The organism is Pseudomonas sp. GW821-FHT01D09 (genome assembly GCF_059422465.1).
Window position 1 is genome coordinate 1 of the sequence record NZ_JBWKWY010000013.1, and the last position, 115,343, is coordinate 115,343.

Consider the following 115,343-nt stretch of genomic DNA (forward strand, 5'->3'; position numbering starts at 1 on the left):
GATCGTTTTGGAGGGGCATGAAACGAACTCATAAAAACAGAGCCCGTTTCTATTATTGCTTGGCGGAGAAGTCAATTCCTTAACTGACTGGCATTAGGGCTTGCCCGCGATAGCGCTTTCAGCGACTCAGATACATCCGCGTCGTCAGCAGATACACCGGCAACCCCGACACCAGAATCAACAACGCCGCATAAGGCGCCGCCGCCGCAAATTCCACATTCGAGGTGTGCGCCCACACTGCCGTGGCCAAGGTATTAAGCCCCGTCGGGCTGAGCAGCAAAGTCGCGGTCAGCTCCTTCATCGCATCGAGAAACACCAAGGCAAACGCCGCCCCCAATGCCGGGAAGATAATCGGCAGGGTCACCCGGCAAAACGCGCTGAACGACGATGCGCCCAGGGTGCGCGCCGCCTCTTCCAGCTGCGGCGCGGCCTTGTTCAGCGCGGTACGGATCGGCGCCTGGGCCAGGGGCAAGAACAGCAATGCATAGGCGATCAACAGCAGCGCCGAGGTCTGATACAGCGCCGGCACATAATGCAGGGCGAAGTACACCAGGGTCAGGGCAATCACCAGGCCGGGCAGGGCGTGCAGCAGGTAGGGCAGGCGTTCGGCCCACAGTGCCAGTTGGCCCTTGTAGCGTACCACCAAAAGGCCCACCGGCACAGCCAGCGCCAGGCAGAGTGCGGCGCCGCCCAGGGACAGGGCCAGGGAGGACAGCAGCGCCTCGCTGATTTCAGCTACCGGGAAGGCCGCCGAAGAGCCCACGGCCAGCCAGTAACCGAGCATCCCCAATGGAATGCCACTGCCAATGATCGCCAGCATCAAGCAATACAGCTGGCCCAATGGCGCCCATTTGCCCAGTCGAACCTGCTCGGCATGCCGCGCCGCGCCTTGCCCGGTGCGCACATGCCGGCCCTTGCCGCGCACGCGCAACTCCAGCCATAGCAGGGTTAGGCACATCACCAGCAGTACCGCAGACAGCATCGCCGCGTTGGCATTGCTGAACTCCAGCTCGAACTGTTGGTAGATCGCCGTAGTAAAGGTTTGCAGGCCAATGATCGACAAGGCGCCGAACTCCACCAGCATATGCAAGGCGATCAACAGCGCGCCGGCCAGTAGCGACGGCCACAGCAGCGGCAGGGTGATGCGAAAGAACACGCCCCAGCGATTGAGCCCCAGGGTGCGGGCCGACTCTTCCAGGGACGGATCCAGGTTGCGCAGGGTCGCCGCCACCGGCAGGAACACCAGGGGGTACTTGGACAGGGTCATCACCAGGATTGCCCCGCCCAGGCCTTCAAACTGGGCGCTCAGCGACACCCAGGTAAAGCTGCTGACAAACGCCGGTACGGCAAACGGCAGGCACAGGATCACTCCCCAGATGCGCCGGCCCGGCAGGTTGCTGCGTTCCAGCAGCCAGGCCAGGGATAGGCCAATCACCGCGCAGGCCACGGTCACGCCGACCATCAGGGCCAACGTGTTGCGCAGCAGGCCGAACACATACGGGCGCCACAGCAGGTGCACCGCTTCGGCCCAGCCGGCTTGCCAGGCCTTGAGGCCCACGTACACCAAGGGCAGCAGGCTCAGGCCCACCAGCAACAAGACTGGTAGCAGCAGCCAGATTGACGGGCGTTTGCGCCGGGGGCTAAAACCCCCGTGCAAGGCGACGGATTGCGATGGGGTCATCAGTTCAAGCCAACGTCACGTTCCAGCTCCAGGGCTTCTTCGGCATTGCCCAGGTCGGCGGGAGTGACTTTTGGTGGTTGCAGCTCGCTGAACGGCTTGAGGCCGCGATTGGATTGCATGCCCTTGCGCAGCGGGTACTCGGCGGAGGTGTTGGTGATCACCCTCTGGCCTTCTTCGCTGGCCATGAATGCCAGCAATTGCTGGGCTTCTTGGGGGTGCTTGCTGGATTTGAGGGCGGCCGCCGCCGATACGGTGATCAGGCCGCCGGCATCGCCATCGGTGAAGTAGTGCAGTTGCGAATCCAGGTTGGTTTTTTCCTTTTTCAGGGCAAACCAGTAGTAGTTGTTCACCAGCACCGTCGCCACTTCGCCGTTTTCCACAGCCTTGAGGGCGACCATGTTGTTGCTGTAGACCTTGCCGAAGGCGCGCAGCCCGGTCAGCCATTCTTCGGCGGCCTCGCGACCATGCAATTTGATGATTGCCACGGCCTGTTCCTGGAAGGCGCCGCTGGTGGGGACGAAGCCCACTTTGCCCTGCCACTCGGGGTTGGCGAAATCCAGTACCGACTTGGGCAGTTCTTCTTCCTTGATCAATTTCGGGTTGAAGGCCACGACCCGCGTGCGGGCGGTCACGCCCATCCAGGTGCCATTGGCAGCCACGTAGTCCTTGGGCAAGACCTCCAGGGTGCTGGTGTCGATGGTAGCCAGCAGGCCTTGTTCGCCGAGTTTGTTCAGTGGCGGGGATTCTTCGGTGTAGATCACGTCGGCAGGGGAGCGCTCACCCTCTTCGACGACCTGGCTGGCCAATTGGTTGCTGCTGCCCTTGCGCACATTCACATGAATGCCGGTCTTGGCCTCGAAGGCCTTGGCGAGTTCATCGCCGACTTCCTTGTGCTGGCCGTTGTACAGGGTCAGTTCAACCTTGTCGGCTGAGTAGGCGGTGGGAGAGAGCAGGGTCAGGCCGAACAGAGTGATGGTCAGGCCACGCAGAAGGGATGTCTTGAGACGGATATCGCGGATCATCATCCGGGGTGTTCCTCACTTGTATGCAACAAATTCTTACAAGGATAAACGATAAAGCTTCTCAAGTGCGGGCGGGGCTGGCACTGCGGGTGGAGTTTTTAAACCCCGGAAACGAAAAAACCCGCTTTCGCGGGTTTTATCTGAATTTGGTGCCCAGGAGAAGACTCGAACTTCCACGACCTTGCGATCACCAGCACCTGAAGCTGGCGTGTCTACCAATTTCACCACCTGGGCATTATCAAGCAACGTTGCCGCTGTTGATGGGGCGAACTATACGGCGGCCTTTTTGATCTGTAAACCCCTGATTTGATTTTATAAATCAATTTTTCGGTTGAAAATCAAAGGCCTGTAACGCAAAAACCCGCTTTCGCGGGTTTTTGTGAAACTCAAGGCTGGCCTTGGGTTTTGAATTGGTGCCCAGAAGAAGACTCGAACTTCCACGACCTTGCGGTCACCAGCACCTGAAGCTGGCGTGTCTACCAATTTCACCATCTGGGCAGTATCTTCAACGTTGCCGTCGTCGATGGCGCGCACTATACGGAGTGACTTTTGAGCTGTAAACCCCCGTCATCAAAAAAGCCTGGAAAATTTCGCGGGCGGTCGCGCAAGGTGGTTTCCCGGGACCATAAAGCGCATTTCCCGACGAGTTATTGCTGGAAATTTCCCGTTTCAATACGCGTATGCCAAACTAACCCACATATAGACAAGGTGAAAACTCTCTAATGGCCGATTGGCAGTCCCTCGATCCCGAGGCCGCTCGTGAAGCGGAAAAATATGAAAACCCTATTCCTAGCCGCGAACTGATCCTGGCGCATCTCGCCGATCGGGGTTCGCCTGCTAGCCGCGAGCAGCTGGTTGAAGAATTCGGTCTGACCACCGAAGACCAACTCGAAGCGCTGCGCCGCCGCCTGCGCGCCATGGAGCGCGATGCACAGTTGATCTACACCCGTCGCGGTACTTACGCGCCGGTGGACAAGCTCGACCTGATCCTTGGCCGCATTGCCGGTCACCGTGACGGTTTCGGCTTCCTGATCCCTGACGATGGCAGCGATGACCTGTTCATGAGCCCGGCGCAAATGCGCCTGGTGTTCGATGGCGACCGTGCCCTGGCGCGCGTGTCCGGCCTGGACCGTCGCGGTCGGCGCGAAGGCGTGATCGTCGAAGTGGTGTCCCGTGCCCACGAGTCCATCGTCGGTCGCTACTTTGAAGAAGGCGGCATCGGCTTCGTGATCCCGGACAACCCGAAGGTCCAGCAGGAAGTGCTGGTGACTCCGGGCCGCAATGGCGCCGCCAAGGTCGGTCAGTTCGTCGAGGTGAAAATCACTCACTGGCCAACCCCGCGCTTCCAGCCACAGGGCGATATTGTCGAAGTGGTCGGCAACTATATGGCGCCGGGCATGGAAATCGATGTGGCGCTGCGCACCTACGATATTCCCCACGTCTGGCCTGAGGCGGTGCTTAAAGAAGCCGCCAAGCTCAAGCCGGAAGTCGAAGAAAAAGACAAAGAAAAACGCATCGACCTGCGTCATCTGCCGTTCGTCACCATTGACGGCGAAGATGCCCGCGACTTCGACGATGCGGTCTACTGCGAAGCCAAGCCCGGCAAACTGCGCCTGTTCTCCGGCGGCTGGAAGTTGTTCGTCGCGATTGCCGACGTCTCCAGCTACGTGAAGATCGGTTCGGCCCTGGATAACGAAGCCCAGGTGCGCGGCAACTCCGTGTACTTCCCTGAGCGCGTGATCCCGATGCTGCCTGAGCAGTTGTCCAACGGCCTGTGCTCCCTGAACCCGAAAGTCGACCGTTTGGCCATGGTGTGCGAGATGACTATCTCGAAAACCGGCGAAATGACCGACTACCAGTTCTATGAAGCGGTGATCCACTCCCAGGCGCGCCTGACCTACAACAAGGTCAGCACCATCCTGGAAACGCCGAAAACCAGCGAAGCCAAGGCCCTGCGCAGCCAGTATGCCGACGTCGTGCCGCACCTCAAGCAGCTCTACTCGCTGTACAAGGTGCTGCTGGGCGCACGTCATGTGCGTGGCGCGATCGATTTTGAAACCCAGGAAACCCGGATCATCTTCGGTTCCGAGCGCAAAATCGCCGAAATCACCCCGACTACCCGTAATGACGCGCACAAGCTGATCGAGGAATGCATGCTGGCGGCCAACGTGGCCACCGCCGAGTTCCTGAAAAAGCACGAGATTCCTGCGTTGTACCGGGTCCACGATGGTCCGCCGCCGGAGCGCCTGGAAAAACTGCGCGCCTTCCTCGGTGAGCTCGGCCTGTCCCTGCACAAAGGCAAGGATGGCCCGTCGCCCAAGGATTACCAGGCACTGCTGGCCAGTATCAAGGACCGTCCAGACTTCCACCTGATCCAGACCGTGATGCTGCGCTCCCTCAGCCAGGCGGTGTACAGCGCCGACAACCAGGGCCACTTCGGCCTGAATTACGAGGCGTATACCCACTTCACCTCGCCGATCCGCCGTTACCCGGACCTGCTCACACACCGCGCCATCCGCAGCGTGATCCATTCCAAGCAGAACACCCCGCACGTCAAGCGCGCCGGTGCCATGAGCATTCCGAAGGCACGGATCTACCCGTACGACGAGGCGGCCCTGGAACAGTTGGGCGAGCAGTGCTCCATGAGCGAGCGCCGTGCCGACGAAGCCACCCGCGATGTAGTGAACTGGCTCAAGTGCGAGTTCATGAAGGACCGCGTGGGCGAGTCGTTCCCGGGCGTGATCACTGCCGTGACCGGCTTTGGTCTGTTCGTCGAGTTGACCGATATCTACGTCGAAGGCCTGGTGCACGTCACCGCCTTGCCGGGTGACTACTACCACTTCGACCCTGTGCATCACCGCCTGGCGGGCGAGCGCACCGGTCGCAGCTTCCGTTTGGGCGATACCGTGGAAGTGCGGGTCATGCGCGTCGACCTCGACGAGCGCAAGATCGACTTCGAGATGGCCGAAAAAACCCTCGAAGCGCCGATTGGCCGTAAAAAGCGCGGTGCCGAAACAGCAGCGCCGGCGAAGAAAGGTGCTCCGGCGAAAGCTGCCGCTGCCGCCGAGCCAGCAGCCAAGCCTGCTCGTCGCTCGTCGACCAAGGAAAAGGTCAGCGACGCCTACCGCCCCAGTGATGCGGCGGCGAAAAACGCCGAGCTGCGCAAGAGCCGCGAGTTGAAGCAGCAGTTGCTCAACGAAGCCAAAAGCGGTGGTAAAGCGGCGTCTGGGGGAAAGTCCCAGGCCGCCGACAAGCCGTCGAGCAAACCGAGTAAACACCGTAAAGGCCCGCCCAAAGCGGGTTCGGCCCCTGCCAAGAGCGGCGGGTCGCGCAAACCTAAGGCCAAGTCATGAGTCTGGAAAAAATCTACGGCGTACATGCCGTAGAAGCGTTGCTGCGTCACCATCCCAAGCGCGTCAAGCAGGTGTGGCTGGCCGAAGGCCGCAGTGAGCCACGCGTTCAGGCGCTGGTGGAGCTGGCCAACCAGAACAAGGTTGCCATCGGCCAGGCCGAGCGTCGCGAAATGGACGTGTGGGTCGAAGGCGTGCACCAGGGCGTGGTCGCGGACGTGAGCCCGAGCCAGGTCTGGGGCGAGGCCATGCTCGACGAGCTGCTCGACCGCACCGAAGGTGCGCCGCTGTTGCTGGTGCTGGACGGCGTGACCGACCCGCACAACCTCGGCGCCTGCCTGCGTTCGGCGGATGCCGCCGGTGCGCTGGCGGTGATCGTGCCTAAAGACAAGTCGGCCACGTTGACGCCGGTTGTGCGTAAAGTCGCCTGCGGCGCGGCGGAAGTGATTCCGCTGGTGGCCGTGACCAACCTGGCGCGTACCCTGGAGAAACTCCAGCAGCGCGGCTTGTGGGTCGTGGGCACGGCGGGGGAGGCCGAGGTCAGCATCTATGACCAAGACCTCACTGGCCCAACCATCCTGATCATGGGCGCCGAAGGCAAGGGCATGCGTCGCCTGACCCGTGAGCATTGCGACTACCTGGTGCATTTGCCGATGGCCGGTAGCGTCAGCAGCCTCAACGTATCCGTGGCGACCGGCGTGTGCCTGTTCGAGGCCCAGCGCCAGCGCGGTGCCAAGGCCAAGACCAAGAAGTAATCAGGTCTGGCGCAGGTCCAAATGTGGGAGCGGGCTTGTGTAGGAGCTGGCTTGCCTGCGATAGCATCACCTCAATACAACTGATGTACCGAGGTGTCTGCATCGCAGGCAAGCCAGCCCCCACACAAGCCTGTTCCCACATTGGTTTTTGGTCAAATAATCACCAATTGCCTTGCGCCCGTTCTCCCCCTTCTCTACAATTGCGCCCCTTGCCTTCCTGGCGGGCACCGATGTGCCTCCCTGCGGCAAGATTCCTAAGTGTCATTCACTCCTTGTCTGACCGTTTTTGAGCGGCAGGCTACAACCCGTAAGGAGCATTCATGCGTCATTACGAAATCATCTTTTTGGTCCACCCGGATCAAAGCGAGCAAGTCGGCGGCATGGTAGAGCGTTACACCAAGCTGATCGAAGAAGACGGCGGCAAAATCCACCGTCTGGAAGATTGGGGCCGTCGTCAACTGGCCTACGCAATCAACAATGTTCACAAGGCTCACTACGTGATGCTGAACGTTGAGTGCACTGGCAAGGCCCTGGCCGAGCTGGAAGACAACTTCCGCTACAACGATGCAGTGATCCGTAACCTGGTCATCCGTCGCGAAGAAGCCGTTACCGGCCAATCCGAGATGCTCAAGGCTGAAGAAAACCGCAGTGAGCGCCGTGAGCGTCGCGACCGTCCTGAGCACGAAGGCGCTGAAAGCGCTGATAGTGATGACAGCGACAACAGCGATAACGCTGACGAGTAATCCACGGACCTTATTAAGGAGCCTATCAAATGGCACGTTTCTTCCGTCGTCGTAAGTTTTGCCGCTTCACCGCTGAAGAAGTGAAGGAGATCGACTACAAAGATCTCAACACTCTGAAAGCCTACGTATCCGAGACCGGCAAAATTGTTCCAAGCCGTATCACCGGTACCAAAGCTCGTTATCAGCGTCAGCTGGCCACCGCTATCAAGCGCGCCCGCTTCCTGGCCCTGCTGGCCTACACCGACAGCCACGGCCGCTGAGACCGGGCAGTCGACAAGTAGTAAGGGATTGAATGCATGCGCGCCTTAGCTGAGTTCATCATGCGCGGTCGTGTGCAGGCCACTCTGGTAGTGGCTGGATGTGCTGCATTGCCGCTGTTGTATTGGTTGGGTGCTGCCGCGGGAAGCCTTGTGCTGCTGCGGCGCGGTTTGAAGGACGCCCTGGGCGTCCTTGCCCTGGGGTTGCTGCCGGCCTTGATCTGGTGGCTGCAATTCGACGATCCACGGGTACTTCTGGTACTGCTGGGGTCTTCGAGCCTTGCGTTGGTTCTGCGCGCAAGTGAGTCCTGGGTCCGTACGCTGCTGGTCAGCGTGGCTTTGGGAGTGGTGTATTCAGTGGTGCTTGGCGCGGCTTTCCGCCCGCAAATCGAGGCGCTGTCGCAGGAGTTGGTAAAAATCCTGCCACTGGCCCTCGGGGATCTCTACCAGCAGTTGTCGGTAGATGAGCGAGCGCGCATGGCCACACTGATTGCTCCGGTCCTTACCGGCCTGATAGCGGCACTGTTGCAGATCGTCAGTGTGCTGAGCCTGATTCTTGGGCGCTACTGGCAGGCGTTGTTGTATAACCCGGGTGGTTTTGGTCGCGAGTTTCGCAGTATCAGAATCCCCGCAGGCCCAGCGATGTTGCTGCTGGCGTGCATGCTTGTAGGGCCGAACTTCGGTCCGCAAATGGCCATGTTGACGCCGTTGTGCAGCGTACCGCTGGTGATTGCCGGGCTGGCCCTGATGCACGGGCTGGTGGCGCAAAAGCGCCTGGCCAAGTTCTGGCTGGTGGGGTTGTACGTGACGCTGTTGCTGTTTATGCAACTGATCTATCCGTTACTCGTGGTCTTGGCCATTGTCGACGGCCTGATTGATTTTCGCGGTCGTCTGGCGCCGAAAGACGCCGATAACGCGAACGGTGAAGGTTAAAAGTTAGAGGATTTTCACATGCAACTGATCCTTCTGGAAAAAGTCGCCAACCTGGGCAACCTGGGCGACAAAGTAAACGTTAAGGCCGGCTACGGTCGTAACTACCTGCTGCCATACGGCAAAGCCACCGCTGCAACCGCTGCCAACCTGGCTGCGTTTGAAGAGCGTCGCGCTGAGCTGGAAAAAGCCGCAGCAGACAAGAAAGCTTCGGCTGAAACCCGTGCTGCCCAACTGGCCGAGCTGGAAGTGACTATCACTGCCACCGCTGGCGACGAAGGCAAGCTGTTCGGTTCGATCGGTACTCACGACATCGCTGACGCACTGACCGCCTCCGGCGTTGAAGTGCAGAAGAGCGAAGTTCGTCTGCCGAACGGCACCATCCGCAACGTAGGCGAATTCGACGTAGCCGTGCACCTGCACGCTGAAGTTGAAGCCACCGTACGCGTTGTCGTGGTAGCAGCTTAAGAAGCACCTAACTGACTGGCACCTCGCGTGTCAGCCAGTTAACATCGGGCACGATCCTGTTTACAGGTCGTGCCTTTTGTTTTTCTACACACCCCTAATTTCAAGTGGCCATGAACGATATTTCAGCTCCTGAGCAATACGATCTGCAAACCGCTGCCCTGAAGGTGCCGCCGCATTCCATCGAGGCCGAGCAGGCCGTGCTCGGTGGCTTGATGCTGGACAACAACGCCTGGGAACGCGTGCTCGATCAAGTCTCGGACGGTGATTTCTATCGGCATGACCACCGCCTGATCTTCCGCGCCATTGCCAAGCTGGCCGACCAGAACTCACCGATCGACGTGGTGACCCTGGCCGAACAATTGGACAAGGAAGGCCAGACCTCACAAGTCGGCGGCCTGGGCTACCTGGGCGAGCTGGCGAAAAACACGCCGTCCGTCGCCAACATCAAAGCCTATGCCCAGATTGTTCGCGAGCGGGCGACCCTGCGCCAATTAATCGGCATCAGCACCGAAATCGCCGACAGCGCCTTCAACCCCGAAGGCCGTACCGCCGCCGAGATCCTCGACGAAGCCGAGCGCCAGATCTTCCAGATCGCCGAAGCCCGCCCGAAAACCGGCGGCCCGGTCAGCGTCAACGACCTGTTGACCAAGGCCATCGACCGTATCGACACCTTGTTCAACACTGACAATGCCATCACCGGTATTTCCACCGGCTACACCGACCTCGACGAGAAGACCAGCGGCCTGCAGCCGTCCGACCTGATCATCGTCGCCGGCCGTCCATCCATGGGTAAGACCACCTTTGCGATGAACCTGGTGGAAAACGCCGTGTTGCGCAGCGACAAGGCCGTGCTGGTGTACTCCCTGGAGATGCCAGGCGAATCGCTGATCATGCGTATGCTCTCGTCGCTCGGCCGGATCGACCAGACCAAGGTGCGTGCCGGTCGCCTGGAAGACGACGACTGGCCGCGCCTGACCTCGGCGGTCAACCTGCTCAACGACCGCAAGCTGTTTATCGACGACACCGCCGGTATCAGCCCGTCCGAGATGCGAGCGCGTACTCGGCGCCTGGTGCGTGAACACGGCGATATCGCCCTGATCATGATCGACTACCTGCAGTTGATGCAGATCCCCGGCTCCAGCGGCGACAACCGGACCAACGAAATTTCCGAAATCTCCCGGTCCCTCAAAGCCCTGGCCAAGGAGTTCAACTGCCCGGTGGTGGCGCTGTCCCAGCTCAACCGTTCCCTGGAACAACGTCCCAACAAGCGCCCGGTGAACTCCGACTTGCGGGAATCCGGAGCCATCGAGCAGGACGCCGACGTGATCATGTTCGTGTACCGCGACGAGGTGTATCACCCGGAAACCGAGCACAAAGGTATTGCCGAAATCATCATCGGCAAGCAGCGGAACGGGCCGATCGGCTTTATCCGCCTGGCGTTTATCGGTAAGTACACGCGCTTCGAGAACCTGGCGCCGGGTAGCTACAACTTCGACGACGATGAGTAATCAGCGGCTTTCAGGCCTGGGGAACAATCGCCTGATGGTTATTTCATTGTAGAGGTAGTTCCAGCGCAGTTCCGCGCCGGCCGGTATGTGATCGCTGGCAAAAAATGCGGTGAGTATCATAGGTTCGCGTGCCCCGCTGGCGGTTTCGACTTCGACACGAAACTGTGATGCTTCCACGTTATAGCCGCTGCGGGCCTGCCTGATCGGCAGCCCTGCGTCGTACTCGAAAATGGTATTGATCCTCGAAAGCACGTTGTCACCCGACAATATGGGTTGCGTGTTGTAGGCATGGGGCGTGGTCGGCCTGATGTTCTTGACGGGCAGCAGGTAGGGGTCTTGTCGAGCCATTGCAATATAGAGCGGCAGTATTTCCCCGCCATAGACACCCAGTGCCGCCCCTCGCTTGATCGGTCGCCGCGTAATGACGGTGGCCTCGCCGATGAGTGCGGCTTCTTGCGCAAATTTTTGATGGGCCGCCGTAAAGGGGGTGACCTCCAGGTTGTCTTCATACAGCCGTGCCACCTGTTCGTAGCCTTCCCACTGGAAGTAGGGCCGGATCAGCCGACTGTCAAATATGGCTTCGGACGTCAGCGATTTGCTTTGTGACTGTATTTGCCGGATGCGCAGGGGCAGGCCGTCTTCGTCGCGCAACGGGTATCGACCATTGTTGGCCCGGTCATAGATGCGTCGATAGTTCTGGCTGAACTGATAGCCTTGCCCCGTGCGCATGTGGATCAGTTCCTGTGCGGTGTATCGGGTTGTCACAACGCCTTCTTCGGCCGATTCATACTCGCTGGAGGAGCGTGCCGGCTCAAATTCGTCGCTGGACTCCATCTCATGGAGCCTGAGCTTGAGCGCCTCCTCGTCCCCTCCCAGCAACGTACCTTTGGCCGGGTCAATTTCCCAGCCGGCCTGGGGCTTTTTGCGCAGGTAGGGTTGATAGGCCCGGAAGCGATTGCGGGCATCCGCCAGCCGCCAGCCCAGGGGGTCGTATCGCAGGGGATAGTATTTGTGGTTGTCCTGTATGTAATAGCGGTAGCTTGCGTCGGGCTGAGGAGGCGATTGATAGGTGCCGTCCTCACGCAGCGTCAGCCCGGCCGGAGGGTTGGGGTCGGCGAATAACGGATCCAGGGGCCGCCCGGCAGTCTCCGCTAGTGTGCCCAGGGGAGGCATGGCCCGGATGGTGGGGAGCTGGGTCAGGCGCGACAGGCTGAGTTTCTGGATGGCCTGCTTGAGGGTTGCGGTGCCCGATGCGTCCAGGATGGCCCGGCGTTCGGGGGCCGCCAGCGTACTTTCAAGGGCATCGGCCAGGTGGCTGGGGGGCGCCTGGGGGGAACCTTGGGCATCAAGGCTTGAGTACTGCTCGCCCAGGCGGATCAAGACATGGCGGTGACTGGCCTGCGCTGGGCCGATGCGACCCAGCAGCGGGCCGTCTTGGCGCTGTGCATAAATCTCGATCCGCAATGCGTCCGGCCATGAGGGTAACTGCTCCAGGTTGTATAGCGTCAGCGGCACGCTATGGCGGTCACTGATGCCGTCGAGGAAAAGCGCTTCCTGTGAACGCGTTGCTTGCTGTGTCTGAATGTACTGTTGCGCCTCCCAGCGTTGGGAGGCAGTCAGGCTTTTTTCCTGTTGCAGGCGCTGTTTTTCTTGCTCAGTCAGCGTCGACTCCATGGCCTCAAGATGGCTCTTGGACAGTTGCGGCATGATTGCGCGAATGTTGTGTTCCGTGGGCGTGACGGCGCGCTCGCCGGGCTCGCTGAGCAGGGCCAGCAGCCGTTGCTTTTGCTGCATGCCTTCGCTTTGCAGGCGCAGGGCCAGGTTTTCGGTTTTGGTCAGCGCGTCGATGGATGGCGTGGGTAACAGCTCGTTAAATGACGCTTGTGCCATTTGCTCCTCCACGGCATGCAGCAGCTCGCCCTTTTTGAACCTCGCCGCGCTGATCTTTATTTCAGTGGGGCCGCTCCCATGGCTCAACAGGATCTGTTGTTGGCCATCGACGATTTTCAAGGTGTGGTCGGCGGGCCACTCGGGCAGCCCGCTGAGCAGGTGGAATTGAATCAACGGCGAATGGGCTGTGACCGATTTACCTTCGGCCCGTGCCAGATCGAAACTATTGATTTCCTGTTCTAGGTCGAAGTGCTTGACCGTGTCACGCAATAAGGGCACAGGGGGTTCCATATCCTGGTGGACCTGGCGCAGGCTCGAGTGGTCCACGCCACTGAGCAGCAGGATGGGCTCGACGTCCGGTTGCCTGATGTTGGCGGCCTCGGGCCCCAGGCGCTTGATCAGTTTAAGGCTGTCCCAGTCCCGGGGCGATTCGTGGGCCTGGCGCCAGCCACCCACCCCATTGCTCAGCAGCGGAGGTCGATAGGCGTCCGGGTCGTTGGGGTGGGACAGCTCCCATTGTGTGCCGTCCGGCGAGCGTTGAACCGAGTGAACATGATCATCCAGCTTCAGGTAGTGCTGTTGCTCGTGCCGGAACAGGCCTTGCTTGTTCGCGCTCACGTGTGCGGGCAGCGGCTTGGGGTGGCGGTAAGGTGTTAGATCGCTGTGCCATAGGCGCCAACCCTTGTTGCGGACCCTGACCTTTACCAGGTTGGCCGTGAAGCCTGCCGTCTTGATGGCGCCCGCGGTGACAGCGGCCTGTGCAAGGGTGTCCACCAGATCGAGCAAATCATTCAAGGCCTCATCGCTGTCGCCGCGGCTCCAGGCCGCAAAGCCCTCATACACCGTTCCTATTACTTGGGCAGCGCTGACGACCAGCAGGGCTTGCCCCACGATTGGAATAAATGAGGCGGCGAAAAACAACAGAAACTCCCCGGCCTCGATCCAGCTCTGCAAGCGTTTTTGCCGGCTGACCATGTCGGCCTCGGCCGTGGAGACAACCAGCGTGCTGGCGTCGCGCTTGATCTGGGCAATGCGTTGGCGGGCAACGGTCTGGAACAGATCCCCCTGGATGGGCGTCAGGCTGACCGAGGCCTCGAGTGTGGCGGGATAGACAGAGGTGGCCTTGACCAATTCGTATGTGCTGACATGCGCTGGCGTTACTCTCAGCAGGCTGGCTTGCTGCTGTAACGGGACAAATTGCTTGAAGAATGCCAGGTAGGCAGGGTCCAGCAGCTGCTCGGTGAGGTGCTGTTGCAGGTTCTCCCAGGTGCGGTGCTGGCTGAAGGGGGCCACGGGGTCTTCTGGGACGTACAGGATGTAGGGGAGATCGATAAGCGATGCCTCAATCACCAGGACACCGGGCAGCACCACGTTATCAAGGGTCAGGTGGCTGTACTTTATGTCCAGGTGATTGGCCGAGCGCTGCAGGCTATGCAGTTGCAGGTGCTGCCTGGGGCTTATCTGCCGACGCATGTAGGCGATATGCAAGGCAACCCCCATGGCGTGCTGTGCCTGGGCGCGGAATATCCTGAGCACCTGGGCGGCGGTACGTGCGCTGCCCGCAGAGGGTTCCAGAATGCTGCTGATATGCGTGAGGTACTTTGCGCCCAGGTCCAGTTCTCGACACAAGCGTGCGAACGCCGCAGGGGAGGCGCTGGTCAAGACCTCGCCGGCGTTTGTCATGTTGTGCAGGGCGGTGCCGTCTTCCATCCCGCCGGGCTCGGCTTCGGCCGCTTCAAAATTCTGCAGGGCCGCCTCGAGCAGTGTCTGGCGTGTGGTCTTGGCGTGGGTTTTGATCAAGCCGAGCAAATGATGATTTTTCCATTCGCGTACCAAAAGGGCGTTCTCATCCGTGATAAAGCCGAAAAACCAGGACTGCAGAGACGCGCGCAGCAGAGGGCGGGCGAAGTCCTCGGGACTTTGCAGCTCGTCCAGCAACGCCTTGAGGTCGTGCCTGGCTTGATTGCTGGCGGTCATGCTCGCGCGAAACGCCTCGCGCAATGAAGAAGGCGCCTGGATCAGCCAGGCAGGCAGTTGTTGCTTGATGAGGGTTCGATGGGGAAGCAGCGGCGAGGCGGGCGGTGCTTGTGGTGGCTGTTGAGAGGAGCGGGTGTTCATTGATCGCACCATGATGGGCTGTGGTTGATCGACCCCAGCCTAGCGATGGTTTTTTTGATAATGGGTTAGCGCAATAGCCCCTGGCCGGCGAAAAAATGCACGACGGGTCCGCCATTCAGACCCGCGCGGTAAAAGCCGACCATTGCCGTCGGAATTGGTCAAATTTTGTGCTATATTCCGCGCCCGCGATTTTTCATCTCAACACCGGTCACCGTCATGCAAACAGCCAAGCCGTTATTTGACTATCCCAAGTACTGGGCCGAATGTTTCGGCCCCGCGCCATTCCTGCCCATGAGCAGGGAGGAGATGGATCAGCTTGGCTGGGATTCATGCGACATCATCATCGTCACCGGTGATGCCTACGTTGACCATCCGTCGTTCGGCATGGCAATCATCGGCCGGCTGCTGGAGTCCCAGGGCTTCCGCGTCGGGATCATTGCCCAGCCCAACTGGCAGTCCAAAGACGACTTTATGAAGCTCGGCGAGCCGAACCTGTTCTTCGGCGTCGCGGCCGGCAACATGGACTCGATGATCAACCGCTACACCGCCGACAAGAAAATCCGTTCCGACGACGCCTACACCCCCGGCGGCATGGCCGGCAAGCGCCCGGACCGGGCGAGCCTGGTGTACAGCCAGCGCTGCAAGGAAGCCTACAAGAACGTGCCGATCGTACTCGGCGGCATCGAGGCCTCCCTGCGTCGCATCGCCCACTACGACTACTGGCAGGACCGGGTGCGTAACTCGATCCTGATCGACGCCACTGCCGATATCCTGCTGTACGGCAACGCCGAGCGGGCGATTGTCGAAGTTGCCCAGCGCCTGTCGTGGGGCCACAAGATCGAAGACATCACCGACGTGCGCGGCACCGCGTTCATTCGCCGTGACACGCCCGCCGGCTGGTACGAAGTGGACTCCACCCGTATCGACCGCCCGGGCAAGGTCGACAAGATCATCAACCCCTACGTGAACACCCAGGACACCCAGGCCTGCGCCATCGAGCAAGAGAAAGGCCCGGTGGATGACCCGGAAGAAGCCAAGGTCGTACAGATCCTCGCCAGCCCGCGCATGACCCGCGACAAGACCGTGATCCGCCTGCCATCGGTAGAGAAGGTGCGTGGCGACGCGGTGCTGTATGCCCACGCCAACCGCGTGCTGCACCTGGAAACCAACCCCGGCAACGCCCGTGCCCTGGTGCAGAAGCATGGCGAAGTGGACGTGTGGTTCAACCCGCCGCCCATTCCCATGACCACCGAAGAAATGGACTACGTATTCGGCATGCCTTACGCCCGTGTCCCGCACCCGGTGTACGGCAAGGAAAAAATCCCGGCCTACGACATGATCCGTTTCTCGGTGAACATCATGCGTGGCTGCTTCGGCGGCTGCACCTTCTGCTCGATCACCGAGCACGAAGGCCGGATCATCCAGAACCGTTCCGAAGAGTCGATCATTCGCGAGATCGAAGAGATCCGCGACAAAGTCCCGGGCTTTACCGGGGTGATTTCCGACCTTGGCGGGCCGACCGCGAACATGTACCGCATCGCCTGCAAGAGCCCGGAAATCGAATCCGCGTGCCGCAAGCCGTCCTGTGTGTTCCCGGGGATCTGCCCGAACCTGAACACCGATCACTCGTCGTTGATCCAGCTGTACCGCAGCGCCCGTGCGTTGCCAGGTGTGAAGAAGATCCTGATCGCTTCCGGCCTGCGCTACGACCTGGCCGTGGAGTCGCCGGAATATGTCAAGGAACTGGTGACCCACCACGTCGGTGGCTACCTGAAGATCGCCCCGGAACACACCGAGGAAGGTCCGCTCAACCAGATGATGAAACCGGGCATTGGCAGCTATGACAAGTTCAAGCGCATGTTCGAGAAGTACACCAAGGAAGCGGGCAAGGAGCAGTACCTGATCCCGTACTTCATCGCCGCCCACCCGGGCACCACCGATGAAGACATGATGAACCTGGCCCTGTGGCTCAAGGGCAATGGCTTCCGGGCCGACCAGGTGCAGGCGTTCTACCCCTCGCCCATGGCCACCGCCACCGCGATGTACCACTCGGGCAAGAACCCGCTGCGCAAGGTCACCTACAAGAGCGACGCGGTGACCATCGTCAAGAGCGAAGATCAGCGGCGCCTGCACAAGGCGTTCCTGCGCTACCACGACCCCAAAGGCTGGCCGATGCTGCGTGAAGCCCTGACGCGCATGGGCCGCGCCGACCTGATCGGGCCGGGCAAGGATCAGTTGATTCCGCTGCACCAGCCGTCCACCGACAGCTACCAGAGCGCCCGTCGCAAGAACTCGACGCCGGTGGGCAGCCATAAGGTCGCCAAGGAAACCACCACCAAGATCCTCACCCAGCACACCGGCCTGCCACCCCGTGGCAGCGACGGCAGCAACCCGTGGGACAAGCGCGAACAAGCCAAGGCCGCGGCCATGGCGCGCAACAAACAGGCGGCTAAAGAACGCACCGACGCGGCCAAGGGCAAAGGCAAGAAGCCTGCGCGCAAGCCGGTTGTGCCGCGTTGAGCGCAGCCTGAACCTGCAAAACGCCAGCCTCGTGCTGGCGTTTTGCTTTCTAGCGGGTGGTTAGCCTGTTTGTTAAGGTGGCGCCCGTTGAATCGCCATCGCAGGCAAGCCAGCTCCCACATTCGACCGCATTCTTATGCTGGAACTCGGTCAACTGTGGGAGCGGGCTTGCTCGCGAAGGCGCCAGTTCAGACACCACCTATTTCAAGGAAGATCACCCCATGAGCAACCCCCTGCTCAACATCGGCATGGACTCCAACCGCTCCCAGTTCATGGCGCGCCAGCGCATCGAAAGCCAGATCAACCTGCCCCGCCTGTTCGTCGCCATCGACGCCGACCCCGGCATCGCCGGCGCGGGGGTGGTGTATATCGATGCTGACTTCAATGTCATTACCCTGCGCGAGTTCAAGCCCATTTGCAGCATCAAGCCCAAGCGCATTATTTTGCGTGAGGCGCAGAAGTATATTTCGCCGGCGCAGTTTGCCCAACATGTCGTGAGCAATCCTCGAGAGTCCCGACTGATTGGCGAAGCCGTAAATACCGGAGTCTCCTGCTTGGGCGCTGTCATCAGTTGGGCTGCAATCGCCAGTGGAACAATTCTGGTGCCTTTCAGTGGCGGTGCCAGTTCTGTCATCGTTGTGGTGGGATATGCGGCTGCCGGTGCAAGTTCGCTTCAGTGTTTCAACGGCATTGCTCGAACAGCGCTGGAGGTCGCCAAGCCTGAGGTAAAGGATTGGCTCGACAGTGAGGGCTGGTACCAGAATGCTTCCATTGTGCTGGACGCAGTATCACTGGTAGGCGTGAGCGCTTCGGCCCTGACAACGGTCAAGCTGGTCAGGGCCGCCAAAGCATCGACGGGCAAGAGTCTGCGTGACGTGCTTCGCGGGTTGAATCGCCAGGAAAGAGCCAAGCTCACGAAAGAGCTACTCAGCATCAACCATCCCAGCTTGACTGCGAAGATGCTCAAATTGAAGCAGGCGTCGGGTGAACTCACCAAGCGTTTCACCCCTACGCAGCTCAAGCACAGCACCACTACCCAGATCAAAGACGTCTTGGGCGCCAGCATAGGGTTTGGCGGGAGTGCGTACTCCGGAAATGTCAATACCATCGCGATAGGGTTGTACGAGGAAATAAACGAATGAACGAGTTAATGACGCTACGCGACTTTTTCAGGCAATACTTTCTGACGTTTATGGGCGGCGTATTTGCTGCGTGTTTTTCTTTGGCATTGGCTGTGGCGCTGGCGTTCGTCACTTATTTTCGTGATGTGCCGCTGGCTCAAGTGGGGCTCAAGATCATGTTGGTCGGGGCGCTGCTCATTCTGTTGACGGTCCATAGCAACTTTATGATTTTGCGGGGCCGACCCTCCTGGGTGTGGGTGATGGTCGGTATCTACCTCGCCTGTCTAGTGTTTGTAGTTCCAATGGTTCAGTACCAGCCTCATAAAGTTCTCTATGGGTTGGCGCTGTTATTCCCATTCCTTGGATTGTTGACACTTAACAGTAAGGTTCAACGAGAGATGCGTACAAAACTCGTTGGAATCCGTCGCATTCGGCAGTCTGTCAAATCAACCGCTAGATCGAGTAGCCGCATGTGAAGGCGTCGCCTTCGATAACCGGTTTCATCGCAACGCGCAAAAAGCGCTGATTGGGTAGATTCACCACTGCGCCCCGCACTTGCGCCACAAATATGTGCAACCCTCGCACCACGACAAGGAAACCACCACCAAGATCCTCACCCAGCACACCGGCCTGCCACCCCGTGGCAGCGACGGCAGCAACCCGTGGGACAAGCGCGAACAAGCCAAGGCCGCGGCCATGGCGCGCAACAAACAGGCGGCTAAAGAACGCACCGACGCGGCCAAGGGCAAAGGCAAGAAGCCTGCGCGCAAGCCGGTTGTGCCGCGTTGAGCGCAGCCTGAACATGCAAAACGCCAGCCTCGTGCTGGCGTTTTGCTTTCTAGCGGGTGGTTAGCCTGTTTGTTAAGGTGGCGCCCGTTGAATCGCCATCGCAGGCAAGCCAGCTCCCACATTCGACCGCATTCTTATGCTGGAACTCGGTCAACTGTGGGAGCGGGCTTGCTCGCGAAGGCGCCAGTTCAGACACCGCCTATTTCAAGGAAGATCACCCCATGAGCAACCCCCTGCTCAACATCGGCATGGACTCCAACCGCTCCCAGTTCATGGCGCGCCAGCGCATCGAAAGCCAGATCAACCTGCCCCGCCTGTTCGCCGCCATCGACGCCGACCCCGGCATCGTCGGCGCGGGGGTGGTGTATATCGATGCTGACTTCAATGTCATTACCCTGCGCGAGTTCAAGCCCATTTGCAGCATCAAGCCCAAGCGCATTATTTTGCGTGAGGCGCAGAAGTATATTTCGCCGGCGCAGTTTGCCAATCAGGTGGCTAACAACCCGCGTGAGTCCCGGTTGGTGGGCGAAGCAGTCAATACGACCCTGTCTTGTGCGGGCGCAATCCTCGGTTGGATTGTTGTGTTCAGCGGTACAGTCGCCGTGCCTTTCACTGGTGGCGCGAGCCTGGTGGTGGCAGGCATCGGTGCGACGGCTGCAGCGGCCAGTACTGCGCAATGTGTCGTCGGGGGTATGAGAACTATCAACGAACTCAATGACCCGGCAGCCAACGACGATATGGATAGCGAGGACTGGTATCGCTATGCAATGCCGGTATTGGACGCCGCGTCACTGCTGGGGGCCGGCGCCTCTACTCTGACCACTCTTCGGCTGCTGCAGGCTCGAAAGGTGACCACTGGCAGAAGTTGGTACGAGTTGTCCAAGGGGTTGACCCGCCAGCAACGCAAGGCACTCACCAAAGAGTTGCTGAGCCTGAAAGATCCAAGCCTGAGCAATAAGCTCTTGAAACTGCGCCAGCGCTCCGGTGAGCTGGCCAAGCGCTATTCAGCGAGCGAGATCAATCACGCTACGTTGACGCAGATCAGAGATTCCCTCGGGGCTGCCATTGGTTTTACCGGGAGCGCTATATCAGGCAATATCCGAACGATTGCAGTTGGCCTATATGAGGAGCTTGAGTGATGGATCGCCAAGCTTCATTGAGAGCTTTTTTAACGCAATATTTTCCAACGTTTATATGCGCATTCTTTCTTGCCTGCTTCTCTCTCTCTGCCGCTATTTCATTGGCATCCAGTACATTTTTTCGCAGTGACCCAGAACGGGCGCGTTACTCTTTTCTGGCGGCAGTTTTCTTGGGTTTGCTCTTGGCGTTCAGCCATTTCGTCATGATCAGAGGGCGAGAGTGGGGAGCTTGGGTCATCGCTGCCTTCTACGTTGTATGTTTGCTGGTCGTGTTGCCAACCTATAGCTATCGGCCACATATGGCTGCGTATGTAATAGGGCTGCTGTTTCCGTTGGCGGGCTTGCTGTTGCTCAATAGTCAGCGTCATCGGGAAATGCGACAGAAACTCGTCGAGCTGCGCCATCTGCGCCAGGCTGCGACTGCAAAGTACAAAAACCTTTGATTGTTTATGTTCACTAGCCCTGCCTCAACGCGAGCGGCCTGTACGAGGAGTTAACGCAGTGAGCGGCTTTCCCGACATGGGCCGTTTCCTGGCCCGTTATTTCCCCGTATTCATGGGCACCATCTTCATGGCGATCTTTTCCGGGTCGGCTGCGATGTCCATGACGGGCGTGACGTATTTACGCGGCGTTGATCCTGCGCTCAAGTCCAGCTATACGGGGGGCGCGATCCTGGTGCTGGTGGCAGTGCTGGTGTTTGGCAATGTGATGATTGCGCGTGGGTACTCTTGGGCTACGAGGCTGGTGGCGGGATACCTGGGCAGTTGTCTGCTGTTCGTGTTGCCGATGATTCAATACGACGTCAATGGCCTGGTGTATGGCTCCACCGTACTGTTCCCGCTGCTGGGCTTGCTGCTGCTCAATAGCAAGCGCCATCGCGAAATGCGCCAGCGGCTGCTCGAAATACGCCACCTGCGCCAAGCCGTCATCGCAACGCGCAAAAAGCGCTGATTGGGTAGATTCACCACTGTGCCCCGCACGGGCGCCACAAATATGTGCAACCCTCGCACCACGGCGGTCACTCTCGCGCCGTTTTGGTGCTGTACTGCACCGGGTCCCTCGATAAAGCGCAATGACCGCTGCTCTGGCATAAGTCTTGCGCGCTTTGTTTCCATGCCCTGGCTTGCAGGAGGCCGCCGTGTCGATTCATGTCGCGTTGCACCACGTTACGCATTACCGCTACGACCGCGCTGTGGAGCTTGGCCCGCAGATTGTGCGTCTGCGCCCGGCGGCCCATAGCCGCACGCGGATCCTGTCCTACGCGTTGAAGGTGCTGCCCGAGCAGCATTTCATCAATTGGCAGCAAGACCCTCAGGGCAATTACCTGGCGCGCCTGGTGTTCCCGGAAAAGACCGACGAGTTGCGCATCGAGGTCGACCTGGTGGCCGAGATGGCGGTGTTCAATCCGTTCGACTTTTTCCTTGAGCCCTACGCCGAAAAAATCCCCTTGCGCTACGCCGCCGACGAGCAGCGTGAGCTGGCGCCGTATCTGGAAACCCTGCCGCTGACGCCAAAATTCGCTGCGTACCTGGCCGGTATTGACCGTACGCCGCTGCCGGCCGTGGATTTCCTGGTTGGCCTCAACCAGCGCCTAGCGGCCGATATCGGCTACCTGATCCGTATGGAGCCCGGTGTACAAACCCCGGAGTGCACCCTGGAAAACGCCTCCGGTTCCTGCCGTGACTCGGCCTGGCTGCTGGTGCAATTGCTGCGCAACCTGGGGTTGGCGGCGCGCTTTGTCTCCGGCTACTTGATCCAGCTGACCGCTGACGTCAAGGCCCTCGACGGTCCGTCCGGCACCGAAGTGGATTTCACCGACCTGCATGCCTGGTGCGAAGTGTATTTGCCCGGCGCCGGCTGGATCGGCCTGGATGCCACCTCCGGCCTGTTCGCCGGTGAAGGCCATATCCCGCTGGCCTGTAGTCCCGATCCATCGTCTGCCGCTCCGATCAGTGGGCTGGTGCAGCCGTGCGAGTGCGAATTTACCCACGAGATGTCGGTGGAGCGCATCTGGGAAGCGCCGCGCGTCACCAAGCCCTACACCGAAGAACAATGGCTGGCGATCCAGGCCCTGGGCCGGCAGATCGATGGTGACCTGCTCAAGGACGATGTGCGCCTGACCATGGGCGGCGAGCCGACGTTTGTGTCCATCGACGACCCCGACGGTGCCGAGTGGAACACCGCGGCCTTGGGCCCGGACAAGCGCCGGCTGTCCGCCGAGCTGTTCCAGCGCATGCGCAAGCACTATGCGCCCAAGGGCCTGGTGCATTTCGGCCAGGGCAAGTGGTACCCGGGCGAGCAACTGCCGCGCTGGTCCCTCAACTGCCATTGGCGTCGCGATGGTGTGCCGGTCTGGCACAACGACGCACTGATCGCCGATGAGCAGCAGGACTACGGCACTGATGAGGTGATGGCCGGGCGTTTCCTGGCGAGCATTGCCGAGCGCCTGCAGTTGCCGGCGCGCTTTGTGTTCCCGGCCTTCGAGGACAATTTCTACTACCTGTGGCGCGAAGGTGCCTTGCCGCAGAATGTCAGCGCCCTGGATTCACGCCTGGACGATGAACTGGAGCGCGAACGCCTGCGCAAGGTGTTCAGCCAGGGCCTGGATAAAGTTATCGGCCATGTGCTGCCCCTGGCGCGCACGGCGGCCAATGACCGCTGGCAGAGTGGCCGTTGGTACCTGCGCGACACCCATTGCCGGCTGGTGCCCGGTGATTCGCCGCTGGGCTATCGCCTGCCCCTGGCTTCGCAGCCCTGGGTGACGGCGGCAGATTACCCCTTTGTGCACCCCACCGATCCCAATCAGGATCTGCCGGCGCTGGCCATCAGCGCGTCAGGCCCGGGCGAGCCGGCCCCCAGCGACGAGCGTGTGCCCAAGGTCGACGAGTCTGCCGACTGGCTGACCCGCACCGCCTTGTGCGCCGAAGCGCGAGGGGGGCGGCTCTACCTGTTTATGCCGCCTCTGGAGCGGGTCGAGGATTACCTGGAACTGGTAAGCGTCATCGAGGCCACTGCCCAGGAGTTGTATTGCCCGGTGTTGCTGGAAGGCTACGAGCCGCCGAGTGATCCACGCCTGAGCAACTTCCGCGTGACGCCCGACCCGGGTGTGATCGAAGTCAATGTGCAGCCGTCCGCCACCTGGGACGAATTGGTGGAACGCACCGAGTTCCTCTATGAAGAGGCCCGGCAAACCCGCCTGACCACTGAAAAATTCATGATCGACGGGCGCCACACCGGCACCGGCGGCGGCAACCACTTCGTGTTGGGTGGGGCCACGCCCAAGGACTCGCCGTTCCTGCGCCGCCCGGACCTGCTGCGCAGCCTGATCAGCTACTGGCATAACCATCCGTCGTTGTCGTACCTGTTTTCCGGGCTGTTTATCGGCCCGACCTCCCAGGCGCCACGGGTGGATGAGGCGCGCAACGACGCGCTGTATGAGCTGGAAATCGCCTTCGCGCAGATGCCCGCGCCGGGCGAGGAATGCCCGCCGTGGCGGGTGGACCGCTTGCTGCGCAACCTGCTGATCGACGTCACCGGCAATACCCACCGCGCCGAATTCTGCATCGACAAGCTCTACTCGCCGGATGGCGCCACCGGGCGCCTGGGCCTGCTGGAACTGCGCGCCTTTGAAATGCCGCCCCATGCGCGCATGAGCCTGACCCAACAGTTGCTGCTGCGCGCCCTGGTGGCGCGCTTCTGGCGCGAGCCTTATGCACCGCCAAAGCTGGCGCGCTGGGGCACGGAACTGCACGACCGCTTCTTGCTGCCGCATTTTATCGAGCAGGACTTTGCCGACGTGATCGTCGAGCTCAACGCCGCCGGTTACCCGCTGCGCGCCGAGTGGTTTGCGGCACACCTGGAATTCCGTTTTCCCAAGGTTGGCGACTATGCCGTCAGCGGTATCGAGCTGGAGTTGCGCCAGGCCCTGGAGCCCTGGCATGTGCTGGGCGAAGAGGGCGCGGCGGGGGGCACGGTGCGCTATGTGGATTCCTCCCTTGAACGCTTGCAGGTCAAGCTCAGCGGCCTGCCGCCGCAGCGCTATGTGCTGACCTGCAATGGCGTGGCCGTGCCGCTGCATGCCACCGGCCGGGTGGGCGAGTTCGTCGCGGGTGTGCGCTATCGCGCCTGGCAACCGGCCAATTGCCTGCAGCCGACCATCGGCGTGCATGCGCCGTTGGTCTTTGATCTGCTGGATACCTGGATGCAGCGCTCCCTGGGCGGTTGCCAGTACCACGTGGCCCATCCGGGCGGGCGCAATTACGACAGCTTGCCGGTCAATGCCAACGAAGCGGAGAGCCGGCGCATGGCACGGTTCTTCCGTTTGGGCCACAGCCCGGGCAAATTGCCGGTGCCGGCGCTGGTGATCAACGATGAACTTCCGATGACCCTGGATCTGCGGCGCTTCGCCAATAAAAATGACTAAACACAACTCCACCTATAGGAGCGGGCTTATGTGGGAGCGGGCTTGCCCGCGATGACCGAGTATCAGCCAGTACAGGCATTGGCTGACGCACTGCTATCGCGAGCAAGCCCGCTCCCACACACGGCCAGTTTCCACAGAGGATTTGCAGTGTTTGTTAGGTTAATCTGACTTCCCTTGCCCCTGCCGAGCGTTCCATGTCCGACTTGCTCGACCGTTACCCGCTGACTGCGGGCACTTATCACGAACTGCTGGATGACAGCGGTGCAGTGCGCGCCCATTGGCGGCGTTTGCTCGACCATCTGCAACGCAGCACCCCGGCGCAACTGGCCCAGCGCCAGGCCCTGCTGACCCGGCAGATCCAGGAAAACGGCGTGACCTACAACGTCTACGCCGACCCCAAGGGCGCCGACCGCCCCTGGGAGCTGGACTTGCTGCCCCATGTGCTGGCAGCGGATGAGTGGGCGCAGTTGTCGGCGGGCATTGCCCAGCGCGCACGGTTGCTCAATGCGGTGCTGGCCGACCTGTATGGCCCGCAACGCCTGATTGCCGAAGGCTTGCTGCCGGCAGAGCTGGTGTTTGGGCATAACAACTTCCTGTGGCCTTGCCAGGGTATCCAGCCGCCCGATGGGGTGTTCCTGCACCTATACGCGGTGGACCTGGCGCGCACCCCGGATGGCCGCTGGTGGGTTACGGCGGACCGTACCCAGGCCCCGTCCGGCGCCGGGTATGCCCTGGAAAACCGCACCATCGTTTCCCGCGCCTTCCCGGATTTGTATCGCGACTTGCAGGTGCAGCACCTCACCGGGTTCTTCCGCACCCTGCAGGAAACCCTGGCCCGCCAGGCCCCCGGCGATGACCAGCCGCCGCTGATCGTGCTGCTGACTCCGGGGCGCTTCAATGAAAGCTATTTCGAGCACCTGTACCTGGCCCGCCAGCTTGGCTACCCCCTGGTAGAGGGCGGCGACCTGACCGTGCGCGACAGCACCGTGTACCTGAAAACCCTCAGCGGCCTGCGCCGCGTGCACGCGATCATGCGCCGGCTGGACGATGACTTCTGCGACCCCCTGGAACTGCGCACCGACTCGGCCCTGGGCGTGCCCGGCCTGCTGGGCGCGGTGCGCCAGGGCAATGTGCTGGTGGCCAATGCCCTGGGCGCCGGCGTGCTGGAGTCCCCTGGCCTGTTGGGTTTCCTGCCGAAGATCAATCAGTTTTTGTTTGGCGAAGCACTGATCCTGCCGTCCATCGCCACCTGGTGGTGCGGCGAAGCGCCAGTACTGGCCGAAGCCCTGGAAAAACTGCCGGAGCTGCTGATCAAGCCGGCGTTCCCCTCGCAAAGTTTTGCCCCGGTGTTTGGCCGCGACCTGAACGACGAACAGCGCCAGGCCCTGGCCGTACGCATGCAGGCGCGTCCATACGCCTACGTGGCCCAGGAGCTGGCGCAACTGTCCCAGGCGCCGGTCTGGCACACCGTGGATGATCATCTGCAACATCGCGCCATCGGCATGCGCATGTATGCGGTAGCCAGTGAAGACGGCTACCGGGTGTTGCCGGGCGGCCTGACCCGCGTGGCGGCGCAGGCGGACGCCGAAGTGGTGTCGATGCAGCGGGGTGGGGCGAGCAAGGACACCTGGGTGCTGGGCGAACGTGCCCCCGGTGGCGAGCAATGGCGCGCGCAACGGGTGATAGGCACCCATGACCTGGTGCGCCGCGATCCGTACTTGCCTTCGCGGGTGGTGGAGAACCTGTTCTGGTTCGGCCGTTACTGCGAGCGCTGCGATAACAGTGCGCGCTGGCTGCGCATCGTGCTCGCCCGCTATGTCGATGGTGACGACCCGCTGGCCCTGCAGGCCGCCGTAGAACTTGGTGAGAGCCTGCGACTGCTGCCGGAGGAGGGCGAGTTGCCTGAACGGCTGCTGGAGGCCCTGCTCGGTGATGACTGGCCGTCAAGCCTGCGCGCCAACCTGCAGCGTTTGCAGTGGGCGGCGTCCCAGGTGCGCGGCAAGCTGTCCCGGGAGAACTGGCAGGCCCTGGTGGAGTTGCAGCGCGAAGCCCTGGAGCTGGAAAGCGAGGCCCCGGACTTCGGCCAATTGCTGGACTTCCTCAACCGCCTGGTGATGTCCCTGGCGGCCTTGTCCGGCTTTGCCCTCGACGACATGACCCGCGACGAAGGCTGGCGCTTTTTGATGATGGGCCGGCGCATCGAGCGCCTGCAATTTCTCAGCAGCAGCCTCGCGGCCTTCCTGCGCGGTGTGGCGGTGTTCGACCAGGCGGGGCTGGAGTGGTTGCTGGAGCTGGGCAACAGCAGTATCACCTACCGTTCGCGCTATCTGGCGGTGCCGCAATTGATTCCGGTGCTGGACCTGTTGCTGCTGGATGAACAGAACCCCCATGCGGTGCTGTTCCAGCTCAAGCTGGTGAGCCGCACCCTGCGCCGCCTCAACGATGACTTCGGCGTGCCCCGCGAGACCGGGCTGGCGCCGCTGGTGGAACGCCTGTCGCGCTTTGACCTGGGCTGCCTGGAAAACCCGTTGTTTGGCGATGCCAGCGTGCGCGCGGCCCTCGATGGCCTGGCGGACCTGTTGCAGGCGGTCGCCGATGAGAGCGGGCAGGTCTCCGACCGCCTGGCCCTGCGCCATTTTGCCCATGTGGATGATGTCAGCCAGCAAACGGTGTCTGTGTGATGAGCGCGCGCTACCAGATTTTCCACGATACCCATTACCACTACGACAGCCCGGTGTCCCTGGCCCAGCAACTGGCGCACTTGTGGCCGCGCCCGTGTGCCTGGCAGCGCTGCACCTCGCGGCAACTGGAGATCAGCCCCGAGCCGACGGCGCGCCGCGATGAGCTGGACGTGTTTGGCAACCCGATCACCCGGCTGGCATTCGAGCGGCCCCATGACGAACTGCTGGTCAACGCCGGGTTGACCGTGGAAGTGCTGGCCCGGCCCGTGCTGGACTTCAGCCAGTCACCGCCCTGGGACCAGACCCGCAACAGCCTGAGCTACAGTGGCCAGCCGTTGTCGGCGCAGGCGATCGAGGCGTGCCGCTATCGTTTCGAGTCGCCCTACGTGCATTTGAAGAAAAACTTCGTCGCGTTCTCCGAGAGCTGCTTTCCGGCTGGCCGCCCGCTGTTGCTGGGGGTGCAGGCGTTGATGGAGAAGATTTTCAGCGAGTTCACTTTCGATGCCGAAGCCACCCAGGTCGCCACGCCGCTGGTGGAGGTGCTGGAGCGCCGAAGGGGGGTGTGCCAGGACTTTGCCCATCTGATGCTCGCCTGCCTGCGCTCACGGGGCCTGGCGGCGCGCTATATCAGTGGTTACCTGCTGACCCAGCCGCCACCCGGCCAGCCACGGCTGATCGGCGCCGATGCGTCGCACGCATGGGTCTCGGTGTTTTGCCCGCTGTCGGGCTGGGTGGATTTTGATCCGACCAACAATGTGCAGCCGGCGCTGGAGCACATCACCCTGGCCTGGGGCCGGGATTTTTCCGATGTCTCGCCGTTGCGCGGGGTGATCCTGGGAGGGGGCAGCCATGACCCGGAAGTGCGGGTGACGGTGATGCCGCTGGAATAACCGATGCGGTAGGGCCAATGCACCCGTGGCGAACGCGCTGTATGTGGCGCGCGTTTGCCACAGGTCAGGTATTCATTGGGCTTGTTGCTCAGGCCTCGGGTGCCTGGTCTTTCGGTGTTTGGGTATCGTCAGCCACCACTGCACCTTCGGCATCCGGGTTCAGTGCGCCTGCTTCTTCGTCGGCCGCAGCTTTCTTGCGTTGCAGCTTTTCCTCTTTCTTCTGTTCCTTGGCCAAGTCTCTTTGACGTTTGGCGAAGGAGTAATTAGGTTTTGCCATGGGCGATCCTCTGGGGTCGAAGGTGAGGTTGAGCGGCGGGTATTCTGCCTTTAAACGTGCCCCAAGGGTTAATCGGGTTTCAGAATCGCCTCTGCTGCTTAAACGTTAGTCCAGATTAACCGTTTCGTAAGTACCACTGGCGCCACAGGCGTAAGCGGCAAGCAGGCTGCATAACAGGCTATTGAGGTGCATGGCTCGGACTCCAGAAGGGGGGTGATGGGCCGATCATAAGCAGCGTGCGGCACTTTGGCCGGTTGATTCTGTCGATCAGTCTGATAGCCTAAAGTTGTATACAATTTGTTGATTCAGATCATTGGAACATCTGCCTGCCTCAGGCACCCTTGTCGCATATGCGTTTTCTAAACCCTGCCTTGGAGATTCACATGTTTGCCAAAATCGTTGCTGTTTCCCTGCTGACTCTGGCTAGCGGCCAGTTGCTTGCTGCAGAGTGCAAGGTCACTGTCGACTCCACCGACCAAATGTCCTTCGACACCAAGGCCATTGAAATCGATAAGAGCTGCAAGACGTTCACCGTTGAGCTGAAGCACTCCGGCAAGCTGCCAAAGAACGTCATGGGCCATAACTGGGTACTGACCACCGAAGCCGATATGCAGCCGGTTGCAACCGAGGGCATGGCCGCCGGTATCGACAACGATTATCTGAAAAAAGACGACGCCCGCATCATCGCCCATACCAAGATTATCGGCGCCGGCGAGACCGACTCGGTGACTTTCGACGTGTCCAAGCTCAAGGCTGACGGCAAGTACATGTTCTTCTGCTCGTTCCCAGGCCACATCTCGATGATGAAAGGCACTGTGACCCTGAAGTAAGGCCACAGACCGCGTTATCGTGCATCGCAGGCAAGCCCGCTCCCACATTTTGATGTGTGAATACATTCAAATGTGGGAGCGGGCTTGCCCGCGATAGCGGCCTGACAATCAATACACAACCACCAAGCCTACCTCAAGGCGCAAACGGCATCACCCGCTTGTGCCCAGTCTTGCGATAGGTCTCGCAGATAATCCTGAACGCTTCCTCGCGCACCGCTTCGCCGTGCAGGAATGCATCGATCTCGGTATAGGTCACGCCATGGGACGCTTCATCCGGCTTGCCCGGTGACAGGTCTTCCAGGTCGGCCGTCGGGATCTTCTCCACCAGCGACTCGGGCGCACCAAAGTACCGCGCAATCGCGCGTACCTGGTTTTTCACCAGCCCGCTCAACGGTGCCAGGTCGCAGGCGCCATCACCAAACTTGGTGAAAAAGCCCATCACCGCTTCCGCCGCATGGTCGGTGCCGATCACCAGGCCGCTCGCAGCGCCGGCGATGGTGTATTGCGCGACCATGCGCATCCGTGCCTTGGTATTGCCCAGCACAAAATCACGGGACATCGCCGCCTTGCCTTCAAAGGCCGCCACTTCATTGGCCAGGGCCTTGACCGCCGGGCCGATATTGACCGTGTGGCGTTCGTCGGGGTTGATAAAGTCGACGCTGGCCTGGGCATCGTGTTCGTCGAACTGGGTCTCGTAAGGCAGGCGCACCGCAATAAAACGGTAGGCCTCATCGCCTGTGCGGGCACGCAGCTCTTTCATTGCCCGTTGGGCCAAGAGGCCGGCGGTCAGGGAGTCGACGCCGCCGCTGATGCCCAGCACCAGGCTCTTGAGCCCCGAGTTGAGTAGGCAGTCCTGGATAAAGGTAATCCGCCTGGCCACTTCGGCTTCAAGGGCGGCGTGGTCCTGGAACGGTGGTTGGACCTTGAGCTGTTGGGCAATCTCACGCTGTACGGCTTGCATGATTCACTCCTCGCTAGAGATGGCAGGTACTTTGAAAACGTGGCGCAGATAGGCGACGAAGTTCGGATCCGTGCAGTGGGTCTTGCCCGCTTCATCAGAGATCTTCGCCACGGGCTGGCCATTGCAGGCAGTCATTTTAAGCACGATGCTCATCGGTTCCACACCCGGAATGTCACAGGTCAGGTTGGTGCCGATGCCAAAGCTGACATTGATCCGCCCCCGCAGCGCGCGGAAAATCTCCAGGGCCTTGGGCAGCGTCAGGCTGTCGGAGAACACCAGGGTCTTGCTCATCGGCTCGATGCCCAGCTTGTGGTAATGGGCGATGGCTTTTTCGGCCCACTGCACCGGGTCGCCGGAGTCATGGCGCAGGCCATCGAACAGCTTGGCGAAGTACAGATCGAAATCGCTGAGGAAGGCATCGGTGGTGATGCAGTCGGTCAGGGCGATCCCCAAGAGGCCCCGGTACTCGCGGACCCAGCAGTCGAGGGCGGCGATCTGGCTGTCGATCAGCCGCGGGCCCAGTTGCTGGTGGGCCATGATCCATTCGTGGGCCATGGTGCCCAAAGGCTTCATGTCCAGCTCGCGGGCCAGGTGCACGTTGCTGGTGCCGACGAAACGCCCGGGGAAGTCATGCTTGAGCACATTCACCACTTCCTCCTGCACGCGGTAGGAGAAACGCCGGCGGGTGCCGAAGTCCGCGACCTGCAACTCAGCCAGCTCGTCGCTGCTGGCGTTGGCGGTCAGCCAGTCGAACTTGCGATACAGCTGCTCGCGGGCCTGCTCCAGGATGATGCTCTGGTAGCGATAGCGGTTGCGCACTTCGCTGACGATGGCCAGCAGCGGCACTTCAAACAGGATCACATGCAGCCACGGGCCACGCAGGCGGATAAACAACTCGCCGTTCTCGATGCCGGTCTGCACATAGCGCAGGTTGAAGCGGAACAGGCCGAGGAAGCGCAGGAAGTCCGGCTTCATAAAGCTGATGCGTTCCAGGAAGCCCAACTGGTCGGGGCTCAGGCTCAACTCGGCCAGGCGCTCGATCTGGTAGCGGATTTCTGCCAGATAGGGGCGCAGGTCTTCGCTGTTACGGCAACGGAATTCCCATTCAACTTCCACGTTGGGATAGTTGTGCAGCACCGCCTGCATCATGGTCAGCTTGTAGAAGTCGGTGTCGAGCAGGTTCTGCACGATGCGATCGGCAAACACACTCTCGCTCATAACGGGAATCTCCAAACAAGAATGGCGCTAGTGGCGCATAGACCTGTGTTGTTTTGCCAGAGGTTTTTTTGTCGTGGCCTCTGGCGTCATCGCTGGCAAGCCAGCTCCCACAGGAGAATGCATGCCAAATGTGGGAGCTGGCTTGCCAGCGATGGCGGTATTCCAGGCGCTAAACAGCCTGCTCCATCATCCACTTCACAAAGTCCCGCACCTTGGGCACCTCGGCCGAATGTTCCGGGTACGCCAGGTAGTACGCATCCTGGCTGGGCATTGCATGCTGCCAGGGGATCACCAACTTGCCGTCGGCCAGCTCTTCCTCCACCAGAAACCGTGGCAACAACGCCACGCCACAGCCCACCTGCGCGGCGCGGATGCACATATAGAAGGTGTCAAAGCGCGGCCCATGGTAGCTGTGCTCGGTCTGGTAGCCGAGGCTGGCGAACCAGTCGTGCCAGCCCTGGGGGCGCGAGGCATTTTGCAGCAGCACCAACTCGCTCAGTTGCGTGGGGTCGCTCAAGGGCTGGGCCGGTAGGCTGTCGGGGGCGCATACCGGCACCAGTTCCTCGCTGAACAGCTTCAGGCTCTCGGTGCCTGGCCTTGCGCCTGTGCCGAAGTAGAAGGCCAGGTCGGCCTTGCCTTGCAGCAACTCGTCCGGCGTCTGCTCGTTGCACAGGTCCAGGTGGATCTGCGGGTGGCGCAGGCGCCAGCCCTTGAGCCGTGGCACCAGCCAGCGCGCGCCAAAGGTGTAGGGCGTGGACACCCGTAGTACTTCGGTCTCGCCGCCGTAGGAGCGCAGGTAGTGGGTCGACATCTCCACCTGGCTCAGGATCTTGCGCACTTCCACCAGGTACAGGTCGCCTGCCGGGGTCATCTGCAAGCGCCGACGCACCCGGCGAAACAGCAGGTGCTGCAGCAACTCTTCCAATTGCGCGACCTGCTTGCTGACGGCGCTCTGGGTGAGGTTCAACTCCTCGGCGGCGCGGGTGAAGCTCAGGTGGCGGGTCACGGCCTCGAAGCATTGCAGGGCGGTGATCGAGGGCAAATGTCTTTTATTGAGCACGGCACGCCTCTTTGGGGTTTGCATGAATAAACGGAATGATATCTCGCCTAATCGTCGTTTGTTGGCAAGCCTGGGGCCAGCTACAAATAAGGTCTGGATCGTCGTGCGGGGCGCGGCGCAATTTTTCTTGCTGGATTGAAGGAGTGACCCATGGTTGCCGCATTGCTTGATCGTCTCGGCGTAGACCCGGCGTTGTACCAGGCGGGGAAACAGCCTGTGCATTCGCCTATCGATGGCAGCCGCATTGCCAGTGTGCACTGGGAGGGCGCGGCCGAGGTCGAACAGCAGGTCAGTCGCGCCGAGCATGCATTCGACGCCTGGCGCAAGGTGCCGGCGCCTCGTCGCGGTGAACTGGTGCGCCAGTTCGGCGACCTGCTGCGCAAGTACAAGGCCGACCTGGGCGAGCTGGTGTCCTGGGAAGCCGGCAAGATCACCCAGGAAGGCCTGGGTGAAGTGCAGGAAATGATCGATATCTGCGATTTCGCCGTGGGCCTGTCGCGCCAACTGTACGGTTTGACCATCGCCTCCGAGCGCCCTGGCCACCATATGCGTGAAACCTGGCACCCGCTGGGCGTGGTGGGCGTGATCAGCGCCTTCAACTTCCCCGTGGCGGTGTGGGCGTGGAACACCGCGCTGGCCCTGGTGTGCGGCAACGCGGTGATCTGGAAACCCTCGGAAAAGACCCCACTCACCGCCCTGGCCTGCCAGGCTTTGTTCGAGCGGGTGGCGAAGAACTTCAGCGACGCGCCGCCCTATCTCAGCCAGGTGGTCATCGGTGGGCGCGATGCCGGCGCCGCCCTGGTGGACGACCCGCGCGTGGCGCTGATCAGCGCCACCGGCAGCACGCGCATGGGGCGCGAAGTGGCGCCCAAGGTCGCCGCACGGTTTGCCCGCAGCATTCTGGAGTTGGGCGGCAATAACGCGATGATCCTCGGCCCCAGCGCCGACCTGGACATGGCTGTGCGCGCCATCCTGTTCAGCGCGGTCGGCACGGCTGGCCAGCGCTGCACCACCTTGCGCCGGCTGATCGCCCACGAGTCGGTCAAGGAAGACATCGTCACGCGGCTCAAGGCTGCCTATGCCAAGGTGCGCATCGGTCACCCGCTGCAAGGCAACCTGGTCGGCCCGCTGATCGACAAACACAGCTTTGAAAATATGCAGGACGCCCTGGAACAGGCCTTGAGCGAAGGCGGCAAGGTGTTTGGCGGCAAGCGCCAGTTGCAGGAGCAGTTCCCCAATGCTTACTACGTGTCGCCGGCCATTGTGGAAATGCCCGAGCAGAGCGATGTGGTGTGCAGCGAGACGTTTGCGCCGATTCTGTATGTGGTGGGCTACAAGGACTTCACCGAGGCGTTGCGCCTGAATAACGCCGTGCCGCAGGGCCTGTCGTCGTGCATCTTTACCACCGATGTACGCGAGGCCGAGCAGTTCATGTCGGCGGTGGGCAGTGATTGCGGGATTGCCAACGTCAATATCGGGCCGAGTGGCGCGGAGATTGGCGGCGCGTTTGGCGGCGAGAAAGAAACCGGCGGCGGGCGTGAATCGGGCTCGGATGCGTGGCGTGGGTATATGCGTCGGCAGACCAATACCGTGAACTATTCGCTGGAACTGCCGTTGGCCCAGGGCATTACCTTCGACTGAGCCTCCAGCCGAAATGCGGTCAATGTGGGAGCTGGCTTGCCTGCGATGGCGATGGCGATGGCGAATCCAATACCGCTATCGCAGGCAAGCCAGCTCCCACAGTTGATCGGGTTTGCAGTTCAACAATTGTTTGTTAGGTCTCATCCCGGAGTCTGGCAATGCCATTACGCGAAGCGTGTTTGTGGGAACACCTGACCCCTGGCCGGCCGGATCGCGCCGCGCTCACGGGCGAAGTAAAAGCCGATGTGTGCGTGATCGGCGCCGGTATCACCGGTTTGTCAGCGGCCATCCATCTGCTGGAGCAAGGTAAAAGCGTGTGCGTGCTGGAGGCCCATCGCACCGGCCATGGTGGCTCGGGGCGTAACGTTGGCCTGGTCAACGCCGGGATGTGGATCCCCCCGGACGAGATCGAAGCGGGTTTCGGCACGGCGGTGGGCAGCCAGCTCAACCGCATGCTTGGCGCAGCGCCGTCCCTGGTGTTCAGCCTGATCGACCAGTACCAGATTGATTGCCAGCTGCGCCGCGAGGGCACGTTGCACATGGCGCACAACGCCCGTGGCGAAGCCGACCTGCGCAGCCGCGAGGAACAATGGAAGCGCCGTGGCGCGCCCGTGGAGCTGCTGACCGGTGCTGCGTGCGCGCAGGCCACCGGCACCCAAAAGATTGCCGCCGCCTTGCTCGACCGGCGTGCCGGCACCTTGAACCCGATGGCCTACACCAGTGGCCTGGCCAATGCCGCGGTGGGCCTGGGCGGGCAGTTGTTCGATCATTCGCCGGTGACCCAACTGGAGCGCCAGGGCCAGTACTGGTCTGTGCAAACGGCCCAGGGCGCGGTGCAGGCGGCCCAAGTGGTGATTGCTTCCAACGCCTACACCGAAGGTGAATGGACCGAGCTGCGGCGCAATTTTTTCCCCGGTTATTACTATCAGGTGGCCTCCGCGCCCTTGAGCGATGCTGCCGCGCAACAGATCCTGCCGGGCGGCCAGGGCTCCTGGGATACCCGCCAGGTGCTGAGCAGCATCCGCCGCGATGCCGAGGGGCGGTTATTGCTGGGCAGCCTGGGCAACGGCAGCCAGAAACCCACCTGGTTCCTCAAGGCCTGGGCCGATCGCGTACAGCAACACTATTTCCCGTTCCTCAAGGCGGTGGACTGGGAATACACCTGGACCGGCTGCATCGCCTTCACCCCGGACCACCTGATGCGCCTGTTCGAGCCGGCGCCCGGTTTGGTGGCCGTCACCGGCTACAACGGGCGCGGCGTGACCACCGGGACGGTGGTGGGCAAGGCGTTTGCCGACTACCTGTGTCACCACAATCCCCAGGCCCTGCCGATTCCATTCGCCCCCATGCAGCCGCTGGCCGGGGCGGGCCTGCGCAGTTGCCTGTATGAAGCCGGGTTTTCCCTGTATCACGCCGGCCAATGCCTGCGAATTGTCATCTGATCAGCGAAATACCCCTCAAAAGCCGGCATTTTCTTAGCCGGCTACTAATCTGTATTGGTGCGAGTCGTAGCAGTGGCGCACTGTAAATGTGCACTTCCGTTACGCCCGTGGTTACAGATGCCTGAAGGGGCGCTTGATGGCTGGCTGACATCAGTCCAATGGGTGGGTTTCACTCTTTCGGGTCTCAGGTTGCACCTCTGCGTTGCAGAGGGTTGCACGTCCCGGCAAAAAGGCACCGAAACGCCTGTAATAACAATGACACCGTGTCTTTTTGAAATATAAAAACGCAATGGCACGCCGCTTGCTCTCAGCTTTCAAGTGAAAGTTTGCAGTGAAATTGCAGTGCCCATTCAATAAAAAACTCGGAGCACCACTCATGTCCCAGACGTTTTACAAGAAAGGTTTCCTGGCCCTCGCGGTAGCTGCCGCGCTGGGTGTTTCTACGTTTGTTCAGGCTGATGTGAAGATTGGCGTGGCAGGTCCCATGACCGGTGCCAACGCGGCCTTCGGTGAGCAGTACATGAAGGGTGCCCAGGCGGCAGCCGATGTGATCAACAAGGCGGGCGGGATCAACGGCGAGCAGATCAAGCTGGTGGCCGGTGACGATGCGTGCGAACCCAAGCAGGCCGTGGCCGTGGCCAACCGTCTGGCCGACCAGGACAAAGTGATCGGCGTGGTCGGGCACTTCTGCTCGTCGAACACCATTCCAGCCTCCGAGGTGTACGACGAAGCGGGCATCATCGCCATCACTCCAGGCTCTACCAACCCACAAGTGACCGAGCGTGGCCTGGGCGCCATGTTCCGCATGTGCGGGCGTGACGACCAGCAGGGTATCGTGGCCGGCGACTACATCGTCGATGTGCTCAAGGGCAAGAAAGTCGCGGTCATCAACGACAAGGACACCTACGGCAAAGGCCTGGCCGATGCCACCGCAACCCAGTTGACCAAGCGCGGCGTCAAGCCGGTGCTGGAAGAAGGCCTGACCCGTGGCGAGAAAGACTTCAGCGCCCTGGTCACCAAGATCCGTTCACTGGGGGCCGACGTTGTGTACTTCGGCGGCCTGCACCCGGAAGCCGGTCCACTGGTGCGCCAGATCCGTGAAGCCGGCCTCAACGACGTCAAGTTCATGTCCGACGATGGTGTGGTGACCGACGAACTGGTGGCGACCGCCGGCGGTGCGCAGTATGTCGATGGCGTCTACATGACCTTCGGCGCCGACCCGCGCCTGCTGCCAGACAGCAAGGCCGTGGTGGAAGAGTTCCGCAAGAACGGCACCGAGCCTGAAGGCTACACCCTGTACGCCTACGCCTCGATCCAGGCCCTGGCGGCCGGCTTCAACGGCGCCAAGTCCAACAAGGGCGAAGACGCGGCCAAGTGGCTCAAGGCCAACCCGGTGCAAACCGTGATGGGCAAGAAGGAATGGGATGCCAAGGGTGACCTGAAAGTCTCCGACTACGTGGTTTACCAGTGGGACAAGAACGGCAAATACCACCAGTTGGAAAAGCAGAAGTAATCAACCAGCCACCACCGACCCCTTGTGGGAGCCGGGCTTGCCCGCGATGACGGACTGACAGCCAGCACCTGTGTTGAATGTGAGACCGCTATCGCCGGCAAGCCAGCTCCCACACTGGATCGCGGTTGCCCGGGCCATTGCGTCCGGCACCCAATCTGTCTTTTCCTCCAGAAGGGCCGCACACCCAAGGGTGTGCAGGTTCTCACCGCGTGAGATTGCGTTATGGATGGTATTTTCCTGCAGCAACTGGTCAACGGCCTGACCCTCGGGTCGGTCTACGGCCTGATCGCCATCGGCTACACAATGGTCTATGGCATCATTGGCATGATCAACTTCGCCCACGGCGAGGTTTATATGATTTCCGCTTACCTCGCGGCGATCAGTCTGGCACTGCTGGCTTACTTTGGCCTCGAATCCTTCCCGCTGCTCATTCTTGGCACCCTGGTGTTCACCGTCGTCGTCACCGGCGTCTATGGTTGGGTCATCGAGCGTGTCGCCTACAAACCGTTGCGTAACTCCACGCGCCTGGCCCCGCTGATCAGCGCCATCGGCATTTCGCTGATCCTGCAGAACTACGCGCAGATCGCCCAGGGCGCCAAGCAACAAGGCATTCCCACCCTGCTGGCCGGCGCCTGGCGCGTCGATATCGGCACCGGGTTCGTGCAGTTGACCTACACCAAGGTCTTCATCCTGGTCGCGGCCTTTGCCGGCATGGCGCTGCTGACCTACATCATCAAGTACACCAAGCTGGGCCGCATGTGCCGCGCGACTCAGCAAGACCGCAAGATGGCCTCGATCCTGGGGATCAACACCGACCGCGTGATCTCCTACGTGTTTGTCATCGGTGCTGCCATGGCGGCCCTGGCCGGTGTGCTGATCACCCTCAACTACGGCACGTTCGACTTCTATGCCGGCTTTATCATCGGCATCAAGGCATTTACCGCAGCGGTACTCGGCGGCATCGGCTCCCTGCCTGGGGCGATGCTGGGCGGGATCATCCTGGGGATTTCCGAGTCGCTGTTCTCGGGGTTGATCAACTCTGACTACAAAGACGTGTTCAGTTTCTCCCTGCTGGTGGTGATTCTGATTTTCCGTCCCCAGGGCCTGCTTGGTCGCCCGCTCGTGGCGAAGGTGTAAACATGTCTGCTGCCAAATCTATCGATATCAAGAAAAGTGTGGTCGATGCGGTCCTTGCCGGGCTGATTTCGCTGATCGTGTTCGGGCCCATCGTCGGTGTGGTCCTGGACGGCTACAGCTTCAACCTGGAACCGGCCCGCGTCGGCTTGCTGGTGGCCATTGTCATGGCCGGGCGCCTGGTCATGAGCCTGTTCCTGCAAACCCCCAAGGGCTTGAAGATCCTCCAGGGTTTTGAAAGCTCGGGCTCCGGGGTGCATGTGCTGGCGCCGGACTACAAGTCGCGGCTGCGCTGGATCATCCCGGCGCTGATCGTGATCGCCATTGTCTTTCCGTTTTTCGCCAACAAGTACCTGCTGACCGTGGTGATCCTCGGGCTGATCTACGTGTTGCTCGGGCTGGGCCTGAACATCGTGGTCGGCCTGGCCGGGCTGCTCGACCTGGGCTACGTGGCGTTCTACGCCATCGGCGCCTATGGCTTGGCCCTGGGTTACCAGTACCTCGGGCTGGGGTTTTGGACGGTGCTGCCACTGGCGGCCATCGCGGCGGCGTTGGCCGGATGTATTCTCGGATTCCCGGTGTTACGCATGCACGGTGACTACCTGGCCATCGTGACCCTGGGCTTTGGTGAAATCATCCGCCTGGTGCTCAATAACTGGCTGTCGTTTACCGGTGGGCCCAATGGCATGCCGGTGCCATCGCCGACCTTCCTCGGCCTGGAATTTGGCCGGCGCGCCAAGGAAGGCGGGGTGCCGTTCCATGAGTTCTTTGGCATTGCCTACAACCCCAACGTGAAGTTCCTGTTTATCTACATCGTGCTGTTCCTGGTGGTGCTGGCCGTGCTGTACATCAAGCACCGCCTGACCCGCATGCCGGTGGGCCGCGCCTGGGAAGCTTTGCGTGAGGATGAGATCGCCTGCCGCTCCATGGGCCTGAACCATGTGCTGGTCAAGCTCTCGGCCTTCACCATCGGCGCCTCGACGGCCGGCCTGGCCGGGGTGTTCTTTGCCAGCTACCAGGGCTTCGTCAATCCGTCTTCGTTCACCTTCTTCGAGTCGGCGTTGATCCTGGCCATCGTGGTACTGGGCGGCATGGGCTCGACGGTGGGCGTGGTGATTGCCGCGTTCGTGCTGACCGTGGCGCCTGAGTTGCTGCGCAGCTTCTCCGAGTACCGGGTGTTGCTGTTTGGCGTGTTGATGGTGGTGATGATGATCTGGCGGCCACGGGGCCTGATTCGGATCAGCCGTAGCGGTGTGACACCACGCAAGGGGGTGGCGCCATGAGCAAGGAAGTGGTCCTCAACGTGGAACACCTGATGATGCACTTCGGTGGCATCAAGGCCTTGAGCGATGTGAGCCTCAAGGTCGAACGCAACTCGATCTTCGCTCTGATCGGCCCCAACGGCGCGGGCAAGACCACGGTGTTCAACTGCCTGACCGGCTTCTACACGGCCAGCGGCGGCAAGATCGAACTCAACATCCGTGGCAAGCAGACCAACGTGATCCAGTTGCTTGGCGAGCGCTTCAAGTCTACCGACTTCGTGTCGCCCAAAAGCTTTTTCAGCCGGGTGTACTACAAGATGTTCGGCGGCACCCACCTGGTGAACCGCGCCGGCCTGGCGCGCACCTTCCAGAACATTCGCCTGTTCAAGGAAATGTCAGTGGTGGAAAACCTGCTGGTGGCCCAGCACATGTGGGTCAACCGCAACATGCTGGCGGGCATCCTCAACACCAAGGGCTACCGCAAGGCAGAAAGCGATGCGCTGGACCACGCCTTTTACTGGCTGGAAGTGGTGGACCTGGTGGACTGTGCCAACCGCCTGGCTGGCGAGCTGTCCTACGGCCAGCAGCGCCGCCTGGAAATCGCCCGCGCCATGTGCACCCGGCCGCAGATCATCTGCCTGGACGAACCGGCGGCGGGCCTCAACCCCCAGGAAACCGAAGCCCTCAGTGCAATGATTCGCCTGCTGCGCGATGAACACGACCTCACCGTGGTGCTGATTGAACATGACATGGGCATGGTGATGAGTATTTCCGACCATATTGTGGTGCTGGACCACGGCAACGTCATCGCCGAGGGTGGGCCGGAAGCGATCCGCAACGACCCGAAAGTGATCGCGGCCTACCTGGGCGCCGATGAAGAGGAGTTGGTATGAGTACGCCTATCCTCGAAATGAAGGACCTGGATGTGTTTTATGGCCCGATCCAGGCCCTGAAAAAAGTCTCGCTGCACATCGACGAGGGCGAGACCGTGAGCCTGATCGGCTCCAACGGCGCGGGCAAGTCCACGCTGCTGATGTCGATCTTCGGCCAGCCGCGGGCCGAGTCCGGGCAGATCCTCTACCAGGGCGTGGACATTACCCACAAGTCGTCCCACTACATCGCCTCCAACGGCATCGCCCAGTCCCCGGAAGGGCGGCGGGTGTTCCCTGACATGACCGTCGAGGAGAACCTGCTGATGGGCACCATCCCCATTGGTGACAAGCACGCCAGCGAGGATATGCAGCGCATGTTCGAGCTGTTTCCACGGCTCAAGGAGCGGCGTAACCAGCGGGCGATGACCATGTCCGGTGGCGAGCAGCAAATGCTCGCCATCGCCCGGGCGCTGATGAGCCGGCCCAAGCTGTTGCTGCTCGATGAACCGAGCCTGGGGTTGGCGCCGATCGTGGTGAAGCAGATCTTCGCCACCTTGCGCGAACTGGCGGCTACCGGGATGACCATCTTTCTGGTGGAACAGAACGCCAACCATGCGTTGCGCCTGTCTGACCGGGCGTATGTGATGGTCAACGGCGAAATCCGCCTGACCGGTACGGGCAAGGAACTGCTGGTGAACGAGGAAGTGCGCAACGCCTACCTCGGTGGGCACTAACCCGCGCTGATCGCTCCCACGCTCTGCGTGGGAGCGCATCCTGTGACGCTGCGCATCACGCTTTGGGACGCAGAGCGTCCTTGGCGGCATTCCCACGCGGGGCGTGGGAACGATCATCGTCCACAGGCCTTCCGGCAAATTGTGGAAAACAAATCCACACACCCTCCAAAGCGCGACATATAGCCGCCGCAAATCCCTGTTTTGTCACGCAAATGACTTGTCCCCATCCACTGTGGAACCGGCTGTGGGTAACATGGGAGTAGCTGGCTGAAAGCCTTTATTTACGTGGCTTGCAGCGTGGTGGTTGTTTTTTGATCAGGGGCTTTTTCATGAGGTGTCGCAAGTTTTGTCAACCTGTTCATAGACACAGGTATATGACCGAAACATGACCTCCAGGCCTGTGGATAAGTCTGTGGTTAAACTCTGGAAAGACCTGTGTAGGGGCCGGATTTACTGGCCTGGAGCCATGCCTCCTGGCGTGTCCTCCTGCATGGGCCTACATATGCCCCGCCCAAGGTCAAGCAAAAAACTTTTTGAATCGCCCTGAAAGCCTTGTACACAGCGGCCTGGAGGGTTTTGTACTTGCCCCCAAAGACTGTGGGCGCAGCTGTGGATAACCTGCGCGCACATGGCTGCAAGCCACGGTTCATAAGGCTCTACGTCAAGCGGTTAAAAAATGATCAGGTATGGGGTGGCGGGTGTGCATAGCGGTTGCCGCGGCGGCGGCGTAAGGGCATCCTGCTGGCTGATTTTTCCCGATGCCCACAAGGAGAACACCATGTCCGACACGCTGTTTATTACTGGCGCCACCTCAGGTTTCGGCGAAGCCTGTGCCCGTCGCTTTGCCGAGGCAGGCTGGAAACTGGTGCTCACCGGCCGGCGTGCCGAGCGCTTGAATGCCCTGGTCGAAGAGCTTTCCAAGCAAACCGAGGTGCATGGCCTGGTGGTGGACGTGCGTGACCGCAAGGGCATGGAAGAGGCGATTGCCAACCTGCCGGCGTCGTTCAGCAAGCTGCGCGGGCTGATCAACAACGCGGGCCTGGCCGTGGGCACCGACCCGGCGCCCAAGTGCAGCCTCGACGATTGGGAGACCATGGTCGACACCAACATCAAGGGCCTGCTGACCACCACCAGCCTGTTGCTGCCGCGCCTGATCGCCCATGGCCGTGGCGCCGGGATCGTCAACCTGGGCTCCATCGCCGGCAACTACCCGTACCCGGGCAGCCACGTGTATGGCGGCTCCAAGGCGTTCGTCAAACAGTTCTCCCTGAACCTGCGCTGCGACCTGCAAGGCACCGGCGTGCGTGTGACCAACATCGAACCGGGCCTGTGCGAGAGCGAGTTCTCCCTGGTGCGCTTCGGCGGTGACCAGGCGCGTTACGACGCCACCTACGCCGGCGCCGAGCCGATCCAGCCGCAGGACATTGCCGACACCATCTTCTGGGTGCTGAACACCCCGGCGCACGTGAACATCAACCGCCTGGAGCTGATGCCGGTGAGCCAGACCTGGGCTGGGTTTGCGATTGAGCGTGGGGCCAAGTAAGGCTCGTAAAGGCGTCAAATCGGTCAAAACAGGGCATAAGGTACACTCTCCTCCTGGAAACCCCACCGCACCCAGCGGTTTAAAGGTTTTGACAGGAGGATATGTGAGTAACCGAGGTGAGCAGGCACTGCTCAAACAATCGACGATCCTGATGTTCGCCGTGGCGATCGCCGGGATTGTCACGGGTGTGATATCAGGCGCCCAATCCATTTTATTCGACGGTTTTTTCTCGTTGATCGCGACCTTTATCAAGGTGCTGATGCTGATCACGGCCAAGCTGATCGCCAAGAAAAGCAACGACCGCTTCCAGTTCGGCTACTGGCACCTGGAACCGATGGTGTTGCTGATCGAAGGCAGTTTCCTGCTGTTGATCGCCATCTACGCGTTTCTCAACGGGGTGTTCGGCATTATCAATGGCGGGCGCGAAATCGAGTTGGGGCTGGTGATCATCTACGCTGCGGTGTTTACCGTGGTTGAGTTCGCCTACTTCTTCTATGTGCGCCACCGCAACCGCAAGCTGCAGTCGTCGCTGATCCAGTTCGACAACATCAGTTGGCTGGTAGACGCGATGCTCTCTGTGGGCCTGCTGGTGAGCTTCCTCGCCGCGCTGCTGCTCAAGTCCCAGGGCTATGGCGAGTGGGCGGTGTATGTCGACCCCTTGATCCTGATCCTGCTGGCCCTGAGCATGCTGGCGCCGGCCTTGAAGATCCTGCGCCCGGCCTTGCGCGATGTGCTGGGGATTGCCCCCGACCAGTTGGACGACAAGGTGCGCGAAGTGATGGACGCGGCCCAGGCCCGGCATGGTTTCGAGGACTACGTGTCCTACGTGCAGAAACACGGGCGGGCGCGGTTTATCGAGATTCATGTGGTGCTGTCGGCCGATTACCCGGTGGATAAGGTCGCGACGCTCGACGGGCTGCGTGAAGAGATATCCACAGGGCTGGGCGCGGCGGACAAGGCACGGTGGTTGACGATCAGCTTTACTGGGGACCGCAAGTGGATTGCTTGATCGGCCGTTAGACCGAGGTGAGGCTATCGCAGGCAAGCCAGCTCCCACATTGTTGATGGGTGAACCCCTTCAAGTGTGGGAGCTGGCTTGCCTGCGATGGGGCCAGAAAGATCAGCCGAGAAACTCGCTCAACCCCTGATAGCAGGTCGCCAAATGGTAGGGCGTCGTCGACGGCATATCCCGCCGGCTCACCTCACCCTTGGCATCCAGGCATTCATTCCAGCCCCTGGCATGCAAAAAATGTTGCTGCAACGCCAGCAACTGGCGCTCCAGCACCGCCGCGCTGCCCGGGCGCAAGGTCAATGCCCGCAGGTACTCGGCCTGGGCCCAGATCCGCTGGGTGGCGTCACGCACGCTGCCGTCCAGCGCCAACATGCCACTGACCGCACCGCTCAGGTTATCCACACCCGTTTGCTCGGCATAGGCAAAGGCCCGGCTCAGCGACGTATGCAGGGGCGTGCCACGCAGTACGGGCGAGGATTCCAGCAGGAAAAACCATTCAAACTGATGCCCCGGCTCGAACCAGTTATCCACAGCGCCCAGGGGCTTTTCCATCATCACCCCATGCTGGCGTTCGATAAAGCGCTGCTGCATGGCCGTCGCCAGTGCCAGCAGGGCCTGTTGCACCGCCGCGTCTTCCCGTACGGCGAGGGTGGCAAGCAAGCCTTCGGCCAGATGCATCAGCGGGTTCTGCAGCGGGCCGGACTTGAGGGACGACCAGTTGCGCTCCAGTACCGCCTCATACAGGCCGTCACCCGTGGCAAAGCGCTCGGCGACCACCTCCAGGGCGGCATTGAGCACCGACTCCACCAACGGCTCGCGGACCTTGGCCCAGTAATGGGCGCAGGCGAAGATGATAAAGGCGTGGGTATACAGGTCTTTGCGCTGGTCCAGCGGATTGCCGTGGGGGTCGATGCTGTAGAACCAGCCACCGTGTTCGGCGTCATGGAAGTGCCGTTGCAGCGAGCGAAACAACGCTGCGGCGCGTTCTTGCGCAAACTCTTTGCCTGGCTCGCCGATCAGGCTGGCAAACACATACAACTGCCGGGCACAGGCCATGGCGCGGTAGCGTTGTGGGGGCAAAGGGCGGTGGTCGGCGTCCAGCGCCTCATAGGGCAGCGCCAACTCGGCATTCCAGCCCGGGCCCTGCCAGAGCGGCACGATCAGGTCGTTGAAGTGCGCGAGCACCGCGTTCAATTGAGGTTTGAGGGCAGAGCTTGGAGCGATGGGCATCGGCTGGCGTCGTCACGGCAGGGGTGTTTGCCGCGCATGTTAGCAGGCTTGGGGGCTGCGGTGGTTTTGCTACCGCTATCGCGAGCAAGCCCGCTCCCACATTCGACCCCATTCCAAAGGTACAACTCGGTCAAATGTGGGAGCGGGCTTGCTCGCGATGAGGCCCTCAACAGCACTGCATCACTCAGCCCGCCAGCAACCAGACTCCAGTCGCCGCCGAAGCCGCCCCCGCCACCCGCACCAGCGGCGCCGCCGCAGCCGGCAGGAAACGCACCAGCGCATACCCGGCCGCATGCAGCACCGCCGTCGCCCCGACAAACCCGGCCGCATACGCCCACGGGCTGGTCATATCCGGCAGCTCCAGGCCATGGGCCACGCCATGGAACAGCGCAAACACGGCTGTTGCGGCCACGGCCACCGCCAGCGGTGGGCGAATCGCCAAGGCCACCGCCAGGCCCAGGGCCAATACCGACGCGGCAATCCCGCTTTCCAGGGCCGGCAAGGCCAACCCTTCAAAACCCAGCACGCCACCCAGCAGCATGGTGCCGACAAACGTACACGGCAGCGCCCAGCGCGCCGCGCCTTGTTGCTGCGCCGCCCACAGGCCGACGGCCAGCATCGCCAGCAAATGGTCCAGCCCGCCGAGGGGATGGCTGATACCGGCCACCAGGCCATTGTCGCCATGACCCGGGTGGGCCAGGGCCAGGGTCGGGGCCAGTAGCAGGAGGGCGGCGGCAAACAGGGTGTTGAGGCTCATAAACAGCTCCTTGGTAAGAGGGCTCAGGCTGCGGTCAGCAGGCCCTGGCGTTCGATAAAGGCGACGATTGCTTCCAGGCCAACGCCGGTTTTCTGGTTACTGAACACAAACGGCTTGCCGCCACGCATGCGCTGGGTGTCGCTGTTCATCAGTTCCAGCGAGGCGCCGACCAGCGGCGCCAGGTCGATCTTGTTGATCACCAGCAGGTCCGATTTGCAGATCCCCGGCCCACCTTTGCGCGGCAGCTTGTCGCCGGCCGACACATCGATCACGTAGATCGTCAGGTCCGACAGCTCGGGGCTGAAGGTGGCCGACAGGTTGTCGCCGCCGGACTCCACCAGGATCAGGTCGAGGCCGGGAAAACGCCGGTTCAGTTGATCCACCGCTTCGAGGTTGATCGAGGCATCTTCGCGAATCGCCGTGTGCGGGCAGCCGCCGGTTTCCACACCGATAATGCGCTCGGGCGCCAGGGCCTGGTTGCGCACCAGGAAGTCGGCGTCTTCGCGGGTATAGATATCGTTGGTGACCACCGCCAGGTTGTAGCGATCGCGCAGGGCCAGGCACAGCGCCAGGGTCAGGGCGGTCTTGCCGGAGCCGACGGGGCCGCCGATGCCGACGCGCAAAGGTTGTGTGTTCATGGGGTTCTCCTAGGAACGGAACAGGCGGCTGTACTGGCGCTCATGGGCCATGCATGCCAGGGACAGGCCGAAGGCGGCGCTGCCAAAGTGATGAGGGTCGCGCTGGCTGGCGTCCTGCTGGGCCTGTTGCAGCAAGGGCAGCAGTTCGCTGGTCAGGCGTTGGGCGGCTTGCTGGCCCAGGGGCAGGGTTTTCATCAGCACCGCCAATTGGTTTTCCAGCCAGCTCCACAGCCAGGCGGTCAGGGCGTCGTCGGGGCTGATCGCCCAGGCACGGGCCGCCAGTGCCCAGCCCAGGGCCAGATGGGGTTCGTGGGTGGCGTCGAGAAAACGCCGTGCCGCGTCATCCAATTCCGGCAGGCCGTTGAGCAGTTGTTGCAGGGAGTAGCCCATTTGCCGGCTCTCCTGGAACAGTTCGCGGGTTTCGCGGCTGGCGCGGTGTTCTTCACACCATTGGCGCAGGCGTTCCCAATCCTGGTCCGCAGCGGCCTGGCAATGGGCAAGCAACAGTGGCGCCTCGAAGCGTGCGAGGTTGAGCAGCAGCTGGTCGCTGATCCAGCGGCGGGCGCTGTCGGCATCGCGGACACGGGCATTGTCCACGGCCATTTCCAGGCCCTGGGAATAGCTGTAGCCGCCAATCGGCAATTGCGGACTGGCCAGACGCAGCAGCGCCCAGGCCGGGTTCACAGGCGCACGCCGAACTGATGCAGTTTGGGCGGGTAGTTGAAGTCTTCATCCCCGTGGCGCGAGTGATGGTGACCGCCACCGTAGGCGCCGTGTTCGGGCTGGAACGGTGCTTCGAGGGTTTGGGTGTGGGCCCCCAACTGCTCCAGCATGGCCTTGAGCACGTAGTCATCGAGCAGGCGCAGCCAGCCATCCCCCACTTGCAGGGCCACATGGCGGTTGCCCAGGTGATAGGCCGCACGGGTCAGTTCAAAGGCGCTGCTGCAGGTCACGTGCAGCAGTTGTTCAGGGCGTGCGCAGACGCGTACGACACGTCCGTCTTCAGCCTGTAGGCATTCGCCGTCGTACAGCGGCGGCTGGCCGCGCTCCAGAAACAGGCCGACGTCTTCACCCTCGGCACTGAAACAGCGCAGGCGGCTTTTGCTGCGGGCGTCGAAGTTCAGCAGCAACTCCGCAGCCCAGATGGGTTGGGGCGCAATTCGGCGGTGGATCACCAGCATCGGGAAGCTTCCAGCTATGAGCGATAAACAGGCTAGAGCAAGGGGCTTGCCAATCAGGCGTGGTGTAGGAAAACATCGTGGATGTAGGATGTTTCGCCACTAAACAGGCCGCAGGCGCGGAGAAGGCTTGACCCATTATGGTGCGCCATGGGTCGTTCTGGCACCTGAATTGGGCGATTTTGGCGGGCGTCCCACGATATTTTGTAGGTGCTTGCCTTCGGTTATTTATCTGTAATGCATTTTGGGAATCATCCTACTCACACCATAGATTTCCCGCTCATCTCGCCACGCGTTGTTTCTCTAGGATTTCGCACCGTCTTTAATCCAGTGCGACGTTCATCATGTTCAAGTCTTTTTTATGTGTGGTCATGGCCGGTTTTTTTGGCATGGCGCCATCTGCTTCGGCCAGTTTCAGCCAGCGTTACGTTTCACCGGCTCCGTTCAGTTCAGCGTTACAGGCCCTGCCACAACCGACCATCGCCAATGTGGTCGACCGCGCCCATGAGTTGCTGGGCAAACCTTATAAATCGGGGGGCACATCGCTGGAGCAGGGGTTCGATTGCAGCGGGCTGCTGGTCTATCTGTTCAAGACCGAAGCCAATATTGTTATCCCGCGCACCACGGCGGCGATGCACCGCTCAACGGCGGCGACGATCAAGGCAGATGCACTGCAACCCGGCGATGCGGTGTTTTTCAAGGCCAATGGCAGCAGCCAGATCGGCCATGTCGGCCTGTATGTCGGCGAGGGCAAGTTCATTCACTCGCCGCGCCAGGGCAAGAACATCCGCATCGATTCCCTGGCCAACACCTACTGGAAGAAGAACTACACCACCGCCAAGCGTTTCCACGCGGTGCGTTGATCGCTCTACTCGGTGCTGCCCAGGCCTTGCCAGTGCTTGAGGCCAATAAAGATAAAGCGCAGTTGCTGGGTGATCTTGGCCTGGGGCGTAAGGTGCGCCGGCAGGGCGGCGGCGGGCGGGTCGATGATGTCGGGCAGGGTGGCGAACACACTCTTGACGATCAGGTCGGCCATCACATGCAGGCCGTCGGCATCCAGGTGCTGGAGTTTGGGCATCAGTGTCAGGTCGGCCGCCAGGTCCGAGGTGATGTCTTCGCGCAGCGCGCCGATGGCTTGGCGCACGGCCAGGCAACCACCGTACTGCTCGCGGGCCAGGAATAAAAACTGTGAACGGTTGGCCGCCACCACATCGAGAAAGATCCGCACCGAGGCATCGATGATGCCGCCCATGACGAATTCGTTGTGGCGTACCAGGCGGATGGTGGCGCGGAAGGTCTGGCCGACCTCACTGACGAGCACCAGGCCCAGTTGGTCCATATCGGCAAAGTGACGGTAAAAACCGGTGGGCACGATGCCGGCGCTCTTGGCCACTTCCCGCAGGCTCAGGCTGCCAAACCCTCGGCCACCCTCCATCAGATGGCGGGCTGCGTCCATCAAGGCAAGGCGGGTCTGTTGCTTCTGTTCGGCGCGGGGGAGCATTGGCGGGTGGGCTTTGTAGACAAGGACAGCGACGCACTCTAGCAAAACAACTTTACCGGCGTCGAACTTGAAACAGGACAAAGGTGGCGCGGGTCACACAAAGTCAAAGCCCGATCGCTGGGGATCGGGCTTTTTTCAGGGCCGGCACGGGCTTAGCTCGTGGCTTTATGCATTTCAGCCAGACGGTCGGAACCGCCCTCGGCGACAAATTCGCGTTGTTGCAGACGGTCCGAGCCACCTTCAACCAGACCTTTCTCCTCCAGGCGATCACGGCCGCCCTCGGCGACAAATTCGCGTTTTTGCAGACGGTCCGAACCACCTTCGACCAGGCCTTTCTGTTCCAGGCGATCACGGCCGCCTTCGGCTACGGCGTTACGCTCTTGCAGACGGTCCGAGCCACCTTCGACCAGGCCTTTCTGCTCCAGGCGATCACGACCACCTTCGGCAACGGTCTGGCTGATGTGCGAGGCGTCGGTCTTGGCTTGTGGGATGGTTTGCTCTGTTGCTGGCAGGGCAAAAGCACTGGTGGCCAGGACAGAGAGTGCAACACTGAGCAGTAATTGGCGTTTCATGATGAGTTGCTCCTTGGGAGGGCGATAAAGTGGGTACAGGACTCATGCTACTCTCGATATCTCGATATAAAAGTTCATAAACACAATGGTAATAATCAACGGAATTGATTGTTCTGCGCCGAGGCTCTAGACCGTACCTCTCAAGCACGCGCTTTTGCACCGGGGTGGGTATTTTCGACACGGGCGTGGGTAACAACGGTGCGCGATCGATGAAAAAAGCTGTCGGATTAGTCAGAAAAAGTACTTTTCACCGCTAATTCCCCGCTGCGGTTAAACCCCCAGGCCATTTGCCAGTCGTAGCCATATAAGCTTTAGCCCTTGCGCGCGTTGCCAGTGGCACGCGCAGTCGTAATCAGGAGCCCTGTGCAATGACGCGCACTCGTAAAATTCTCGCCTGGAGCAGTGCTTGCTTCGTTCTGCTGATCGCCGCCGTCGTACTGATCCTGGTGTTCTTCGACTGGAACCGGATCAAGCCGACACTCAATGCCAAAGTCTCCGAAGAGCTGCATCGCGCCTTTGCCATCAATGGCAACCTGGCTGTGGTCTGGCAGCGCGAGCCGGACGAAGGCGGTTGGCGCGCCTGGGTGCCGTGGCCCCATGTGGTGGCCGAAGACCTGAGCCTGGGCAACCCCGAGTGGTCGAAAAAACCGCAGATGGTCACCCTCAAGCGCGTCGAATTGCGCATCTCGCCCTTGGCCTTGCTGGCCCAGCGCGTGGTGATCCCGCGTATCGACCTGACCGAACCGAGTGCCGAGTTGCAGCGCCTGGCCGATGGCCGCGCCAACTGGACCTTCACCTTTGACCCCAAGGATCCGAATGCCGAACCGTCCAACTGGGTGGTGGATATCGGTGCCATCGGCTTTGACAAGGGCCACGTGACCCTCGACGACCAGACCCTCAAGACCCGCCTCGATGTGCTGATCGACCTCCTGGGCAAACCCATCGCATTCAGCGAAATCGTCGGCGAGCGCGATGCCAAAAAGGCCCAAGAGCAGGGCGCGACACCCCAGGACTATGCCTTCGGCCTCAAGGTCAGCGGCCAGTACCACGGCCAGCAACTCGCGGGCAGCGGCAAGATCGGCGGGTTGCTGGCCCTGCAAGACGCGGCCAGGCCATTCCCCCTGCAAGCCCAGGCGAAGATCGGCGATACCCGCATCGCCCTGGCCGGCACCCTGACCGACCCCCTGAACCTCGGCGCCCTGGACCTGCGCCTGAAACTGTCCGGCACCAGCCTGGGCAACCTTTACCCACTGACCGGCGTGACCCTGCCGGACTCGCCGGCCTACTCCACCGACGGTCGCCTGATTGCCAAGCTGCATGAAGCCGGCGGTGCGTCGTTCCGCTATGAGCAGTTCAACGGCAAGATCGGCAACAGTGATATTCACGGCGACCTGGCCTACGTCGCCAGCCAGCCACGGCCCAAGCTCAGTGGCGCACTGGTGTCCAACCAACTGCTGCTGGCCGACCTGGCGCCGCTGATCGGTGCTGACTCCAATGCCAAGCAAAAGGCCCGTGGCGGGGCGAGCAAGCAACCGGCGACCAAGGTGCTGCCGGTGGAAGAGTTCCGCACCGAGCGCTGGCGCGATATGGACGCCGATGTCGAGTTTACCGGCAAGCGCATTGTCCACAGCACCGACCTGCCGTTCACCGACCTTTATACGCACCTGGTACTCAACGACGGCCAACTGAGCCTCGAACCCCTGCGCTTCGGCGTGGCGGGCGGCAAGCTGGATGCGCAGATCCGCCTCAATGGCCGCATTACCCCGCTGGAAGGCCGGGCGAAACTGACGGCGCGCAACTTCAAGCTCAAGCAACTGTTCCCCACCTTTGAACCGATGAAGACCAGCTTTGGCGAGCTCAACGGCGATGCCGATATCGCCGGGCGCGGCAACTCGGTGGCGGCGCTCTTGGGCAGTGCCAATGGCGATCTGAAAATGCTCATCAACGACGGCGCCATTAGCCGTGGCCTGATGGAAATTGCCGGGTTGAATGTCGGCAACTACGTGATCGGCAAGCTGTTTGGCGACAAGGACGTGAAGATCAACTGTGCGGCGGCGGACTTCGGCATCAAGACCGGCCTGGCCACCAGCCGGCTGTTTGTGTTCGACACCGAGAACGCGATCATCTACATCGACGGCACCGTGAACATGGCCAGCGAACAACTGGACCTGACGATTACCCCAGAGTCCAAGGGGTTCCGCCTGTTCTCGCTGCGCTCGCCGTTGTACGTCAACGGGCCGTTTATCAAACCCAATGCCGGGGTCAAGACCGTGCCGCTGTTATTGCGTGGCGCGGGGATGGTGGCGCTGGGTGTGATCGTTGCACCTGCGGCAGGCCTGCTGGCACTGGTGGCGCCGAGCGGTGATGTACCGAACCAGTGTGTGCCGCTGTTGCAGCAGATGAAGGAAGGCAAAGCACCGAAAACGGTGAAAGGCTGACTGAAGAAACCCACAACCCAATGTGGGAGAGGGCTTGTGTGGGAGCGGGCTTGCCCGCGATAGCGGTGGGTCAGTCAACATCAATGTTTGCTGGGCCGACGTCTTCGCGGGCAAGCCCGCTCCCACATTAGTTCGCGCTGCTAAAAGGCCTACAGGCCGTTGAGAAAGTTTTATTGGATATTGCCGGGTGTCATATCGATTGCCATAGGGCTGGTCTAGGATCAGCCCAATCGCCCCTTCAAGGATGTTCGCCACCATGGCCCAGACATTGGCTACACGTTATCCCCTGGTCCTGGTGCCGGGCATGCTCGGGTTTGTACGGCTGGTGCTGTACCCATACTGGTACGGCATCGTCCCGGCCTTGCGTGCCGGTGGGGCGCAGGTGTTTGCGGTGCAGGTGGCGCCGCTCAACTCCAGTGAGGTGCGCGGCGAGCAGTTGCTGGCGCAGATCGAGCAGATACGCCGCCAGACCGGCGCCGAGAAGGTCAACCTGATCGGCCATAGCCAGGGCTCGCTCACCGCTCGTTACGCGGCGGCCAAACGCCCGGAATGGGTGGCTTCGGTGACCTCGGTGGCGGGGCCCAACCACGGTTCGGAATTGGCAGACTACCTGCACACCCACTACCCGGCCGACAGCGCCAAGGGCCGGATCATGAGCGCGCTGCTGCGTCTGGTGGGCATGCTGATGGGCCTTCTGGAAACCGGCTATCGCGGCCCGCGCTTTGCGGTGGATATCCACGCGTCCCATCAGTCGCTGACCTGCGAGGGCGTGGCGCTGTTCAATCGCCAATACCCCCAAGGCTTGCCAGACACCTGGGGCGGGCAGGGCGCCGAGGAAGTGAATGGTGTGCGCTATTACTCCTGGTCCGGCACCCTGCAGCCGGGCAAGACCGATCGCGGGCGCAACCTGCTGGACGGCACCAGTCGCAGTTGCCGGTTGTTTGCGCGCACCTTCGTCAAGGAGAAGGGGCAGTGCGACGGCATGGTCGGGCGCTACAGCTCACACCTGGGCACGGTGATCGGCGATGACTATGCGCTGGATCATTTCGATATCGTCAACCAGTCACTGGGCCTGGTGGGCAAGGGCGCCGAGCCGATTCGCCTGTTTGTCGAGCATGCGCAGCGGTTGAAGGCGGCCGGGCTTTAACGTCTTACCGGCGTCGTCCAGCGCTCCGACAAAATCACCCCACCCAACGTCAGCACGCCGCCGACCAGGTGATACAGCGCCAACTGTTCCTTGAGCACCACCGCGGCAATCAGTGCGGTGATCAACGGCAGCAGGTTGAAAAACAGCGTGGTGCGGCTTGGCCCCAACTGTTTGACCGAATGCATCCACGCCAGCGGCGCGATCATCGAGGCCAGCAGGCAGGCGTACACCACCAGGCCAATATTCGACGGGCCCAGGCCGACCTTGTCCGAGGCCAGGAACAGCGGGAACAGCACCACCACCGCCACCAGCACCTGCAAATACAGCAACACCAGGGGCGGCAGGCGCAGTTGCCATTTTTTCAGCAGGGTGCTGTAGATCGCATAGGCCAGGGTGGCCACCAGCATCATCGCGTCACCCAGGTTCACCCCATGTTGCAGCAGCGCGCCGAGGCTGCCGGCCGACACCACCACCGCCACCCCGGCAAACGACAGCACCGCACCGGTCAGGGCGCCGAAGGTCAGGCGCTGGCCCAGGCTGATAATGGCCGCGGTCAGGGCCATCAAGGGCATCAGCGACAGGATGATCCCCATGTTGGTGGCGCTGGTCAGGCTCGCGGCGTAGTACGCCAGGCTCTGGTAGACCGCCATGCCAAGCACGCCGAGTACAGCGATCTTGCCCAGGTTGGGGCGGATCAGCGCCCAGTTGGCAATCACCGGCTTGAGCATGAACGGGGTAAACAGGATGGCCGCCAGCAACCAGCGATAAAAGCCGATTTCGGCCGGGAATATCGAGCCCACGGCGAGTTTGTTGACCACGGTATTGCCAGCCCAGATAAAAATGGCCAGCAGGGGATAAGCGTATTGCATCGCAAGGAACCGAGAACGTTAGTGAGGCTTGATTATCCTTTGTCTGGATCGAAGCCTATACTTCGATCCAGACAAACCGCCGTTACATCCAGACAACTATGTCCCAAGCCTATATCAACCTGCCCGATTTCGACGTACTGCCGGCCCCGGTGTATTTTCGCTACTCGGAATTTGCCGCCGACAGCCGCGCCTCCCGCCATCAGCATGCCTGGGGCTCCCTGGATTACTCGGCCCATGGCGTGATGCGCTTTGAAGTGGGCGGCAAGCGGTTTATGTCGCCGCCGCAATACGCGGTGTGGATCCCACCCAATACCCAGCACAGCTCCTACAACGCCCAGGCGATTGTCTACCGTTCGGTGTACCTGGCGCCGTCTTTGTGCGAGCAATTGCCCACACAGCCCTGCACCTTGACCATCAGCGACATCCTCAAGGCCATCCTCAGTGATTTTGCCGAGCGCGACGTGAATATCCCGGCCAACGAGGCCGACGTGCGCCTGGCCCAGGTGCTGGTGGACCAACTGCGCCAGGCGCCGGAGCATGAGTGTTTCCTGCCGTATGCCAGCAGCCCCGGCCTGCTCAGCGTGCTTGAAGGCATGCAGGCCGAGCCTGGGGACAACCGCGCGCTGGCGCAGTGGGCGCAGCAGGTGCATGTCAGCGAGCGCACCCTGGCCCGGCAATTTGTGCGCGAACTGGGCATGAGCTTTGGCGAGTGGCGCCAGCGCCTGCGCTTTTTGGCGGCCATTGAGGCGCTGGAAAGTATTCGCAGCGTGCAGGAAGTGGCGTTTGACCTGGGCTACAGCACTGCCTCGGCGTTTATTGCGATGTTCCAGCGCCAGGCCGGCTGTACACCGGAGCAGTACCGACGGACGAACCTACGTAACAGGTGAAGGTGTAACAAGCTTTGTCTACACTGCAGGGGAGGCCGCGCCCATCGGCGTGGTAACAGGGAGAAAACTCCATGAAGATGTTGCGTATTCCGTTGTTGATGATCGGTCTGCTGCTCTGTTCCCAAGGGTTTGCGGCCACTGCCCAGCAAAACAAAATGACCAGCTGCAATGCCGAAGCTTCCACCAAGACTTTGAAGGGCGACGAGCGCAAGGCCTTCATGAAAACCTGCCTCTCGGCCCCGGCCGCCAACGACGCCAAGACCCTGACCCCGCAGCAGCAAAAAATGAAGGACTGCAACGCGTCGGCAAAAACCAAGGCGCTGACCGGCGATGCGCGCAAAACCTTTATGAGCACCTGCCTCAAAGGCTGAGCCGCTTAAATACCCCTGTGGGAGCGGGCTTGCCCGCGATTGCGGTGTGTCAGCCCGCGAGATATTGACTGAACCTGCGCTATCGCGGGCAAGCCCGCTCCCACATTTTGCGGTGTTCACAGCCATCAGACTTCTCGCTTGATTGCCCCAAGGCTGGCAGACTGCCCATCCTTTAACGCCGTTCGTTTAGAGGCTGTATGCCAACGTTTTCTCAGCGTCATGTGTTGTTGCTGGCCAGCTACATCATCATTTTCGGCGGGTTGTTGCTGGTTCTGCCGTTGAAGCTGTTGCCCAGCCTGTTGGCCGGCCTGTTGGTCTTTGAACTGGTCAACATGCTCACCCCACAACTGCAGCGCTTGATCGAAGGCCGGCGCGCGCGCTGGCTGGCAGTGGCGTTGCTCGGCACTGTGATCGTCAGCGCACTGGCCCTGATCTTCGCCGGCGCCATCAGCTTTTTGCTGCACGAAGCGGAAAACCCCGGGGCCTCCCTCGATAAATTCATGGGCGTGGTCGACCGCGCACGCGGCCAGTTGCCGCCTTTCCTCGACGCCTACCTGCCAGCCAGCGCCGCCGAGTTTCGCGTGGCCATCGGCGAGTGGCTGAGCAAGCACCTGAGCGAATTGCAACTGGTGGGCAAGGACGCGGCCCATATGTTCGTGACCCTGCTGATCGGCATGGTCCTGGGGGCGATCATCGCCCTGCAACGGGTGCCCGACCTGACCAAGCGCAAACCCCTGGCCGCCGCGCTGTTCGACCGCCTGCACCTGCTGGTCCAGGCCTTTCGCAACATTGTCTTTGCGCAAATCAAAATCGCCGCCCTCAACACCGTCTTCACCGGGATCTTCCTCGCGGTGGTGCTGCCGCTGATGGGGATCCACCTGCCGCTGACCAAGACCCTGATTGTCCTGACCTTCCTGCTGGGCCTGCTGCCGGTGATCGGCAACCTGATGTCCAACACCCTGATCACCATCGTCGCCCTGTCGCTGTCGATCTGGGTGGCCGTGGCGGCGCTGGGCTACCTGATCGTGATCCACAAGGTCGAGTACTTCCTCAATGCACGCATTGTCGGTGGGCAGATCAGCGCCAAGTCGTGGGAGTTGTTGTTGGCGATGCTGGTGTTTGAAGCGGCATTCGGCCTGCCTGGGGTGGTGGCAGGGCCGATTTACTATGCGTATTTGAAGAGTGAGTTGAAGCTGGGTGGGATGGTCTGAAGATTGAGGGCGTCTAGGCTGGCCCTATCGCGGGCTTGCTCGCGAAAGAGCGCGCCGCGGTTTCAGCTAATACTCAGTAGCCGTAACGCTTACTGGCCTCAATCGCCAACCCGCTACCAATGCTGCCGAAGATGTTGCCTTCTACATGCCGGGCATTGGGCAACATCGCCGAAACACTCTGGCGCAGGGCCGGGATGCCGCTGGAGCCGCCGGTGAAGAACACCGTGTCGACCTGGGCCACGTCCACCGAGGCGTCGTCGAGCAGTTGGGTCACGCTATTGCGCACCCGCTCCAGCAGGTTGTCGATGGACGACTCGAACAGGGCGCGGCTCAGTTCCACGCTCAGGCCCGGTTCGACCCGGTCCAGCGGCACATGGCGGCTGTCGTCGTGGGTGAGGTGGATCTTGGTCTCTTCCACTTCCATGGCCAGCCAGTGTCCGGCGCGCTGTTCGATCAGCTTGAACAGGCGGTCGATGCCGCCGGTGTCTTCGATGTCGTAGCGCATGCTGCCCAGGGCCAGCTGGGATTTTTGCGAGTACACCGAGTTGATGGTGTGCCAGGTGGCCAGGTTCATATGGTGGCTGGTGGGCATGTAGGCGCCGCTTTTCATGCGGCTGCCGTAGCCGAACAGCGGCATCATGCCGGCCAGCGAGAGCTGTTTGTCGAAGTCGGTCCCGCCGATATGCACGCCGCCGGTGGCGAGGATGTCGTCGTGGCGGTTGTCGTGCTTGCGCCGCTCGGGCGACAGGCGCACCAGGGAGAAGTCGGACGTACCGCCGCCGATGTCGACAATCAGGACCAACTCTTCTTGTTCAATGGTGGATTCGTAGTCGAAGGCCGCGGCAATCGGTTCGTACTGGAACGAGACTTCCTTGAAGCCCAACTTGCGGGCCACGTCCACCAGGGTGTCTTCGGCCTCTTTGTCGGCCATTGGGTCGTCGTCGACGAAAAAGACCGGGCGGCCCAGTACCACTTCCTCGAACTCACGGCCGGCGGTGGCTTCGGCGCGGTTCTTGAGCTGGCCGATAAACAGGCCCAGCAGGTCCTTGAACGGCATGGCCGTGCCCAGCACGCTGGTGTCGTGCTTGATCAGCTTGGAGCCCAGCAGGCTCTTGAGCGAGCGCATCAGGCGGCCTTCGTAGCCTTCCAGGTACTCGTGCAGCGCCAGGCGGCCATACACCGGGCGGCGCTCTTCAAAGTTGAAGAACACCACCGACGGTAGGGTGATCTTGTCGTCCTCCAGCGCGATAAGCGTTTCCATGCCGGGGCGGATCCAGCCGACAGTGGAGTTGGACGTGCCGAAGTCGATGCCGCAGGCACGGGCTGGGGAGGTGTTGTTCATGTCTAACAGGTTCCGGTTAAAAAACGGCCGCGCAGTGTATGTCACTCGCGTGCAGATGCGTAGGCCGACTATCCGCTAAATACAGCAGACTTGTTACCTTGAAAGGTCGGCTCGCTGCCCCCAACTCCTGTGCATACGGTTGGTGGCTGTCGAAAGGATCAAGTGTGTCCTGCAAGCCGCCGATAATTTTCTGACGCACCTCGAACCGCCCCGCAATGCCCCGGCAGGCAGGGCCCGACTGTGCGATCTCGATAACGGATGGTGATGCCCCCATGGATTTCAAAGACTATTACAAGATTCTTGGTGTCGAGCCGACGGCCGATGACAAGCAGATCAAGGCCGCTTATCGCAAGCTGGCCCGTAAGTATCATCCCGACGTCAGCAAGGAAAAGGACGCGGAGGAGAAGTTCAAGGACGCCTCGGAAGCCTATGAAGCGCTGAAAAGTGCCGACAAGCGCGCCGAATACGACGAATTGCGCCGCTATGGCCAGCATGGCCAGCCCTTCCAGGGGCCACCAGGCTGGCAAAGCCGTGGCGGGTTTGGCGGTGGCCAGGACAGCGGCGAGTTTTCTGACTTTTTCAGCTCGATCTTTGGCTCCCGTGGCAACGGCTTTGGCGGCGGGCAAGGGCGCAGCCCCGGTCGGCGCGGCCAGGATGTGGAGATGGAACTGCCGGTGTTCCTGGAAGAGACCCTGTCCACCGAGTCCAAGGCGGTCAGCTTCCAGGTGCCGCAATACAATGCGGCGGGCCAGCACGTCAGTAACACCACCAAGAGCCTGAATGTGAAGATCCCGGCCGGTGTGGCCGATGGCGAGCGGATCCGCCTCAAGGGCCAGGGTGCACCGGGGATTGGCGGCGGCGCCAATGGCGACCTGTACCTGATCATCCGCTTTGCGCCGCATCCGAAGTTCGAGGTGGAAGGCGAAAACCTGGTGATCACTTTACCGCTGGCCCCGTGGGAATTGGCCCTGGGCGCGGAAGTCGCGGTGCCGACCCTGACCGGCAAGATCAACCTCAAGGTGCCAGCCGGCAGCCAGAATGGCCAGCGCATGCGGGCCAAGGGCCATGGTTTGCTGAACAAGGCCGGGCAGCGTGGGTATCTGTTTGTGCAGCTCAAGGCGGTGATGCCCAAAAGCAGCGACGAGGAGGTCAAGGCGTTGTGGCAGGAGTTGGCGAAAAAGGCCAATTTTGATCCACGGGAAACCTGGAACCGCTAACCGATCCCTGTGGTGGGCAGGCGAACCCTGTGGGAGCTGTCGAGCCCCGGCGAGGCTGCGATGGCGGCGGTATTGCTGGCATTGATGTTGGCTGGTCCACCGCTATCGCAGCCTCGCTAAAGCCCGACAGCTCCCAGATACCGGCGCGGCAGTATCACGGTAAATGTGGTGCCCGCCGTCTCGCTGGACGCCACTTCAATCGTACCCCTGTGGGCTTCCACCACTTCCCTGACGATAAACAATCCCAGCCCGAGGCTGGTCGAGTTGCTGCCCGGCTCTTCGGTAGTGCTGCGCACCAGCGGGTCGAACACGGTGCCCAGTGCCTCCTGGGGAATCGGCGGGCCGTAGTTGTGCATGCGCAGTTCTACGTTGCCGGGGGAGCCGTCGAGGCTCAGGGTCACCGCCTGGCTGTTGAGGCCGTGCTGTAAGGCATTGCCAATCAGGTTCTGCAACAGCTGATCAATGCGCCCGCGATCCCACAACCCCTGGGTATCGCCCTGGAGATGCAAGTGAACCTGGCAATCCGGGCGGCTCGCGCACGCTTCGGCGATGGCCTCCCTGGCGGCGTCGGCCAGGTTCATCGGCTTGGGCTCGATCGGCAGGCTGCTGCCCAGCCGGCTGCGCACAAACCCCAATAGATCGCTGACCATCGCCTCCATGTGTCGGGCACCCTTCTGGATATTGCCCACCAGGCCCAGGCCATGGCTGTCCAACGGGGCCTTGCGCAACAACATCTCGGTGGACATCTTCACCGCCTGCAACGGTGTGCGCAGATCGTGGCCGAGGATGGCGAGGAAGATATCCCGCGAGCGATTGACCTGTTCGGCGTAGGCCGCCGTGGATTCGGCCAGGGCTTCGTCGATGGCTTCGTTGAAGCGGATCATGTCCTGGAAATACGTCATATCCGGCGACGCCAGGCTATCGACCCACAGCCGGATCACGCAGGCGCGCAGGTGGCGGAACTCGGAGGTCATCTGCACCAGGTCAAAGCCTACGGTATGGCGCAGTTCGCCATGGCTGGCGGCGGCGGCGTCCAGGCTTGGGGTTTTTTCCGGGCCTTCGCCCTTGGCCTTGGCGGCCTGTTCGCTGGCGCTCTGGCGGGTGTTCATGTCCCGTGCGGCGGCCAGCAGGATCGAGTGCGCATGGTCGCGCAGTTGCGTGCGGTTCAAGGTGTCGGCGGCCGGGGTTAGGGTTTCGGCAAACTGCTCCCATTCATCGACGATCCGCTCGGCATGCAACACGATGAATTCGGATAGGCGCATAGCCAGGTTCCCAAGTGCAAGACGGTGAAGAAGCGTGGCGCATCGTAGCGCCTTACGCCTCTTCGCTTCACTGGCACGGCGGGTATCTGCCGATGAACGGTCAGAACAGGAAGTAACGCTGGGCCATCGGCAGCACGTCCGCCGGCTCGCACCACAACAGCTCGCCATCGGCCTTGACCTGGTAGGTCTGCGGGTCGACCTCGATGCTTGGCAGGTAATCATTGTGGATCAGGTCGCTCTTTTGCACCTGGCGACACCCCTTGACCACCCCGATCTGCTTCTTCAGGCCCAAGGCCTGCGGCAGGCCCTCGGCCAGCGCCGCCTGGCTGATAAACGTCAGGCTGGTGGCGTGCAGCGCGCTGCCGAAACTGGCGAACATCGGGCGGTAGTGCACCGGTTGCGGGGTGGGGATCGAGCCGTTGATATCCCCCATCAGGCTGGACGCAATCGCCCCGCCCTTGAGGATCAGCGTGGGCTTGATGCCGAAGAACGCCGGGCGCCACAGCACCAGGTCGGCCCATTTGCCGACTTCGATGGAGCCCACCTCATGGCTGATACCGTGAGTGATCGCCGGGTTGATGGTGTACTTGGCGATATAGCGCTTGGCGCGGAAGTTGTCGTTGCCTGCGCCGTCGCCGGGCAGCGGCCCGCGCTGTTTCTTCATTTTGTCGGCGGTTTGCCAGGTGCGCATGATCACTTCGCCCACGCGGCCCATGGCCTGGCTGTCGGAGCTGATCATCGAGAACGCGCCGAGGTCGTGCAGGATATCTTCGGCGGCGATGGTCTCGCGGCGGATGCGGCTTTCGGCGAAGGCCACATCCTCGGCAATACTCGGGTCGAGGTGATGGCAGACCATCAGCATGTCCAGGTGTTCGTCGATGGTATTGCGGGTGAACGGCCGGGTCGGGTTGGTGGAGCTGGGCAGCACATTAGGCAAGCCGCAGGCCTTGATGATATCCGGCGCATGCCCGCCGCCGGCCCCTTCGGTGTGATAGGTGTGGATGGTGCGGCCCTTGAGCGCGGCGAGGGTGGTTTCGACAAACCCTGACTCGTTGAGGGTGTCGCTGTGGATCGCCACCTGTACATCGTATGCGTCGGCCACGCTCAGGCAGTTGTCGATACTGGCCGGGGTGGTGCCCCAGTCTTCATGCAGCTTCAGGCCAATCGCCCCGGCCTTGACCTGCTCGATCAACGGCTCGGGCAGGCTGGCGTTGCCCTTGCCGGTAAAGCCCAGGTTCATCGCAAACGCGTCTGCCGCTTGCAGCATGCGCGCCAGGTGCCACGGGCCTGAAGTACAGGTGGTGGCATTGGTGCCGGTGGCCGGGCCGGTGCCGCCGCCGATCATGGTGGTGACGCCGCTGGTCAGCGCCTCTTCAATCTGCTGCGGGCAGATGAAATGCACATGTGAGTCGATGCCGCCGGCGGTGAGGATCATGCCTTCACCGGCGATCACTTCGGTGCTGGCGCCGATGGCCAGGGTCACGCCGGGCTGGATGTCCGGGTTACCGGCCTTGCCAATGGCGTGGATGCGGCCATTCTTCAAGCCAACGTCGGCCTTGACGATGCCCCAGTGGTCGATGATCAGCGCGTTGGTGATCACCGTGTCGACCACCTCGGCGGCCAGCAGTTGGCTCTGGCCCTGGCCGTCGCGGATGACTTTGCCGCCGCCGAACTTCACTTCTTCGCCGTAGGTGGTGAAGTCCTGCTCCACTTCGATCCACAACTCGGTATCGGCCAGGCGGACCTTGTCACCGACGGTGGGGCCGTACATGTCGGCGTAGGCTTGGCGGCTGATTTTCATAGGGCGTGTCCTGAGAAATTGATCGCTTTGATCGTTCCCACGCTCTGCGTGGGAATGCATCCGGTGACGCTCTGCGTCACGACGTTAAGAGCGGGACGCAGAGCGTCCCAGGCGGCGTTCCCACGCGCAGCGTGGGAACGATCAGTTATGAGGCCCTAAAGATCACCCATGATCTTCCCGGCAAACCCGAACACCCGGCGCAACCCTGCCAGCTCCACTAACTCCACCTCGCGACTCTGCCCCGGTTCAAAGCGCACCGCCGTGCCCGCCGGGATGTTCAGGCGCATGCCGCGGCTTTGGGCGCGGTCAAAGGTCAGCGCGTCGTTGGTCTCGAAAAAATGGTAATGGGAGCCGACCTGGATCGGCCGGTCGCCACGGTTGGCCACATTCAGGCTGAGGGTACGGCGACCGACGTTGAGTTCGATCTCGCCAGGCTGGATCTGGAATTGGCCAGGAATCATGCAGGTTACCCCAGGGTCTTGTAGTAGATGGCGGTCGGGCTGTAGCGCCCGTCCGGGCTTTGGCAGTAGTCCGGCAGCTCGCCGACTTTTGTGTAGCGCAGCGCCTGGTAGAAGGCTTCTGCCCCGGAGCCGGCCTCGGTGTCCAGGTACAGCAGGCCGCGCTTGTGCTGGCGGGCGGCGAGTTCCAGAGCGCTCATCAGTTGCTGGCCCAGGCCATGGCGGCGGGCGCTGCTGTGCACCAGCAGTTTTTGCACTTCGGCGCGGTTGAGGCCGTTGGCTTTGAGGCACAACGCCAATTGCACACTGGCGATCACTTGCTCGTCGCGCACCACTACCCAGAGCAGCAGGCTGCCCTCCTCGATACTCGCCTGCACACCGCTTAAATAGGTGCGGGCCTGGGCATCATCGAAGTCGGCCATGAAACCTACCGAAGCGCCATGCTTCACCGCGTCCAGCAACAGCTCAATCAAACCCAGGCGGTAATGGGCAAAACTTTCAGCATTCACTCGACGCAGTTGGGCAGCATTCATCGGGGTTACTCCTTGTGGACCGCCGGCGGCTGGGCGCCGGGGTTGAGCAGCAGTTGCATAAAGGTCAGGTCCAGCCAGCGGCCAAACTTGGTGCCCACCTGGGCCATCTGCCCGGTGATGTCAAAGCCCAGGCGTTCATGCAGGCGGATCGAGGCCAGGTTGCCGCTTTCGATGGCGGCGACCATCACGTGTTTGTCGCAGGCCCTGGCGCGTTCGATCAGGGCCTGCATCAGCCGTGGGCCCAGGCCTTTGCCGCGTTGGTCGTTGCGCACGTACAGCGAATGCTCGACGGTGTGGCGAAAGCCGTCGAAGGGCCGCCAGTCGCCAAACGAGGCATAGCCGACCACTTGCTCGGCCTCCACCGCCACCAGGATCGGGTAGAACTGCGCCTGGCGCGCGCTGAACCAGGCCTGGCGATTGCCCAGGTCCACCGGTTGCTCGTTCCAGATCGCCGTGGTGTTGAGCACGGCATCGTTGTAGATATCGCGGATCGCCGGCAGGTCGCCGTGCACCGCGTCACGAATCAGCAAGGACATGGCCGGGCCTCAGGCGATGGGTTGATGGACGGTCACCAGTTTGGTGCCGTCGGGGAAGGTGGCTTCGACCTGGATATCCGGGATCATTTCCGGGATGCCCTCCATCACTTGTTCGCGGCTGAGCAGGGTGGTGCCAAAGTGCATCAGGTCGGCCACGGTGCGCCCGTCGCGCGCGCCCTCAAGCAGGGCGGCAGAGATGTAGGCGATGGTTTCCGGGTAATTGAGCTTCACCCCGCGCGCCAGGCGGCGTTCAGCCACCAGGCCGGCGGTGAAGATCAGCAGTTTGTCTTTTTCCCTTGGGGTTAGGTCCATGGTCAGCAGTCCGTCATAAAAAACATTCTAAAAAACACCGAAGACTCATCAATGTAGGAGCTGGCTTGAGTATTCATGTGTTCCAAATTCTTGGGGGCACAGCCTCACGCCCCAGCAACGCCGGGCGCAACAGCCGCCATAAATCAATCAACCAGGCCCGCGCCAGCAGGGTTTCGCCGGCCAGGCAGCGCGCCACCAGCAAACCCGGCAGTTGGGTCAGGTCGCCGCGTACCGCGTGGGGCAGGGCGCGACACTGTTCCAGCAATTCACTGTCGATGTCACCGCTGACCAGCAAGGTGGCAAACACCGGCTGCCCATCCAGGCCAATCGGCGAGTCGAGCAGGCCGTCGTCGCCGACGATGCGCTGGCGCTCATGCCACAGCAACTGGCCGTCGCGGCGGATATCCAGGTGCGACTGGAAGTGCCCACGCTCGAAACGCTCGCCGCTGGCCGGGCGCCCCAGCGCCACCACATCCCAGTACAACAGCCGGGCGTCGCCGTGCAGGTCGATGCGGGTGCTGAGTTCGGCCTGGGCCGCGCTGAACACGATGGTTTCCTGGGGCAGCCATTCCAGGGTGGCGCCGGCCTCGACCGTCAAGGTCACCTGCTGATAGGCCGGCCCGCTGGCGCGGTACCACTTGGCAGCGCCGGGGCTGGTCAATTGCGCCCACGCGCCTTCGGCCAGGTGGGCGCTGATCTCCAGGCGATCGCCCCCGGCAATCCCGCCCGGCGGGTGCACAATGATGTGCTGGCACACCTCCGGGCCTTCGGCGTACAGGTGCTTTTGCACCCGCAGCGGGCCCACATGGCGGCGCAGCACCGGGCGTGTGCTGGCGCCGAAGCGTGCATAGCCCAACTCCAGCGCGGCATGCCAGCTGGGGGTGAACAGGGCGGTGGGGGCAGGAAGGGTCATGGCCAGGGCTTAATCAACAGGACGCTACAGATTAGATGGTAACCAGGCCGCGCACACCGTCGGCCTGCATATTTTCACCACGGCCCTGCTGGACGATCTCGCCCCGGGACATCACCAGGTATTGATCGGCCAGTTCGGCGGCAAAATCGTAGAACTGCTCCACCAGCAAAATCGCTATGTCGCCGCGCTCGGCGAGCTTCTTGATCACCGCGCCGATCTCCTTGATCACCGAGGGTTGGATACCTTCGGTGGGCTCATCGAGGATCAGCAGGCGCGGACGGCTGGCCAGGGCACGGCCAATCGCCAACTGCTGTTGTTGACCACCGGACAAGTCGCCGCCGCGCCGATGCTTCATTTGCAGCAACACCGGGAACAGTTCGTAGATAAACGCGGGGACTTCCTTGGCTTCAGAACCCGGAAAGCGCGACAGCCCCATCAACAGATTTTCTTCCACCGTCAGCCGCCCGAAAATCTCCCGGCCCTGGGGCACATAGGCGATGCCGGCGTGGACCCGCTGGTGCGGCTTGAAGCCGGTGATGGCCTTGCCCTCCCAGCTCACCGCACCTTCCTTGGCGGGCAACAGGCCCATCAGGCATTTGAGCAGGGTGGTCTTGCCCACGCCGTTACGGCCGAGCAGGCAGGTGACTTCGCCGACTTTCACGTCGAACGAAAGGCCGCGCAGGATGTGGCTGCCGCCGTAGTACTGGTGCAGCTTGTCGACTTGCAGCATGTTCAAACTCTCCTCAAATCCCCTGTGGGAACCGGATCAACTGTGGGAGCTGGCTTGCCTGCGATGGCGCTGTGTCAGTCACCCTCGCTATCGCTGGCAAGCCAGCGCCTACATAAAGCGGATTGCATCAGGCTCAACGACCGAGGTACACCTCGATCACCCGCTCGTTTTCCTGCACCTGCTCCAGCGACCCCTCCGCCAGCACGCTGCCCTGGTGCAGCACTGTCACATGGTCGGCAATCGAGCCGACAAAGCCCATGTCGTGCTCCACCACCATCAGCGAATGCTTGCCCGCCAGGCGCTTGAACAACTCGGCGGTGAACTCGGTCTCGGCGTCGGTCATGCCGGCCACCGGCTCATCGAGCAGCAACAGTTGCGGGTCTTGCATCAGTAGCATGCCGATTTCCAGGAACTGCTTCTGGCCGTGGGACAGCAAACCCGCCGGGCGCTGTACCGAAGTCGTCAGGCGAATGGTGTCGAGCACTTCATCGATGCGGTCCTTCTGTTCACCGCTCAGGCGCGCCCGCAGGCTGGCCCACACGGACTTGTCGGTCTTCTGCGCCAGCTCCAGGTTCTCGAACACGCTCAGGGCCTCGAACACCGTGGGCTTCTGGAACTTGCGGCCGATGCCGGCCTGGGCGATCTGCACCTCGTTCATGCGCGTCAGGTCCAGGGTTTCACCGAACCACGCCTTACCGTGGCTGGGGCGGGTCTTGCCGGTGATCACGTCCATCAGCGTGGTCTTGCCCGCGCCATTGGGGCCGATGATGCAGCGCAGCTCGCCGACGCCGATGTACAGGTTGAGGTCGTTCAGCGCCTTGAAACCGTCGAAGCTGACGCTGATGTCTTCCAGGGTCAGGATCGTGCCGTGGCGGGTATCGAGGCCCTTGCCGGCGACCTGGCCGAGGCCGATGGCGTCGCGGCTGCTGCCGGCGTCAAGCACGGGTTCAAGCATGAACTCAGCGGTTGCCGTGACTCTCATTGTTCGCCCCTTTTCTTCAGCAGGCCGATGATGCCCTTGGGCAGGTACAGGGTGACGATGATGAACAGCGCCCCCAGGAAGAACAGCCAGTACTCCGGGAAGGCCACGGTGAACCAGCTCTTCATGCCGTTGACCACACCGGCACCCAGCAGCGGGCCGATCAACGTGCCGCGCCCGCCCAGGGCCACCCACACGGCGGCTTCGATGGAGTTGGTCGGCGACATTTCGCTGGGGTTGATGATGCCCACCTGTGGCACGTACAGCGCCCCGGCGAGGCCGCACAGCACCGCACTCAACACCCACACAAACAGCTTGAAGCCACGCGGGTCATAACCGCAGAACATCAGGCGGTTTTCCGCGTCGCGCAGGGCCGTCAGCACCCGGCCGAACTTGCTCCGGGCCAGGCGCCAGCCGATAAACAGGCTGCCCACCAACAGCAGCACCGTGGCCAGGAACAGCACCGCCCGCGTGCCGGGCTCGGTAATGCCAAAGCCCAGGATGCTGCGGAAGTTGGTAAAACCGTTATTGCCGCCAAAGCCGGTCTCGTTGCGGAAAAACAACAGCATCCCGGCAAAGGTCAGGGCCTGGGTCATGATCGAGAAATACACGCCCTTGATCCGCGAGCGGAAGGCAAAAAAGCCGAACACCAGCGCCAGCAAACCCGGCGCCAACACCACCAGGCACAGGGCCCAGAGGAAGTGCTGGGTGCCGAGCCAATACCACGGCAGTTCGCTCCACGACAGGAAGGTCATGAACTCCGGCAACTCGCTGCCGGCGGCCTGGCGCATCAGGTACATGCCCATGGCATAACCGCCGAGGGCGAAGAACAGGCCGTGGCCCAGGGACAACATGCCGGCGTAGCCCCACACCAGGTCCAGGGCCAGGGCAACGATGGCGTAGCAGAGGATCTTGCCCACCAGGGTCAGGGTGTAGGCCGAGACGTGGAGGGCGTTGTCGGCAGGCAGCAGCGACAGCAGCGGCAACGCCAGCAGTACGGCGAGGATCACCGCGCCCAGCGCAATCGTCACCTTGGGGCCGGCCTTTTGCGCGGCTGTAAGCATCAATGGCTGGTTCATCAGTCGATCACCCGTCCTTTCAGTGCGAAGAGTCCCTGCGGGCGTTTCTGGATAAACAGAATGATCAGCGCGAGGATCAGGATCTTGCCGAGTACGGCACCGATCTGCGGTTCAAGAATCTTGTTGGCGATGCCCAGGCCGAAGGCGGCCATGACGCTGCCGGCCAACTGGCCGACGCCGCCGAGTACCACCACCAGAAACGAATCGATGATGTAGCTCTGGCCCAGGTCCGGGCCGACGTTGCCGATCTGGCTCAGGGCCACGCCACCTAAGCCGGCGATGCCCGAGCCGAGGCCAAAGGCGAGCATATCCACACGCCCGGTGGGCACGCCGCAGCAGGCGGCCATGTTGCGGTTCTGCGTCACGGCGCGCACGTTGAGGCCCAGGCGGGTCTTGTTCAGCAGCAGCCAGGTCAGCACCACCACGCACAGGGCAAAGCCGATGATGACGATGCGGTTGTATGGCAGCACCAGATTGGGCAGCACCTGGATCCCGCCCGACAGCCAGGCCGGGTTGGCCACTTCGACGTTCTGTGCGCCGAACAGCAGGCGTACCAGTTGGATCAGCATCAGGCTGATGCCCCAGGTGGCCAGCAGGGTTTCCAGCGGCCGGCCGTAGAGGTGACGGATCACCGTGCGCTCCAGCGCCATGCCGATGCCGGCGGTGACAAAAAACGCCACCGGCAGCGCGATCAGCGGGTAAAAATCGATGGCCTGAGGCACGTAGCGCTGCATCAGCAACTGCACCACGTAGGTGGCGTAGGCACCGAGCATCAACATCTCGCCGTGGGCCATGTTGATCACCCCGAGCAAGCCGAAGGTGATCGCCAGGCCCAGGGCCGCCAGCAGCAGGATCGAGCCCAGGGACATGCCGCTGAAGGCTTGCCCAAGGATCTCCCCCACCAGCAGCTTGCGCTTGACCTGGGCCAGGCTGGTTTCGGCGGCGGTGTGCACCCCGGCATCGGTTTCTACGCCGGGCGCCAGCAAGGCTTCCAGGCGGGTGCGGGCCAGTGGGTCGCCGGTGCTGCCCAGCAGACGCACGGCGGCCAGGCGCACGGCCGGGTCGGGGTCGACCAGTTGCAGGTTGGCCAGGGCCAGGCTCAGGGCGCTGTGCACGTCGTCGTCGGTTTCGCTGGCGAGTTTCTGGTCGAGGAATTTCAGTTGGGCCGGGGTTGCGCTTTTTTGCAGTTGTTGCGCAGCCGCCAGGCGCACCTTGGGCTCGCTGGCGAGCAACTGCTGGCTGGCTTGTACGTTGTTGATCAAGCCGCGCAGGCGGTTGTTCAGGCGCACGGTCTTGGGTTCGCCGTTGACCATGAGTTGGCCTTGTTGCAGGGCGTTGACCAACTCGATACGCGCAGGGTCGGGCTGGGCGGCCCAGGCCTGCAACAGCTTGGCTTGTTGGCTCGGGTTGGCGGCGAGGAAGTCTTCGGCATCGCCGGCGTGTGCGGCCAGGGGCAGCAGCAGCAGGCAGGCCAGGAGGAAGCGGTGGAGGGCAGTGGGCATAAACAAATGTCCTGGTCATGCGCGGACTAGGTTTATGTGGGAGCGGCGATTCGACCTGCTCCCACATTTGATCTGTGGTGCGGTTTAGTTGCTCTTCACCGCGTGATCCGGCTTCTTGTCATTGCCCGGGATGTACGGGCTCCACGGCTGGGCACGGATCGGCCCTTCGGTCTGCCACACCACCGAGAACTGGCCGTCGGACTGGATCTCGCCAATCATCACCGGCTTGTGCAGGTGGTGGTTGGTCTTGTCCATGGTCAGGGTGTAGCCCGATGGCGCGGCGAAGGTCTGGCCGGCCAGGGCTTCACGCACTTTGTCGACGTCGGTGGATTTGGCTTTCTCCACCGCCTGCGCCCACATATGGATGCCGACGTAGGTGGCTTCCATCGGGTCGTTGGTCACGGCCTTGTCGGCACCCGGCAGGTTTTTTGCCTTGGCATAGGCTTTCCAGTCGGCGACGAACTTGGCGTTGACCGGGTTCTGTACCGACTGGAAGTAGTTCCACGCGGCCAGGTTGCCCACCAGCGGCTGGGTGTCGATGCCGCGCAGTTCTTCTTCGCCCACCGAGAACGCCACCACCGGCACTTCGGTGGCCTTCAGGCCTTGGTTGGCCAGTTCCTTGTAGAACGGCACGTTGGAGTCGCCGTTGACCGTGGACACCACGGCGGTCTTGCCGCCCGCCGAGAATTTTTTGATGTTGGCCACGATGGTCTGGTAATCGCTATGGCCGAACGGGGTGTAGACCTCTTCGATGTCCTTGTCGGCCACGCCTTTGGAATGCAGGAACGCGCGCAGGATCTTGTTGGTGGTGCGCGGGTACACGTAGTCGGTGCCCAGCAGGAAGAAACGCTTGGCGCTGCCGCCTTCTTCGCTCATCAGGTACTCCACCGCCGGGATCGCCTGCTGGTTCGGCGCGGCGCCGGTGTAGAACACGTTGGGCGACATTTCCTCGCCTTCGTATTGCACCGGGTAGAACAGCAGGCCGTTGAGTTCTTCAAACACCGGCAGCACCGATTTGCGCGACACCGAGGTCCAGCAGCCGAACACCACCGCGACCTTGTCCTGGGTCAGCAACTGCCGGCCCTTCTCGGCAAACAGCGGCCAGTTGGAGGCCGGGTCGACCACCACCGCTTCGAGCATCTTGCCGTTCACTCCGCCCTTGGCGTTGATCTGGTCGATGGTCATCAGCGCCATGTCCTTGAGGGACGTTTCGGAGATGGCCATGGTCCCGGACAGCGAGTGCAGGATGCCGACCTTGATGGTCTCGGCGGCCTGGACGGTCCAGGTCAGGCCCATGGCAACAATGGATGCCGACAGGGTGAAAGCCTTGATCAAGCTGCGACGCTTCATGGTGCGGTCTCCAGAACTCAATATTTTTATGAGGGCAGATAGGGGCGTTGCAGGAGCGTTTGCAAAGGCTGTGCCTATTGGCTGCGTTGCCCTGTTCTGTGGGCCATGGGCTGGATCGGTCGGTCAGGCTGCACCAAGTGGGGGCTTGCCGGGCGGGCTGGTGCGTGACGTGCGCCCGAACGGGGCAGGGCGGGTGGCCCGGTGGATAACTATTTAGCGCCCTCGCGTTCGCGCCAACGGTGAACATCGCCGTGACCCTGGCCAGCGTCTGGTCACGGCATATTTGAGGGAAAGTCATGGAACGACCTAAGCGCGGCTGGTTTGGCGGCGGCTTGAAGTCAGATGTTGCGCTGCCTCCAGTGGGGCCGGCCTTTGTCAGCATGGATGATGCGGCCCGCTACGCGCACCAGCAGATCGGCGAGCGACGGGATGTCGAGTACGGTGGGGTGATTCTGGAGAGCCTGGCCGATGGCTATTTTTATGCCACAGCCCCCATGGCCGGGGAGCGTAATAGTTTCGATCACTGGAAGGTGTTGAAGGTCGATAGCAATGGGCAGTACCTGCACCCGGAAGGCTATCGGTGCGTGGCCGACTATCATTCCCACCCCGATCTGTTCGATGAGTTCAAAGCCAATAATCCTGAGTTTTCCGAGCGCCAGGTCAGGGCACTGAACAGCTTCTTTTCGGATATTGACCTGGCCATCAACATTCAGGAACGTGGATTTTTTTCCGCGTCGTATCTGTCCGGGCCTGACGGCGCACTGCTCAAGCATGTCACTCGCGGCTCGGAGGCGGAGCGGCGTTTCGGGGTCTGGCTCGATCAGCGGCTGCCCTTCAATCACGTCGACGGTCCTGGCGATAATCAGCCGGAGAGTCTGATCAAGAAGACCCTCAGTGTCAGCCAGCTGTCGATTGTGGTGCCCAGTCCCTTGTGGGGCGGTTCGATAGGCACCGTGCCTGGGCAGTGGCAACCGTTTTCGGCATTTGTCTCAAGTAGCTACGAGTTGCCGGCCTGCGGGCCTGTCCAGGCCGGTGTGGCGGCGGTACAGGCCTTGCTGGAGCACCGCAGCCCCCAGCCGGCCCGGCCGGTGTTTATCCTCAAGCACATCGACAAAGAGGACTATGTGCTGGTCGAACCGTTGGCCGGTGGCGCGGCCAGTGTGTCTATCCAGCAGCTCTTTCCATTGACCCCGCAGGGCACGCGCGTCACGCACGAGTATTTTCATTGGTTTGGCGTCTACCTGGGGCGAACGGCGGTGCCCCTCCAGCTCGCCGCTCAGGAGCCGTGGTTGTATCGCAATTTCTTCACCCCCCTTGAACTGGCCACCCAGCTTTACCAGGGGCACCAGTCTGTCCAGTTGCTGGGGCCAAGGCACCGTCTTTCGTTGTACCGCAGCCTCAATGATGGTGCGTTGCTGCAATACACCTGTTCGTTCTCGGCGGACGAGGCCGCGCTGTTTCGCGTCGAGCCAGATGGCCGGGTGCTGGATAACCAGATCGATTCGGCGCTGCTTGCAGGCGCTCTGCGCCCCCACGAGTTTGTCCTGCGTGTGGCGGCGGCGGGGCATTTGTCGGTGATCCGCCCGGGCAAGATCTGGGACAAGACCGGCCCGGTCGATGCGCAATGGCGTGCCTTTTCCCAGATCCCCAAGCCGGTCTTGAGCCCGGCCTTTGTCACGGCTGACGATGCGGCCCGCTGGGCCCATACCCGGATCGGCAACCGCCGTGACAAGGAATACGGCGGCGCGGTGTTGAAACAAGGCGTGCGCTATTTCGCCACTGAACCGATGGCTGGCGAGTCCATACACGTTGATTTTCGCACGGTCATGCCCAGCGATGAGCATGACTACTTTGTCGCGCCATCGCCCTTCACCTGCGAGGCGTTTTATCACTCGCACCCGGCGGGTTCCGTCGGCGAGGCACAGTTGCAGGCGCAGTTCTCGGCCGAGCAGGCCAGCCTGTTTATCAGCTTTTTTTCGGCCGATGACCAGGCGTTTGTCATCGGCAATCGCGACTTCGCCCCGGCCCACTACTTGTCCGGGCCCGAAGGCTCGTTGCTCAAGTACGTGAGCAGCGGGTCGGCAGAAGAAAAAACGCTGCTCCAGCAACTGCTCGGTGAACGCAAGATCGAGCCGTTCAATGAGTTTGAAGGGGCTATCTGGAACCTGGCCACTGCCGGCGACCTGCGGGTGGTCGTGCCCAATCGTGTCTGGGGCGGCGTTCGTGGCCGTGTCGCCAGGGGCTGGACACTCGGCAGCCCGCTCAGCCCTGCCGGCACCGTGCAGGAGCAGCCCTTCTTCACCCCCGTGACGAACATGGGGCAAGTGGCCGCGCTGATCGCGCTGAGCAACCTCAGCGCCTTGCCGGCCGGTGCGTACCAGGGGTTTGTGCTCAAGCACCAGAGCACCGCGAGCTATGTCGCGACCCTGCCTGTGGCGGTCGGCACGAGCCTGGCGAGCCAGTTCCCGACGCGGGCCGATGGCCAGCCAAGACTGCTCTCCAACTACCGTGTGGTGGGGCTCTACCGCAATGCGCCCGCCGTGGAGCCGAAGCAACTGCCGGCGCAGGAGGCCTGGCTGTACAAACGGTTCGCCAGCCCTGCGCTGCTGGTGGAGGCCATGGCCCAGGCGCTGGCCACCTTTGCCCAGCAGGTCGCCGGGCTGGGGCTCAGGCTGTACCTGCGCACTGCCGACAACGCCTTGCTGCAGTGGCAGGTGCCGAGTGCCGCGTCGGTAAACGAACTGTTTACGATCAGCGGCCAGACGGTGACCGATAACGGTAACCAGGCCGCCTTGCTCGACGGCACGCTGTCCCCCCGGGAGTTTGTACGCCGGGTGATCCGTGCCGGCGAGCTGTCGGTGCTCCAGCCGGGCGCTTTGTGGAACACCCTCGGGCTGGTGCACGGCAGCGAGCGGTTGCCACTGGGGTCGGGCACCCAGGCCTTGAGCGCGGCGTTCCTCACCGCCGACGATGCCGCGCGCCATGCCCACGAAAAGATCGGCTTTCGTCGGGCCACGGCGTATGGCGGTTACATCCTCAAGGCTGGAACCGGGCGGTTTGTATTCACCGAGCCCCTTAGCATCTACGGCGATGGTTTTGCCGGCGACCTGCTGACGCCGTTCGTGGGCAATGGGTTGCTGGTGCCGCCAGCGGGTTATGAGCTGTATGCGCGCTACGCCTCCCACGCTGCGCTGTCCTCGGCTGATCGGGAGCGTCAACGGCGGTTGGGCTGGACGCTGACTGACCTTGAAGTGCACACCACGATGTTCTCGGACCAGGAGATCGGTTCGGTGATTGAGTCCGGGTTGCCTGCCTATCTGAGTGGCTCGCCGAATAACCTGATCAGCTATACCCCCAGTGGTTCGGCCAGGGAGCTGCTGGTCCAGAGCAATACCACCCGTGAGCCTGGCAAAAACGGCTATTTCGAGCGGCTGGAAGCGGGTGTGCTCAAGCCGGTGGATATCGTGACGAGGCTGGCCGACGCGGGCAGCCTGCAGGTGCTGGTTCAGAGCCCACTCTGGGGGCCGCGAGGCAGGGTCTACGACGACTGGGTGGCCAATTTCGATTACGCCGCTATCGACCTGCAAAGCCCGGCCTTGGGGGCGATTTTCAGTAGCCAAGACGAGGCCGCCCTCAATGCCCATGTCCGTTGGTATGGGCGCAACCTGGACGCCCAGGGGTGTACGGCGTATGTGCTCAAGAACCCGCAGGCCGATGAGTACGTGGTCAGCGAGTTGCTGCCGGTCAGCTCCAGTGGGCGTTGGTTAAGCGACTCCTCCAGGGCGGTTGGCTATCTGCACGGTGGTAGCTTTGCCAGCCATTTTGTGGTGGTGGGGCTGCTCTATTCCCAGCAATGGCTGCCTTCGGGGTTGTCCACGGTGCAGGCCTGGCTGACCCAGTTCTTTGTCACCCCGGATGTTCTGCTGCGTGCCGAAGAAGATGCCCGGTATCTGCCGCGTGCCTCGGCTACTGGGGTGTTGCCGGTCTACTTGTCTACGCTCGATGGCGCCCTGTTGCGTTATCAGCCACAAGCCTCGTCGTTGCTCCAGGCAGGCAGCCCCGGTGAGGGCGCGACGATCCAGGGCATGAACCTGCGTAACGGCACGTTTGACACCCACAGGTTTATTTCATTGATCGCCCGCGCCGGTGACCTGCGGGTGCTATACAGCAGCCAGTGCTGGGACCGTCGTGGCGTGGCGGTTCAAGGTGCCGGGCAATGGCGGCCTTATGCCAATTTTGTGCGCCGTCGCCTGGGCCCGGCCTTCCACGACCAGGATGATGCGGTACGTCATGTACGCTCGCTGCTCCAGGGCAACGGGTTGATGGGCGGGTTGGTTCTCAAGCGTCCAGATGGGTTGTTTGTGGCGACCGAACCGTTGAAAGTGCCCCGTGAAGATTTTGACCCCAAATGGATTTTTCCTGATGAGGTGGTCAGCACCGGCGGTTTTCCTGCGGCCCACACCCTTGTGGCGCGTTACCGCTCAAGCCCGGTGCGCGAGTTGCCTTTCGCCCTGGAGGCCGAGCAAGCGGGCCTCTATCGCAATATGTTGTCCACCCGGGTGATTTCAGCGGCCCTTGCGGGCCAGGATGCCAGCCTGACCCGCGAGTACCTGTTGGGCTCCGATGGCTGTGTGGTCAGTTACACCCGCAGCCAGACCGCGCTGGAAGGCCAGCTGAAGATGGACTTGCAGCCGCTGAACCCGGTACGGGCGGACTTGTTGAACAACCGTATCGAACGCCAGATCCGTCAGGGAGAAACGACCCCCGCTGCGTTTGTCGCCCGCCTTGGCGCTGCCGGGGCTTTACACGTGGTGGAGGGCAGCAAAACCTGGGGCATTGCGCGGCGCATCAGCGGGGAGCTGATTGCCGCGCAGCCTGAGCCGTTGATGATCAGGAATGCCCTGGCGGACCCGGCGTTCAGCCCGGTTTTTGCCCAGGAAAAAGATGCGGTGCGTTATGCCCATGAGCAGTGCCGGCCTGGGGAGAACCTGCAGTTTGGCTACGTCTTCAAGTCGAAGAAAAACGGGCGCTATATGGTCAGCCTGCCGTTGGTGCGCCAGAGTTATCGCGACTTCGGGCAAGTGTTTCCCCACGGCCTGTTCCCCCAGGACTACAGGCTGGAGGGGTTCTACCTCTGCGCGAGCAATGAAGCCCTGGCGCCTGACAGTGACCCACTGCGCCAGGCCTTCTTTTCCCCCACGGATATCGACACCGCCATCCGGTTTTCCCTGCATGGGGTCAAGGACAAGCAACTGGCGCTTTACCTATCGTGCCAGGACGGTGCCCTGCTTCAGTATCAGTACCAGGGCAGTGAGGCCCAATTGGACAGCTGGGGGCGATTGGTCGAGATCCGGCAACAGTTGTGGGAAGGCGAAAGGACGGTGCTCAGTTATGTGCGTGATCTTGTTGCAATCGGCCATCTGGATACCCTGGTCCAGGGGCGTGTCTGGACCACTCGCAACCGGATCGATCAGTTCTGGCAACCTGGCGTGGCCGAGGCGTTTGTCGAGCCGTGGGCGGCGGTATGTGGCCCGGTGTTTTCCCATGAGGATGACGCCGTGCGTTATCTCAAGCGCCGATTCTCGCCCTATAGGGATCAGCAATACCTCTCTGCGGTGCTGGCCGACACTGAGGGCGCTTCGTTCCTGGCCACCCGGCCAGTGGCGCCGGGCATGGGGCTGGCGATGATTTTGCGCCTGTTCTATAGCGGCCCCCGGGGAGTGGTCCAGCCGGCGGTCCCTCCTGCCCCTATGCCGGACTTTCCGGCCGATTATGGGGTTGCGGGTGTTCACCTGCTCTACAGCAGCATGCCTGTAACGGGCAGCCGTGAGCCAAAGGACCAGGCCCTGGTGCGCAATTTCGTGGCACCGGACTTGATGAGCTATTTCATTACGGTGTTGCGCGGGTTATCTCGCCCGGCCGCCGCCCTGTACCTGTCGTGCCAGGGCGGTGCGCTGTTGAAATACCAGCCCAGTTTCTCTGGGCTGGAAAGCCAGGTACTGGTCGCCGGGTCAACGGTTCATCCTTCGGTGTTTCTAAAGGGCGTGGTCACCGCCGGCAAGCTGTTTATCCTGGACCGGGACGCCTTCTGGATGAACGAAGGGCTGTTGACCGAACAGCATCTGGGGCAGGCCAACGGTTTGCGGATCGACGCCGCGGCGGTGGACGAGCCACTGAGTATCCGTGACCGGGATGAGCTGTAGGCCCTTTAGCGCCGGCGCATCAGGCCAATAAAAAACAACCCGCCAATCGCCGCCGTGGCTACGCCAATGGGCAGGTCTTCGGGGGCGATCAGGGTGCGTGCGGCGACATCGACCCACACCAGGAACAGGCTGCCCAACAGCACGCACACCGGCAATAGGCGCCGGTGTTCGGCGCCCACCAGGCGCCGGGCGATATGCGGCACCATCAGCCCGACAAAGCCGATGGAGCCGCTGATCGACACCAGGACGCCGGTCAGCAGTGAGGCGATCAAGAACACTTTCAGGCGCACATTGCGCGCATTCAGGCCCAGGGTCACGGCGGTCTGCTCGCCGGCCATCAGCGCATTGAGCGGGCGCGCCATGCCCAGCAGCAACAGCAGGCCCAGCAGCACGGTGAGGCTGGGAACCGCCAGCAATTCCCAGCGCGCCAGGCCCAGGCCGCCGAGCATCCAGAACATCACCGCCGAGGCGGCGCGATGGTCGCCCATGAACAGCAGCAGGTTAGCCGCTGCCATCATCACGAATGACACCGCCACCCCGCACAGCAACAGGCGATCACTCTCCAGCCGACCATTGCGGCTGGCCACCGCCAGCACCACCAGCATGCTCAGCAGCGCGCCGATAAAGGCGGCGATGGGCAAGGTCAGCAGGCCGATGATTTCGCCCACATGCAACACCACAATCACTGCGCCCAGGGTGGCGCCCGAGGTCACCCCCAGCAGGTGCGGATCGGCCAGCGGGTTGCGTGTGACTGCCTGCAAGACCGCGCCGATCAGCGCCAGCCCGGCCCCCACCAGCGCGCCGAGCAACATGCGCGGCACGCGGATCAGCCAAACGATATGTTCCTGGCCCACCGCCCAATCCACCGCCCCGATACCCAGGGCCTTGTGCAGCAGGATCCGCCACACCACGTCCACCGGCACCCGCGCCGAACCAAAGCCCAGCGAGACCACACAGGAGGCCAGCAGCACCGCGCCAAGGACGGCGAGCAGCAAGGCGTAGCGGCGCTCGATCATTGGCCGTGGAACCCCTTGGCCAGGGTTTCTACCGCCAGCACATTGTCGATACCCGGCGTGGCCTGCACGTAGGGAATCACGATAAAGCGCCGCTGCTTGATCGCGTCCACCGCTTGCAGGGCCGGGTTATCCAGCAGGAACTGGATTTTCTGTTCGGCGGTGATTTCGCTGTAGTCGACGATCACGATCACCTGGGGGTTGCGTTCCACCACCGTCTCCCAGTTGACCCGGGTCCAGCTGGCGTCCACGTCGTCGAGGATATTGCGCCCGCCGGCGGCCGCGATCAGCGCCTGGGGCATGCCCAGGCGGCCGGAGGTCATGGCGCGGTCTTCGCCGCTGTCGTAGAGGAACACCCGTGGTTTTTCGGCGGGCAGGGTGTCCTGCACCGCGCCGACCTGGGCCTGCAGCCGGGCGATCAGGGCGTTGGCGCGGTCCTGCACATCGAAGATCCGGCCCAGGTTGCGCAGGTCGTTATAGGTATCGTCCAGGGTTGCCGCCGGGCGCTTCATCACGAACGCGCAGGACTCGGTCAGCTCCAGCACGTTGATGCCCAACGGTTGCAGGGTTTGCGGGGTAAGGTCGCCCCCCACGCGCATGCCGTAGTCCCAGCCAGCGAAGAAGAAATCCACATTGGCATTGAGCAGGGTTTCCACCGACGGGTACTTGCTCGCCAGCTCCGGCAGGCCGTCAAGCAGGGTGGCCATTTGCGGGGTCACCGCCTTCCAGCCGGTCACGCCGCTGTAGCCGACCATGCGCGACTTGAGGCCCAGGGCGAGCATCATCTGGGTCATGTTGATGTCGTGGCTGACCGCGCGTTCGGGGGCCTGGTTGAAGGTCACCTCGCGGTTGCAACTCTGGATGGTCAACGGGTAGCGAGTGGCCTCGGCAAAGGCCTGGCTTGCACCGCACAGCAGGGCAAGGCACAGCAGGGAACGCAGGATCATGGTTGGGTTATCCAGGTGATTCGCGGGTAGCCGGAAAGGGGGTGGGTATCGATCAAGGCCTCGACCCCAAACACCTCGCGCAGCAGTTCGGCGGTCAACACCTCGTGGGGCGTGCCGCTGGCGACGATACGGCCATGGTTGATCACGTACAGGCGATCACAGAAGGCAGCGGCCAGGTTCAGGTCGTGGATGCTGGCCAGGGTGCCGATTTTCAGGCGCTTGACCAGCTTGAGCAGCTCCAGTTGGTAGCGTGGGTCGAGGTGGTTGGTCGGCTCGTCGAGGATCAGCAATTGCGGTTGTTGGGCCAGGGCGCGAGCGAGGATCACGCGCTGCTTTTCACCGCCGGACAGGGTGGCGAAGGCATGGTCTTCAAAGCCCAGCAGGCCGACGGAGTGGAGGGCCTGTTGAATCAGTTGGCGGTCGTGCGGGGTATCGCTGTCGAACAGCCCTTTGTGCGGGGTGCGGCCCATGGCGATCACTTCATCGACCCGCAGGCCGAAGGCGTCGGGGAACTCCTGCAGCACCACGGCAATGCGCTGGGCGCACCAGCGCGAGGATTGCTTCCACACGTTCTGGTGATCCAGGCGCACTTCACCCTGCTCGGGCTTGCTGAAGCGATAGGCGCAGCGCAACAGGCTGGTCTTGCCGCTGCCATTGGGCCCGATCAACCCGACAAACTCCCCGGCACCCACCTGCAGGCTGGCATCACGCAGGTGGAACTGGTGATGACAGTGGCCCAGGCCCTGGGGGGACCAGGCGAGGTGGTGGAGGTTGAGTGTGGGCATCAAATATCTCAAGTCAAGCAGCGATCCAGTGTGGGAGTGGGCTTGTGTGGGAGCGGGCTTGCCCGCGATGGCGGTGTATCAGTCAACTAATGTATCGACTGACACTCAGCCATCGCGGGCAAGCCCGCTCCCACAGGGTGCATGTGTAGTCCGCCGTCACGGTACTGGCTGCTGGCTTCGAGTGGGGGGGCAATGCTTCAAGTGTTATAAGTTAACACTTCTTAGGTTGGTGATGAAAGCCCGCGTAAGATACATAACGCCTCTATGTAGGACATCTCGCCAACCTCATGCCGAAGATGAGGCCGACTCACGTTGCTTGAACCAGCGCGCCAACACCAGCCGATCCAATACCCACACCCCGATCAGCGAGGCGCCGACCAGCGGGAAAATAATCGCCAGGGCCAGCATGATCGCCATTGCGGTCTTCCACTTCGGCAGGTCATGGCGCAACGGCGGAACCCCCAGGCCACCCTGTGGCCGGCGCTTCCACCAGATCACCAGGCCGCTGACCGCACTCAAGAGAATCATCAGGCACACCAGCAGCACGATGATCTGGTTGACCACGCCGAACATCTTGCCCTCGTGCAGCATCACCCCGGACTCGGTGACCCGCGCCACGGTGTTGTAGTGCTCCCAGCGCACATCGGCCAGAACCTTGCCGGTGTATTGGTCGACATGCAGGGTGGCATCATTGCGCGGGTCGTTGGCGAACACGGCGATGGTGAACACGCCCGTGGCCGTGGCGGGGAAGGTGATGCTGTAGCCCGGCTCGACCTGGCGTGCGGTGGCCAGGTCCACCACCTGTTGCAGGCTGATCGCGGGGGCGGCCGGGCCGTGGTGCATGCCGCCGTGTTGCATGTGTTCGGCATGCTCGCCGGACATCGGCAACGGCGTGTTTTCCAGGGCCCAGGGCACGGTCTGTTGCGTGGCGGTGTTGAGGCTGCGGGCCTGCTGGTCGGATTGCGGTACGTCGTTCCACATCGCTGCTGGGAAGTGGTTCCACAGATCAGCGTATTGCTTGCCCCAGAAGCCGGTCCAGGTCAGGCCACTGAGGATCATCAGCAGCAGGAACGCCGCGCCCCAGAACCCGGCGACCGCGTGCAGGTCACGCCAGAACAGGCGCCCGCGACCGCCCAGGCGCGGCCACAGGATGCCGGCGGCGGATCTACCCCGTGGCCACCACAGGTACAGGCCGGACACCACCAGCATCACGCCCCAGCCCGCCGCGAGTTCAATCAGGCGGTCGCCGGTGGTGCCGATCATCAACTCACCGTGCAGGGCACGGACGATGGCTTGCAGGTTGTAGGTCGCGTCCTGCTCGCCGAGCACGTTGCCGCGATAGGGGTCGACGAACACTGTCAGTTCGTGGCCGGCATTGTGCAGGACAAATTGCGCGCTGCTGCTGGCGTCCACCGGTGGCAGGTATTTGCTGATGGTGGCTTGTGGGTAGGCAGCCTTCGCCCGTTGCAGTTGCTCGTCGGCGCTGAGGGTCTGCGCAGCGGGCTCGACCTTGAGCAGGTCGGCGTACATCAGCGGGTCCAGCTGGGGCTTGAACAGGTAGATGATGCCGGTCACGGCCAGCAACACCATGAAGGGCGCAACAAACAGCCCGGCGTAGAAATGCCAGCGCCAGGCCAGGTTGTAGAAGGAAATCTTTGGTGGATTCATCAGGGTGCTCCGCAAGGTTTTTATTTATAGGTCGGTCGGTGGGAGCGGGCTTGCTCGCTCCCACATAAAGCCGTCTCCCACCGGTTGTTAGAAACTCATATCCACCTTGGTCCAGAGCGTGCGCCCCGGTTCGTTGATGGCTTGCGGGTCGTTGGCCGGGTAGCCGAACCCGGCGTTGCCGGCCAGGTTCAGGTGCTCGGCGTAGGCCTTGCCGAACAGGTTGTCGACACCGGTACTGACCTTGAAGTTCTTATTGATGCGGTACGCCGCATTGAGGGAGAACACGCCAAAGCCGCCGCTCTTGGCGAAGTCCTTGCCGACCACGTTGCCCTTGTTCTGGTCGATGCGGTTTTGCGCCGCCACCACCCGCCACAAGGCGCCGGCGCTCCAGTCGTCTTCGCTGTAGGTCAGGCCGAAGCGTGCATCCAGCGGCGGCATTTGCGGCAGGGCCTTGCCGTCGCTGCTGTTTTTGCCCCAGGCATAGGCCAGGGTGGCATCGGCTTTCCAGTTGGGCGTCAGCTTGTAGGCGGCGCCCAATTCACCGCCCATGATCCGTGCGTCGATGTTCTGCGCCTGGGAAGTCATGCCCATCATCCCGGGGGTGTAGTTGAACAGGATGTAGTCGCGCACCTGGCCGATGTACCCGGAGGCCCAGGCTTCCAGCTCAGCGGTCTTGTACTGCAGGCCGAAGTCCAGCTGGGTGGTTTTCTCCGGCTTGATCGCGTCGAAGGCGTTCACTGAACCGGCCGGGCCAAGCTTGGGCGAAAACAGCTCCCAATAATCCGGGAAGCGCTCGGCGTGGCCGAGGCCCGCGTAGAGCGTGGTCGGGCTGTCGGCCAGGTCGTGTTCATAGCGCACAAAGCCCGACGGCAGGGTGTCGGCACGGGTGTCGCCGGCGGTGGGGTTGGCGCGGCTCATCATGCCGCTGTCGATGCTTTGCCGGTAATCCTTGGCCGAGGCGCGGTCCAGGCGGGCGCCGGTGATCAGCCGGTCATTGTCGGCGGCGTACCAGGTCAGCTCGCCAAACACCCCGTAGTTATGGAAGTCGGCGTCCTTGGTGCGCGGCAGGTCCTTGTAGGTGTCGATACCGGAGCTGCCGCGCTGGCGGTGCTCGTTGGTCTGCGCGTCGATGCCGCTGATCAGTTGCACATCGGCCCAGCGCCAGGTGGCCTTGATCCGTGCGCCGAGGGTGCGGCGGTCGACGTTGGAGGCCATGGGCCCGGCCATCATCCCGGTGCCCGACGGCGTACGCAGGCTGTAGTTGTCCATCACGTGGTCGGCGTAGTTGTAGTAGACCTGGGCCTCGACCTTGTCCAGCACCTCGCCGATATTGGACTTCTCGAAACGCAGGCCGAGGCTTTCGCGCAGGAACTGCGAGCCGTCCATGCCGCGTCCGGCGTAGCGCGCTTGGCCATCGCCACGGCCGGCGGTGAGTTCCAGCAGGGTGTCGGCGTCCGGGGTCCAGCCGAGGGCGACGTCGCCATTCCATTTGTCGTAGCGCGAGGCGACGGTGTCGTTGTTACCGTCCTTGTAGTCATCGGCGTGGGCCTGGTTGCCGATCACGCGGATATAACCCTGGGAGCCACCGGCGGCGGCATCCACTACTTTGTCGAAGCGCCCGTTGGAACCGGCAAGGATGCTCGCATTGACCCGCGTGCCGAGTTCGCCGAACTGCTCCGGCTCACGGTCGAACAGCACCGTGCCGGCCGAGGCGCCAGGGCCCCAGAGCACGGTTTGCGGGCCCTTGATCACCGTCAGTTTGTCGTAGGTTTCCGGCGAGATATAGGAGGTGGGCGCGTCCATGCGGCCAGGGCAGGCACCGAGCAGCATGCTGCCGTTGGTGAGGATATTCAGGCGCGAGCCGAACATGCCGCGCAGGACCGGGTCGCCATTGGTGCCGCCGTTGCGCACCAGGGCAAAGCCGGGGATGGTCTTGAGGTAGTCGCCGCCGTCACTGGCCGGCACCGGCTGGCGCGGGTCCTTGGGGTTGGTGACGATGGTCAGTGGGGAGCTGGGGGCAACGCCGGTAATCACCGTCGGGCTCAGCTCATTGTGGTGTTCGGCGTGGTCGTCGGCATAGGCCTGTGGCGTCAAGAGTGCACCGCACAAAACGGCGAGCACAGGGGTACATCCCATACGGGTGTCAGCAGGAAACCTGGACATGAAAAATTCCATCCATCAGTCGTAAACAACACGGCCAGCAGCCTGGGGCTGTCTGTGTGAAGGCGGCCGTGCGAAGTGCTGTGTGATTGGCGGTTTACGACTGGCTGGGTGGGGCGCGGCTGCGGGCGCCGGGGAAAATGCTCTGCCGGGCATGGCCCAGGCGCGGTACGGGGATCAGGCCAGTGGCCGGCGGCGGGCTGCCGAGGGCCACAAATGACACGCTGCCAGGCAGGGCCGGGCAACTGAACAACAGGCTGCAATAGCCGCATTTCTCCCACATCACGTGGTCGGCGGCGGGGGCCTTGGCAGGGTCGGCCGGGGGCTGGGGCGCGGCATGGCAGACGTCGTCCATGGACATCTGCATGGACATGCCGGCGTGATGATCCATCGGCATCGCTTGGGAAATCAGCGGTCCGATAAAAATCATCAGCATGGCGAACAGGCTGATCCAGCTGCCGTGGGCCAGCCTCAGGGGCTGGCGGCGGTGCAGGGTCGACCGGTTGGCGGGAGCACCCATGGGGAGCGGCCTGTGGTGGTTACTGGGCGTGCTGGTGCGCGTGGTTGGCCATCGGCGGTGCTTTTTGTACCGAGACTTGCACTTTTACGGGCCCGGCCTTTTCAAAGTTCAGGGTCAGCGGGAAGTGCTGGCCATCGCGCAACTGGCTGCGATCCTTCAGGTCCAGGAGCATCACGTGATAAGCCATCGGCGCGAAGGTCAACTCGCCCTTGGACGGCACGGCCACGCTGGGCACCTGCTGCATTTTCATCAGGTCGCCCTGCATCACATGCTCATGCAGCTCGGCCTTGGCCGCCACTGGCGTATCGGCACTGAGCAGGCGGTCCGGGGCTTCACCCTGGTTATGGATCACAAAGTAGGCGGCGACCGTCGGCGCATTGGGCGGCAATTCCTGGGACCAGGGATCGCTCACCAGCAGGTCTCCGGCCTTGTAGTCATCGGCATTGGCAGCACCGAACACAGGCAGCAGCAAAGCCGCCAGAAGCAGGGAAGATTTGAGCATGGCAGTTCTCCAGAACGATTCAAACGCAGTTCGATTGCGAAGTGATCAAACGGTAGGAGAGGCGCGGGGGTTGAGGCTCGGCCATTGCTGGCGCGGGGTCGGGGCTTGCAGGGGAGGCGATGGCAGGCCAGGCGCCGGGTCGATCCGGGTCAGATACAACTGCGGTACATGCCCCGGCAGCGCCACCAACGGCGCCGAGCCCGAACAGCACCAGCAATGCTGCATGCTGGAGTGCTCGTCCTGTTGCGGCGCCGGTATCTCCAGCGTACCCAGGGACATCGCCACCAGCTTGTTGCCGGTGGACGAGCAGAAACTGCCCCACAGCAATTGCTCGGCAGGGCTTTTGCCTTGCTGCATCGCCCAAGCGTTCGGCATGGCAAACGCATTGAACAGCACTGCAAGGCAGGCGATCCAGGCAAATGCAAAGCGTTGACGGGCCATGGCGGACAATCCGTAGGGTTAAGCGATCAAGTGGGTATTTAGCCTGATTGGGGGGCATAAGTAAAAGTTGCTGGTGTGGTTTGGTGTCGCAGTGATCCCAAGTTATGTAACGGGAACGCCATGCACCTGCATATCGACCCCAAGTCCCTTTCGCAGTACCGCAAATATCGCAGCCAGGTTATCCATGCTTGGGTTGCCATGAGCCGAAAGCATGCGATGCAAGCTTTTGCTCGGCTTGGCCGTCTCCTTTGCCAAACCCTCAAAACCAACAGTGGCGTTGACCAGGTCGCGCAGAATGATGCGGGACAATTCTGGTTCGCCGTTGAGAAATAGCGTAGCAGCCTCGTCGAGGAGTGCCTGGGCAAACTCTGGGTCGCGCTGGGCGGCTTCGGCAATCGTGAGTTTATAACTGCGGGTAAGTGCCATGCTGGCTACCTCTTTTGTTCCGTTTTTTTGTCGCGTTGATAATCGCGGATCAGCGATTTTGCAGCCCTGATATCTCTTTTCTGGCTGGACTTATCGCCCCCACCGAACAGGATGATTAGGCGCTGGCCTTCCTGTATCAAATAAATTCGATACCCCGGGCCCCAATCGATCCGGTATTCCCCCATCCCATCGAACCACTTGATATTGCTGGTGTTGCCCATTTCTAGCCGAAGCAATGATGTTGAAACCTTAAGACGTGCCTGGACGCTCAGGGATAAAAACCATTGTTTGAATGGGCTGGTTTGGCCGTCGCGTTTATATTCTTCGATCTCAATCATCGCTCGCCTCGAAGGTAACAAATAGGTTACTAATCAAGCAAGCGAGCGATCCTGACTTATTGAGTGAAATCTGCCAACGCTGTGAGTGTTTCTTGGGACGTCAAAAACTCCCGATCCACCCCCACCAACACCGGCCGCTGCAAAACCACCACCGGCACGCCGCGCTCGCGGGCCACTTGCAGCTTGGGTTCGGTGGCACTGCTGCCGCTGTTTTTGCTGATCAATACATCGATCTGCCGTCGTTCAAACAATGCCCGTTCATCCTCGAGCAAAAACGGCCCACGGGCGCCGATCACTTCGCAGCGCTCGTTGCCGGGGTAGACGTCCAGTGCGCGCAAGGTCCAGAACTGCCCGGCGGGGATTTCGTCGAGGTGTTGCAGCGGTTCGCGGCCAAGGGTGAACAGTGGGCGCTGGAAGGGTTTCAGGGCCTCGACCAGCCCGGCCCAGTCACTGACTTCGCGCCAGTCATCAGCGGGTTGTGGCTGCCATGCGGGACGGCGCAGGGCCCAGCAGGGGATCGCGCACAAGCGCGCAGCCTGGGCGGCGTTGGCGCTGATTTGTGCGGCGTAGGGGTGGGTGGCGTCGAGTATCAGGCTGATGTGCTTGGCGCGGACAAACTGCGCCAACCCCTCGGCACCGCCGTAGCCACCGACGCGCACCTGGCACGCCAGGTCGGTGGGCACCCGGCCGATTCCGGCCAGGCTGTAGATATGTTGCGGGCCCAGGGTGCGGGCGATGGTCAGGGCTTCGGTGACGCCGCCCAGCAGCAGGATGCGTTTCATCGTGGCTTGATCACTTCAAGCAGGGTGATGGGCAGTGCCTGGCGCCAGGTGTCGAATTCGCCCAGGGGCTGGGCCTGGGCCACATGCAGGCGGGTCAGTTCGCCGCCGTGCTGTGCGCGCCAGGCCATCAGGGTCATTTCGCTTTGCAGGGTCACCGCGTTGGCCACCAGCCGCCCACCCGGGCGCAGGTGTTGCCAGCAGGTGTCGAGCACGCCGTCGCGGGTCACGCCGCCGCCGATGAAAATCGCATCGGGCACTTCCAACCCTGCCAGGGCCTGGGGCGCGCTGCCGCGAATCAATTGCAGGCCCGGCACGCCGAGGGCATCGCGGTTGTGTTCGATCAACTGTTGGCGGCCCGCATCGGCTTCAATCGCCAGGGCGCGGCAACTGGGGTGGGCGCGCATCCATTCGATGCCGATCGAGCCGCTGCCGGCGCCCACATCCCACAGCAATTCGCCGGGGGTTGGGGCGAGGCGGGCGAGGGTCATGGCCCGCACATCGCGTTTGGTCAGTTGCCCGTCATGCTGGAACGCCGCATCCGGCAGGCCGGCCAAGCGCGACAGGCGCGGGGTATTGGCGTCGGCGAGGCAGTCGATGGCGACCAGGTTCAACGCGGCAAGCGGCGGGTCCTGCCAGCTTTCGGCGTGGCCATCGATGCGCCGCTCGGCGGGGCCACCGAGGTGTTCAAACACACTCAGGCGGCTCGGGCCAAACCCGCTGGCGCGCAACAACTCGGCGATGGCGGCCGGGCTCTGGCCGTCGTTGCTCAATACCAGCAAGCGCACACCGCTGGCCAAGTGGGCATTGAGCGCGGCCACCGGGCGGGCGACCACCGACAGTGTCAGCACATCCTGCAACGGCCAGCCCAGGCGTGCCGCCGCCAGCGATACCGACGAGGGCGCCGGCAGGATCAACAGCTCATCTGCCGCCACCTGCCGCGCCAGGCTGGCACCGACACCGTAGAGCATCGGGTCGCCGCTGGCCAGTACGCAAACCGGCTCAAAGCGCCGGGCCAGGAGCGGCTCCAGGGAAAATGGGCTGGGCCACAGCTCGCGTGCGCCGCGGATGCACACCGGCAGCAGATCCAGCTGGCGCTGGCCGCCAATGATACGAGAGGCGCGCAACAGGGCATGCCGGGCATGCCTGCCCAGGCCCTTGAAGCCGTCTTCACCGATGCCTACTACCGTCAGCCAGGGCGACATATTGATTCCTTGAACGACATCCGACGGGCAGGCTTTTCATGCCGCCGGACAAAGCAGGCATAATACCGCGCCTTTACCCGTGAACCGGTAGCCCCCCGTGAAGCCACTTCCTCTGTCCACCAGCAAACGTCCCTCGGGTTGCCCGGGGTTGCTGCGTATTGTCCAGGCATTGGATGGCGGGATTTGCCGGATCAAACTGGCCGGTGGGGCCATCACCGCCGCGCAGGCGCAGGCGGTGGCACACGCGGCGCAGACTTACGCCGGTGGGGTGATCGAGGCGACCAACCGCGCCAACCTGCAGATTCGCGGCATCGGCCCGGAGCATGACGGCCTGATCGCCCAGCTGCTGGCCGCCGGCCTGGGCCCGACCACCGCCGGCGGTGATGATGTGCGCAACGTGATGCTCAGCCCCGGCGCTGGCATCGACCGCGACATGTTGCTGGACACCCGGCCCCTGGCGGAGCAGATCCTCGCCACCCTGCAAACCCATCCGCGTTTCCATGAGTTGTCGGCCAAGTTCGCCGTGCAGCTGGATGGCGGCGAAGCCCTGGCGATGCTCGAACATCATCACGACTTGTGGTTATCGGCCTATGCCGCACAGGGCCAGACCTGGCTGGCATTCGGCCTGGCCGGTTGCCCCGCGCAAGACCCGCCGCTGGCCGCTGTCCCTGTGGAGCAAGGGCATGGGCTGGTCGTCGCGGTGCTGGAGCTGTTCCTCGACCTGGCCCGCCCCGACCAGAACCGCATGCGCGAGGTGCTGGCGCAAACGCCTGTGGATAACTTCGTCGGGCGTTTGCGCCTGCCGTTGCTCCCCGCCGATGGCTATCGCCGCCGCGCCAGCCCGAGCAGCTTGCGCCTGGGCACTTATCCACAGCGCCAACCGCAGCGGGTCTACGTGGCCGCCGTCACGCCATTGGGGCGCCTGGACTCGGCCATGCTGCGTGGCGCTGCGCAACTGGCCCTGGAGTATGGCGACGGCACATTGCGCTTCACCCCATGGCAAGGCTTGCTGCTGCCCAATCTGGCGCCGGACGTTGCCACGCGCGTTGCCGAAGGCCTGGCGCAGTTGGGCTTCCTCTGTTCGGCCGACCAGGCCCTGGCGCGGATGATTGCCTGCACCGGGTCCAGCGGCTGCGCCAAGGCCCAGGCCGACACCAAGGCCGACGCCCTGCACCTGGCCACGTTGCTTCAGGGCCATGGCCTTGATGTGCACCTGTCTGGCTGCCCGCGCACGTGTGCTGCGGCGCACATTGCCCCGGTCACCTTGCTGGCGGTGGGCACCGGGCACTACGACCTCTATTTTCGCGATGCAGGCCAGCCGGGTTTCGGCCGCCTGCACGCGCACAACCTTTCTATTGAAGCGGCGGGCGCCGTGTTGCGTGCCCGTCCACGGAGCAGCACCGATGATTGATTACATCCGCGACGGTCAGGAGATCTATCGCAACTCCTTTGCGATCATTCGCGCAGAGGCCAAGTTGGATCGCATCCCCGCCGACCTGGAGAAACTCGCCGTGCGGGTGATTCACGCCTGCGGCATGGTCGAGGCCATCGACGGTCTGCAGTTTTCTGAAGGCGCGGGCAAGGCCGGGCGCGAAGCCCTGGCCGCGGGTGCGCCGATCCTGTGCGATGCGCGGATGGTTTCTGAAGGCGTGACCCGGGCGCGTCTGCCGGCCAACAACGAGGTGATCTGCACCTTGCGCGACGACAGCGTGCCCGAGCTGGCGCGGGAGCTGGGCAACACCCGTTCTGCGGCCGCCCTGGAACTGTGGCGCCCGCACCTGGCAGGCAGCGTGGTGGTGATCGGCAATGCCCCGACGGCCTTGTTCTACCTGCTGGAAATGCTCGACGCCGGCGCCCCCAAGCCGGCGCTGATCCTCGGTTTCCCGGTGGGTTTTGTCGGCGCCGCCGAGTCCAAGGCGATGCTCGCCGCAGACAGCCGTGGCGTGCCGTTTGTGATCATGCAGGGCCGTCTGGGTGGCAGTGCAATGGCTGCCGCAGCGGTCAACGCCCTGGCCACGGAGGTCGAATGATGCCGGCGCGTGGACGTTTGATCGGCCTGGGCGTCGGCCCCGGCGACCCGGAACTGATTACCCTCAAGGCCCTGCGCCTGCTGCGCGAATCGCCGGTGGTCGCGTACTTCGTCGCCAAGGGCAAGAAGGGCAATGCGTTCGGCATTATCGAAGAGCACCTGGTGCCCGAGCAGACGCTGATGCCGCTGGTGTACCCGGTGACCACCGAAGCCTTGCCGGCGCCGCTGTCCTATGAACAGGTGATCAGCGATTTCTACGACGCCGCCAGTGTTGATGTGGCCGCGCATCTGGATGCCGGGCGCGATGTGGCGGTGATCTGCGAAGGCGATCCGTTCTTCTACGGCTCCTACATGTACCTGCACGACCGCCTCGCCGAGCGCTACGAGGCCCAGGTCATCCCCGGCGTGTGCTCGATGCTCGGCGGCGCCTCGGTGCTGGGGGCGCCGTTGGTGTATCGCAACCAGAGCCTGTCGGTCTTGTCTGGCGTGCTGCCCCATGACGAACTCAAGCGGCGCCTGGCGGATGCCGATGCGGCGGTGATCATGAAGCTGGGGCGCAACTTCACCAAGGTGCGCCAGGTGCTGGAGGAACTGGGGCTGGCCGGGCGCGCGCTGTATGTGGAGCGCGCCACCATGGCCAACCAGAAAATCGTCGCGCTGGATCAGGTCGAGCCGATGTCTTCGCCGTATTTCTCGTTGATCATCGTGCCGGGCGAAAGGTGGCAAGGGTGATAACGCCGGCGATTGTCATCCTCGGCCAGGGCAGCCTGGCCACCGCGCGCAGCATCCAGCAGGTGTACCCCGGCGCCCTGATCCACGGCCTGGCCGGCCGGGTGGAGGGCGCCGACCAGGCCTATAGCGAATTTGGCGCGACCCTGCGTCAGTTGTATCAGCAGGGCACGCCGATCATTGCCCTGTGCGCGGCCGGGATTGTGATCCGCACCCTGGCGCCCCTGCTGCTGGAAAAAGGCGAGGAGCCGGCGGTGCTGGCCGTTGCTGAAGACGGCAGTGCGGTGGTGCCGTTGCTTGGGGGCCTGGGCGGGGTGAATCTTATGGCGCGGGAAATCGCCGCAGCCCTGGGTGTGGCGGCCGCGATTACCACCAGTGGTGAACTGCGCTTTGGCACCTGCCTGCTCAACCCGCCCCAGGGTTATCAACTGGCAGACCTTGAGCTGGGCAAGCGCTTTGTCTCGGACCTGCTGGCCGGCGAGCACGTGCGTATCGAAGGCGCCGCGCCATGGCTGGACCAGGCCAACCTGGCGCAGGACCAGCAGGCGCGCCTGAGCATCCATGTCGGCAGCGCCGAGCGGGTGCCGGCGGCCAACGAGTTGCTGATCTATCCGAAAAACACTTGGGTCGCCTGTCGTCCCGGCATCGACTTGGCTGCACGGGTGCGCCAGGCGTTGCAGCAGGAGGGCATCGCCGTGCAGTCCCTGGCGTGTCTGCTGGCCGATACTGCCGACATGGCCAGCGGCCAATTGCATGAAGCGGCGCTGGAACTGGGCGTACCGCTGCGCTTTACGGCACTGGCCGCCGGGCCGGAGCTGGTCATCCATTCGAGCGCCGCGCCGGTGGACCTGGCGCAACTGGGCCGCCCCCGTGGCCGCCTTGCGGTGATCGGCCTGGGCCCTGGCGCTGCCGAGCTGATGGTGCCGGCGGTCAAGGCTGAACTGGCGCGTTGCAGCGATGTGCTGGGCTACGAAACCTATGTGCGCATGGCCGGGCCGTTTCGGGCCGACCAGGTGCAGCACTGCACCGACAACCGCGAAGAGATGCAACGGGCGCGGCATGCCTTCGAGCTGGCGGCCCAGGGCCGTTCGGTGGTGGTGGTGTCTTCCGGCGACCCTGGCGTGTTCGCCATGGCCGCGGCGGTGCTGGAAGCGTTGCACGAGTCCAGCGACCCGGCCTGGCAACGGGTCGAGCTGGAAATCCTGCCGGGGGTCTCGGCGTCTCTCGCCACGGCGGCCCAGGCCGGTGCGCCGCTGGGGCATGACTTCTGTGTGATGTCGCTGTCGGACAACCTCAAGCCCTGGTCGATCATCGAGAAACGCCTGGACCTGGCGTGCGAGGCCGACCTGGCCCTGGCGTTCTACAATCCCATCTCCCGTTCGCGCCCCTGGCAACTGGGGCGTGCCCTGGAGATCGTCGCCCAGCACCGCGTTGCCGCCACGCCGGTGGTGTTGGGGCGCGATATTGGCCGCCCCGGGCAGACGCTGCGCACCACCACCCTGGGCCAGTTGACCCCGGACCAGGTGGATATGCGCACCATGGTGCTGATCGGGTCGTCCACCACCTGCACGTTCCCTCGGGTAGGTGGCGGTGAGTGGGTGTACACGCCGCGCTGGTATGGCGAGAAACCGGCCTCCTGAAGTCTCGGCGACCCCGCCCTGGGGTCGCTGACACGTCTGAAAAATCCAAACCGAGCTGACGGAAATTTCTGTATTCAGCCCCGCGATTTCGCAACACATTTAACGGTTCCTCTCTTTTAGTTGCAGAAAGTAAGACTGCCGTTATCAGGTGCCCGCCGATCCCCAGTGTTTGCGGGGGTTTTAGAATATGTAGAACCTTCCTACAGCGTAATAACCCTCGGCGTACCTACTGAAAAAAGTTCAATCGGGCGACTAGTGTTTCTTGTAAGCCCGTGTGGGTTTTAGTGGAGAAACAGTTATGGAGCGCAAACATAAACGAATCAATATGGCAAAAAAGAACAAGCTGATTGCGGCCTACCGACTGCCGCTGACCAGGCAGCCGTCAAGTCCGCCAGGGCCGGTCCAGGCCGAGGGTGACTTGAATGGCGCGGTGATCAATAACAGTGTGTTTTCGTTTGTCGCGGGCATGAGCCGCCTCAACAAGGAGTACACCCGCAAGAGTTATCTGCTGGCCAGCAGCTACGTGAGTGATGTGCTGAAACTGGCGCGTGGCACGCAGGCCTGGTACGACGAGTTCATCAAGGTCATGACCAGCCTGGGGTGGTTGCCGATACGCAGCAGTTTCGAGCGGGTCACCACCTCTGTGAAGGGGTTGTCTGTGCAGATGGCGGCGTTGAACATCATCACGTCCACGGTGGCCTCGACGTTCCTTTCCGGTTCCCTGGCCATGGCGCTGCCCAAGTTGGCGGCGGATGCTTTCGAGGCCTTGAAGCAGCTGTCGGCACCGTTTGATCTGTTCAAGCGCAACGTCGTCAATCATGAAGGTGGCGACTTTGGCCTGGCGTCCTGTTCCGAGGTCGACGGTGAAGTGTTGATGGTGCTGGTGACCTACAGCGCCCACGGTGTCAGCCAGAAAGTGGGCATTCCTTTTCTCGAATGGGACAGCTCCACGGTCGAAGCCTATAGCGGCCAGACCTGCCTGATGCTCAATCCCGCAGCGGTCAACGATGCCACGCTCAAGCAACTGCGCGAGAGTGCAGGCGACAAGGTCTTGCTGGCCATCGCCCAATATCGGATTTGACCGGGGACTCAGGGCACTAGGTAACCGCGTACGCCGGTAAAGATGATCTGTGCCGCCAGTGCGCACACGAACAACCCCATCAGGCGGCTGACAATCTGCAGCCCTTGGTCGCCGAGGATGCGTTCGATGCGGTTGGACAGGTACAGCACCACGCCCACGGTCAGGCTGGCCAGGGCAATGCTGAGAATGGCGGTTAGCTTGTCATCCCAATGGGGCTGGCTGACGCCCATCACCAGCAGCGCGCCGATGGTGCCGGGGCCGACGGTCAAGGGGATGGTCAGCGGGACGATGGTCACATCCTGCTGCACATTGTCAGTCTGCACTGCCGATTTGCCCTGGGCCATGCCCAGGGCGGAGATAAACAGCACGCTGCCGGCGCCGATGCGGAAGGCATCCACAGTGATGCCAAACACACTGAAAATCACCCGGCCGAACAGGTAGAGCAACACGCTCGACACCAGCGTCGCCAGCGCGACCTTCCAGGCCAGGCGTCGGCGTTCCTTGCTGGAATAGCCACGGGTCAGGCTGATAAAGCAGGACAAGACGAAGAAGGGGCTGTACAGCACCAGCATCTTCAAATAAACGCTGAACAACACGTGGAGCATGGCGGGAGCTCACAGCGAAGGGAGGGCGAGGGGGAGTTTATCAGGACTGCGACTCGAAAGAGCGACACCGAGCAAATGTGGGAGCTGGCTTGTGTGGGAGCCAGCTCACAAGCCAGCTCCCACACAAGCCCACAGGGATGTGGGTGATTCAGGACGTATGCGCCTGCTCCGTCGGCTGCTCACGCTGTGTCACCCAGTACTCCACCAACTCGCGCAGTTGCGACAGCTCCACCGGCTTGGCCATGTGCCCATCCATCCCGGCCTGGCGCGCGCGCTCCTTGTGTTCCGAGAGGATGTGCGCGGTCAGTGCTACCACCGGCGTGCGGGTGCGTTGGTTACTGACTTCCCAGACCCGCAATTGCTGGGTTGCGGAGAAACCATCGAGGATCGGCATTTCGCAGTCCATCAATACCAGGTCGTAGCGCTGGGCCTTCATCGCCAGCAAGGCTTCCTCGCCATTGCTGGCGGTGTCGGGTTGCAGGTTGAGCTTGCCGAGCATGCCGCGAATCACTTTGGTGGAGATGCTGTTGTCTTCGGCCACCAGGATGCGGAAATCGCTGGGCACGGTAATGGCGACGGGGACGTTCGGCGCGGCATGGCGTGGCTGGACCACACCTTTGCTGCGCTGGGTCAACTCGTCGGCCAGGGTGGTCTTGAGGGTGTAGCCGGCCACCGGTTTGGCGAGGATGCGCTTGATCCCGCAGTTGCGCGCGATGATCTTGCTCGGCGCGTTGCTGATGCCGGTGAGCATAATCAGCAGGATGTCGTGGTTCAGGCTCGGGTCTTCCTTGATCTTCGCCGCCAGTTGCATGCCGGTCATGCCGGGCATGTTCTGGTCCAGCAGCACCACATCGAAATAGTCGCGCAGGTGCGCCTTGGTACGCAGCAGGGCCAGGGCTTCCTTGCCCGACGGCACGGCGCTGACATTCAGGCCCCAGGCGGTACATTGCTGCACCAGGACCTTGCGGCAGGTGTCGTTGTCGTCCACCACCAGCACCCGTGCGCCTTGCAGCGGGCCGTCGAGGTCGGAAGTCGGGTGTTCCAGGCGCTCCGGGTCCAGGGGCAAGGTCAGCCATAGCGTGCTGCCTTGCTGGCTGCCCGCCTTGATGCCGAACTCGCCATTCATCAACAGGATCAGTTGGCGGGCGATCACCAGGCCGAGGTGGCCGCTCAGGCGGGTGGCCGAGAGGAAGTTCTTGCTGTGCAGTTCGCTGTGCAGCAGGGCATCGCGCTCGGCGGCTTCCATCGGCAGGCCGCTGTCTTGCACGGCAATGCGCAGGCGCGGTTTGCTGCTGCGTTCATCCAGGGCCACCACGATCAGCACTTCGCCTTCGTCGGTCTTTTGCAGGGCATTTTCCAGCAGGCTCAACAGGGCCTGGCGCAGGCGCGTCGGGTCGCCACTGATGACCCGTGGCACCTGGGGCTGGATAAAGCTGATCAGCTCGACGTTCTGCTGCTCGGCCTTGGCGCGGAAAATACTCAGGCAGTCTTCGATCAGGGCATTGAGGTCGAACTGCACATCATCGAGTTCAATCTGCCCGGATTCGAGCTTGGAGATGTCGAGAATCTCGTTGATCAACGTCAGCAGTTCATTGCCGGCGCTGTGGATGGTCTGCACATAGTCGCGCTGCTTGACCGACAAAGGCGTGCCCAGCAGCAACTCGGTCATGCCCAGCACGCCGTTCATGGGCGTGCGGATTTCATGGCTGATCTTTGCCAGGAACTCGGCTTTGGCGGCGATTTCGGCGTTGCTGGCGGCCAGGTCGCGGCTGAGGCTGAAGCGATCCTCGACAATGCTGCGCTGGCGCTCGCCCAGGGCCTGGCTCATCAACAGGCCGCTGAGGCAGATCACCGCCAGCAGGGTGATGATCAGGCCTTGCGGGGCCACCAGGGTCAGGCCCAGCAGGGCTGGCAGGATAATCAGCGTGCCGGTGTTGAACACCAGCATGGCGAGCATGAACAGCCGCGCCGGCCGGTAGCCTTTTTGCCAGTGGTAGGCCGAGACAAACAGCATGCTCAGGCCGGCCAACGCCACCAGGGCGTAGGTGATGATATTCAGCGGCAGGGTGTTGACGAACAACAGCAACAGGCCACACAGCACGATCAACAGGATATCCGCCATCAGCAGCTTGTTCAGCGGGTGCGGACCCAGGGGCGCAAAGAAACGGTAGGCGAACATCAAGCCGCAGGGCGCGGTCAGCAGCAACGCCATATAAGCGCCTGGGGTCTGGATGGCGTGCCAGTCCGGCAGCCACGGCCCCAGCAGGTTGAGCAGCAGCAACAGGCTGAGCAACAGCAACACTTCGCAGGCCGCCAGCCACAGGCTGCTGCGCGAGCGATGGTAGGCGTAGCGTGCGAGGTTGTGCAGGATCAGCATCAGCAGGCAGCCGAACAGCAGGCCATACACCAGCGTCTGGGTCTGGTTGGCGGCGGCCATCACGGCCGGTTCCAGGGTCAGGTACGGCCGCAGTTCATGCTCCGAGACCAGGCGCACATACACGTCCAGGGGCTTCTGGCTCTGGGGCATGGGCAGCATGAAGTCGCTGCTGGGCAGCGGGCGTTCGGCCTGGGGCTGGCGGGTGCCGGTGTTCAGTTGCTCGATCAGCGTGTCGCCGTCCAGCACATACAGATTGAGGTGCGCCAGGTCCGGCGCGAAGACCCGCAGCACTTGCTCGTGCTTGCCGGGTTGCAGCTTGAAGCGCACCCACAGCGCACCATTGGGCTCGGCGGCGGTGATCCGGTCCAGTTCGATGGGGCTGAATTGGTTGGTGTAGCGTGGGGAGCGAATGTCGCTCAGTTGCAGGTCAGCCTGCTCATCCAGCAATACGGCCCAGCCGCTGCCTTGGGCAACGGCCTGGGCCGGCAACAGACAGAGCAGGGTCAGCAGGCTGACAGTAAAAACTATGGCGATCCTGAGCCAGCGCACGGCGAAATCCCTTCGTAGGTTAATGCACGGGGTTAACTATGCGCGGGACCGTAATCGGACGGCAAGGGCAAAAGGCCCCTGCCTAGCCGAACGGATAGCTGTTTTACTGATTTTCGCCCCGCTCACGGGCAATGGCGCGGTAGCCGATGTCCTTGCGGTAGAAACAGCCCTGCCAGTCGATCTTCGCGGCCAGCGTGTAGGCTTGCTGCTGGGCGGCATCGACGCTGGCGCCCATGGCGGTGGCGCACAGCACACGGCCACCTGCGGTAACTACCTGGCCATCCTTGAGCGCGGTCCCGGCATGGAACACCTTGCCTTCCAGGGTGGCCGCTGCGTCCAGGCCCTGGATCGCATCACCCTTGGCGTAGTCGCCAGGGTAGCCACCGGCGGCCAGCACGATGCCGACGCTCGGGCGCGGGTCCCACTGGGCTTCGACCTTGTCCAGGGCCTGGGCCAGGGCGGCTTCCACCAGCAGCACCAGGCTCGACTGCAGGCGCAGCATCACCGGCTGGGTTTCCGGGTCGCCGAAGCGGCAGTTGAACTCGATGACTTTCGGGTTGCCGGCCTTGTCGATCATCAGCCCGGCGTACAGGAAACCGGTGTAGACATTGCCTTCATCGGCCATGCCACGCACGGTCGGCCAGATCACCAGGTCCATTACACGCTGGTGTACGTCGGCGGTGACCACCGGGGCAGGGGAGTAGGCCCCCATGCCGCCGGTATTCGGGCCGGTGTCGCCGTCGCCGACGCGCTTGTGGTCTTGGCTGGTGGCCATCGGCAAGACGTTCTTGCCGTCGACCATCACGATGAAGCTGGCTTCTTCGCCGTCGAGGAATTCTTCGATCACCACCCGCGAACCGGCGTCACCGAAGGCGTTGCCGGCGAGCATGTCGCGCACCGCGTCTTCGGCTTCTTGCAGGGTCATCGCCACGATCACGCCTTTGCCGGCGGCCAGGCCATCGGCCTTGATCACGATGGGCGCGCCTTTTTCACGCAGGTAAGCCAGGGCCGGCTCGATCTCGGTGAAGTTCTGGTAGTCGGCGGTCGGGATCTTGTGGCGGGCCAGGAAATCCTTGGTGAACGCCTTGGAGCCTTCCAGCTGGGCCGCGCCCGCGGTCGGGCCGAAGCAGTCCAGGCCACGGCTGCGGAACAGGTCCACGACGCCGGCCACTAGCGGCACTTCAGGGCCGACGATGGTCAGGGACACGTTCTTCTCGGCGAAGTCGGCCAGTTGCTCCAGGGCCAAGACGTCGATGGCGACGTTTTCGCACTTGGCTTCAATGGCGGTGCCGGCGTTGCCGGGGGCGACGAAGACTTTCTGTACGCGTGGGTCCTGGGCGACTTTCCAGGCCAGGGCGTGTTCACGGCCACCGCTGCCAATGATCAAAACATTCATTTCAAAAACCTCGGATGAAGCAAAATTCTTGGGGGCTCTGTGGGCGGCTTTTCTGTGGGAGCTGGCTTGCCTGCGATGCGGGCACCTCGGTGCTCCGAGGTGATGCTATCGCAGGCAAGCCAGCTCCCACATGAAGCCAGTGCCCGAGTGGGTGCGATCAATCAGTGGCGGAAGTGGCGCATGCCAGTAAAGACCATGGCGATGCCGGCTTCATCAGCCGCGGCGATCACCTCGGCATCACGCATCGAACCACCCGGTTGGATCACGGCCGTCACACCTGCTTTTGCAGCGTTGTCCAGGCCATCGCGGAACGGGAAGAACGCATCCGATGCCATCACCGAACCCGCCACCTGCAGGCCCGCGTGTTCGGCCTTGATCGCGGCGATACGCGCCGAGTTCACGCGGCTCATCTGGCCGGCGCCGACACCGATGGTCTGGCGGTTCTTGGCGTAGACGATGGCGTTGGATTTAACGTACTTGGCCACTTTCCAGGCAAAGATCAGGTCGTTGATCTCTTGCTCGGTCGGTGCGCGCTGGGTGACCACTTTCAAGTCTTGGCTGCCGATCATGCCGATATCGCGGCTCTGTACCAGCAAGCCGCCATTGACGCGCTTGTAGTCCCAGGCCGCAGCGCGGTCAGCCGACCACTCACCGCAGGCCAGCAGGCGCACATTGGCCTTGGCCGCAACGATGGCACGGGCCTCTTCGCTAACGCTTGGCGCGATGATCACTTCGACGAACTGACGCTCGACGATGGCCTTGGCGGTCTCGGCGTCCAGCTCGCGGTTGAAGGCGATGATGCCGCCGAATGCCGACTCGGTATCGGTGGCGTAGGCCAGTTCGTAGGCCTGGCGGATCCCGCCTTCGGCGTCCGGGCTCACGGCCACGCCGCACGGGTTGGCGTGCTTGACGATCACGCAGGCCGGCTTGACGAAGCTTTTCACGCATTCCAGCGCGGCGTCGGTATCGGCCACGTTGTTGTAGGACAGCTCTTTGCCTTGCAGCTGGGTCGCAGTGGCGATCCCCACTTCGGCCGGCTTGGCTTCCACATAGAACGCCGCGCTCTGGTGCGGGTTCTCGCCGTAGCGCATTTCCTGGGCCTTGATGAACTGGCTGTTGAAGGTGCGCGGGAATTGGCTGCGGTCTTCAGTGCCGAGTGTTTCGGCGGCCTGGTTCACGGTGCCCATGTAGTTGGCGATCATGCCGTCATAGGCGGCCGTGTGCTCGAAGGCCTTGAGCATCAGGTCGAAGCGCTGGGCGTAGGTCAGGCCCCCGGCCTTGAGGTTTTCCAGCACTTGGCCGTAGTCGCTGGCGTTGACCACGATGGCCACGTCTTTGTGGTTCTTGGCGGCCGAGCGCACCATGGTCGGGCCGCCGATATCGATGTTTTCGATCGCGGTCGGCAGGTCGCAACCTGGTTTGTTGATGGTGGCTTCAAACGGGTAGAGGTTGACGGCCACCAGGTCGATCGGCTTGATGCCGTGCTCGCTCATGATGGCATCGTCGATACCGCGACGGCCGAGGATGCCGCCGTGGATTTTCGGGTGCAGGGTCTTGACCCGACCGTCCATCATTTCTGCGAAACCGGTGTAGTCCGCGACTTCTACTGCGGCCACGCCGTTGTCCTGCAGCAGTTTGAAGGTCCCGCCCGTGGAGAGGATTTCCACACCCAGGGCTTCCAGCTCCCGGGCAAATTCGAGGATCCCGGTCTTGTCGGAAACACTGATCAAGGCGCGGCGGATCGGCAGGCGGGTAGTCTGGTCGGTCATCTCAATTTCCATCAAAAGCAAAGGAGTCAGCAAAAAAGGCGACCGGTTTTACGCGGGCGCCTTTCTGGTTTGATTGAATGCTTACAGCAAATCGTACTGCTTGAGCTTCTTGCGCAGGGTCCCACGGTTCAGGCCCAGCAGCTCACTGGCTTTGGTCTGGTTGCCCTTGACGTAGTTCATCACGCTTTCGAGCAGGGGCGCCTCGACTTCGGAGAGCACCAGGTTGTACACATCCGTGACGGCCGCGCCCTCAAGGTGGGCGAAATAATTGTGCAGCGCTTTCTCCACGCTCCCGCGAAGGGTCTGGCCTTCTTCGCTCGGCGTGTTGAGGTGCTGTTTCAAATTGACGTTGTCGCTCACGGGTGTTGTTCCACTCACTAAAGTCTCGGTCATCATCGTCATGCGGCCACCCCTTCTCCGTCCCCTGCTCTCAGGCTCTTGTCTCGTTCGGCAAAGAACTCACGAACGGCGGTGACCTGTGCTTGCGTTTCATCCAAACGATTGAACCCGGTACGGAACTCTCTGGCGCCGGGCAGGGTTGCGAGATACCAACCCACATGCTTGCGAGCAATGCGCACGCCCATCACGTCTCCATAGAAGGTGTGCAGGGCGGCCAGATGCTCTAGCAGAATACGTTCCACCTCGAACAGTGCCGGTGCCGGCATGATTTCGCCAGTACGCAGAAAGTGCTCGATCTCACGAAAAATCCATGGCCGCCCCTGGGCAGCCCGGCCGATCAACAGGCCATCGGCACCGGTTGCGTGCAGTACGCGCCGGGCTTTCTCGGCCGAGTCGATGTCGCCGTTGGCAAAGACCGGAATCGACACCGCCTGCTTGATGGCAGCAATGGTGTCGTATTCGGCTTCACCGGTATAAAGGTCTGCGCGGGTGCGGCCATGCACCGCCAACGCTGTAATGCCTGCCTGTTCGGCGATCTTCGCCACCGTCAGGCCGTTCTTGTTGTCCCGGTCCCAGCCGGTGCGAATCTTCAGGGTGACCGGCACATCCACTGCACCCACCACGGCGTGCAGGATCTCGGCCACCAACTGCTCATCTTTCAACAGGGCGGAACCGGCGGCCTTGTTGCAGACCTTCTTGGCCGGGCAGCCCATGTTGATATCAATTATCTGTGCACCCAGTTCCACATTGGCCCGGGCCGCATCCGCCAGCATTTGCGCATCGCCACCGGCGATCTGTACCGAGCGTGGCTCGGGATCACCTTCGTGGATCATGCGCATCCGCGATTTGCGGGTGTTCCACAAGCTCATGTCGCTGGTGACCATTTCCGAGACTACAAGGCCTGCGCCCAAACGTTTGCACAGCTGACGAAAGGGCTGGTCGGTGACACCCGCCATCGGGGCGAGAATCAGAGCGTTTGGCAATGTATATGGGCCGATGCGTACCGCCGACATAGGACTTCCCTGTTGTGGGGCCGGATCATTAGAGTTCGAAAAAGGGTTGGCATGATACCCGCTCTCGATGACTGGTTAAAGGCTGAATTGGATAAAATCTGAGCAGTTATTTTCTTATTGCCAGCGGTTTGGTCGTGGACGGCCAAGTCAATACCCAGCCGTCCGAACCTTGATGCGCGCCGCCAATCACTCGGGGGAGTGGAAACTGAGACTGTAGTTCACGGCTTTGTGGCCTGGGTCGAGAATGTCCAGGGCGATATGGATCGGGGTCTGGGACGGCATCTCGGTCTGGCCGGCCAGCTCGCCGCTCAGGTACTCGGCGGGCTTGAAGCGCCGGCTGGCGATCATCCGGCCATTGAGGTCGGCAAAGCGCAGCTCCAGCAGGGGGAACGGCTGGGAGAACGTGGCGCGGTTATAGATGATGGCATCCACCACCAGGGCGCCGGCGAACTCGGGATGGCTGCGCACCACCAGGTTGCTGCTCTTGATGTGGGCGATATCGACCCGTGATGGCACGGTGCAGCCCAGTGTCGGGCACAGTTCCTGGAACCATGGCCGGTATTTGTCCTGGCGGGCCAGGTCGTCGAACTGGTAGGCAATGTACTGGCCGGCGAGGGCGGCGGCGGCCAGCAGCACCAGGGTCAGCCAGAGCAGGCGGCGGCCCCAACCGGCGGGACGTTTGCCGCTGTACAGGTGCAGCGGATCGTCTTCCAGGTCTTGCAGCATCTCGTCATGGGCGTTGCCCGTGGCGCGCGTGCGCTTGCGGCGTGGCTCGGGCTCGATGGGCGCGTCCGGCTCGCTGTCGATGAGCGACTCGGGCGCGGTACGGGTATCGTCGGCATGTACCGTGGGCTCGTCGTCCACCTCGTGCAGGTCGAAGGACATCGAGGGTTCGGTGCGCTGGGGTTTGCCCACGGGGGCCGGGGCCGGCTCGGCGGTTTCCTCGGCGTGGGCGATTGTCGCAGCCCGTTCGTCCGGCGGCTCGCTGAACAGGCTGGCGGCCCACTGTTCTTCTTCAGCCTTGGCCGTGTCGCGGCTGGCGCTCATCGGTTCGTCTTTTTGCCGACGGTCTGCGCCGGCCTGGCGGCGGTCGCTGCCCTGGGGCTGGGTGTGTTGGATCTCCCGGCGCTCCAGCTTGGCCAGCTCTTCGTCGAGGTCCAGGTGGTCCAGGTCCAGCTCTTCGGCGGCCCACTGTTTCTGGCTGATGGCGCGTGGCGGTGCTTCGGCGGCCGGCGTTTCAGGCGCGTGGGCACGCTGCTCCAGCAGTTGCCGGGCGGCATTGAACACTTGCAGGCACGAGCCGCAGCGAACCACGCCACGGGCCACACTCAATTGAGCATGGCTTGCGCGGAAACGGGTTTGGCAATGCGGGCACTGGGTGACGAAACTGTCGGTCATGCGGCCATCCGATTCATACAGGCGCTCATTCTAGCGCCGACGACCGCTGATGCGTACCCAGCCATTGCGGTTGGCGATGGGGTCCAGGTCGAAGTCCCGGGCATAGGCGGCGGCGACTTCTTCGCCCTGTTCGGCGAGGATCCCCGACAGCGCCAGGCGCCCACCCGGCCTGACCAGGCTCGACAGTTGCGGGGCCAGCGAGACCAGCGGCCCGGCCAGGATATTGGCGACCAGCACGTCGGCCTGCACCTGGGGCAAATCCTCGGGCAGGTACAGTGGGAATTTGCCTTCGGCAATGTTGTTGCGCCCGGCGTTATCGCGGGAGGCTTCCAGGGCCTGGACGTCGATATCGGTGCCGACGGCTTGCCTGGCGCCCAGCAGCAGCGCGGCGATGGCCAGGATCCCCGAGCCGCAACCGAAGTCCAGCACGTTGCAGTCTTGCAGGTCCTGGCCGTCGAGCCATTCCAGGCACAGGGCGGTGGTCGGGTGGGTGCCGGTGCCGAATGCCAGGCCCGGGTCCAGCAGCAGGTTGACCGCCTCAGGCTCGGGAGCGGCATGCCAGCTTGGCACGATCCACAGGCGTTGGCCGAAACGCATGGGCTGGAAGTTGTCCATCCAGCTGCGTTCCCAGTCCTGGTCTTCGATCACTTCGCTATGGTGCTCGGGCAGCGGGCTACCGGTCAGCAGTTCCATATGGGCAAACACGCTGCTGGCGTCGGTGCTGTCTTCAAACAGCGCCAGCAAATGGGTGTGGGACCACAGGGGTGTGGTGTTCAGCTCAGGCTCGAAAATCGGCTGGTCTTCGGCGTCCATGAAGGTCACCGACACGGCGCCTACTTCAAGGAACGCGTCTTCATAGGTTTCGGCTTGTTCTGGGCTGATGGCGAGACGGACTTGCAGCCAAGGCATGGCGGGCACCTTTGAAAAAATGAGTGTGCAGCGGGATGGGGCTGCGAAAGGGCGCAAGTTTACGCGAGCGGCGAGGATAAGACGACACCACTGACAGCACGGGAGCCAAATGTGGGAGCTGGCTTGCCTGCGATGGCGGGGTGTCAGCTTGCTCATCAGTGCCTGGCCCACCGCTATCGCAGGCAAGCCAGCTCCCACAGGGGGTTGTGGTGTTCTTGTGGGTCCATAAACGACAAAACCACCCGAAGGCGGTTTTGTAGGTGGAGCACGAACTTACTGGTTGGCCAGCTTGTGTTCCAGGTAGTGAATGTTCACCCCCCCTTCACAGAAGCCTTCATCACGAACCAGATCCCGATGCAGGGGGATGTTGGTCTTGATGCCGTCGACCACGATTTCGTCCAGGGCATTGCGCATACGGGCCATGGCCTCGTCGCGGGTGGCGCCCCAGGTGATCAGCTTGCCGATCAGCGAGTCGTAGTTGGACGGAACCTTGTAGCCGCTGTACAGGTGCGAATCCACACGTACGCCGTTGCCGCCGGGCGCATGGAAATGCTTGACCAGGCCAGGGCTTGGGATAAAGGTCTTCGGGTCTTCGGCGTTGATCCGGCACTCCAGGGAGTGGCCGTGCATCTTCACGTCGTCCTGGGTAAACGACAGCTTGTTGCCAGCGGCGATGCTGAGCATCTCCTTGACGATGTCGATACCGGTGACCATCTCCGACACCGGGTGCTCTACCTGCACACGAGTGTTCATCTCGATGAAGTAGAAGCGGCCGTTCTCGTAGAGGAACTCGAAGGTCCCGGCGCCACGGTAGTTGATGTCGATGCAGGCCTTGACGCAGCGTGCCAGGACTTCCTGGCGTGCCTTTTCATCCAGGCCCGGTGCCGGTGCTTCTTCCAGGACCTTCTGGTGACGGCGTTGCAGCGAGCAATCGCGGTCGCCCAGGTGGATGGCGTGGCCCTGGCCGTCGGACAGTACCTGGACTTCCACGTGACGTGGGTTGGTCAGGTATTTTTCCAGGTAGACCATCGGGTTGCCGAACCAGGCAGCCGCTTCGGAGCGCGTCTGCTTGGCGGCTTCGATCAGCTCTTCTTCCTTGTGCACCACGCGCATGCCGCGACCACCACCACCGCCGGCGGCCTTGATGATCACCGGGTAACCGACTTCGCGACCGATGCGCAGGGCGGTTTCCTCGTCTTCCGGCAGCGGGCCGTCGGAACCTGGTACGGTTGGCACGCCGGCGGCGATCATGGCGTCCTTGGCCGATACCTTGTCGCCCATCAGGCGAATGGTCTCGGCTTTCGGGCCGATGAAGGCGAAGCCGGATTTTTCCACCTGTTCGGCGAAATCGGCGTTTTCCGCGAGGAAGCCATAGCCAGGGTGGATGCCATCAGCGCCAGTCACTTCAGCCGCAGCGATGATGTTCGAGACCTTCAGGTACGAGTTCGTGGCCAGTGGCGGGCCGATGCAGATGCTTTCGTCCGCCAGTTTCACGTGCATCAGTTCGGTATCGGCCGTCGAGTAAACAGCGACGGTCTTGATGCCCTCTTCCTTACAGGCGCGCAGGATCCGCAGCGCGATCTCGCCGCGGTTGGCGATCAGGACTTTTTGCAGTTTCTTCGCAGGTTTCAACATCGAAGGCGCTCCGCGGTTCAAACGATGGTGAACAGCGGCTGGTCGTACTCAACCGGCTGACCGTTTTCTACCAGGATGGATTCGATGACGCCGGCTTTTTCGGCCGTGATGTGGTTCATCATTTTCATCGCTTCCACGATGCAGATGGTGTCGCCCACTTTCACGGTCTTGCCCACTTCAACGAAGGCTGGCGAGGTCGGTGCCGGGGTGCGGTAGAAGGTACCGACCATTGGCGACTTGACCACGAAACCGTTGAGCACTGGCGCGGCCGGTGCAGCAGGCGCTGCGGCAGCAGCAGGTGCGGCGACCGGAGCAGCAGCGGCAGGCGCCGGCGCTTGCATCTGTGGCGCGTAGAACTGTTGGGCCGGGGTTTTGCTGTGGCGGCTGATCCGTACGGACTCTTCGCCTTCCTTGATTTCCAGCTCGTCGATACCGGACTCTTCCAGCAGTTCGATCAGTTTCTTAACTTTACGGATATCCATGAATCATCAACTCCCAAGGGTCGGTCAGGGGCGTTTAGCCTGTTCTTCAATGTGTTCCAGGGCGGCCTCCAGGGCCAGTCGGTAACCGCTGGCGCCAAGGCCGCAGATCACTCCTACCGCTACGTCGGAGAAGTAAGAGTGATGGCGGAAAGCTTCGCGTTTATGCACGTTCGATAAATGCACTTCGATGAATGGGATGCTCACCGCCAGCAACGCGTCACGTAATGCAACGCTTGTGTGCGTAAAAGCGGCGGGATTGATCAGGATAAAGTCCACGCCTTCGCTGCGCGCGGCGTGAATGCGATCAATCAATTCATACTCGGCATTGCTTTGCAGGTAGAGCAGATGGTGGCCGGCTTCACGGGCCCGTCGCTCCAGATCGAGGTTGATCTGTTCGAGGGTGACTGCACCGTACACACCCGGTTCGCGGGTGCCGAGCAGGTTCAGGTTGGGTCCGTGCAGAACCAGTAAGGTCGCCATCGCTGTTCCTTGTTATTGGAGGTGGGTACGCCAGAACCCGGCGACTATGCCGCAAAGCCTTTGTGACTGTCCAGTTCTCTGCAATAGCCAGCACGATTAGCGAGGATTGCGCAAAGTATGTGACTGAGGTGCGCGATCCGGTCATTGATCGTTCCCACGCTCCGCGTGGGAATGCATCCAGTGACACTCTGTGTCACGACTTTAAGGCGGGACGCGGAGCGTCCGGGGCAGCATTCCCACGCGGAGCGTGGGAACGATCACGATCAGGCAACGATCAAGCACATGGGAGAGGGGGTCAGACGCGGAATGCCTGCACGGCGGTATTGAGCTGCCCGCCGAGCACCAGCAGATGCTCGCCCTGGCTGCGGCCCTGGCCAATGCGTAGCAGGTTGTCTTCGCCCAATTGGTGGATGCGCTCGCTGTTATCGCGGATTTCACTGACCGCGCCGCTCTGCTGGGCCGTTACGTCGGCGATACGGATGGCTGTGTCGGAGATGGTCTGGATCGCGCTGACGATTTCATCCAGCGCGCCGTCGGCCGCCTGGGCTTGCTGGGCGGTGGCTTCGGCGTGTTCGACCTGGGCGCGCATGCCGTCCACCGATTGTCGGGCGGCGGTTTGCAGGCCGGCGATCAGGGTCTGGATCTCGGCGGTGGCGCCGGCCGTGCGCTGGGCCAGGGAGCGTACTTCGTCGGCGACCACCGCAAACCCGCGCCCGGCTTCACCGGCGCGGGCGGCCTCGATGGCGGCGTTGAGCGCCAGCAGGTTGGTCTGGTCGGCAATCGAGCGGATCACCGTGAGCACGCTGCCAATGGTGGCGGACTCTTCGGCGAGTTTTTCGATCATCTGCGCATTGTCCTGCACTTCGCCCACCAGCGCGTGCAGGCCGGTCAGGCTCAAGCCGATCACCCGTTGGCCATGCTCCACGGCCTCGCCAGCACTGCGGCTGGCCCCGGCGGCCTGGCTGGCGTCGCCGGCGACCTGTTGGATGGTGGCTTCCAGTTCCCCCAGTGAATCGCGGATTTGCGCGGTGTCGCCGGCCTGGCGTTCGGCGCCGTCATGCAGGCCGCCACTCAGTTCGGCCAGGGCGCGGCTGCTGCCGGCCACTTCTTCTGCATTGGCGCGAATAGTGCCCACCAGGTTCACCAGGTAAGCCCGCAGGCGATTGAGCGAGGCTTCAATATCATGCAGTTCGCGGTTGGTCGCCCCCAGGGCGATCTGTTGGCTGAAGTCGCCCTCGGCCCAGGTCGACAAGGCCGGCGCCAGGCCGGTCAGCACCCGCGCCAGGCGCCGTTGCAGGGTGTCGATCAGCAGCGCGATCAGCAGGATCAGGCCGATCATCACGCCCTGGATCACCCGTACTTCGCCCTGGATCCGGGCGTGCTGGGCACGCACTTCGGGCTCCAGCGCGGCGATGGCTTGCTGCACGGTGTTGATTTTCAGATGAGTCGCGGCGGCCAGTTCGGTGCGTTTGTGGATTTGCTCGCGGGTCCGCGCAAGCTCTGCCGGGTAGCGCGTGAGCAGGCTGTTGAGCTCGCGCTTGAGGCCCACGCCGGTGTCCTCGGCCACCGTGGTCTGGCTGCTTTCCAGGCCCATCAAGGCGGAAAAGTCATCGCTGTTGGAGGCACTGCTGGCGGTCACGCCCAACAGCGGTAGCTGTTCAAGCACGTCCGCCTGGCTGCGGATAGTGGCCAGTTCACGCTCCACATCGTCGGCCAGTTCACTGCGCCCGCTGCTCACCAGTTTGTCCCGCGCCAGGGACAGTCGGCCCAGATGCTGCGAGGCGGCGAGCAGCGGCGGCAGATAACGCGCCGCGTCCAATGAATTGACGCCCATGGCGTACTGGCCCAGTTGCTCCAGATTGGCCCCCAGTTCCCGCTCGGCTTGCAGCAACAGGGCTTGTGGGTCACCGGCCAGTTTGCCGGCGGCCAGCAGGTCGGTCTTGCTGAAGCCGTCGAGGTCCAGCAGGCCGGGGCGCAACTGTTGGGTCAGCTCAGGCGGCAGCTCATCGAGGTGCTGGAGCAGGGTTTCCAGGCTCTGGCCGGCAGCGCTCAGGCGCAGGGCGTCGCCGCTGGCCAGGTAATCGTCGATATTGCGCGCGGTCTGGTTCTGGAAGGCCTGGGACAGGCCCAGGTAGCGCTCCATCAGCAGGTAGGGCCGCTCAAGGGCCCGTTGCGACCACCAGAGCGTAGCGCCCAGGGCCAGGCAAACGGCGACCAGCAGAAGGGTGTTCAGATTCGTCAGCAGCTTCAGGCGCATGCGTGGTTTCAACCAACGGCGGAAGGATAGTTGCCTGAAGTTATTGCGCTTTGGTTACAAGGTTATGACGGAGTCAGTGGCGTCCGGTGAAAAGATGGCACTTTGCTTTGATGCACGCGCAGCGTGTACGCGATTGCGCCCGGCGTCCTTGGCGCGGTACAGCGCTTCGTCGGCCTGGGCCGCCATCATCAGGCTGTCGGAACCGCCGCACAGCTCGACCACGCCGGCGCTGAAGGTGCACCACAAATCCTGGGGCTGGGCCGGGTAATGGATTTCGGCAAAGCGCCCGCGGATTTCGTCGAGCACTTTGCAGGCGGCGTCCAGGTCGGTGTCGGGCATGACAATGGCGAACTCTTCGCCGCCGTAGCGGCCGATGTAGTCGGTCTTGCGCAGGCGCTGCTTGAGAAACAGCGCCAGGCTCTTGATCACGCGGTCGCCCATGGGGTGGCCGTGGCTGTCGTTGACCCGCTTGAAGTGGTCAATGTCGAGCATGGCAAAGCTCAGCGGCTTGTTCTCGCGGCGCGAGCGGAAGCTGCAATCTTCCAGCAGTTGCAGGATATGGGTGTGGTTGTACAGGCCGGTCAGGCTGTCGCGCACCATCCGCGCCTTGAGATGGCGGGCGCGGGCGGCACGGTTGCGCACGGTGGTAATCAGGTGGCGCGGCTTGATCGGCTTGGTGAGGAAGTCGTCGCCGCCTTCGCTCATGGCGTCCAGTTGTTTATCCAGGTCGTCCTCGGCCGACAGGTAGATGATCGGCACGCTGACATAGCGGTCATTGTGGCGGATCACCTTGGCCAGCTCGGTGCCGGTGCAGGCCGGCATATACATGTCGAGGATGATCAGGTCGGGCTGGAAGTCCGCCAGTTCGGCCATGGCCTGGATCGGCTCGATCAGGGTGCGGGTGACGATCCCGGCACTGTTGAGCAGGCGCTCGGTGTGCATGGCCTGGGCGCGGGAGTCGTCGATGATCAGTACTTTATAAGGCTCGTACTGGGCGACGCAGGTCAGCACTTCGATTTTTTCCAGCAGGCTCGAGGCTTCCAGGGTGCCGGTCAAAAACTCCTGGCCACCGGCGCGCACGGCGGCCAGGCGGGTCGGGGTGTCGGTTTCGTGCAGGCTGAAGAACAGCAGCGGCAGTTTCTGTTCCAGGCCTTCCTGGGCTTCGGCGGCCAGCTTCAGGCCCAGCCCGGCGCCGCAGAAGTCCACATCCATCACAATCGCCGCCGGCAGGCGGTCGGCCATGACGTCGCGGAAGGCGGCCACACTTTCCAGGGATTGCGCGCTCAGGCCAAAGAATTCCAACTGCTTGGCCAGGCGTTCGGCGCGGTCGTGATCGGCCAGCATGACGTAGATGGGCTTGCGCATCGGCGGCAGGAACGTCTGGTCCAGTTGGTCGCCCTGGCGCAGGCCGGTGCGCGACAGGCGCTGCATCAGGCGGTTGAGGTCGGTGATCAGGTGGCTGCTCAGGCGGCCGCGGTTTTCGTCCACGGCTTTAAGCGACTCGATGATGTGCCGGGCCAGCTGGCCATGCTCGGGTTGTTCAAAACGCTCGGCAAACCGTAGCAGGCGCAGATTGGCCTCGCTGAGTTCGCTCAATTCGGCGTTCGACCATTCGCTGCGCTGCAAACGCTGCCAGATCTCAAGAATTTGACGCGCCTGATGAATTACCCGCTGGGCAAAGTGCTGCTTGAGACGCTCACGGCTTGGGTCTTCTGGCTCGGTCATATCCTGACTACTAGGTAAGGGTGCATGCTGAGGTCGACTGGTGGCTCTATGCTAGCACCTCTTTTCATTCGCACGCGTGTCATACGTCAATTAACTGCACTGTCCAAAGGATTCATTTGCTGACCGTTAGGTCGCGTAGGCGCATCAGCGCCCATCCTTTATAGTTGAGTGCCAGCTTTGCGCCACCTTGATGAAAAGCCCCGCACCGACGGGCACGATGGGGTAGGGTTGTGGTCGTAGCTATTGAACTCAAGTGACTGAAAGGATATCCGCCATGCTGGACTGGAAAAACCGTGCAGGCAGCGCCCCAGGCCCAAGCCCTGCGCCCACGTCGGCCTCCCGCAGCTATTTTCGTAATCTGCTGATGAGCCGGGCCCTGCTGACCCTGGTTGTGATTTACCTGTTGGTCACCGGTGGCCTGGGTTGGTATTGGAGCCAGGAGCCGGCCTTGTTCCCGGTCCAGCAAAACGCACAACTGGCCGCCGAAAAAGACGGCAAGCAAATGGTGATCGGCTTTACCACCGTCGAAACCGTCAAGACCGTGGTGGGCACCCTGCTCAACAAGCCTGGGGGCTACATTTCCAACGACCGCTTCCCGCCTGGGTTGTGGATGGACAACATGCCCAGTTGGGAATATGGCGTGCTGGTGCAGGTGCGTGACCTGACCCGCGCCCTGCGCAAGGACTTCGCCCGCTCGCAATCGCAATCGGCCGAAGATGCCGACCTGGCCAAGGCCGAGCCGCGCTTCAACTTCGATAACAAGAGCTGGGTGCTGCCTTCCAGCGAATCGGAGTACCAGGAAGGCATCAACTCCCTGAGCCGCTATCAGGCACGCCTGTCCGACCCCAATCAAAAGGGCGCCCTGTTTTATGCCCGCGCCGATAACCTGAACAACTGGCTGGGCGATGTCGCCACCCGCCTGGGTTCGTTGTCGCAGCGCCTGTCGGCCAGCGTCGGCCGGGTCAAGCTCAACACCGCGCTGAAAACCGAAGCGCTGGCGCCGGGCGAAGTGCCGCAGGTCGATGAGGAAGTGGTGGAAACCCCATGGATGCAGATCGACAACGTGTTCTACGAAGCCCGCGGCCAGGCGTGGGCCCTGTCCCACCTGTTGCGCGCCATCGAAGTCGACTTTGCCGACGTGCTGGCCAAGAAAAACGCCACCGTCAGCGTGCGCCAGATCATTCGTGAGCTGGAGGCCTCCCAGGAAACCCTGTGGAGCCCGATGATCCTCAATGGCAGCGGCTACGGCGTATTGGCCAACCACTCGCTGGTAATGGCCAACTACATCTCCCGTGCCAACGCGGCAGTGATCGACTTGCGTCAACTGCTGAACCAGGGTTGAGCCATGGTCGATAGCGCCAAGGAGGTCGCGCACCGCGCGGCCTCGGATGCCGAGCACATTGCCTGGGTCGACGAGCAGGACAACCTGCTCGGCGCCCTGGTGCGTGCCGACCTGCGCGAGCGTGGGCTGATCGGGCGCGGCACCTACATCATGCTGTTCAACTCAAAGGGTGAGCTGTGCGTGCATCGGCGCACCCTGAGCAAAGCCATCTATCCCGGTTACTGGGACGTGGCGGCGGGCGGCATGGTGGCGGCGGGCGAGACCTACGAGCAGTCGGCCGCCCGTGAGCTGGCAGAAGAGTTGGGCGTCAGCGGCGTGGAACTGACCGCCCACGACCACTTCTTTTTCGAGGACACGGGCAACCGGCTCTGGTGCTCGGCGTTCTCGGCGGTCTGGGACGGGCCGCTGCAGCTGCAGCCCGAAGAGGTGCTGGAGGCGCGTTTTATGCCCATCGAGGCGGTGCTGGAGGATATCGAGCAAAAGTCCTATTGCCCTGACTCCCTGGCCGCCTTAAAACGCTATCTGGCGGCGCGTCGCTAAAGTTGCATAAATTGGCGCCATTTGGCTCTTAGCAAGTAGGCTTTTTGCCGTTACACTGCGCGACTTTTCAAGCCGAACCGCCTTGGCGGCTCGGTAGCGCTGCCCCTGCCTGAGTGGGGCTTCGCGGTCGGTGATCCCGTTGACGGGCACTGATCAGTCTTCATCCTCCCAAGAGGATTGCCGGTGGCCAAAAAAGCCGCATCCTTCGCCGCCCTTGGTGGCCTGGTGTTTTCCACCGACGCAGGTCGGCATTGCCCGGACTGTCGCCAGCCCGTGGACGCCTGTACCTGCAAACAGACCCTGATTCCCGAAGGTGACGGTATTGCCCGCGTACGCCGCGAGAGCAAGGGCCGTGGCGGCAAGACGGTGACCACCATCACCGGCGTGCCCCTGGCGGCCGAGCCACTCAAGGAGTTGGCCACCGTGCTGAAAAAGCGCTGTGGCACCGGTGGCGCCCTGAAAGACGGGATCATCGAAATCCAGGGCGACCACGTCGAGTTGCTGTTGGCCGAGTTGATCAAGCTCGGTTACAAGGCGAAGAAGTCCGGCGGCTAGCAGCCTCTGTGAAACCCGCACCGACGAGCGCGCTCGTCGTCTCCATGGTTTCACAGAGCCTGTTCCTGACCGGTGTCTAAACTCTGTCCTGCAAGGGGGGTCTACCTCTCTCACAGGCAAATCGTCATTTTCACTCTTTAGACTGCGCCAGCCTCTGACTTGGGTGGCGCTCTTCGACTTTATATAGGGGACTTCGATGTCCGTACGACGCACACGCAAAGACGATGGCAGCCAATGGACAGTTGCGGACAGCCGCAGTGTTTACGGGATTCGCCATTGGGGGGCCGGGTATTTCGCGATCAATGATGCCGGTCGCGTTGAAGTCCGTCCGAACGGCCCGAACAGTTCGCCCATCGATTTGTACGAGCAAGTGGACGAGCTGCGCAAAAGCGGCCTGTCCCTGCCCCTGCTGGTGCGCTTCCCGGATATCCTGCAAGACCGCGTGCGCCAGCTGACCGGTGCCTTCGACGCGAACATCGAACGCCTGGAATACCAGAGCAAATACACCGCGTTGTACCCGATCAAGGTCAACCAGCAGGAAGCGGTGATCGAGAACATCATCGCCACCCAGGACGTGTCCATCGGCCTGGAGGCCGGCTCCAAGCCTGAGCTGTTGGCTGTGCTGGCCCTGGCGCCGAAAGGCGGCACCATCGTCTGCAACGGTTACAAGGACCGTGAGTTCATCCGCCTGGCGCTGATGGGCCAGAAGCTGGGCCACAACGTGTTTATCGTGATCGAGAAAGAGTCCGAAGTGGGCCTGGTGATCGAAGAAGCCGCCAACCTCAAGGTCAAGCCCCAGGTCGGCCTGCGGGTGCGCCTGTCGTCCCTGGCGTCGAGCAAGTGGGCCGACACCGGTGGCGAGAAGTCCAAGTTCGGCCTGTCGGCAGCGCAGTTGTTGTCGGTGGTCGAGCGCTTCCGCGCTGCGGGCCTGGACCAGGGCATCCGCCTGCTGCACTTTCATATGGGCTCGCAGATCGCCAACCTGGCGGACTACCAGCACGGGTTCAAGGAAGCCATCCGCTACTACGGCGAACTGCGCAGCCTCGGCCTGCCGGTGGACCACATCGACGTTGGCGGCGGCCTGGGCGTGGACTACGACGGCACCCACTCACGCAATGCCAGCTCGATCAACTACGACATGGATGACTACGCCGGCGTCGTGGTGGGCATGCTCAAGGAATTCTGCGACGCGCAGAACCTGCCGCACCCCAACATCTTCTCCGAAAGCGGCCGCTCCCTGACCGCCCACCACGCCATGCTGGTGGTGCAGGTGACCGACGTCGAGAAACACAACGACGACGTGCCGGTGATCGAGAACAAGGAAAGCCTGCCGGAAACCGTGCAATGGCTGGTCGACCTGCTGGGCCCGACCGACATTGAAATGGTCACCGAAACCTACTGGCGCGCCACCCACTACATGAGCGACGTGGCCGCGCAGTACGCCGACGGCAAGCTGACCCTCGCGGAAAAGGCCCTGGCCGAACAATGCTACTTCGCCGTGTGTCGCCGCCTGCACAACTCGCTCAAGGCCCGCCAGCGCTCGCACCGCCAGGTGCTGGACGAGCTCAACGACAAGCTGGCCGACAAGTACATCTGCAACTTCTCGGTCTTCCAGAGCCTGCCGGACACCTGGGCCATCGGCCAGGTCCTGCCGATCCTGCCGCTGCATCGCCTCGACGAAGAGCCGATGCGCCGTGCGGTACTGCAAGACCTGACCTGCGACTCCGACGGCAAGATCAAGCAATACGTCGACGAGCAAAGCATCGAGACCAGCCTGCCGGTGCACGGTTTGAACGAGGGCGAAGACTACCTGCTGGGGATCTTCCTGGTGGGCGCCTACCAGGAAATCCTCGGGGACATGCACAACCTGTTCGGTGACACCGACTCGGTGAACATCTACCAGCGCGCAGACGGTTCGGTGTACAGCGCCGGGATCGAGACCCACGACACCATCGAAGACATGCTGCGCTACGTGCACTTGTCGCCGGAGGAGTTGATGACCCACTACCGCGACAAGTGCGCCAGCGCGAAGATCACAGCGTCGGAGCGTACCCAGTTCCTGGATGCGTTGCGCCTGGGGCTGACGCGTTCGTCTTACCTGTCTTCCTGAGCCACGGGCTTATCCGATGCGCGGCGCTTCATCCACGTCATACCGGTCGCGCAACGGAACGCCCATTTCGGCACGCAGGGCGTTCTCCGTGAGGGGGGCGGGGTTTTTGCTGTTCATCGGGTTGTCAGGGTCGTTTTCAGCATCGAATTGGGTGGCTGCCGTGGGAAGTCCAACGGCTTGATATTCCCTGTTTTCGACTTGAGCCGGCTCTCCGAACTGGAAGATGGGGATCCCATCTGTACCTATTACATCACCGCTGCCGGGTATTAACGTTCCGGTACCGCCATCGTAGGCATGAGCGAGTTCATGTTGGAACGCGATCTCAGGTGGCGTGGCAAAATCCTTATCAAAAAAAACGGGATTGGCGCCGATCCTGGAGTGAGCCGAAACTGAGCCCGGTTGGTTATTTCTTATAAAGCCAAATTCTGATGGATATGGATCGTTTTGAAGCTCTTTGACCGATAAGTTTTCTACGTGGTCAATATGCGGCTCGTATTCAAAATCACCCTCGGCGACGGTGATGGGCGCGCGCGTGCCGTCGACGAATTGATCCATCTTTTTTAGCATTTTCTGGCCGACGGGGGAGCTTCTTAGGCGATCTACAATGTCTTCCATCTGTTCGATAAATTCGGGTGTGCCTTCTATTTTCAAACCTTTCTTACCGCTCTCGGCATATTCCAAATGGGTGACTTTGGCTGCCATTGGATTGTTGATTTTGTCTTTGGGTTTTGCATAGATT

General features: G+C 62.2%; 97 protein-coding genes, 2 tRNA genes and 1 pseudogene (1 of these 100 running past the window's edge). 44 read left to right on the forward strand and 56 right to left on the reverse strand.

Features of this window, described 5'->3' with window-relative positions:
- Positions 1–118 precede the first annotated feature (118 nt).
- From AC07W7_RS13845 to AC07W7_RS13860, 4 genes are all read right to left on the reverse strand, one after another.
- Complete coding sequence (locus AC07W7_RS13845; protein ID WP_495039503.1) at positions 119–1,681, reverse strand: ABC transporter permease; 1,563 nt, start codon at positions 1,679–1,681, stop codon at positions 119–121.
- Positions 1,681–2,706 (reverse strand): iron ABC transporter substrate-binding protein, encoded by a 1,026-nt coding sequence (locus tag AC07W7_RS13850; protein WP_495039504.1) that lies wholly within the window; start codon positions 2,704–2,706, stop codon positions 1,681–1,683. Before AC07W7_RS13850 ends, AC07W7_RS13845 begins: the two co-directional genes overlap by 1 nt.
- 144 nt (positions 2,707–2,850) lie before the next feature.
- Positions 2,851–2,937, reverse strand: a tRNA-Leu gene (locus AC07W7_RS13855).
- A 177-nt stretch (positions 2,938–3,114) separates the two neighbouring features.
- Positions 3,115–3,201, reverse strand: a tRNA-Leu gene (locus AC07W7_RS13860).
- 224 nt (positions 3,202–3,425) lie between these two features.
- On the opposite strand from AC07W7_RS13860, the gene rnr reads away from it, so the two are divergent.
- The 7 genes from rnr to dnaB all read left to right on the forward strand — a co-directional run bounded on the left by rnr (position 3,426) and on the right by dnaB (position 10,714).
- Entirely contained in the window at positions 3,426–6,056 is a 2,631-nt protein-coding gene (gene rnr, locus AC07W7_RS13865; protein WP_076961568.1) for a ribonuclease R, read from the forward strand.
- Positions 6,053–6,808 (forward strand): 23S rRNA (guanosine(2251)-2'-O)-methyltransferase RlmB, encoded by a 756-nt coding sequence (gene rlmB, locus AC07W7_RS13870; RefSeq protein WP_032862039.1) that lies wholly within the window; start codon positions 6,053–6,055, stop codon positions 6,806–6,808. Before rnr ends, rlmB begins: the two co-directional genes overlap by 4 nt.
- Before the next feature lie 320 nt (positions 6,809–7,128).
- Positions 7,129–7,551 (forward strand): 30S ribosomal protein S6, encoded by a 423-nt coding sequence (rpsF, locus tag AC07W7_RS13875; RefSeq protein WP_003217491.1) that lies wholly within the window; start codon positions 7,129–7,131, stop codon positions 7,549–7,551.
- Positions 7,552–7,580: 29 nt separating this feature from the next.
- Entirely contained in the window at positions 7,581–7,811 is a 231-nt protein-coding gene (gene rpsR / locus AC07W7_RS13880) for a 30S ribosomal protein S18 (protein ID WP_003171373.1), read from the forward strand.
- Between the two features lie 36 nt (positions 7,812–7,847).
- Entirely contained in the window at positions 7,848–8,741 is an 894-nt protein-coding gene (locus AC07W7_RS13885) for a YybS family protein (protein WP_057437422.1), read from the forward strand.
- 18 nt (positions 8,742–8,759) lie between these two features.
- The gene (gene rplI / locus AC07W7_RS13890) at positions 8,760–9,206 is read left to right on the forward strand and encodes a 50S ribosomal protein L9 (RefSeq protein WP_003171376.1); all 447 of its coding nucleotides are present in this window, start codon (positions 8,760–8,762) and stop codon (positions 9,204–9,206) included.
- Between the two features lie 110 nt (positions 9,207–9,316).
- Positions 9,317–10,714 carry a replicative DNA helicase gene (gene dnaB, locus AC07W7_RS13895; RefSeq protein WP_017138451.1) on the forward strand — a complete coding sequence of 466 codons (1,398 nt, stop codon included), beginning with the start codon at positions 9,317–9,319 and terminating at the stop codon, positions 10,712–10,714.
- Here the strand turns inward: dnaB and AC07W7_RS13900 are convergent, their stop codons facing one another.
- Positions 10,715–14,722, reverse strand: coding sequence for a dermonecrotic toxin domain-containing protein (locus tag AC07W7_RS13900; RefSeq protein ID WP_495039505.1), 4,008 nt, complete (start codon positions 14,720–14,722; stop codon positions 10,715–10,717).
- A 216-nt stretch (positions 14,723–14,938) separates the two neighbouring features.
- On the opposite strand from AC07W7_RS13900, the gene AC07W7_RS13905 reads away from it, so the two are divergent.
- The 10 genes and pseudogenes from AC07W7_RS13905 to AC07W7_RS13950 all read left to right on the forward strand — a co-directional run bounded on the left by AC07W7_RS13905 (position 14,939) and on the right by AC07W7_RS13950 (position 28,285).
- On the forward strand, positions 14,939–17,242 hold the full coding sequence (locus tag AC07W7_RS13905; RefSeq protein ID WP_076961564.1) for a YgiQ family radical SAM protein: 2,304 nt from the start codon (positions 14,939–14,941) through the stop codon (positions 17,240–17,242).
- Positions 17,243–17,463: 221 nt separating this feature from the next.
- Positions 17,464–18,384: an Ssp4 family T6SS effector gene (gene ssp4 / locus AC07W7_RS13910; protein WP_495039506.1), complete on the forward strand. Its 921-nt coding sequence runs from the start codon at positions 17,464–17,466 to the stop codon at positions 18,382–18,384.
- Entirely contained in the window at positions 18,381–18,839 is a 459-nt protein-coding gene (locus AC07W7_RS13915; protein WP_495039507.1) for a hypothetical protein, read from the forward strand. The genes ssp4 (AC07W7_RS13910) and AC07W7_RS13915 overlap by 4 nt, the downstream gene beginning before the upstream one ends.
- A gap of 115 nt (positions 18,840–18,954) precedes the next feature.
- A pseudogene (locus tag AC07W7_RS13920) lies at positions 18,955–19,152 on the forward strand (hypothetical protein); the annotation flags it as partial.
- 221 nt (positions 19,153–19,373) lie between these two features.
- Complete coding sequence (gene ssp4 / locus AC07W7_RS13925) at positions 19,374–20,291, forward strand: Ssp4 family T6SS effector (protein ID WP_076961563.1); 918 nt, start codon at positions 19,374–19,376, stop codon at positions 20,289–20,291.
- Positions 20,291–20,734: a hypothetical protein gene (locus AC07W7_RS13930; RefSeq protein WP_495039508.1), complete on the forward strand. Its 444-nt coding sequence runs from the start codon at positions 20,291–20,293 to the stop codon at positions 20,732–20,734. Before ssp4 (AC07W7_RS13925) ends, AC07W7_RS13930 begins: the two co-directional genes overlap by 1 nt.
- A gap of 58 nt (positions 20,735–20,792) precedes the next feature.
- Entirely contained in the window at positions 20,793–21,242 is a 450-nt protein-coding gene (locus tag AC07W7_RS13935) for a hypothetical protein (protein WP_495039509.1), read from the forward strand.
- 187 nt (positions 21,243–21,429) lie between these two features.
- Positions 21,430–24,714, forward strand: coding sequence for a transglutaminase family protein (locus AC07W7_RS13940; RefSeq protein ID WP_169897365.1), 3,285 nt, complete (start codon positions 21,430–21,432; stop codon positions 24,712–24,714).
- 194 nt (positions 24,715–24,908) lie between these two features.
- On the forward strand, positions 24,909–27,395 hold the full coding sequence (locus AC07W7_RS13945) for a circularly permuted type 2 ATP-grasp protein (RefSeq protein WP_076961560.1): 2,487 nt from the start codon (positions 24,909–24,911) through the stop codon (positions 27,393–27,395).
- Positions 27,395–28,285, forward strand: a complete 891-nt coding sequence (locus AC07W7_RS13950) for a transglutaminase family protein (protein WP_169863808.1) — start codon at positions 27,395–27,397, stop codon at positions 28,283–28,285. The genes AC07W7_RS13945 and AC07W7_RS13950 overlap by 1 nt, the downstream gene beginning before the upstream one ends.
- An 88-nt stretch (positions 28,286–28,373) precedes the next feature.
- Here the strand turns inward: AC07W7_RS13950 and AC07W7_RS13955 are convergent, their stop codons facing one another.
- Complete coding sequence (locus AC07W7_RS13955; RefSeq protein WP_076961558.1) at positions 28,374–28,562, reverse strand: hypothetical protein; 189 nt, start codon at positions 28,560–28,562, stop codon at positions 28,374–28,376.
- A 383-nt stretch (positions 28,563–28,945) separates the two neighbouring features.
- Between AC07W7_RS13955 and azu the strand changes: the two genes are divergently transcribed.
- A complete protein-coding gene (gene azu, locus AC07W7_RS13960) occupies positions 28,946–29,392 on the forward strand; it encodes an azurin (RefSeq protein WP_076961557.1) in 447 nt (148 codons plus the stop codon).
- Between the two features lie 133 nt (positions 29,393–29,525).
- Here azu and nadE read toward each other — a convergent pair whose 3' ends face one another.
- The 3 genes from nadE to AC07W7_RS13975 form a co-directional block, all read right to left on the reverse strand.
- The gene (gene nadE / locus AC07W7_RS13965; protein ID WP_495039510.1) at positions 29,526–30,353 is read right to left on the reverse strand and encodes an NAD(+) synthase; all 828 of its coding nucleotides are present in this window, start codon (positions 30,351–30,353) and stop codon (positions 29,526–29,528) included.
- Between the two features lie 3 nt (positions 30,354–30,356).
- Entirely contained in the window at positions 30,357–31,571 is a 1,215-nt protein-coding gene (pncB, locus tag AC07W7_RS13970) for a nicotinate phosphoribosyltransferase (RefSeq protein WP_076961555.1), read from the reverse strand.
- Positions 31,572–31,740: 169 nt separating this feature from the next.
- Positions 31,741–32,631 (reverse strand): LysR family transcriptional regulator, encoded by an 891-nt coding sequence (locus tag AC07W7_RS13975; RefSeq protein WP_495039511.1) that lies wholly within the window; start codon positions 32,629–32,631, stop codon positions 31,741–31,743.
- A gap of 150 nt (positions 32,632–32,781) precedes the next feature.
- Here AC07W7_RS13975 and amaB point away from each other — a divergent pair, with 150 nt between their 5' ends.
- The 9 genes from amaB to AC07W7_RS14020 all read left to right on the forward strand — a co-directional run bounded on the left by amaB (position 32,782) and on the right by AC07W7_RS14020 (position 43,781).
- Positions 32,782–34,272, forward strand: coding sequence for an L-piperidine-6-carboxylate dehydrogenase (gene amaB / locus AC07W7_RS13980; RefSeq protein WP_099170141.1), 1,491 nt, complete (start codon positions 32,782–32,784; stop codon positions 34,270–34,272).
- Positions 34,273–34,430: 158 nt separating this feature from the next.
- Positions 34,431–35,714 (forward strand): L-pipecolate oxidase, encoded by a 1,284-nt coding sequence (gene amaA, locus AC07W7_RS13985; protein WP_076961552.1) that lies wholly within the window; start codon positions 34,431–34,433, stop codon positions 35,712–35,714.
- Positions 35,715–36,090: 376 nt separating this feature from the next.
- Complete coding sequence (locus AC07W7_RS13990; RefSeq protein ID WP_169863801.1) at positions 36,091–37,227, forward strand: branched-chain amino acid ABC transporter substrate-binding protein; 1,137 nt, start codon at positions 36,091–36,093, stop codon at positions 37,225–37,227.
- A gap of 222 nt (positions 37,228–37,449) precedes the next feature.
- Positions 37,450–38,364: an ABC transporter permease subunit gene (locus AC07W7_RS13995; RefSeq protein WP_057437447.1), complete on the forward strand. Its 915-nt coding sequence runs from the start codon at positions 37,450–37,452 to the stop codon at positions 38,362–38,364.
- Positions 38,365–38,366: 2 nt separating this feature from the next.
- A complete protein-coding gene (gene livM, locus AC07W7_RS14000; RefSeq protein WP_057958171.1) occupies positions 38,367–39,644 on the forward strand; it encodes a high-affinity branched-chain amino acid ABC transporter permease LivM in 1,278 nt (425 codons plus the stop codon).
- The gene (locus AC07W7_RS14005; protein WP_169863799.1) at positions 39,641–40,516 is read left to right on the forward strand and encodes an ABC transporter ATP-binding protein; all 876 of its coding nucleotides are present in this window, start codon (positions 39,641–39,643) and stop codon (positions 40,514–40,516) included. Before livM ends, AC07W7_RS14005 begins: the two co-directional genes overlap by 4 nt.
- Positions 40,513–41,229, forward strand: a complete 717-nt coding sequence (locus tag AC07W7_RS14010; RefSeq protein WP_057437450.1) for an ABC transporter ATP-binding protein — start codon at positions 40,513–40,515, stop codon at positions 41,227–41,229. The genes AC07W7_RS14005 and AC07W7_RS14010 overlap by 4 nt, the downstream gene beginning before the upstream one ends.
- A 778-nt stretch (positions 41,230–42,007) precedes the next feature.
- On the forward strand, positions 42,008–42,772 hold the full coding sequence (locus AC07W7_RS14015) for an SDR family oxidoreductase (protein ID WP_076961549.1): 765 nt from the start codon (positions 42,008–42,010) through the stop codon (positions 42,770–42,772).
- A gap of 103 nt (positions 42,773–42,875) precedes the next feature.
- A complete protein-coding gene (locus AC07W7_RS14020; protein ID WP_495039512.1) occupies positions 42,876–43,781 on the forward strand; it encodes a cation diffusion facilitator family transporter in 906 nt (301 codons plus the stop codon).
- Between the two features lie 111 nt (positions 43,782–43,892).
- Here AC07W7_RS14020 and AC07W7_RS14025 read toward each other — a convergent pair whose 3' ends face one another.
- The 5 genes from AC07W7_RS14025 to ureE form a co-directional block, all read right to left on the reverse strand.
- Positions 43,893–45,014 (reverse strand): AGE family epimerase/isomerase, encoded by a 1,122-nt coding sequence (locus tag AC07W7_RS14025; RefSeq protein ID WP_076961547.1) that lies wholly within the window; start codon positions 45,012–45,014, stop codon positions 43,893–43,895.
- A 184-nt stretch (positions 45,015–45,198) separates the two neighbouring features.
- On the reverse strand, positions 45,199–45,771 hold the full coding sequence (locus AC07W7_RS14030; protein ID WP_197883875.1) for a HupE/UreJ family protein: 573 nt from the start codon (positions 45,769–45,771) through the stop codon (positions 45,199–45,201).
- 23 nt (positions 45,772–45,794) lie between these two features.
- Entirely contained in the window at positions 45,795–46,409 is a 615-nt protein-coding gene (gene ureG, locus AC07W7_RS14035) for an urease accessory protein UreG (protein WP_076961545.1), read from the reverse strand.
- Positions 46,410–46,418: 9 nt separating this feature from the next.
- Positions 46,419–47,093 (reverse strand): urease accessory protein UreF, encoded by a 675-nt coding sequence (locus AC07W7_RS14040; protein ID WP_495039513.1) that lies wholly within the window; start codon positions 47,091–47,093, stop codon positions 46,419–46,421.
- Positions 47,090–47,590: an urease accessory protein UreE gene (gene ureE / locus AC07W7_RS14045; RefSeq protein WP_076961543.1), complete on the reverse strand. Its 501-nt coding sequence runs from the start codon at positions 47,588–47,590 to the stop codon at positions 47,090–47,092. The genes AC07W7_RS14040 and ureE overlap by 4 nt, the downstream gene beginning before the upstream one ends.
- Before the next feature lie 341 nt (positions 47,591–47,931).
- On the opposite strand from ureE, the gene AC07W7_RS14050 reads away from it, so the two are divergent.
- Positions 47,932–48,450, forward strand: a complete 519-nt coding sequence (locus AC07W7_RS14050) for a C40 family peptidase (RefSeq protein ID WP_495039514.1) — start codon at positions 47,932–47,934, stop codon at positions 48,448–48,450.
- A gap of 5 nt (positions 48,451–48,455) precedes the next feature.
- On the opposite strand, the gene AC07W7_RS14055 is transcribed toward AC07W7_RS14050, so the two are convergent.
- Both AC07W7_RS14055 and AC07W7_RS14060 read right to left on the reverse strand, forming a co-directional pair.
- Positions 48,456–49,088, reverse strand: coding sequence for a TetR family transcriptional regulator (locus AC07W7_RS14055; RefSeq protein ID WP_076961541.1), 633 nt, complete (start codon positions 49,086–49,088; stop codon positions 48,456–48,458).
- Positions 49,089–49,240: 152 nt separating this feature from the next.
- Complete coding sequence (locus tag AC07W7_RS14060; protein ID WP_169863790.1) at positions 49,241–49,660, reverse strand: hypothetical protein; 420 nt, start codon at positions 49,658–49,660, stop codon at positions 49,241–49,243.
- Positions 49,661–50,028: 368 nt separating this feature from the next.
- Here AC07W7_RS14060 and AC07W7_RS14065 point away from each other — a divergent pair, with 368 nt between their 5' ends.
- A complete protein-coding gene (locus AC07W7_RS14065; RefSeq protein ID WP_495039515.1) occupies positions 50,029–52,098 on the forward strand; it encodes an AsmA family protein in 2,070 nt (689 codons plus the stop codon).
- Between the two features lie 256 nt (positions 52,099–52,354).
- Positions 52,355–53,245, forward strand: coding sequence for an esterase/lipase family protein (locus tag AC07W7_RS14070; RefSeq protein WP_495039516.1), 891 nt, complete (start codon positions 52,355–52,357; stop codon positions 53,243–53,245).
- Here AC07W7_RS14070 and AC07W7_RS14075 read toward each other — a convergent pair.
- Entirely contained in the window at positions 53,242–54,114 is an 873-nt protein-coding gene (locus AC07W7_RS14075; RefSeq protein ID WP_057437486.1) for a DMT family transporter, read from the reverse strand. The two genes, AC07W7_RS14070 and AC07W7_RS14075, sit on opposite strands and share 4 nt — an antisense overlap.
- Positions 54,115–54,212: 98 nt before the next feature.
- On the opposite strand from AC07W7_RS14075, the gene AC07W7_RS14080 reads away from it, so the two are divergent.
- The 3 genes from AC07W7_RS14080 (at position 54,213) to AC07W7_RS14090 (ending at position 56,583) form a co-directional block, all read left to right on the forward strand.
- Positions 54,213–55,001 carry an AraC family transcriptional regulator gene (locus AC07W7_RS14080; RefSeq protein ID WP_495039517.1) on the forward strand — a complete coding sequence of 263 codons (789 nt, stop codon included), beginning with the start codon at positions 54,213–54,215 and terminating at the stop codon, positions 54,999–55,001.
- A gap of 71 nt (positions 55,002–55,072) precedes the next feature.
- A complete protein-coding gene (locus tag AC07W7_RS14085) occupies positions 55,073–55,372 on the forward strand; it encodes a PsiF family protein (protein ID WP_076961536.1) in 300 nt (99 codons plus the stop codon).
- Positions 55,373–55,569: 197 nt separating this feature from the next.
- Positions 55,570–56,583: an AI-2E family transporter gene (locus AC07W7_RS14090; protein WP_076961535.1), complete on the forward strand. Its 1,014-nt coding sequence runs from the start codon at positions 55,570–55,572 to the stop codon at positions 56,581–56,583.
- Between the two features lie 73 nt (positions 56,584–56,656).
- Here the strand turns inward: AC07W7_RS14090 and AC07W7_RS14095 are convergent, their stop codons facing one another.
- A complete protein-coding gene (locus AC07W7_RS14095) occupies positions 56,657–57,925 on the reverse strand; it encodes an Hsp70 family protein (protein ID WP_099170150.1) in 1,269 nt (422 codons plus the stop codon).
- Positions 57,926–58,197: 272 nt separating this feature from the next.
- Between AC07W7_RS14095 and AC07W7_RS14100 the strand changes: the two genes are divergently transcribed.
- Positions 58,198–59,142, forward strand: coding sequence for a DnaJ C-terminal domain-containing protein (locus AC07W7_RS14100; protein ID WP_099170152.1), 945 nt, complete (start codon positions 58,198–58,200; stop codon positions 59,140–59,142).
- A 116-nt stretch (positions 59,143–59,258) separates the two neighbouring features.
- On the opposite strand, the gene AC07W7_RS14105 is transcribed toward AC07W7_RS14100, so the two are convergent.
- The 12 genes from AC07W7_RS14105 to urtA form a co-directional block, all read right to left on the reverse strand.
- Positions 59,259–60,404: a sensor histidine kinase gene (locus AC07W7_RS14105; RefSeq protein WP_169901567.1), complete on the reverse strand. Its 1,146-nt coding sequence runs from the start codon at positions 60,402–60,404 to the stop codon at positions 59,259–59,261.
- A gap of 100 nt (positions 60,405–60,504) precedes the next feature.
- Positions 60,505–62,205, reverse strand: a complete 1,701-nt coding sequence (ureC, locus tag AC07W7_RS14110; RefSeq protein WP_495039518.1) for an urease subunit alpha — start codon at positions 62,203–62,205, stop codon at positions 60,505–60,507.
- Between the two features lie 155 nt (positions 62,206–62,360).
- A complete protein-coding gene (locus AC07W7_RS14115) occupies positions 62,361–62,666 on the reverse strand; it encodes an urease subunit beta (RefSeq protein WP_076961529.1) in 306 nt (101 codons plus the stop codon).
- Positions 62,667–62,671: 5 nt separating this feature from the next.
- Positions 62,672–63,196: a GNAT family N-acetyltransferase gene (locus tag AC07W7_RS14120; RefSeq protein ID WP_495039519.1), complete on the reverse strand. Its 525-nt coding sequence runs from the start codon at positions 63,194–63,196 to the stop codon at positions 62,672–62,674.
- A 5-nt stretch (positions 63,197–63,201) separates the two neighbouring features.
- Complete coding sequence (locus AC07W7_RS14125) at positions 63,202–63,732, reverse strand: GNAT family N-acetyltransferase (protein ID WP_236308983.1); 531 nt, start codon at positions 63,730–63,732, stop codon at positions 63,202–63,204.
- Positions 63,733–63,741: 9 nt separating this feature from the next.
- Positions 63,742–64,044, reverse strand: coding sequence for an urease subunit gamma (locus AC07W7_RS14130; RefSeq protein WP_032862374.1), 303 nt, complete (start codon positions 64,042–64,044; stop codon positions 63,742–63,744).
- A gap of 73 nt (positions 64,045–64,117) precedes the next feature.
- Positions 64,118–64,957 (reverse strand): urease accessory protein UreD, encoded by an 840-nt coding sequence (locus tag AC07W7_RS14135; RefSeq protein WP_169863779.1) that lies wholly within the window; start codon positions 64,955–64,957, stop codon positions 64,118–64,120.
- A 31-nt stretch (positions 64,958–64,988) separates the two neighbouring features.
- Positions 64,989–65,687, reverse strand: a complete 699-nt coding sequence (urtE, locus tag AC07W7_RS14140) for an urea ABC transporter ATP-binding subunit UrtE (RefSeq protein ID WP_495039520.1) — start codon at positions 65,685–65,687, stop codon at positions 64,989–64,991.
- A 133-nt stretch (positions 65,688–65,820) separates the two neighbouring features.
- The gene (urtD, locus tag AC07W7_RS14145) at positions 65,821–66,669 is read right to left on the reverse strand and encodes an urea ABC transporter ATP-binding protein UrtD (protein WP_495039521.1); all 849 of its coding nucleotides are present in this window, start codon (positions 66,667–66,669) and stop codon (positions 65,821–65,823) included.
- Positions 66,666–67,745: an urea ABC transporter permease subunit UrtC gene (urtC, locus tag AC07W7_RS14150; protein ID WP_495039522.1), complete on the reverse strand. Its 1,080-nt coding sequence runs from the start codon at positions 67,743–67,745 to the stop codon at positions 66,666–66,668. Before urtC ends, urtD begins: the two co-directional genes overlap by 4 nt.
- Entirely contained in the window at positions 67,745–69,247 is a 1,503-nt protein-coding gene (gene urtB / locus AC07W7_RS14155; protein WP_495039523.1) for an urea ABC transporter permease subunit UrtB, read from the reverse strand. The genes urtC and urtB overlap by 1 nt, the downstream gene beginning before the upstream one ends.
- A gap of 84 nt (positions 69,248–69,331) precedes the next feature.
- Positions 69,332–70,597: an urea ABC transporter substrate-binding protein gene (gene urtA / locus AC07W7_RS14160; RefSeq protein ID WP_099170161.1), complete on the reverse strand. Its 1,266-nt coding sequence runs from the start codon at positions 70,595–70,597 to the stop codon at positions 69,332–69,334.
- A 296-nt stretch (positions 70,598–70,893) separates the two neighbouring features.
- Between urtA and AC07W7_RS14165 the strand changes: the two genes are divergently transcribed.
- Entirely contained in the window at positions 70,894–76,800 is a 5,907-nt protein-coding gene (locus AC07W7_RS14165; protein WP_495039524.1) for a DUF4329 domain-containing protein, read from the forward strand.
- Positions 76,801–76,805: 5 nt separating this feature from the next.
- Here AC07W7_RS14165 and AC07W7_RS14170 read toward each other — a convergent pair whose 3' ends face one another.
- From AC07W7_RS14170 to cbiE, 12 genes are all read right to left on the reverse strand, one after another.
- Positions 76,806–77,816: a FecCD family ABC transporter permease gene (locus tag AC07W7_RS14170; RefSeq protein ID WP_495039525.1), complete on the reverse strand. Its 1,011-nt coding sequence runs from the start codon at positions 77,814–77,816 to the stop codon at positions 76,806–76,808.
- Complete coding sequence (locus AC07W7_RS14175; protein WP_495039526.1) at positions 77,813–78,760, reverse strand: ABC transporter substrate-binding protein; 948 nt, start codon at positions 78,758–78,760, stop codon at positions 77,813–77,815. The genes AC07W7_RS14170 and AC07W7_RS14175 overlap by 4 nt, the downstream gene beginning before the upstream one ends.
- Entirely contained in the window at positions 78,757–79,545 is a 789-nt protein-coding gene (locus tag AC07W7_RS14180; RefSeq protein WP_495039527.1) for an ABC transporter ATP-binding protein, read from the reverse strand. The genes AC07W7_RS14175 and AC07W7_RS14180 overlap by 4 nt, the downstream gene beginning before the upstream one ends.
- Before the next feature lie 285 nt (positions 79,546–79,830).
- Positions 79,831–81,213 carry a PepSY-associated TM helix domain-containing protein gene (locus AC07W7_RS14185; RefSeq protein ID WP_495039528.1) on the reverse strand — a complete coding sequence of 461 codons (1,383 nt, stop codon included), beginning with the start codon at positions 81,211–81,213 and terminating at the stop codon, positions 79,831–79,833.
- A gap of 87 nt (positions 81,214–81,300) precedes the next feature.
- On the reverse strand, positions 81,301–83,376 hold the full coding sequence (locus AC07W7_RS14190; protein WP_495039529.1) for a TonB-dependent copper receptor: 2,076 nt from the start codon (positions 83,374–83,376) through the stop codon (positions 81,301–81,303).
- A 94-nt stretch (positions 83,377–83,470) separates the two neighbouring features.
- Entirely contained in the window at positions 83,471–83,893 is a 423-nt protein-coding gene (locus tag AC07W7_RS14195; protein ID WP_076961515.1) for a DUF2946 domain-containing protein, read from the reverse strand.
- Positions 83,894–83,912: 19 nt separating this feature from the next.
- Positions 83,913–84,395, reverse strand: coding sequence for a copper chaperone PCu(A)C (locus tag AC07W7_RS14200; RefSeq protein WP_076961514.1), 483 nt, complete (start codon positions 84,393–84,395; stop codon positions 83,913–83,915).
- A gap of 45 nt (positions 84,396–84,440) precedes the next feature.
- Positions 84,441–84,836, reverse strand: a complete 396-nt coding sequence (locus AC07W7_RS14205) for a DUF2946 domain-containing protein (protein ID WP_169863762.1) — start codon at positions 84,834–84,836, stop codon at positions 84,441–84,443.
- A 102-nt stretch (positions 84,837–84,938) separates the two neighbouring features.
- Positions 84,939–85,262, reverse strand: a complete 324-nt coding sequence (locus tag AC07W7_RS14210; protein ID WP_076961512.1) for a helix-turn-helix domain-containing transcriptional regulator — start codon at positions 85,260–85,262, stop codon at positions 84,939–84,941.
- A 5-nt stretch (positions 85,263–85,267) separates the two neighbouring features.
- A complete protein-coding gene (locus tag AC07W7_RS14215; RefSeq protein WP_076961511.1) occupies positions 85,268–85,600 on the reverse strand; it encodes a type II toxin-antitoxin system RelE/ParE family toxin in 333 nt (110 codons plus the stop codon).
- A gap of 56 nt (positions 85,601–85,656) precedes the next feature.
- Complete coding sequence (locus AC07W7_RS14220; RefSeq protein ID WP_495039530.1) at positions 85,657–86,382, reverse strand: cobalt-precorrin-6A reductase; 726 nt, start codon at positions 86,380–86,382, stop codon at positions 85,657–85,659.
- The gene (gene cbiE, locus AC07W7_RS14225; RefSeq protein ID WP_495039531.1) at positions 86,379–87,584 is read right to left on the reverse strand and encodes a precorrin-6y C5,15-methyltransferase (decarboxylating) subunit CbiE; all 1,206 of its coding nucleotides are present in this window, start codon (positions 87,582–87,584) and stop codon (positions 86,379–86,381) included. The genes AC07W7_RS14220 and cbiE overlap by 4 nt, the downstream gene beginning before the upstream one ends.
- Before the next feature lie 112 nt (positions 87,585–87,696).
- Here cbiE and cobG point away from each other — a divergent pair, with 112 nt between their 5' ends.
- The 5 genes from cobG (at position 87,697) to AC07W7_RS14250 (ending at position 93,063) form a co-directional block, all read left to right on the forward strand.
- The gene (gene cobG, locus AC07W7_RS14230; protein ID WP_495039547.1) at positions 87,697–88,995 is read left to right on the forward strand and encodes a precorrin-3B synthase; all 1,299 of its coding nucleotides are present in this window, start codon (positions 87,697–87,699) and stop codon (positions 88,993–88,995) included.
- Entirely contained in the window at positions 88,988–89,614 is a 627-nt protein-coding gene (locus AC07W7_RS14235) for a precorrin-8X methylmutase (RefSeq protein ID WP_076961508.1), read from the forward strand. Before cobG ends, AC07W7_RS14235 begins: the two co-directional genes overlap by 8 nt.
- Positions 89,611–90,345 (forward strand): precorrin-2 C(20)-methyltransferase, encoded by a 735-nt coding sequence (locus AC07W7_RS14240; RefSeq protein WP_373562154.1) that lies wholly within the window; start codon positions 89,611–89,613, stop codon positions 90,343–90,345. The genes AC07W7_RS14235 and AC07W7_RS14240 overlap by 4 nt, the downstream gene beginning before the upstream one ends.
- The gene (gene cobJ / locus AC07W7_RS14245; RefSeq protein WP_495039548.1) at positions 90,345–91,982 is read left to right on the forward strand and encodes a precorrin-3B C(17)-methyltransferase; all 1,638 of its coding nucleotides are present in this window, start codon (positions 90,345–90,347) and stop codon (positions 91,980–91,982) included. Before AC07W7_RS14240 ends, cobJ begins: the two co-directional genes overlap by 1 nt.
- A gap of 298 nt (positions 91,983–92,280) precedes the next feature.
- Positions 92,281–93,063 (forward strand): hypothetical protein, encoded by a 783-nt coding sequence (locus AC07W7_RS14250; protein ID WP_076961507.1) that lies wholly within the window; start codon positions 92,281–92,283, stop codon positions 93,061–93,063.
- An 8-nt stretch (positions 93,064–93,071) separates the two neighbouring features.
- On the opposite strand, the gene AC07W7_RS14255 is transcribed toward AC07W7_RS14250, so the two are convergent.
- From AC07W7_RS14255 to AC07W7_RS14315, 13 genes are all read right to left on the reverse strand, one after another.
- Complete coding sequence (locus AC07W7_RS14255; protein WP_003171467.1) at positions 93,072–93,668, reverse strand: MarC family protein; 597 nt, start codon at positions 93,666–93,668, stop codon at positions 93,072–93,074.
- A gap of 148 nt (positions 93,669–93,816) precedes the next feature.
- Positions 93,817–96,594 carry a hybrid sensor histidine kinase/response regulator gene (locus AC07W7_RS14260; RefSeq protein ID WP_076961506.1) on the reverse strand — a complete coding sequence of 926 codons (2,778 nt, stop codon included), beginning with the start codon at positions 96,592–96,594 and terminating at the stop codon, positions 93,817–93,819.
- A gap of 103 nt (positions 96,595–96,697) precedes the next feature.
- The gene (gene purD / locus AC07W7_RS14265) at positions 96,698–97,990 is read right to left on the reverse strand and encodes a phosphoribosylamine--glycine ligase (protein ID WP_076961505.1); all 1,293 of its coding nucleotides are present in this window, start codon (positions 97,988–97,990) and stop codon (positions 96,698–96,700) included.
- Positions 97,991–98,151: 161 nt separating this feature from the next.
- On the reverse strand, positions 98,152–99,759 hold the full coding sequence (gene purH / locus AC07W7_RS14270; RefSeq protein WP_495039532.1) for a bifunctional phosphoribosylaminoimidazolecarboxamide formyltransferase/IMP cyclohydrolase: 1,608 nt from the start codon (positions 99,757–99,759) through the stop codon (positions 98,152–98,154).
- Positions 99,760–99,840: 81 nt separating this feature from the next.
- Positions 99,841–100,161 (reverse strand): DNA-binding transcriptional regulator Fis, encoded by a 321-nt coding sequence (gene fis / locus AC07W7_RS14275; RefSeq protein WP_003186237.1) that lies wholly within the window; start codon positions 100,159–100,161, stop codon positions 99,841–99,843.
- Positions 100,158–101,171: a tRNA dihydrouridine synthase DusB gene (dusB, locus tag AC07W7_RS14280; protein WP_076961503.1), complete on the reverse strand. Its 1,014-nt coding sequence runs from the start codon at positions 101,169–101,171 to the stop codon at positions 100,158–100,160. Before dusB ends, fis begins: the two co-directional genes overlap by 4 nt.
- Before the next feature lie 186 nt (positions 101,172–101,357).
- Complete coding sequence (locus AC07W7_RS14285) at positions 101,358–102,569, reverse strand: DUF3426 domain-containing protein (RefSeq protein WP_495039533.1); 1,212 nt, start codon at positions 102,567–102,569, stop codon at positions 101,358–101,360.
- Between the two features lie 30 nt (positions 102,570–102,599).
- The gene (gene prmA, locus AC07W7_RS14290) at positions 102,600–103,478 is read right to left on the reverse strand and encodes a 50S ribosomal protein L11 methyltransferase (protein ID WP_495039534.1); all 879 of its coding nucleotides are present in this window, start codon (positions 103,476–103,478) and stop codon (positions 102,600–102,602) included.
- Positions 103,479–103,751: 273 nt separating this feature from the next.
- Positions 103,752–105,113: an acetyl-CoA carboxylase biotin carboxylase subunit gene (gene accC / locus AC07W7_RS14295; protein WP_076961500.1), complete on the reverse strand. Its 1,362-nt coding sequence runs from the start codon at positions 105,111–105,113 to the stop codon at positions 103,752–103,754.
- Between the two features lie 17 nt (positions 105,114–105,130).
- Entirely contained in the window at positions 105,131–105,595 is a 465-nt protein-coding gene (gene accB / locus AC07W7_RS14300; protein WP_076961499.1) for an acetyl-CoA carboxylase biotin carboxyl carrier protein, read from the reverse strand.
- Positions 105,596–105,619: 24 nt separating this feature from the next.
- Complete coding sequence (aroQ, locus tag AC07W7_RS14305) at positions 105,620–106,075, reverse strand: type II 3-dehydroquinate dehydratase (RefSeq protein ID WP_057437567.1); 456 nt, start codon at positions 106,073–106,075, stop codon at positions 105,620–105,622.
- A 295-nt stretch (positions 106,076–106,370) separates the two neighbouring features.
- Positions 106,371–108,332: a methyl-accepting chemotaxis protein gene (locus AC07W7_RS14310; protein WP_495039535.1), complete on the reverse strand. Its 1,962-nt coding sequence runs from the start codon at positions 108,330–108,332 to the stop codon at positions 106,371–106,373.
- A gap of 54 nt (positions 108,333–108,386) precedes the next feature.
- A complete protein-coding gene (locus tag AC07W7_RS14315) occupies positions 108,387–110,057 on the reverse strand; it encodes a diguanylate cyclase (RefSeq protein ID WP_495039536.1) in 1,671 nt (556 codons plus the stop codon).
- A 274-nt stretch (positions 110,058–110,331) separates the two neighbouring features.
- Here AC07W7_RS14315 and AC07W7_RS14320 point away from each other — a divergent pair, with 274 nt between their 5' ends.
- The 4 genes from AC07W7_RS14320 to speA all read left to right on the forward strand — a co-directional run bounded on the left by AC07W7_RS14320 (position 110,332) and on the right by speA (position 114,604).
- Complete coding sequence (locus AC07W7_RS14320) at positions 110,332–111,399, forward strand: DUF2333 family protein (RefSeq protein WP_495039537.1); 1,068 nt, start codon at positions 110,332–110,334, stop codon at positions 111,397–111,399.
- A gap of 3 nt (positions 111,400–111,402) precedes the next feature.
- The gene (locus AC07W7_RS14325) at positions 111,403–111,939 is read left to right on the forward strand and encodes an NUDIX hydrolase (protein WP_076961495.1); all 537 of its coding nucleotides are present in this window, start codon (positions 111,403–111,405) and stop codon (positions 111,937–111,939) included.
- Between the two features lie 183 nt (positions 111,940–112,122).
- Positions 112,123–112,494 (forward strand): translation initiation factor Sui1, encoded by a 372-nt coding sequence (locus AC07W7_RS14330; RefSeq protein WP_029297635.1) that lies wholly within the window; start codon positions 112,123–112,125, stop codon positions 112,492–112,494.
- Between the two features lie 196 nt (positions 112,495–112,690).
- Positions 112,691–114,604 carry an arginine decarboxylase gene (gene speA, locus AC07W7_RS14335; protein WP_495039538.1) on the forward strand — a complete coding sequence of 638 codons (1,914 nt, stop codon included), beginning with the start codon at positions 112,691–112,693 and terminating at the stop codon, positions 114,602–114,604.
- Positions 114,605–114,613: 9 nt separating this feature from the next.
- Here the strand turns inward: speA and AC07W7_RS14340 are convergent, their stop codons facing one another.
- Positions 114,614–115,343, reverse strand: partial view of a M91 family zinc metallopeptidase gene (locus AC07W7_RS14340; RefSeq protein WP_495039539.1) — the final stretch only. Its footprint extends 779 nt past the window's final position; 730 of the gene's 1,509 nt are visible here — the last part of the coding sequence; its start codon lies beyond the right edge, outside the window; the stop codon is at positions 114,614–114,616.

What these genes read in the sequence shown, in the direction of transcription:
- AC07W7_RS13845 (WP_495039503.1), bottom strand. Translation starts at nt 1,681, where the DNA reads ATGACCCCATCGCAATCCGTCGCCTTGCACGGGGGTTTTAGCCCCCGG.
- AC07W7_RS13850 (WP_495039504.1), bottom strand. Translation starts at nt 2,706, where the DNA reads ATGATGATCCGCGATATCCGTCTCAAGACATCCCTTCTGCGTGGCCTG.
- rnr (WP_076961568.1), top strand. Translation starts at nt 3,426, where the DNA reads ATGGCCGATTGGCAGTCCCTCGATCCCGAGGCCGCTCGTGAAGCGGAA.
- rlmB (WP_032862039.1), top strand. Translation starts at nt 6,053, where the DNA reads ATGAGTCTGGAAAAAATCTACGGCGTACATGCCGTAGAAGCGTTGCTG.
- rpsF (WP_003217491.1), top strand. Translation starts at nt 7,129, where the DNA reads ATGCGTCATTACGAAATCATCTTTTTGGTCCACCCGGATCAAAGCGAG.
- rpsR (WP_003171373.1), top strand. Translation starts at nt 7,581, where the DNA reads ATGGCACGTTTCTTCCGTCGTCGTAAGTTTTGCCGCTTCACCGCTGAA.
- AC07W7_RS13885 (WP_057437422.1), top strand. Translation starts at nt 7,848, where the DNA reads ATGCGCGCCTTAGCTGAGTTCATCATGCGCGGTCGTGTGCAGGCCACT.
- rplI (WP_003171376.1), top strand. Translation starts at nt 8,760, where the DNA reads ATGCAACTGATCCTTCTGGAAAAAGTCGCCAACCTGGGCAACCTGGGC.
- dnaB (WP_017138451.1), top strand. Translation starts at nt 9,317, where the DNA reads ATGAACGATATTTCAGCTCCTGAGCAATACGATCTGCAAACCGCTGCC.
- AC07W7_RS13900 (WP_495039505.1), bottom strand. Translation starts at nt 14,722, where the DNA reads ATGAACACCCGCTCCTCTCAACAGCCACCACAAGCACCGCCCGCCTCG.
- AC07W7_RS13905 (WP_076961564.1), top strand. Translation starts at nt 14,939, where the DNA reads ATGCAAACAGCCAAGCCGTTATTTGACTATCCCAAGTACTGGGCCGAA.
- ssp4 (WP_495039506.1), top strand. Translation starts at nt 17,464, where the DNA reads ATGAGCAACCCCCTGCTCAACATCGGCATGGACTCCAACCGCTCCCAG.
- AC07W7_RS13915 (WP_495039507.1), top strand. Translation starts at nt 18,381, where the DNA reads ATGAACGAGTTAATGACGCTACGCGACTTTTTCAGGCAATACTTTCTG.
- ssp4 (WP_076961563.1), top strand. Translation starts at nt 19,374, where the DNA reads ATGAGCAACCCCCTGCTCAACATCGGCATGGACTCCAACCGCTCCCAG.
- AC07W7_RS13930 (WP_495039508.1), top strand. Translation starts at nt 20,291, where the DNA reads ATGGATCGCCAAGCTTCATTGAGAGCTTTTTTAACGCAATATTTTCCA.
- AC07W7_RS13945 (WP_076961560.1), top strand. Translation starts at nt 24,909, where the DNA reads ATGTCCGACTTGCTCGACCGTTACCCGCTGACTGCGGGCACTTATCAC.
- AC07W7_RS13950 (WP_169863808.1), top strand. Translation starts at nt 27,395, where the DNA reads ATGAGCGCGCGCTACCAGATTTTCCACGATACCCATTACCACTACGAC.
- AC07W7_RS13955 (WP_076961558.1), bottom strand. Translation starts at nt 28,562, where the DNA reads ATGGCAAAACCTAATTACTCCTTCGCCAAACGTCAAAGAGACTTGGCC.
- azu (WP_076961557.1), top strand. Translation starts at nt 28,946, where the DNA reads ATGTTTGCCAAAATCGTTGCTGTTTCCCTGCTGACTCTGGCTAGCGGC.
- nadE (WP_495039510.1), bottom strand. Translation starts at nt 30,353, where the DNA reads ATGCAAGCCGTACAGCGTGAGATTGCCCAACAGCTCAAGGTCCAACCA.
- pncB (WP_076961555.1), bottom strand. Translation starts at nt 31,571, where the DNA reads ATGAGCGAGAGTGTGTTTGCCGATCGCATCGTGCAGAACCTGCTCGAC.
- amaB (WP_099170141.1), top strand. Translation starts at nt 32,782, where the DNA reads ATGGTTGCCGCATTGCTTGATCGTCTCGGCGTAGACCCGGCGTTGTAC.
- amaA (WP_076961552.1), top strand. Translation starts at nt 34,431, where the DNA reads ATGCCATTACGCGAAGCGTGTTTGTGGGAACACCTGACCCCTGGCCGG.
- AC07W7_RS13990 (WP_169863801.1), top strand. Translation starts at nt 36,091, where the DNA reads ATGTCCCAGACGTTTTACAAGAAAGGTTTCCTGGCCCTCGCGGTAGCT.
- AC07W7_RS13995 (WP_057437447.1), top strand. Translation starts at nt 37,450, where the DNA reads ATGGATGGTATTTTCCTGCAGCAACTGGTCAACGGCCTGACCCTCGGG.
- livM (WP_057958171.1), top strand. Translation starts at nt 38,367, where the DNA reads ATGTCTGCTGCCAAATCTATCGATATCAAGAAAAGTGTGGTCGATGCG.
- AC07W7_RS14005 (WP_169863799.1), top strand. Translation starts at nt 39,641, where the DNA reads ATGAGCAAGGAAGTGGTCCTCAACGTGGAACACCTGATGATGCACTTC.
- AC07W7_RS14010 (WP_057437450.1), top strand. Translation starts at nt 40,513, where the DNA reads ATGAGTACGCCTATCCTCGAAATGAAGGACCTGGATGTGTTTTATGGC.
- AC07W7_RS14015 (WP_076961549.1), top strand. Translation starts at nt 42,008, where the DNA reads ATGTCCGACACGCTGTTTATTACTGGCGCCACCTCAGGTTTCGGCGAA.
- AC07W7_RS14025 (WP_076961547.1), bottom strand. Translation starts at nt 45,014, where the DNA reads ATGCCCATCGCTCCAAGCTCTGCCCTCAAACCTCAATTGAACGCGGTG.
- AC07W7_RS14030 (WP_197883875.1), bottom strand. Translation starts at nt 45,771, where the DNA reads ATGAGCCTCAACACCCTGTTTGCCGCCGCCCTCCTGCTACTGGCCCCG.
- ureG (WP_076961545.1), bottom strand. Translation starts at nt 46,409, where the DNA reads ATGAACACACAACCTTTGCGCGTCGGCATCGGCGGCCCCGTCGGCTCC.
- ureE (WP_076961543.1), bottom strand. Translation starts at nt 47,590, where the DNA reads ATGCTGGTGATCCACCGCCGAATTGCGCCCCAACCCATCTGGGCTGCG.
- AC07W7_RS14050 (WP_495039514.1), top strand. Translation starts at nt 47,932, where the DNA reads ATGTTCAAGTCTTTTTTATGTGTGGTCATGGCCGGTTTTTTTGGCATG.
- AC07W7_RS14055 (WP_076961541.1), bottom strand. Translation starts at nt 49,088, where the DNA reads ATGCTCCCCCGCGCCGAACAGAAGCAACAGACCCGCCTTGCCTTGATG.
- AC07W7_RS14060 (WP_169863790.1), bottom strand. Translation starts at nt 49,660, where the DNA reads ATGAAACGCCAATTACTGCTCAGTGTTGCACTCTCTGTCCTGGCCACC.
- AC07W7_RS14065 (WP_495039515.1), top strand. Translation starts at nt 50,029, where the DNA reads ATGACGCGCACTCGTAAAATTCTCGCCTGGAGCAGTGCTTGCTTCGTT.
- AC07W7_RS14070 (WP_495039516.1), top strand. Translation starts at nt 52,355, where the DNA reads ATGGCCCAGACATTGGCTACACGTTATCCCCTGGTCCTGGTGCCGGGC.
- AC07W7_RS14075 (WP_057437486.1), bottom strand. Translation starts at nt 54,114, where the DNA reads ATGCAATACGCTTATCCCCTGCTGGCCATTTTTATCTGGGCTGGCAAT.
- AC07W7_RS14080 (WP_495039517.1), top strand. Translation starts at nt 54,213, where the DNA reads ATGTCCCAAGCCTATATCAACCTGCCCGATTTCGACGTACTGCCGGCC.
- AC07W7_RS14085 (WP_076961536.1), top strand. Translation starts at nt 55,073, where the DNA reads ATGAAGATGTTGCGTATTCCGTTGTTGATGATCGGTCTGCTGCTCTGT.
- AC07W7_RS14090 (WP_076961535.1), top strand. Translation starts at nt 55,570, where the DNA reads ATGCCAACGTTTTCTCAGCGTCATGTGTTGTTGCTGGCCAGCTACATC.
- AC07W7_RS14095 (WP_099170150.1), bottom strand. Translation starts at nt 57,925, where the DNA reads ATGAACAACACCTCCCCAGCCCGTGCCTGCGGCATCGACTTCGGCACG.
- AC07W7_RS14100 (WP_099170152.1), top strand. Translation starts at nt 58,198, where the DNA reads ATGGATTTCAAAGACTATTACAAGATTCTTGGTGTCGAGCCGACGGCC.
- AC07W7_RS14105 (WP_169901567.1), bottom strand. Translation starts at nt 60,404, where the DNA reads ATGCGCCTATCCGAATTCATCGTGTTGCATGCCGAGCGGATCGTCGAT.
- ureC (WP_495039518.1), bottom strand. Translation starts at nt 62,205, where the DNA reads ATGAAAATCAGCCGCCAAGCCTACGCCGACATGTACGGCCCCACCGTC.
- AC07W7_RS14115 (WP_076961529.1), bottom strand. Translation starts at nt 62,666, where the DNA reads ATGATTCCTGGCCAATTCCAGATCCAGCCTGGCGAGATCGAACTCAAC.
- AC07W7_RS14120 (WP_495039519.1), bottom strand. Translation starts at nt 63,196, where the DNA reads ATGAATGCTGCCCAACTGCGTCGAGTGAATGCTGAAAGTTTTGCCCAT.
- AC07W7_RS14125 (WP_236308983.1), bottom strand. Translation starts at nt 63,732, where the DNA reads ATGTCCTTGCTGATTCGTGACGCGGTGCACGGCGACCTGCCGGCGATC.
- AC07W7_RS14130 (WP_032862374.1), bottom strand. Translation starts at nt 64,044, where the DNA reads ATGGACCTAACCCCAAGGGAAAAAGACAAACTGCTGATCTTCACCGCC.
- AC07W7_RS14135 (WP_169863779.1), bottom strand. Translation starts at nt 64,957, where the DNA reads ATGACCCTTCCTGCCCCCACCGCCCTGTTCACCCCCAGCTGGCATGCC.
- urtE (WP_495039520.1), bottom strand. Translation starts at nt 65,687, where the DNA reads ATGCTGCAAGTCGACAAGCTGCACCAGTACTACGGCGGCAGCCACATC.
- urtD (WP_495039521.1), bottom strand. Translation starts at nt 66,669, where the DNA reads ATGAGAGTCACGGCAACCGCTGAGTTCATGCTTGAACCCGTGCTTGAC.
- urtC (WP_495039522.1), bottom strand. Translation starts at nt 67,745, where the DNA reads ATGAACCAGCCATTGATGCTTACAGCCGCGCAAAAGGCCGGCCCCAAG.
- urtB (WP_495039523.1), bottom strand. Translation starts at nt 69,247, where the DNA reads ATGCCCACTGCCCTCCACCGCTTCCTCCTGGCCTGCCTGCTGCTGCTG.
- urtA (WP_099170161.1), bottom strand. Translation starts at nt 70,597, where the DNA reads ATGAAGCGTCGCAGCTTGATCAAGGCTTTCACCCTGTCGGCATCCATT.
- AC07W7_RS14165 (WP_495039524.1), top strand. Translation starts at nt 70,894, where the DNA reads ATGGAACGACCTAAGCGCGGCTGGTTTGGCGGCGGCTTGAAGTCAGAT.
- AC07W7_RS14170 (WP_495039525.1), bottom strand. Translation starts at nt 77,816, where the DNA reads ATGATCGAGCGCCGCTACGCCTTGCTGCTCGCCGTCCTTGGCGCGGTG.
- AC07W7_RS14175 (WP_495039526.1), bottom strand. Translation starts at nt 78,760, where the DNA reads ATGATCCTGCGTTCCCTGCTGTGCCTTGCCCTGCTGTGCGGTGCAAGC.
- AC07W7_RS14180 (WP_495039527.1), bottom strand. Translation starts at nt 79,545, where the DNA reads ATGCCCACACTCAACCTCCACCACCTCGCCTGGTCCCCCCAGGGCCTG.
- AC07W7_RS14185 (WP_495039528.1), bottom strand. Translation starts at nt 81,213, where the DNA reads ATGAATCCACCAAAGATTTCCTTCTACAACCTGGCCTGGCGCTGGCAT.
- AC07W7_RS14190 (WP_495039529.1), bottom strand. Translation starts at nt 83,376, where the DNA reads ATGTCCAGGTTTCCTGCTGACACCCGTATGGGATGTACCCCTGTGCTC.
- AC07W7_RS14195 (WP_076961515.1), bottom strand. Translation starts at nt 83,893, where the DNA reads ATGGGTGCTCCCGCCAACCGGTCGACCCTGCACCGCCGCCAGCCCCTG.
- AC07W7_RS14200 (WP_076961514.1), bottom strand. Translation starts at nt 84,395, where the DNA reads ATGCTCAAATCTTCCCTGCTTCTGGCGGCTTTGCTGCTGCCTGTGTTC.
- AC07W7_RS14205 (WP_169863762.1), bottom strand. Translation starts at nt 84,836, where the DNA reads ATGGCCCGTCAACGCTTTGCATTTGCCTGGATCGCCTGCCTTGCAGTG.
- AC07W7_RS14210 (WP_076961512.1), bottom strand. Translation starts at nt 85,262, where the DNA reads ATGGCACTTACCCGCAGTTATAAACTCACGATTGCCGAAGCCGCCCAG.
- AC07W7_RS14215 (WP_076961511.1), bottom strand. Translation starts at nt 85,600, where the DNA reads ATGATTGAGATCGAAGAATATAAACGCGACGGCCAAACCAGCCCATTC.
- AC07W7_RS14220 (WP_495039530.1), bottom strand. Translation starts at nt 86,382, where the DNA reads ATGAAACGCATCCTGCTGCTGGGCGGCGTCACCGAAGCCCTGACCATC.
- cbiE (WP_495039531.1), bottom strand. Translation starts at nt 87,584, where the DNA reads ATGTCGCCCTGGCTGACGGTAGTAGGCATCGGTGAAGACGGCTTCAAG.
- AC07W7_RS14235 (WP_076961508.1), top strand. Translation starts at nt 88,988, where the DNA reads ATGATTGATTACATCCGCGACGGTCAGGAGATCTATCGCAACTCCTTT.
- AC07W7_RS14240 (WP_373562154.1), top strand. Translation starts at nt 89,611, where the DNA reads ATGATGCCGGCGCGTGGACGTTTGATCGGCCTGGGCGTCGGCCCCGGC.
- AC07W7_RS14250 (WP_076961507.1), top strand. Translation starts at nt 92,281, where the DNA reads ATGGAGCGCAAACATAAACGAATCAATATGGCAAAAAAGAACAAGCTG.
- AC07W7_RS14255 (WP_003171467.1), bottom strand. Translation starts at nt 93,668, where the DNA reads ATGCTCCACGTGTTGTTCAGCGTTTATTTGAAGATGCTGGTGCTGTAC.
- purD (WP_076961505.1), bottom strand. Translation starts at nt 97,990, where the DNA reads ATGAATGTTTTGATCATTGGCAGCGGTGGCCGTGAACACGCCCTGGCC.
- purH (WP_495039532.1), bottom strand. Translation starts at nt 99,759, where the DNA reads ATGACCGACCAGACTACCCGCCTGCCGATCCGCCGCGCCTTGATCAGT.
- fis (WP_003186237.1), bottom strand. Translation starts at nt 100,161, where the DNA reads ATGACGATGATGACCGAGACTTTAGTGAGTGGAACAACACCCGTGAGC.
- dusB (WP_076961503.1), bottom strand. Translation starts at nt 101,171, where the DNA reads ATGTCGGCGGTACGCATCGGCCCATATACATTGCCAAACGCTCTGATT.
- AC07W7_RS14285 (WP_495039533.1), bottom strand. Translation starts at nt 102,569, where the DNA reads ATGACCGACAGTTTCGTCACCCAGTGCCCGCATTGCCAAACCCGTTTC.
- prmA (WP_495039534.1), bottom strand. Translation starts at nt 103,478, where the DNA reads ATGCCTTGGCTGCAAGTCCGTCTCGCCATCAGCCCAGAACAAGCCGAA.
- accC (WP_076961500.1), bottom strand. Translation starts at nt 105,113, where the DNA reads ATGTTGAAACCTGCGAAGAAACTGCAAAAAGTCCTGATCGCCAACCGC.
- accB (WP_076961499.1), bottom strand. Translation starts at nt 105,595, where the DNA reads ATGGATATCCGTAAAGTTAAGAAACTGATCGAACTGCTGGAAGAGTCC.
- aroQ (WP_057437567.1), bottom strand. Translation starts at nt 106,075, where the DNA reads ATGGCGACCTTACTGGTTCTGCACGGACCCAACCTGAACCTGCTCGGC.
- AC07W7_RS14310 (WP_495039535.1), bottom strand. Translation starts at nt 108,332, where the DNA reads ATGCGCCTGAAGCTGCTGACGAATCTGAACACCCTTCTGCTGGTCGCC.
- AC07W7_RS14315 (WP_495039536.1), bottom strand. Translation starts at nt 110,057, where the DNA reads ATGACCGAGCCAGAAGACCCAAGCCGTGAGCGTCTCAAGCAGCACTTT.
- AC07W7_RS14320 (WP_495039537.1), top strand. Translation starts at nt 110,332, where the DNA reads ATGCTGGACTGGAAAAACCGTGCAGGCAGCGCCCCAGGCCCAAGCCCT.
- AC07W7_RS14325 (WP_076961495.1), top strand. Translation starts at nt 111,403, where the DNA reads ATGGTCGATAGCGCCAAGGAGGTCGCGCACCGCGCGGCCTCGGATGCC.
- speA (WP_495039538.1), top strand. Translation starts at nt 112,691, where the DNA reads ATGTCCGTACGACGCACACGCAAAGACGATGGCAGCCAATGGACAGTT.